Origin of the sequence: Marinobacter xestospongiae, assembly GCF_023156385.1 — a bacterium.
Taxonomy (GTDB): Bacteria; Pseudomonadota; Gammaproteobacteria; order Pseudomonadales; family Oleiphilaceae; genus Marinobacter; species Marinobacter xestospongiae.
Genome location: NZ_JAKZAK010000009.1, coordinates 56,980 through 170,318, shown reverse-complemented (window position 1 = coordinate 170,318; position 113,339 = coordinate 56,980). Strand labels below are relative to the sequence as shown.

107 protein-coding genes (1 of these 107 running past the window's edge) are annotated in these 113,339 nt (G+C 62.6%); 60 read left to right on the top strand and 47 right to left on the bottom strand.

Annotation, left to right across the window (positions count from 1 at the left end):
* Window positions 1–116 precede the first annotated feature (116 nt).
* Window positions 117–908, bottom strand: a complete 792-nt coding sequence (gene speD / locus MLD24_RS09000) for an adenosylmethionine decarboxylase (protein ID WP_228752834.1) — start codon at window positions 906–908, stop codon at window positions 117–119.
* A 244-nt stretch (window positions 909–1,152) separates the two neighbouring features.
* The gene (locus MLD24_RS08995) at window positions 1,153–1,575 is read right to left on the bottom strand and encodes an OsmC family protein (protein ID WP_248166306.1); all 423 of its coding nucleotides are present in this window, start codon (window positions 1,573–1,575) and stop codon (window positions 1,153–1,155) included.
* A gap of 467 nt (window positions 1,576–2,042) precedes the next feature.
* Here MLD24_RS08995 and crp point away from each other — a divergent pair, with 467 nt between their 5' ends.
* Complete coding sequence (gene crp / locus MLD24_RS08990; RefSeq protein WP_091811031.1) at window positions 2,043–2,684, top strand: cAMP-activated global transcriptional regulator CRP; 642 nt, start codon at window positions 2,043–2,045, stop codon at window positions 2,682–2,684.
* Between the two features lie 158 nt (window positions 2,685–2,842).
* Entirely contained in the window at window positions 2,843–3,349 is a 507-nt protein-coding gene (locus MLD24_RS08985) for a DUF2780 domain-containing protein (RefSeq protein ID WP_248166304.1), read from the top strand.
* A 29-nt stretch (window positions 3,350–3,378) separates the two neighbouring features.
* Here MLD24_RS08985 and MLD24_RS08980 read toward each other — a convergent pair whose 3' ends face one another.
* The 13 genes from MLD24_RS08980 to MLD24_RS08920 all read right to left on the bottom strand — a co-directional run bounded on the left by MLD24_RS08980 (window position 3,379) and on the right by MLD24_RS08920 (window position 15,535).
* On the bottom strand, window positions 3,379–3,996 hold the full coding sequence (locus MLD24_RS08980) for a DUF938 domain-containing protein (RefSeq protein WP_248166302.1): 618 nt from the start codon (window positions 3,994–3,996) through the stop codon (window positions 3,379–3,381).
* 70 nt (window positions 3,997–4,066) lie between these two features.
* Window positions 4,067–4,969, bottom strand: a complete 903-nt coding sequence (locus MLD24_RS08975) for an alpha/beta fold hydrolase (protein WP_248166300.1) — start codon at window positions 4,967–4,969, stop codon at window positions 4,067–4,069.
* Window positions 4,970–5,096: 127 nt separating this feature from the next.
* Window positions 5,097–6,170, bottom strand: a complete 1,074-nt coding sequence (gene modC, locus MLD24_RS08970) for a molybdenum ABC transporter ATP-binding protein (RefSeq protein ID WP_248166298.1) — start codon at window positions 6,168–6,170, stop codon at window positions 5,097–5,099.
* On the bottom strand, window positions 6,167–6,847 hold the full coding sequence (modB, locus tag MLD24_RS08965; RefSeq protein WP_248166296.1) for a molybdate ABC transporter permease subunit: 681 nt from the start codon (window positions 6,845–6,847) through the stop codon (window positions 6,167–6,169). The genes modC and modB overlap by 4 nt, the downstream gene beginning before the upstream one ends.
* Before the next feature lie 6 nt (window positions 6,848–6,853).
* The gene (gene modA, locus MLD24_RS08960) at window positions 6,854–7,630 is read right to left on the bottom strand and encodes a molybdate ABC transporter substrate-binding protein (RefSeq protein ID WP_248166294.1); all 777 of its coding nucleotides are present in this window, start codon (window positions 7,628–7,630) and stop codon (window positions 6,854–6,856) included.
* Between the two features lie 100 nt (window positions 7,631–7,730).
* The gene (locus MLD24_RS08955; protein ID WP_248166292.1) at window positions 7,731–8,132 is read right to left on the bottom strand and encodes a winged helix-turn-helix domain-containing protein; all 402 of its coding nucleotides are present in this window, start codon (window positions 8,130–8,132) and stop codon (window positions 7,731–7,733) included.
* A gap of 130 nt (window positions 8,133–8,262) precedes the next feature.
* Window positions 8,263–9,213: an alpha/beta hydrolase gene (locus MLD24_RS08950; protein WP_248166290.1), complete on the bottom strand. Its 951-nt coding sequence runs from the start codon at window positions 9,211–9,213 to the stop codon at window positions 8,263–8,265.
* Window positions 9,214–9,353: 140 nt separating this feature from the next.
* On the bottom strand, window positions 9,354–10,286 hold the full coding sequence (locus MLD24_RS08945) for an ABC transporter substrate-binding protein (RefSeq protein WP_344815801.1): 933 nt from the start codon (window positions 10,284–10,286) through the stop codon (window positions 9,354–9,356).
* Window positions 10,283–11,089, bottom strand: a complete 807-nt coding sequence (locus MLD24_RS08940) for an ABC transporter ATP-binding protein (RefSeq protein WP_248166288.1) — start codon at window positions 11,087–11,089, stop codon at window positions 10,283–10,285. Before MLD24_RS08940 ends, MLD24_RS08945 begins: the two co-directional genes overlap by 4 nt.
* The gene (locus MLD24_RS08935) at window positions 11,089–12,156 is read right to left on the bottom strand and encodes a FecCD family ABC transporter permease (protein ID WP_248166286.1); all 1,068 of its coding nucleotides are present in this window, start codon (window positions 12,154–12,156) and stop codon (window positions 11,089–11,091) included. Before MLD24_RS08935 ends, MLD24_RS08940 begins: the two co-directional genes overlap by 1 nt.
* Window positions 12,157–12,164: 8 nt before the next feature.
* On the bottom strand, window positions 12,165–13,181 hold the full coding sequence (locus tag MLD24_RS08930; protein ID WP_248166284.1) for a FecCD family ABC transporter permease: 1,017 nt from the start codon (window positions 13,179–13,181) through the stop codon (window positions 12,165–12,167).
* 3 nt (window positions 13,182–13,184) lie between these two features.
* The gene (locus MLD24_RS08925; protein ID WP_248166282.1) at window positions 13,185–14,417 is read right to left on the bottom strand and encodes an MFS transporter; all 1,233 of its coding nucleotides are present in this window, start codon (window positions 14,415–14,417) and stop codon (window positions 13,185–13,187) included.
* 56 nt (window positions 14,418–14,473) lie between these two features.
* Window positions 14,474–15,535: a helix-turn-helix transcriptional regulator gene (locus MLD24_RS08920; RefSeq protein ID WP_227173828.1), complete on the bottom strand. Its 1,062-nt coding sequence runs from the start codon at window positions 15,533–15,535 to the stop codon at window positions 14,474–14,476.
* A 162-nt stretch (window positions 15,536–15,697) separates the two neighbouring features.
* Between MLD24_RS08920 and MLD24_RS08915 the strand changes: the two genes are divergently transcribed.
* Window positions 15,698–17,731: a TonB-dependent siderophore receptor gene (locus MLD24_RS08915; protein ID WP_248166281.1), complete on the top strand. Its 2,034-nt coding sequence runs from the start codon at window positions 15,698–15,700 to the stop codon at window positions 17,729–17,731.
* 58 nt (window positions 17,732–17,789) lie between these two features.
* Here MLD24_RS08915 and MLD24_RS08910 read toward each other — a convergent pair whose 3' ends face one another.
* Window positions 17,790–18,725, bottom strand: coding sequence for a sterol desaturase family protein (locus tag MLD24_RS08910; protein ID WP_248166280.1), 936 nt, complete (start codon window positions 18,723–18,725; stop codon window positions 17,790–17,792).
* A gap of 152 nt (window positions 18,726–18,877) precedes the next feature.
* On the opposite strand from MLD24_RS08910, the gene MLD24_RS08905 reads away from it, so the two are divergent.
* A complete protein-coding gene (locus MLD24_RS08905; protein ID WP_248166279.1) occupies window positions 18,878–19,840 on the top strand; it encodes a helix-turn-helix transcriptional regulator in 963 nt (320 codons plus the stop codon).
* Between the two features lie 63 nt (window positions 19,841–19,903).
* Complete coding sequence (locus tag MLD24_RS08900) at window positions 19,904–20,410, top strand: YbaY family lipoprotein (protein ID WP_248166278.1); 507 nt, start codon at window positions 19,904–19,906, stop codon at window positions 20,408–20,410.
* Here the strand turns inward: MLD24_RS08900 and MLD24_RS08895 are convergent.
* Window positions 20,407–21,141, bottom strand: a complete 735-nt coding sequence (locus MLD24_RS08895; protein WP_248166276.1) for a glutathione S-transferase family protein — start codon at window positions 21,139–21,141, stop codon at window positions 20,407–20,409. The genes MLD24_RS08900 and MLD24_RS08895 overlap by 4 nt on opposite strands.
* Before the next feature lie 376 nt (window positions 21,142–21,517).
* Between MLD24_RS08895 and MLD24_RS08890 the strand changes: the two genes are divergently transcribed.
* From MLD24_RS08890 to MLD24_RS08865, 6 genes are all read left to right on the top strand, one after another.
* On the top strand, window positions 21,518–22,495 hold the full coding sequence (locus tag MLD24_RS08890) for an META domain-containing protein (RefSeq protein WP_248166274.1): 978 nt from the start codon (window positions 21,518–21,520) through the stop codon (window positions 22,493–22,495).
* A gap of 130 nt (window positions 22,496–22,625) precedes the next feature.
* On the top strand, window positions 22,626–23,726 hold the full coding sequence (locus tag MLD24_RS08885) for a M14 family zinc carboxypeptidase (protein ID WP_227173835.1): 1,101 nt from the start codon (window positions 22,626–22,628) through the stop codon (window positions 23,724–23,726).
* 1 nt (window position 23,727) lies between these two features.
* Entirely contained in the window at window positions 23,728–24,462 is a 735-nt protein-coding gene (locus tag MLD24_RS08880; protein ID WP_248166272.1) for an alpha/beta fold hydrolase, read from the top strand.
* A gap of 139 nt (window positions 24,463–24,601) precedes the next feature.
* The gene (locus MLD24_RS08875) at window positions 24,602–25,216 is read left to right on the top strand and encodes a glutathione S-transferase family protein (protein ID WP_227173837.1); all 615 of its coding nucleotides are present in this window, start codon (window positions 24,602–24,604) and stop codon (window positions 25,214–25,216) included.
* Window positions 25,217–25,226: 10 nt separating this feature from the next.
* Window positions 25,227–25,892, top strand: a complete 666-nt coding sequence (locus tag MLD24_RS08870) for a glutathione S-transferase family protein (RefSeq protein ID WP_227173838.1) — start codon at window positions 25,227–25,229, stop codon at window positions 25,890–25,892.
* 106 nt (window positions 25,893–25,998) lie between these two features.
* Window positions 25,999–26,283 (top strand): DUF2218 domain-containing protein, encoded by a 285-nt coding sequence (locus MLD24_RS08865; RefSeq protein WP_248166270.1) that lies wholly within the window; start codon window positions 25,999–26,001, stop codon window positions 26,281–26,283.
* Window positions 26,284–26,294: 11 nt separating this feature from the next.
* Here MLD24_RS08865 and MLD24_RS08860 read toward each other — a convergent pair whose 3' ends face one another.
* From MLD24_RS08860 to MLD24_RS08845, 4 genes are all read right to left on the bottom strand, one after another.
* On the bottom strand, window positions 26,295–27,674 hold the full coding sequence (locus MLD24_RS08860) for an MATE family efflux transporter (protein WP_248166268.1): 1,380 nt from the start codon (window positions 27,672–27,674) through the stop codon (window positions 26,295–26,297).
* Window positions 27,675–28,064: 390 nt separating this feature from the next.
* Window positions 28,065–28,877: an indole-3-glycerol phosphate synthase TrpC gene (trpC, locus tag MLD24_RS08855; RefSeq protein WP_248166266.1), complete on the bottom strand. Its 813-nt coding sequence runs from the start codon at window positions 28,875–28,877 to the stop codon at window positions 28,065–28,067.
* On the bottom strand, window positions 28,874–29,917 hold the full coding sequence (gene trpD / locus MLD24_RS08850; protein ID WP_248166264.1) for an anthranilate phosphoribosyltransferase: 1,044 nt from the start codon (window positions 29,915–29,917) through the stop codon (window positions 28,874–28,876). The genes trpC and trpD overlap by 4 nt, the downstream gene beginning before the upstream one ends.
* Window positions 29,918–29,987: 70 nt before the next feature.
* Window positions 29,988–30,566: an aminodeoxychorismate/anthranilate synthase component II gene (locus MLD24_RS08845; RefSeq protein ID WP_248166262.1), complete on the bottom strand. Its 579-nt coding sequence runs from the start codon at window positions 30,564–30,566 to the stop codon at window positions 29,988–29,990.
* Between the two features lie 229 nt (window positions 30,567–30,795).
* Here MLD24_RS08845 and MLD24_RS08840 point away from each other — a divergent pair, with 229 nt between their 5' ends.
* The 9 genes from MLD24_RS08840 (at window position 30,796) to MLD24_RS08800 (ending at window position 42,323) form a co-directional block, all read left to right on the top strand.
* The gene (locus MLD24_RS08840) at window positions 30,796–31,797 is read left to right on the top strand and encodes an ABC transporter substrate-binding protein (RefSeq protein ID WP_248166260.1); all 1,002 of its coding nucleotides are present in this window, start codon (window positions 30,796–30,798) and stop codon (window positions 31,795–31,797) included.
* A gap of 4 nt (window positions 31,798–31,801) precedes the next feature.
* A complete protein-coding gene (locus tag MLD24_RS08835; RefSeq protein ID WP_227173845.1) occupies window positions 31,802–32,812 on the top strand; it encodes a FecCD family ABC transporter permease in 1,011 nt (336 codons plus the stop codon).
* Window positions 32,812–33,861, top strand: a complete 1,050-nt coding sequence (locus MLD24_RS08830; protein WP_248166258.1) for a FecCD family ABC transporter permease — start codon at window positions 32,812–32,814, stop codon at window positions 33,859–33,861. Before MLD24_RS08835 ends, MLD24_RS08830 begins: the two co-directional genes overlap by 1 nt.
* Window positions 33,861–34,700, top strand: a complete 840-nt coding sequence (locus tag MLD24_RS08825) for an ABC transporter ATP-binding protein (RefSeq protein ID WP_248166256.1) — start codon at window positions 33,861–33,863, stop codon at window positions 34,698–34,700. The genes MLD24_RS08830 and MLD24_RS08825 overlap by 1 nt, the downstream gene beginning before the upstream one ends.
* Before the next feature lie 73 nt (window positions 34,701–34,773).
* On the top strand, window positions 34,774–36,978 hold the full coding sequence (locus MLD24_RS08820; RefSeq protein ID WP_248166254.1) for a TonB-dependent receptor: 2,205 nt from the start codon (window positions 34,774–34,776) through the stop codon (window positions 36,976–36,978).
* A gap of 37 nt (window positions 36,979–37,015) precedes the next feature.
* Window positions 37,016–37,963 (top strand): helix-turn-helix transcriptional regulator, encoded by a 948-nt coding sequence (locus MLD24_RS08815; RefSeq protein WP_248166252.1) that lies wholly within the window; start codon window positions 37,016–37,018, stop codon window positions 37,961–37,963.
* Between the two features lie 52 nt (window positions 37,964–38,015).
* Window positions 38,016–38,888 (top strand): helix-turn-helix transcriptional regulator, encoded by an 873-nt coding sequence (locus MLD24_RS21660; protein ID WP_248166250.1) that lies wholly within the window; start codon window positions 38,016–38,018, stop codon window positions 38,886–38,888.
* Window positions 38,889–38,986: 98 nt separating this feature from the next.
* Window positions 38,987–40,648, top strand: coding sequence for an ABC transporter ATP-binding protein (locus MLD24_RS08805; protein WP_248166248.1), 1,662 nt, complete (start codon window positions 38,987–38,989; stop codon window positions 40,646–40,648).
* Window positions 40,641–42,323: an ABC transporter ATP-binding protein gene (locus MLD24_RS08800; protein WP_248166245.1), complete on the top strand. Its 1,683-nt coding sequence runs from the start codon at window positions 40,641–40,643 to the stop codon at window positions 42,321–42,323. Before MLD24_RS08805 ends, MLD24_RS08800 begins: the two co-directional genes overlap by 8 nt.
* A gap of 437 nt (window positions 42,324–42,760) precedes the next feature.
* Here the strand turns inward: MLD24_RS08800 and MLD24_RS08795 are convergent, their stop codons facing one another.
* Window positions 42,761–43,507 carry a S24 family peptidase gene (locus MLD24_RS08795; RefSeq protein WP_248166243.1) on the bottom strand — a complete coding sequence of 249 codons (747 nt, stop codon included), beginning with the start codon at window positions 43,505–43,507 and terminating at the stop codon, window positions 42,761–42,763.
* 346 nt (window positions 43,508–43,853) lie between these two features.
* Here MLD24_RS08795 and MLD24_RS08790 point away from each other — a divergent pair, with 346 nt between their 5' ends.
* The 19 genes from MLD24_RS08790 (at window position 43,854) to MLD24_RS08705 (ending at window position 61,237) form a co-directional block, all read left to right on the top strand.
* Window positions 43,854–44,642 carry a helix-turn-helix domain-containing protein gene (locus tag MLD24_RS08790; protein WP_248166241.1) on the top strand — a complete coding sequence of 263 codons (789 nt, stop codon included), beginning with the start codon at window positions 43,854–43,856 and terminating at the stop codon, window positions 44,640–44,642.
* Window positions 44,639–45,931 (top strand): replicative DNA helicase, encoded by a 1,293-nt coding sequence (locus MLD24_RS08785; RefSeq protein ID WP_248166239.1) that lies wholly within the window; start codon window positions 44,639–44,641, stop codon window positions 45,929–45,931. Before MLD24_RS08790 ends, MLD24_RS08785 begins: the two co-directional genes overlap by 4 nt.
* 53 nt (window positions 45,932–45,984) lie before the next feature.
* Complete coding sequence (locus MLD24_RS08780; protein WP_248166237.1) at window positions 45,985–46,212, top strand: hypothetical protein; 228 nt, start codon at window positions 45,985–45,987, stop codon at window positions 46,210–46,212.
* 57 nt (window positions 46,213–46,269) lie between these two features.
* The gene (locus MLD24_RS08775) at window positions 46,270–46,758 is read left to right on the top strand and encodes a hypothetical protein (protein WP_248166236.1); all 489 of its coding nucleotides are present in this window, start codon (window positions 46,270–46,272) and stop codon (window positions 46,756–46,758) included.
* 328 nt (window positions 46,759–47,086) lie between these two features.
* The gene (locus MLD24_RS08770; protein WP_248166234.1) at window positions 47,087–47,455 is read left to right on the top strand and encodes a hypothetical protein; all 369 of its coding nucleotides are present in this window, start codon (window positions 47,087–47,089) and stop codon (window positions 47,453–47,455) included.
* A 30-nt stretch (window positions 47,456–47,485) separates the two neighbouring features.
* Window positions 47,486–47,809 (top strand): phage holin family protein, encoded by a 324-nt coding sequence (locus MLD24_RS08765; protein ID WP_248166232.1) that lies wholly within the window; start codon window positions 47,486–47,488, stop codon window positions 47,807–47,809.
* A gap of 312 nt (window positions 47,810–48,121) precedes the next feature.
* A complete protein-coding gene (locus MLD24_RS08760) occupies window positions 48,122–48,379 on the top strand; it encodes a hypothetical protein (protein ID WP_248166230.1) in 258 nt (85 codons plus the stop codon).
* A 32-nt stretch (window positions 48,380–48,411) separates the two neighbouring features.
* Complete coding sequence (locus MLD24_RS08755; protein WP_248166228.1) at window positions 48,412–48,864, top strand: hypothetical protein; 453 nt, start codon at window positions 48,412–48,414, stop codon at window positions 48,862–48,864.
* Between the two features lie 2 nt (window positions 48,865–48,866).
* Window positions 48,867–49,619 carry a phage tail tube protein gene (locus tag MLD24_RS08750; protein WP_248166226.1) on the top strand — a complete coding sequence of 251 codons (753 nt, stop codon included), beginning with the start codon at window positions 48,867–48,869 and terminating at the stop codon, window positions 49,617–49,619.
* Window positions 49,620–49,739: 120 nt separating this feature from the next.
* Window positions 49,740–49,847: a DUF7210 family protein gene (locus tag MLD24_RS21795; RefSeq protein WP_486341550.1), complete on the top strand. Its 108-nt coding sequence runs from the start codon at window positions 49,740–49,742 to the stop codon at window positions 49,845–49,847.
* A gap of 170 nt (window positions 49,848–50,017) precedes the next feature.
* On the top strand, window positions 50,018–53,251 hold the full coding sequence (locus MLD24_RS08745; protein WP_248166224.1) for a hypothetical protein: 3,234 nt from the start codon (window positions 50,018–50,020) through the stop codon (window positions 53,249–53,251).
* Entirely contained in the window at window positions 53,248–53,646 is a 399-nt protein-coding gene (locus tag MLD24_RS08740) for a GspH/FimT family protein (RefSeq protein ID WP_248166222.1), read from the top strand. Before MLD24_RS08745 ends, MLD24_RS08740 begins: the two co-directional genes overlap by 4 nt.
* Complete coding sequence (locus MLD24_RS08735; protein ID WP_248166221.1) at window positions 53,647–56,964, top strand: hypothetical protein; 3,318 nt, start codon at window positions 53,647–53,649, stop codon at window positions 56,962–56,964.
* A 10-nt stretch (window positions 56,965–56,974) separates the two neighbouring features.
* Window positions 56,975–58,186, top strand: a complete 1,212-nt coding sequence (locus tag MLD24_RS08730) for a hypothetical protein (protein ID WP_248166219.1) — start codon at window positions 56,975–56,977, stop codon at window positions 58,184–58,186.
* Window positions 58,183–58,503: a hypothetical protein gene (locus MLD24_RS08725; RefSeq protein ID WP_248166217.1), complete on the top strand. Its 321-nt coding sequence runs from the start codon at window positions 58,183–58,185 to the stop codon at window positions 58,501–58,503. The genes MLD24_RS08730 and MLD24_RS08725 overlap by 4 nt, the downstream gene beginning before the upstream one ends.
* Window positions 58,503–58,910, top strand: a complete 408-nt coding sequence (locus MLD24_RS08720) for a hypothetical protein (protein ID WP_248166215.1) — start codon at window positions 58,503–58,505, stop codon at window positions 58,908–58,910. Before MLD24_RS08725 ends, MLD24_RS08720 begins: the two co-directional genes overlap by 1 nt.
* 834 nt (window positions 58,911–59,744) lie before the next feature.
* Window positions 59,745–60,725 (top strand): hypothetical protein, encoded by a 981-nt coding sequence (locus MLD24_RS08715; RefSeq protein WP_248166213.1) that lies wholly within the window; start codon window positions 59,745–59,747, stop codon window positions 60,723–60,725.
* A complete protein-coding gene (locus MLD24_RS08710; RefSeq protein WP_248166211.1) occupies window positions 60,718–60,939 on the top strand; it encodes a hypothetical protein in 222 nt (73 codons plus the stop codon). The genes MLD24_RS08715 and MLD24_RS08710 overlap by 8 nt, the downstream gene beginning before the upstream one ends.
* 1 nt (window position 60,940) lies before the next feature.
* A complete protein-coding gene (locus tag MLD24_RS08705) occupies window positions 60,941–61,237 on the top strand; it encodes a hypothetical protein (RefSeq protein ID WP_248166209.1) in 297 nt (98 codons plus the stop codon).
* Between the two features lie 109 nt (window positions 61,238–61,346).
* Here the strand turns inward: MLD24_RS08705 and trpE are convergent, their stop codons facing one another.
* From trpE to rpe, 3 genes are all read right to left on the bottom strand, one after another.
* The gene (trpE, locus tag MLD24_RS08700; RefSeq protein WP_248166207.1) at window positions 61,347–62,834 is read right to left on the bottom strand and encodes an anthranilate synthase component I; all 1,488 of its coding nucleotides are present in this window, start codon (window positions 62,832–62,834) and stop codon (window positions 61,347–61,349) included.
* A gap of 282 nt (window positions 62,835–63,116) precedes the next feature.
* The gene (locus MLD24_RS08695; protein ID WP_248166205.1) at window positions 63,117–63,806 is read right to left on the bottom strand and encodes a phosphoglycolate phosphatase; all 690 of its coding nucleotides are present in this window, start codon (window positions 63,804–63,806) and stop codon (window positions 63,117–63,119) included.
* An 18-nt stretch (window positions 63,807–63,824) separates the two neighbouring features.
* Window positions 63,825–64,496 carry a ribulose-phosphate 3-epimerase gene (gene rpe, locus MLD24_RS08690; RefSeq protein WP_227173855.1) on the bottom strand — a complete coding sequence of 224 codons (672 nt, stop codon included), beginning with the start codon at window positions 64,494–64,496 and terminating at the stop codon, window positions 63,825–63,827.
* Between the two features lie 180 nt (window positions 64,497–64,676).
* On the opposite strand from rpe, the gene MLD24_RS08685 reads away from it, so the two are divergent.
* A complete protein-coding gene (locus MLD24_RS08685; RefSeq protein WP_248166203.1) occupies window positions 64,677–65,717 on the top strand; it encodes a DUF3530 family protein in 1,041 nt (346 codons plus the stop codon).
* 12 nt (window positions 65,718–65,729) lie between these two features.
* On the opposite strand, the gene MLD24_RS08680 is transcribed toward MLD24_RS08685, so the two are convergent.
* The 3 genes from MLD24_RS08680 to MLD24_RS08670 are packed head-to-tail and all read right to left on the bottom strand — an operon-like array spanning window position 65,730 to window position 68,214.
* Window positions 65,730–66,497 (bottom strand): co-chaperone DjlA, encoded by a 768-nt coding sequence (locus MLD24_RS08680; RefSeq protein WP_248166201.1) that lies wholly within the window; start codon window positions 66,495–66,497, stop codon window positions 65,730–65,732.
* Complete coding sequence (murU, locus tag MLD24_RS08675; protein WP_248166199.1) at window positions 66,494–67,189, bottom strand: N-acetylmuramate alpha-1-phosphate uridylyltransferase MurU; 696 nt, start codon at window positions 67,187–67,189, stop codon at window positions 66,494–66,496. The genes MLD24_RS08680 and murU overlap by 4 nt, the downstream gene beginning before the upstream one ends.
* The gene (locus MLD24_RS08670) at window positions 67,186–68,214 is read right to left on the bottom strand and encodes an aminoglycoside phosphotransferase family protein (RefSeq protein WP_248166196.1); all 1,029 of its coding nucleotides are present in this window, start codon (window positions 68,212–68,214) and stop codon (window positions 67,186–67,188) included. The genes murU and MLD24_RS08670 overlap by 4 nt, the downstream gene beginning before the upstream one ends.
* A 267-nt stretch (window positions 68,215–68,481) precedes the next feature.
* Between MLD24_RS08670 and MLD24_RS08665 the strand changes: the two genes are divergently transcribed.
* The 9 genes from MLD24_RS08665 to slmA all read left to right on the top strand — a co-directional run bounded on the left by MLD24_RS08665 (window position 68,482) and on the right by slmA (window position 76,945).
* The gene (locus MLD24_RS08665; RefSeq protein ID WP_248166194.1) at window positions 68,482–70,812 is read left to right on the top strand and encodes an LPS-assembly protein LptD; all 2,331 of its coding nucleotides are present in this window, start codon (window positions 68,482–68,484) and stop codon (window positions 70,810–70,812) included.
* Between the two features lie 48 nt (window positions 70,813–70,860).
* Complete coding sequence (locus MLD24_RS08660; protein ID WP_248166192.1) at window positions 70,861–72,180, top strand: peptidylprolyl isomerase; 1,320 nt, start codon at window positions 70,861–70,863, stop codon at window positions 72,178–72,180.
* A complete protein-coding gene (gene pdxA, locus MLD24_RS08655) occupies window positions 72,180–73,211 on the top strand; it encodes a 4-hydroxythreonine-4-phosphate dehydrogenase PdxA (protein ID WP_248166190.1) in 1,032 nt (343 codons plus the stop codon). Before MLD24_RS08660 ends, pdxA begins: the two co-directional genes overlap by 1 nt.
* Complete coding sequence (rsmA, locus tag MLD24_RS08650) at window positions 73,208–74,020, top strand: 16S rRNA (adenine(1518)-N(6)/adenine(1519)-N(6))-dimethyltransferase RsmA (RefSeq protein ID WP_248166188.1); 813 nt, start codon at window positions 73,208–73,210, stop codon at window positions 74,018–74,020. Before pdxA ends, rsmA begins: the two co-directional genes overlap by 4 nt.
* A complete protein-coding gene (locus MLD24_RS08645; protein WP_227173862.1) occupies window positions 74,013–74,813 on the top strand; it encodes a symmetrical bis(5'-nucleosyl)-tetraphosphatase in 801 nt (266 codons plus the stop codon). The genes rsmA and MLD24_RS08645 overlap by 8 nt, the downstream gene beginning before the upstream one ends.
* Window positions 74,814–74,823: 10 nt before the next feature.
* Window positions 74,824–75,210 (top strand): DUF423 domain-containing protein, encoded by a 387-nt coding sequence (locus MLD24_RS08640; RefSeq protein WP_416381907.1) that lies wholly within the window; start codon window positions 74,824–74,826, stop codon window positions 75,208–75,210.
* Window positions 75,211–75,217: 7 nt separating this feature from the next.
* Window positions 75,218–75,418 (top strand): sulfur carrier protein ThiS, encoded by a 201-nt coding sequence (gene thiS / locus MLD24_RS08635; RefSeq protein WP_227173863.1) that lies wholly within the window; start codon window positions 75,218–75,220, stop codon window positions 75,416–75,418.
* 75 nt (window positions 75,419–75,493) lie between these two features.
* Window positions 75,494–76,303, top strand: coding sequence for a thiazole synthase (locus tag MLD24_RS08630; protein WP_248166186.1), 810 nt, complete (start codon window positions 75,494–75,496; stop codon window positions 76,301–76,303).
* Between the two features lie 51 nt (window positions 76,304–76,354).
* Entirely contained in the window at window positions 76,355–76,945 is a 591-nt protein-coding gene (gene slmA, locus MLD24_RS08625) for a nucleoid occlusion factor SlmA (protein ID WP_227173865.1), read from the top strand.
* Window positions 76,946–76,993: 48 nt separating this feature from the next.
* On the opposite strand, the gene MLD24_RS08620 is transcribed toward slmA, so the two are convergent.
* The 3 genes from MLD24_RS08620 to MLD24_RS08610 all read right to left on the bottom strand — a co-directional run bounded on the left by MLD24_RS08620 (window position 76,994) and on the right by MLD24_RS08610 (window position 79,654).
* The gene (locus MLD24_RS08620; RefSeq protein ID WP_248166184.1) at window positions 76,994–77,800 is read right to left on the bottom strand and encodes an inositol monophosphatase family protein; all 807 of its coding nucleotides are present in this window, start codon (window positions 77,798–77,800) and stop codon (window positions 76,994–76,996) included.
* A 103-nt stretch (window positions 77,801–77,903) separates the two neighbouring features.
* On the bottom strand, window positions 77,904–78,272 hold the full coding sequence (locus MLD24_RS08615) for a hypothetical protein (protein WP_248166182.1): 369 nt from the start codon (window positions 78,270–78,272) through the stop codon (window positions 77,904–77,906).
* An 83-nt stretch (window positions 78,273–78,355) separates the two neighbouring features.
* A complete protein-coding gene (locus MLD24_RS08610) occupies window positions 78,356–79,654 on the bottom strand; it encodes a pyridoxal phosphate-dependent aminotransferase (RefSeq protein ID WP_248166181.1) in 1,299 nt (432 codons plus the stop codon).
* Between the two features lie 260 nt (window positions 79,655–79,914).
* Here MLD24_RS08610 and MLD24_RS08605 point away from each other — a divergent pair, with 260 nt between their 5' ends.
* Window positions 79,915–80,181 carry a hypothetical protein gene (locus MLD24_RS08605; protein WP_248166180.1) on the top strand — a complete coding sequence of 89 codons (267 nt, stop codon included), beginning with the start codon at window positions 79,915–79,917 and terminating at the stop codon, window positions 80,179–80,181.
* A gap of 24 nt (window positions 80,182–80,205) precedes the next feature.
* Here MLD24_RS08605 and MLD24_RS08600 read toward each other — a convergent pair whose 3' ends face one another.
* The 5 genes from MLD24_RS08600 to MLD24_RS08580 form a co-directional block, all read right to left on the bottom strand.
* A complete protein-coding gene (locus MLD24_RS08600; RefSeq protein WP_248166179.1) occupies window positions 80,206–80,961 on the bottom strand; it encodes a substrate-binding periplasmic protein in 756 nt (251 codons plus the stop codon).
* Window positions 80,962–80,998: 37 nt separating this feature from the next.
* The gene (locus MLD24_RS08595) at window positions 80,999–82,774 is read right to left on the bottom strand and encodes a GGDEF domain-containing protein (protein ID WP_248166178.1); all 1,776 of its coding nucleotides are present in this window, start codon (window positions 82,772–82,774) and stop codon (window positions 80,999–81,001) included.
* A gap of 18 nt (window positions 82,775–82,792) precedes the next feature.
* A complete protein-coding gene (locus tag MLD24_RS08590; RefSeq protein WP_248166176.1) occupies window positions 82,793–84,112 on the bottom strand; it encodes a substrate-binding domain-containing protein in 1,320 nt (439 codons plus the stop codon).
* A 163-nt stretch (window positions 84,113–84,275) separates the two neighbouring features.
* Window positions 84,276–84,599 carry a DUF3301 domain-containing protein gene (locus MLD24_RS08585; protein WP_227173873.1) on the bottom strand — a complete coding sequence of 108 codons (324 nt, stop codon included), beginning with the start codon at window positions 84,597–84,599 and terminating at the stop codon, window positions 84,276–84,278.
* A 53-nt stretch (window positions 84,600–84,652) separates the two neighbouring features.
* The gene (locus MLD24_RS08580) at window positions 84,653–86,296 is read right to left on the bottom strand and encodes a methyl-accepting chemotaxis protein (RefSeq protein WP_248166175.1); all 1,644 of its coding nucleotides are present in this window, start codon (window positions 86,294–86,296) and stop codon (window positions 84,653–84,655) included.
* A 282-nt stretch (window positions 86,297–86,578) separates the two neighbouring features.
* On the opposite strand from MLD24_RS08580, the gene MLD24_RS08575 reads away from it, so the two are divergent.
* On the top strand, window positions 86,579–88,249 hold the full coding sequence (locus MLD24_RS08575) for a putative bifunctional diguanylate cyclase/phosphodiesterase (RefSeq protein WP_248166173.1): 1,671 nt from the start codon (window positions 86,579–86,581) through the stop codon (window positions 88,247–88,249).
* A 117-nt stretch (window positions 88,250–88,366) separates the two neighbouring features.
* Entirely contained in the window at window positions 88,367–89,326 is a 960-nt protein-coding gene (locus MLD24_RS08570) for an AraC family transcriptional regulator (RefSeq protein WP_248166171.1), read from the top strand.
* Window positions 89,327–89,407: 81 nt separating this feature from the next.
* On the opposite strand, the gene MLD24_RS08565 is transcribed toward MLD24_RS08570, so the two are convergent.
* Window positions 89,408–92,485 carry an efflux RND transporter permease subunit gene (locus MLD24_RS08565; RefSeq protein WP_227173877.1) on the bottom strand — a complete coding sequence of 1,026 codons (3,078 nt, stop codon included), beginning with the start codon at window positions 92,483–92,485 and terminating at the stop codon, window positions 89,408–89,410.
* Window positions 92,485–93,606 (bottom strand): efflux RND transporter periplasmic adaptor subunit, encoded by a 1,122-nt coding sequence (locus tag MLD24_RS08560; protein WP_248166169.1) that lies wholly within the window; start codon window positions 93,604–93,606, stop codon window positions 92,485–92,487. The genes MLD24_RS08565 and MLD24_RS08560 overlap by 1 nt, the downstream gene beginning before the upstream one ends.
* Window positions 93,607–93,925: 319 nt before the next feature.
* On the opposite strand from MLD24_RS08560, the gene MLD24_RS08555 reads away from it, so the two are divergent.
* Window positions 93,926–94,408 (top strand): J domain-containing protein, encoded by a 483-nt coding sequence (locus MLD24_RS08555; RefSeq protein WP_248166167.1) that lies wholly within the window; start codon window positions 93,926–93,928, stop codon window positions 94,406–94,408.
* Between the two features lie 3 nt (window positions 94,409–94,411).
* Here the strand turns inward: MLD24_RS08555 and MLD24_RS08550 are convergent, their stop codons facing one another.
* Window positions 94,412–95,179 carry a secretin gene (locus tag MLD24_RS08550; RefSeq protein ID WP_248166165.1) on the bottom strand — a complete coding sequence of 256 codons (768 nt, stop codon included), beginning with the start codon at window positions 95,177–95,179 and terminating at the stop codon, window positions 94,412–94,414.
* A 345-nt stretch (window positions 95,180–95,524) separates the two neighbouring features.
* Here MLD24_RS08550 and MLD24_RS08545 point away from each other — a divergent pair, with 345 nt between their 5' ends.
* Complete coding sequence (locus MLD24_RS08545) at window positions 95,525–96,604, top strand: 3-deoxy-7-phosphoheptulonate synthase (protein ID WP_248166163.1); 1,080 nt, start codon at window positions 95,525–95,527, stop codon at window positions 96,602–96,604.
* A gap of 141 nt (window positions 96,605–96,745) precedes the next feature.
* On the opposite strand, the gene MLD24_RS08540 is transcribed toward MLD24_RS08545, so the two are convergent.
* On the bottom strand, window positions 96,746–97,405 hold the full coding sequence (locus MLD24_RS08540) for a LysE family transporter (protein WP_248166161.1): 660 nt from the start codon (window positions 97,403–97,405) through the stop codon (window positions 96,746–96,748).
* A gap of 149 nt (window positions 97,406–97,554) precedes the next feature.
* On the opposite strand from MLD24_RS08540, the gene MLD24_RS08535 reads away from it, so the two are divergent.
* The 3 genes from MLD24_RS08535 to ccoG all read left to right on the top strand — a co-directional run bounded on the left by MLD24_RS08535 (window position 97,555) and on the right by ccoG (window position 101,936).
* Entirely contained in the window at window positions 97,555–98,997 is a 1,443-nt protein-coding gene (locus MLD24_RS08535) for a dihydrolipoyl dehydrogenase (RefSeq protein WP_248166159.1), read from the top strand.
* Window positions 98,998–99,026: 29 nt separating this feature from the next.
* Entirely contained in the window at window positions 99,027–100,436 is a 1,410-nt protein-coding gene (locus tag MLD24_RS08530; RefSeq protein ID WP_248166157.1) for an aminotransferase-like domain-containing protein, read from the top strand.
* Window positions 100,437–100,541: 105 nt separating this feature from the next.
* Window positions 100,542–101,936 (top strand): cytochrome c oxidase accessory protein CcoG, encoded by a 1,395-nt coding sequence (ccoG, locus tag MLD24_RS08525; protein WP_248166155.1) that lies wholly within the window; start codon window positions 100,542–100,544, stop codon window positions 101,934–101,936.
* Window positions 101,937–102,035: 99 nt separating this feature from the next.
* Here the strand turns inward: ccoG and MLD24_RS08520 are convergent, their stop codons facing one another.
* Window positions 102,036–102,308, bottom strand: a complete 273-nt coding sequence (locus tag MLD24_RS08520) for a DUF2061 domain-containing protein (RefSeq protein ID WP_227173885.1) — start codon at window positions 102,306–102,308, stop codon at window positions 102,036–102,038.
* A 456-nt stretch (window positions 102,309–102,764) separates the two neighbouring features.
* Here MLD24_RS08520 and MLD24_RS08515 point away from each other — a divergent pair, with 456 nt between their 5' ends.
* From MLD24_RS08515 to MLD24_RS08505, 3 genes are all read left to right on the top strand, one after another.
* Window positions 102,765–103,238, top strand: a complete 474-nt coding sequence (locus MLD24_RS08515; protein ID WP_227173886.1) for a Dps family protein — start codon at window positions 102,765–102,767, stop codon at window positions 103,236–103,238.
* A gap of 190 nt (window positions 103,239–103,428) precedes the next feature.
* Window positions 103,429–105,129 carry a choice-of-anchor I family protein gene (locus MLD24_RS08510; protein WP_248166153.1) on the top strand — a complete coding sequence of 567 codons (1,701 nt, stop codon included), beginning with the start codon at window positions 103,429–103,431 and terminating at the stop codon, window positions 105,127–105,129.
* 266 nt (window positions 105,130–105,395) lie between these two features.
* Window positions 105,396–106,388, top strand: coding sequence for a porin (locus MLD24_RS08505; RefSeq protein WP_227173888.1), 993 nt, complete (start codon window positions 105,396–105,398; stop codon window positions 106,386–106,388).
* 79 nt (window positions 106,389–106,467) lie between these two features.
* On the opposite strand, the gene MLD24_RS08500 is transcribed toward MLD24_RS08505, so the two are convergent.
* The 6 genes from MLD24_RS08500 to MLD24_RS08475 all read right to left on the bottom strand — a co-directional run.
* Entirely contained in the window at window positions 106,468–107,601 is a 1,134-nt protein-coding gene (locus MLD24_RS08500; RefSeq protein ID WP_248166151.1) for an NAD(P)/FAD-dependent oxidoreductase, read from the bottom strand.
* Window positions 107,583–108,920 carry an SAM-dependent methyltransferase gene (locus MLD24_RS08495; RefSeq protein WP_248166149.1) on the bottom strand — a complete coding sequence of 446 codons (1,338 nt, stop codon included), beginning with the start codon at window positions 108,918–108,920 and terminating at the stop codon, window positions 107,583–107,585. Before MLD24_RS08495 ends, MLD24_RS08500 begins: the two co-directional genes overlap by 19 nt.
* A 288-nt stretch (window positions 108,921–109,208) precedes the next feature.
* Window positions 109,209–110,510, bottom strand: a complete 1,302-nt coding sequence (locus tag MLD24_RS08490) for a TRAP transporter large permease (protein WP_248166147.1) — start codon at window positions 110,508–110,510, stop codon at window positions 109,209–109,211.
* A complete protein-coding gene (locus tag MLD24_RS08485; RefSeq protein ID WP_227173892.1) occupies window positions 110,507–111,052 on the bottom strand; it encodes a TRAP transporter small permease subunit in 546 nt (181 codons plus the stop codon). Before MLD24_RS08485 ends, MLD24_RS08490 begins: the two co-directional genes overlap by 4 nt.
* 103 nt (window positions 111,053–111,155) lie before the next feature.
* Window positions 111,156–112,232, bottom strand: coding sequence for a TRAP transporter substrate-binding protein (locus MLD24_RS08480; RefSeq protein WP_227173893.1), 1,077 nt, complete (start codon window positions 112,230–112,232; stop codon window positions 111,156–111,158).
* Window positions 112,233–112,439: 207 nt separating this feature from the next.
* Window positions 112,440–113,339: the 3' portion of a PAS domain-containing protein gene (locus tag MLD24_RS08475; RefSeq protein WP_248166138.1), read on the bottom strand. Its footprint extends 312 nt past the window's final position; the window shows 900 of its 1,212 coding nt (coding positions 313–1,212); its start codon lies beyond the right edge, outside the window; it ends in the stop codon at window positions 112,440–112,442.

The window sequence follows — 113,339 nt, the reverse complement described above, 5'->3', positions numbered from 1 at the left end:
GAGTATGGGAGTATTAAACGGAGAAACGGCCAGGGAAGAAAACGGAGAGATTTGGAAGGAACGATCAAAAAAACTGATGGACGGTGGCAGCGATGCGACACCACCGTCCTGCGCGGTTATTCCACGTTGCGGGAGTAGAAAATCTCCAGCATTTCCCGCTTCAGGCGCTCTTCGATAGAGCGGGCTTCTGCCGGGTCCAGGTCACTGGCGTTGACGCCGAACACGTAGTTATCCAGATCGAACTCCTTGAGCATCATCTTGGTGTGGAACAGGTTCTCCTGATACACGTTGACGTCAATCATCTGGTAGGCGTTCTGGGTGTCCTCGCTCAGGTAGTTCTGGATCGAGTTGATGTCGTGGTCGATGTAATGCTTGGTGCCATCAACATCGCGGGTAAAGCCCCGAACCCGGTAATCCACCGTTACCACATCCGAATCGAAGCTGTGGATCAGGTAGTTGAGCACTTTCAGTGGCGAGATCAGTCCGCAAGTGGAGACGTCGATGTCGGCGCGGAAGGTGCTGATGCCCTCGTGGGGGTGGCTTTCCGGATAGGTGTGTACGGTGACGTGGCTCTTGTCCAGGTGAGCAACAATGGCATCCGGCAGCGGTCCGGGGGACTCCTCGTTGTAGCTCTCGTCACCGGTGATTTCGTGCTCGGCGATCAGCATGGTGACGGACGCGCCGTGGGGCTCGTAATCCTGGCGGGCGACGTTGAGGATAGTGGCGCCGATGATCTTGACCACATCCGACAGGATCTGGGTCAGCCGCTCGGCGTTGTACATCTCGTCGATGTACTCGATGTAGGCCTGACGTTGCTCTTCGGTCTGCGCGTAACAGATGTCGTAGATGTTGAAACTTAAGGATTTGGTCAGGTTGTTGAAACCGTGCAGCTGGAGTTTGGTTTCCACGTTCAGCCTCCCCAACGTTTGGAGATGAATGATTAGGACGCGCATTTGCACGTCGCCTAGGCCGCCACCGATCACTGACCCGGTTGATCACCTTTTGCGCAGACCGGCGGTGAAGGGTGCGTATTATGCACACCGGGTCAGGCGTTGGATAGAGTCTGGGGCAACATTTTAGCAGCCCCATGACGGGCTGCCGGAGGCTGGCCGGAAAAGCCCTGGCAGCAGGGCCTTTCAGGCACCGGGAAGGTCAGTCGGCGGGCTGGATTTCGTAGCTGTGGCTGATCTCGACACCGGCCTGTTCCAGCATGATCGACGCCGAGCAGTATTTCTCTGCGGACAGGCTGACCGCCCGCTTCACCAGGTTCTCCTTGAGACCCCGCCCGGTGACCACAAAGTGCAGGTGAATGCGGGTGAATACCGACGGCACCGCGTCGGCCCGTTCCGCCTCCAGTTCGGCGCGGCAGTCGGTGACCTCCTGGCGGCTTTTCTGCAGGATGCTCATGACGTCAAAAGAGGAACAGCCGCCCAGGCCCATCAGCAGCATTTCCATCGGCCGTGGTCCGAGGTTCTCGCCGCCGTGGTCCGGTGGTCCGTCCATCTGCACGCTGTGGCCACTGCCACTGGTGGCCTTGAAGCTGGCGTTGCCGGTCCAGTCGATGGTTGCTTTCATCCGCGGATCTCCAGTTGCTGGGGGTAAGCCGGCCGCAGGCAGGACCGGGCTAAAGAGCTGGGATGCTAGCACATCCCCGTGAGGCCAGGCACGGGCAGGGTGGGTGTCAAAACCATGCCCTTTAATGACGCGGTGTCATGAAACTGACGATCGTCGGTTGCCGATCCATGACCATCTTGTTATAAGTTTCCCGCCAAGGCGCCAAAAAGAGTGCCGGGACAGCCGCGGCGCTGAGCGCCCCGTCAGGGGCGGGCGAATGCGGCTCGGGGGAGAACAGTCAACGGCGACAGATCGCCGTCCTACACGTGACGCGTGGCCCTTCCCGTGGCAGCAATGACACATAACCGTTCGGCAGGATCACCGGGTCGCCCAGGGCGTCAGGTGCTCTGCCTTTAAACCCGCACGGAAAGCAGGGTATTAACAACAACGCCGGGACCCGCCAGTATTAAGGAGGCATGACTCACGCTATGGCCACTATCGTCAAGCCGGTTGAGCAGAAGACCAAACACCTGGACTACTTCCTTTCACAGTGCCATCGCAGGCGCTATCCAGCAAAAAGCACCATCATCTATGCCGGTGACAAGAGCGATTCGCTGTTCTACATCGTCAAGGGATCGGTCACCGTCATCATCGAGGATGACGACGGTCGCGAGATGATCATGGCCTACCTCAACGCGGGAGATTTCTTCGGCGAAATGGGGTTGTTCGACAACATGGACTCCCGCAGCGCCTGGGTCAAAGCCAAGAGCGAGTGCGAAGTGGCGGAGATCAGCTACACCAAGTTCCGTGAAATCGCCCAGCAGGACCCGCGGGTGCTCTACTTCATTGGTGAGCAGATGGCGACCCGCCTGCGTCAGACCACCCGCAAGGTGGGTGACCTGGCGTTTCTGGATGTCACCGGCCGGGTGGCGCGGACCCTGCTCGACCTGTGCAAGGAGCCGGATGCCATGACCCACCCGGATGGCATGCAGATCAAGATCACCCGCCAGGAGATCGGCCGCATCGTGGGCTGCTCCCGGGAGATGGTGGGCCGGGTTCTGAAGACCCTGGAAGACCAGGGGCTGGTGCAGGTGAAAGGCAAGACTATGGTGGTGTACGGCACCCGCTAGCGGGTTGGCCGTTCGCCGCGGCAGGCGCTGATTGCGGATTGTTAACCCGTCGGCGCTTGCGATTCTGGCGCTTTGTCCCCATATAGTGGGTATCCCAATTCTTGCGCAAAGGGCGCCGCTGCCAGGCTGCCCTCGCTGACCCACCACAGGGAGCCCCAATGAGTTCTATCCTCAAACGATTTCTGCTCGTATCGAGTTTCTATCTGCTGGCACCCACCGCCGGCGCTCTGGACCTGGAAGAAGCCATGTCCAGCGGCGCCCAGGCGCTGTCTACCGCCGCCGAAGTCAGCGGTGAGGCCCAAAGCCTGATTGGCCAGCTGCAGGACCAGCTGGGTGTGACCGAAACCCAGGCCGTTGGCGGCACCGGCGCGCTGTTGCGAATGGCCCAGAACCAGCTTGGTGAAAGCACCATGAACGGCGTAACCAGCGAAGTGTCCGGGCTTTCCGGATTGCTGGGCAAGGGCGGCGATGGCAGCCTGACCGGTGCGCTGCTGTCCAACATCTCGTCCCTCGATGGTGTGCAGAAGGCTTTTGGCGCCATGGGGCTGGACGCGGGCATGGTGCAGCAGTTCGTGCCCATCGTGCTGGGCTTTCTCGGCAACCAGGGCGTAGGCTCGGAGTTGCTGGGCCAGCTGGGCAGTTTGTGGACGCCCAGCGCCGGCTGAACGTTCCATCTTCCTCTCGGGGCCGCCGGTTAGCGGTCCCCGGATATCCCATCCCGCCGCCAGAGTAGCAGTCGGTTGTTGGCGGGCATGGCGGCATCCTCTTCCAGCACCAGCCCCACCCGATGCCCCAGGGCGACCAGGTCGTCCAGATCCCGAATCCCCATGCTGGCCTGGCGCGCTCTCAGGTGCTCATCAAACTGCCGGTTACTGTCGCTGGTATAGCGGCCCTGGTAGTTGAAGGGGCCATAAAGGCAAAACACTCCGGCTTGCGGCAGCAGCTCCGCAACCCCCGCAAACATCGCTTCCACTTCCGGCCAGGCCATGATGTGGGCGGTGTTGGCGGAGTACGCCGCGGCGATCGGTCGGGGAATCGTCCAGGGGCGGCGGCCCACGTCCAGCGCGACTGGCTCGGCAAGGTTGTCCAGCCCGGCCTCCTGCAGCCAGGGCCGGCACAACCCGGCGTTGTCCGGATGATCGCTGGGTTGCCAGATCAGGTCGGGCAGGGCGGCGGCGAAGTGGACGGCGTGCTGGCCGGTACCGGTGCCAATCTCCAGCACCCGGCCCCGGTCGGGCAGCCACTGCGTCAGTTGCGCGAGGATCGGCGCCTTGTTGTTCTCACAGGCCTGGGAATAGGGTTTGTCGGACATGTCCGGAGTCTCTCAGCGGTGACGGATGGGGCCCCGAACGGCACCGGCCTGGCTGGCGGCGTCTGCTGCGTCAGTCGCGAAAGGCCCGGTCCAGTTCCAGCACAAAGCGCAGGGGCTGGTCCAGTATAGGGACATGACCACTGTTCTCAAATATCACCAGACGGGCGTTGGCCATCCGTTGCTGCATCTGCGCCTGGCCCTGCCAGGGGTACATGGCTGAGCGACGGCCGGTGATGATGGTGGTGGGCACCTGCAACGACGGCAGCAGTGGCAGGAAGTTGTAGTCCCGCTCGGCGTAGGCCCGCAGGTGCTGGTACAGGGTATACCAGTTATCCACCGGTACCAGCCGGTGGGCGGCGGCGGGCCATTGGGCCAGTTGCCGGGCTCCCCATTGCATCCAGGGCCGGCTCATGGCCTTGGCCAGGAAGGCGCCCAGATGGTTGTAGAAGCGGGCCTTCTCGGCGTCGGGAAAGGTGTCGAAGCGCTGGTTCGGGTCCGCCCCGGCAAGAAATTCCAGCGTGGGTTGCCAGCTTGCCATCAGCTCCGGGCCGTCGGCGCCGAACAGTCCCCAGGGCCAGTCGGGTCCGTGGGAGACCCGGGGCGCCTGATCGATGTGCAGGTAGTGGCTGAGACGCTCATCGCCGTACAACTCCATGTATCGCAACACCGTGGTGGCGCCCAGGGAGATACCGCCAACCCGCAGCGCCTTGCCCTGGCCATAATGCGCCAGCACCGCCTGCAGGTCATGAGCGTGGCTGCTGGCCACGCAATCCTCGCTGCAGCTCAGCCGTGACGACCGGCCAAAGCCCCGCAGATCCGGCATCACGAAGCGGTAGCGGTGGGCCAGGGGCAACACCAGTGGCAGCCAGTGACGGCTGTCCATGCCGAATCCATGCAACAACACCACCGTTGGCCCCCGGCCCAGTTCGCGAACGTAGAGAGAGTGATGGTCACGGGTGGGGATGCGGGTCATGGTGGCTCCGTCGTTGATAGGGTCGGTCAGCGGGCGGGCATGGTAGCCCGTGGGCCAGTTCACCGGTTACGGAGAAAGAGGCCAATCGTAGAGTCCGGTCTGGCTAAGGAATAAGCCAGACCGGACTCTAGTCGACGATGGCGACGGACTTGACCTGTGCCCAGAGCTGCTGGCCCGGAGTCAGGTTGAGCTGGTCGGCGGCGCGGCGGGTCAGGCGGGCCAGCAGCGGGGTGTCTGCCAGGGCTAGTCGCACCAGCGCCATGGCCGGATGGTGATCGCTGTCCACCGACACCACGGTGGCCGGCAGCAGGTTCTGGATGCTCTGGTCATGATGGGGCTGGCGCGCCAGGCTGACGTCCCGCGCCAGCACCCGCAGCCGCAGCGGGCTGCCCAGGGGGCGGGTGGGCGTCGGCAGCCACAGCGCGCCACCGTTGAAATCGGCCCGGCTCAGGTGCCAGTCGGCGTCCTCCGCGGCGAGTGTGGCGTCGATCACCACGCCTACCTCCTGGGCGGAGGTAACCGGCAGGTCCAGCCGCGGCAGCAGCTCGGTCAGGCTGCCCTGGGCACGCACCCGGCCGTCTGCCATGACCACCAGGTGGTCCGCCAGCCGCGCCATCTCCTCGGGGGAATGGGTCACGTACAGCACCGGAATGGCCAGCTCCCGGTGCAATCGTTCCAGGTAGGGCAGGATGTCCTGCTTGCTGGCCTGGTCGAGGGCCGACAGTGGTTCGTCCATCAGCAGCAGCTGCGGGCTGGTGAGCAGGGCGCGGGCGATGGCGACGCGCTGGCGCTGGCCGCCGGAGAGCTGGTGGGGAAAGCGCTCGCGCAGTGTCTCCAGGCCCAGCCAGGCCTCCACCTGGGGCGGGTGGATTTGTCGCAGACGACGGGGGGTGCGGCGGTAGCCGTAGTGCAGGTTGCCGGTCACCGACAGATGAGGAAACAGACTGGCTTCCTGGAACACGTAGGCCAGGGGGCGTTGGTGCACCGGCCGCTGGACTCGGTCATCAAGCCAGGTCTCGCCGGCCACGGTAATGTGGCCGCGGGCGGACTCCAATCCGGCGAGGCAGCGCAACAGGGTGGTTTTGCCGCACCCCGAGGGCCCGAACAGCACGGTCACTCCCTGGCCGGGCAGATCCAGATCCACCTCCAGGGTAAAGTCCGGCCGCTGATGGTGCAGTTGTGCCTGCAGACGCGGGCTCATGGCTTCAGGCCATGGCCGCCCAGGCGGCCGTTGATCAGGTAAAGGCTGAGCAGCACCAGGAACGCGAACGCCACCATGCCGCCCGCCAGCCAATGTGCGCGGGCGTATTCCAGGGTTTCGACATGGTCGTAGATGGCCACCGACAGCACCTTGGTTTCACCGGGAATGTTGCCGCCGATCATCAGCACCACGCCGAACTCGCCAATGGTGTGGGCGAACGTCAGCACCGTGGCGGTCAGCAGTCCGGGGCGCGCCAGTGGCAGCACGACGGAAAAGAAGCGGTCCAGAGGCGAGGCCCGCAGGGTACTGGCGGCTTCCAGCATGCGCTCGCTGAGGCCGCTGAAGGCAGCCTGTAACGGCTGCACGGCAAAGGGCAGGGAGTAGATCACCGAGGCCACCACCAGCCCTTCAAAGGTGAACGGCAGGGTGCCCAGGCCCAGGCTCTGGGTCAGTTGCCCCACCGGGCCGGACGGCGCCATCAGGATCAGCAGGTAGAACCCCAGCACCGTCGGTGGCAGTACCAGTGGCATCGCTACCACGGCGGCCAGGGGTTGGCACAGCCAGTGACGGCTGCGGGCCAGCCACCAGGCCAGCGGTGTGGCCACGATCAGCAGAATGGCGGTGGTGACGGTCGCCAGCTTCAGGGTCAACCAGATGGCCTGCCATTCCGCGCTCATGGGATGTTAGCCGTCAGCGTCATTGGGGGAGTCGGTGGCGTAGCCGTAGCGGCGGATCACCGCCTGGGCCGGCTCGCTGCGGAGGAACTGCAGCCAGGCCCGGGCCACCGGGTTGTGCTGTGCCCGGGTGAGCAGCACTGCCTGCTGTTCAATAGGCTGGTAGAGGGTTTCCGGCACCGGCCACATCGAGCCCACCGGATCAGGCCAGGCGGAGACCTGGGACAGCGCCACAAAGCCGGCGCCGGCGTTACCGGTGGCGACAAACTGGAACGCCTGGGCGATGGAGTCTCCGCGCACCAGTCGCGGCTGCCAGGTGGTCCATAACGTCAGCGACTCCAGGGTCTGTCGGGCCGCCAGGCCATAGGGTGCCGTGCGGGGGTTGGCGATGGCCAGCGGCGTGGTTGGCGCCTGGTTGAGATAGATCTCGCCGTCTTCAAAGGCGTCGGGGTGAGGGCTCCACAGTACCAGCTTGCCGCGGGCGTAGGTAAACCGTGAGCCAGTGACGGCGAGACCGTTCTGTTCCGCCAGTGCGGGGCGTTGGCGATCGGCCGCCAGGAACACATCGAACGGAGCGCCGTGCTCGATCTGGGCGTACAGCTTGCCGGTGGAACCGTAGCTCAGCCGGGCCCGGTGGCCGGTGGTGTCGGTGAACAGCGCCGCCAGTTCACGACTGGCATCGGTGAAGTTGGCGGCCACCGCCACCAAAATCTCATCTGCACGGACCAGCTGGCTGAGGCAAAGTGCACAAACGGCCAGGACAACACGGGAAATACCAAGACGCATAGCGATCATCCCTGGGTGGCTGGGTACCGGCATTATATACGCCGGTATATAACGATGGCTGGATCATAGCCGCTGGCGGAGGCGGGATCAATGAGGAATGTCAGTTGTTGGCGCCAGTTTCCGGCGGCGTGTGCTGGCGCTCTGGCTCGTCGCTGGCATCAGTGTCCCGGCACAGCTGCTGCAGCTGGTCCAGTTCGGGGCTTTGTCGGAGCCGGGCCTCGTACTGGCGGTAGAGTGTCAGCACCTGGTGCCCGGTATCGGAAAGGCTGGCACCGCCACCTCGGCGTCCCCCGGTGGCGGTGACCACCAGCGGCTGGCGAAAGCTCTGGTTCATGGTGTCCACCAGCAGCCAGGCGCGGCGGTAGCTCATCCCCATCTGGCGGGCGGCGGCGGAGATCGAGTGGGTGTCGTCAATCAGGGCCAGCAGCTGGGCCTTGCCTGGTCCCATGGCCACGGTATCGGCAAGCTTGAGGCGAAGTCGGGGCGTCAGGGGCAATGGCATCGGCGGCGATGGCGTCCGGTTTCAGGCTGGATGGCCTGCCATGATAACAAAGCAAATGCCTGGACGTCCCCCGCTTGGCCGGTGTCCCGTCTGGCGCAGTTGCAGGCCAGGCGGGACCATTCCGGTGGGCTCAGCCGTTGACCACGGCCAGGGTCGGGCGGGCGGCGCCGTCGATGATCGGCAGGCTGCTGATCAGGTGCTGCCACACCTCGCTGGCGTTGGTTTCGTTGATCAGCTCGTGGCGGGCGCCGTGGTACAGCCGGAACGTCGCCGGAACGCCGGCGGCGTGGAGGTCGTCACAGTGCTGGCTGACGCCATGGCCCATTTCACCGACCGGGTCTTCGCTGCCGGCAATCAGGTGAACTGGCAGGTCTTTGCGCCACTGACGGGGGTCGATGGTGAGCATGCCACCGATAAAGTCGCTCCACAGCTGGTTGCTGCATTCGAATCCGCACAGCGGGTCGGCCAGGTAGCGGTCGACCTGCTCCGGGTCGCGGCTGAGCCAGTCGTGACTGGTGCGGTTGGGCTGAAACTCGCGGTTGAAGGCGCCGAAGGTGCGGTCGCTGATCAGCGAGCTGCGGTGACGCGGCCCCTTGAGACGACGGATGGCGGCGATCATCACCCGCGAGGCGCACAGTTCCTTGCGGTTGATGCGGTTGGTGGCACACAGCACCAGGTTGTCCAGCTCTTCGCCATACTGCTGGGCGCAGGCCTGGGCGATGAACGAGCCCATGCTGTGACCGAACAGCGTCAGGGGCAGGTCCGGCGCCTGGTTGCGGGCGTAGCGGATCACCTGGTGCAGGTCTGACACCACCTTGTTCCAGCCATCCTCATCGCCAAAATGCCCCAGCTCCTCGGGAGCGCAGTGGGGGCCGTGGCCACGGTGATCGGCGGCCACCACCTGTACGCCCTGGGCGCACAGCCACTGGGCCAGCGGCGCGTAGCGATCGGCGTATTCGGCCATGCCATGGGCAATGACCAGGGTGGCGCGGGGATGGTCGGGACGCCAGCTGGTGACCGGGATACGGCGGCTGTCACTGGCGATCAGGAAGGTCTGTTGGCAATTCATGGCGTGCCCCATCGGCAAGTCCTACTGCGAATGTGCCTGGGACGCCGGCGGGCCGGTCCATCAGACACCGAATATCTCAGTCTAGCCGGGAACGCCCGGCCAGTCTGAGACATCGGTTCGGTTTTGACCGTCAGGGGGTGACGGGATCTTGTTCAGTCGCTTTGGCCGGTGATCAGCGACTCGATGTCACGAATCACCTGCAGGGCCGCCAGCGGTCCGCCGGTGGATGTCCACAGGGAGCCGTCCACCGCGGTGTAGTGGCCGCTCTGGACCGCCTCCAGCTGGGCAAAGGCCGGGGTCGCCAGAGCTTCGGTCATGGCATCGACGGCATCGCCGGTGTTGCTGAGGGTGCCGATCACCAGCCAGTCGGCGTCCAGCAGGTTGAGGGACTCCAGGCTCAGGGTCAGGGAGTGGGTGTAGCCTTCGTCCTGCTGGTGATCGGGGCGCACCAGGCCCAGTTCACGGGCGATCTTGCTGGCGAAGGAATCGCGGAACATGTAGGCCGGCCCCTTGGGGTTCCAGCGCACCACGCTGATGGTGTCGCCCTGGTGGTCGGCGAGCCTGGTCCGCACCTGCTGGATGCGGTCGTCGTACTGCGCCAGGAATTCAGCGGCCTCGTCTTCCCGCTGCAGCACCTCGCCAACCTTGGCCAGGGTCTGCTTCCAGGGCGTGCCCCACTGGCTGGTGACCACCGTGGGGGCGATGGAGCGCAGCAGTTCCAGCATTTCCGGACGGTCCTGGCTGGTGAGGATCAGGTCCGGCTGCAGTTCCAGGACCTTTTCCAGATTGGGGTTGCCGAGGTCACCGACGATGTTGAGGTCGTCGGCTCTGTCCAGCAGGTAGCGGGGCGGCGTTGACTGGCCGCGGCCGTTGATGGCACCAACCGGCTGGACACCCAGGGTCAGGGCGATGTCCAGATCAATCTCGCTGAGGGTGAGAATACGCTGGGGCTGGGCGGGAATGGTCACGGTGTCGCCAAAGGCGTCGACCACCTCGCGGCTGTCGGCGTGGGCGCCGGAAACGGAAAACATCAGGGCCAGCAGGGCCAGGAGCGCAGGACGTAACAGGGATGGAACCATGGTCATGACTTCCTTGCAGTGGGTGAATCAAAGGCCTGACGCCGGGGCACGATGATTGGTGCACCGTCGCCGGGGGCCTGGAGTATGTCAACGTCGGTCTGGTACAGGCGGTCGATCAGCGGCTTGGTGATCACCTCCCGGGGTGGCCCGGCCGCGGCGATGGAGCCGTCCGCCAGGGCCAGCAGGCGGTCACAGTAGCGTGCCGCCATGGCGAGGTCGTGGAGAACGATCAGTACGGTCTTGCCGCTGGCGGTCATCCGGTGAATCGCCTCCATCACCTCGGTCTGATGGCCAATGTCGAGGGCGCTGGTGGGTTCGTCGAGCAGCACCAGATCGGTGTTCTGGGCCAGGATCATGGCCAGCCAGACCCGCTGGGCCTGACCGCCGGAGAGATCCGCCACCGGCCGGTGCAGCAAGTCCTCAAGCTGCATGGCCTCGCAGGCGGCGGCCACCTGCTGGCGGTCCTCCTCGCTCCATTGGCTGAGCCAGCCCTGGTGGGGATGACGGCCATACTGCACCAGTTGTTCCACGCGGATGCCGGCGGGTATCAGCGGCCGTTGCGGCAGGAACGCCAGCTCCCGCGCCAGCTCCCGGGTACCGTAATCGGTCAGTGGCCGCTGTTTGAGTTCGATGCGGCCGTGACGCAGCGGTTCCTGATGGGCCAGCAGCTTCAGCAGGGTGGACTTGCCGCTGCCATTGGGGCCGACAATGCCCACCAGTTCGCCTTCGGGCACCGTCAGGCTGATGTTCGTCAGCACCGGCCGCTGGTGGTAGGAAAACTCAATATCGTGGCCGCTCAGCAGTGTCATCAGTCAACCCTCCGTCGGTCCTGGATCAGTAAGAACAAAAGCAGAATGCCCCCGAGGAAGCGGGTCATGATGCCGGTGGGCACCTCGGTCGGCTGGGCCAGTACCCGCACCAGGGTATCGCTGAGCACCAGCAGCAGGGCGCCAGCCAGGGCGGCAATCCACACCGGCACCGGGCCGTTGCGCACCAGCTTGGAGGCCAGGATCGGCGCCGCCATGGCGATGAAAATCACCGGCCCGCCGATGGCCGTTCCCAGCGCCGCCACCAGGATCGCCAGGGTCAGGATCAGCAATTGCAACCGGTTGACGTTGACCCCGAGGCCCTGGGCGGTGGCGGTGCCGAAGGGCAGCGCGGACAGCGGCCGCACCAGCCACGCCAGCAGCGGGCACAGCGCCAGCAGACACAGCGCCACCGGCGCCAGCACGCTGTAGCCCTGGCCGGCAAAGTGTCCCATGGTCCACAGGTACAGGCTGTTGAGATGCACCAGCGACTGGGTCGACATCAGAAAATCCCCCAGCGCCTGGAACAGCTCAGTCAGCGCGATGCCGATCACCACAAACAGGTAGCCCTGCTCGCCGGGGTTGCGGCACAGGGTGTACAGCGCCGCGACCGCCAGCGAGGCCCCCAGGGGCGAGGCCCACCAGGGCCAGCTGCCGGCGGTGAGGTAGAGGGAAAACAGTACGATGGCAAGGGTGGCGCCCTCGTTGACGCCGACCATGTCCGGGGTGGCCAGACGGTTGCGGACCAGGGTCTGGATCAGACACCCGGACAACCCCAATGCGGCGCCGGCGACAATCACCGCCAGCAGTCGTGGCAGACGGATCTTGAACACCATCACCTCCTGCAGCCGGTTGCCCTGGCCCAGCAGGGTGTGCCAGGCGTCGGCGATGGTGAGTTGGGCCGAGCCGATCGACAGCGCCACCAGCGAGGCCAACACCAGCAGCACCGTCATCGCCAGGGTGACCAGCCAGGCGCGCCGGTGCAGCAGCACGGACCAGCGTCCGACACGGAGGTGCCAGCAGTCGGAGGGGCCCTGGTAGGGCAGGGCGTTGGGAGCAGAGTTGGACATAGCGGACCTCATTTCACCGACAGCAATGAGCGGAAGCCGCCCCGCAGCACCACCGCAATCAGCGCCGGGGCGCCCACCAGCGCCAGCAGGGTGCCCACCGGCAGTTCAAAGGGCTGGACCAGCCAGCGGGCGAGGATGTCGGCGGCCAGCAGGAACAGCGCCCCCATCACCGCCGAGAACACCACCTGACGGATCAGCGCCACCGGTTCCACCATGCGACCGCAGTACGCAGCGAGAAACCCGACGAACCCCACCGGGCCGGCAATGGCGATGGCGCAGGCAGTGAACAGGGTGGAGCCGATCAGCACGCCGAACCGTACCCGGCTGGTGGAGACCCCCAGGGCGCGGGCCTGCTGGTCGCCCATCTGCATCAGCGTCAGCCGCTGACACAGCGCCAGGGCCAGCACCGTGGACACCAGCGCCAGCGGTAGCACGGTCTGTACCGCTACCAGGTCGGCGCCGGCCAGCGAGCCCAGGTTCCAGAACCGGAACTGATCCAGGGCCACCCGGTTGGAGATCAGCAGGAAGCTGTACATGCCCCCGAACACCGCGTTCATGGCCACCCCCACCAGCACCAGCTTGAGCGGACTGGAGGGACCGAGCATCAGCCCCAGCCCCAGCACCACCACGTTGCCCAGCAGGGCGCCGGCACCGGACCACACCAGATAACCGCTGGTGGACTCGATGCCGAAGTAGGTCAGACCCAGTACCAGCCCGAACACCGCGCCGGAGTTGATTCCCAGCAACCCCGGTTCCGCCAGCGGGTTGCGGGTGGCGCTCTGCAACAGCGTGGCGGCAACGGCGAGGCAGGCCCCCACCACCAGCGCCGCCAGGGTGCGGGGCAGGCGCAGGGTTTCCAGAATCATGGCCAGTTTGGGGTCGGCGGTCAGGGTCGGGTCACCAAGGTAGAACCCGGCGACCTCGGGGGCGCCGTAGACACCGGCACCGGTGGCCATGGACAGGGCAATCAGCAGCGCCACGGCGACAAGGCCAACAGTAAGGAACCAGCGTTGGGTCACAGGCATCGGTCAGTCTCCGGTCGGGGCGGTGGCGAGGGCCGCCGGTGTACTGGTGGTGGCGCGCAGCTGGCGCAGGATATAAAGCAGCCCGACCATGGCGAACAGCATGCCGGCGGCCGCCAGCCAGGCCAGGGTATCGAAGCCCACCAGCGCGCCGCTGGCGGTGGAATCCAGGTAACCGGCGCCGGCCATGCCGGCCAGACCAGACGCCACGCTGACCACCGTGCTTTGCAGCGCCATGTACGCGGCGCGCTGGTCGGCGGCGGGGATCAGCGACACGATGGCCTGGGTCGCACTGAAACGGGCCGAGCTCATGGCCATGAACAGGGTGAACACCAGCAGCAGCGGCGCGGCGGTGTTGAGGGCGAAGCCGGCGATGGTGACCGTCATCAGCACCAGGTTGCTGCCCACCACGGCGACCACCGGCAGGCCGCGATCGATCAGCGAGCCGCTCAGGCGCATGGCGGCGATGCTGGCCAGGCCGCCGGCAAAGTAGAGTTCGGGAATGTCGGTGCGGGGAAAGCCCAGATTGAACTGGAAGTAACTGGCGAACTGCGGCACCAGGGCGGCATGCCCCGCCATCTGCACTGCCGCCACCAGCAGTGCCACCTGGCACAGGGGATTGCCCAGCAGTGTGGTCAGGGACTGGCGCGGCTTGTCGCTGGCCGGGCCCAGGGTCGGGAACAGCCAGGCGGTGGCCAGTGCCAGCATCAGCCCCAGGCCACCGGTGATCAGGAACGGGCTGCGCCAGCTCCAGTGCTGGGACACCGTCAGGGCAAACGGCACCACGATGATGGCGGCCAGGGAGAAGCCCATCGCCACATAGGCAAGTCGGCGCCCCCGTTCCGCCGGTGGGATCAGATCCAGCATGGCGGCCATCAGCACCGCGCTGAGGGGGCCGGACAGGGCGCCGGCCAGCACAAACAGCACCGTCAGGTCGGTACCGTCACGGGCCAGGCTGCAGGCCGACAGACACAGGAAGCGCAGGCTCACCAGCGCCACCAGGGCGTGCTTGCGGTTGCAGCGGTCAAGCCAGGGCGCGGCCAGCAGGCTGACGGCGGCGGCCGCCAGGGTGGCCGCACCGCTGAGATAGCCGATATGTTCCGGGCGCATCCCCAGGGGGCCGACAAAGTCCGCGCCCAGGGGCATCGCCATCATCAGGCTGCCGATCGACAGCATGTTGATCAACAACGCCAGGTTGAGGGCAACCAGGGGCGTTTTGGTGGGCGTGGCGTTCGGCATGGGGACCCGAGGGCTGATGACTACAAGCGCGGCATCTTAGCCAAAGGGTCGGGGCTTTACAATGAACGAGAATTGTTGTCATTCATGTTGCCGGGGGTGACGCCGAAGCGCCGTTTGAACGCGGTGATGAAGTTGGAAGGGTGGTTGTAGCCCGCCATGTAGGCGGCTTCGCTGATGCTGAGGCGGTCCATGCGTAGGCCATCCCGGACCTTGTCCAGGCGTCGGTTGCGGATGTAGTCAAATACCGTAATACCGGTTTCCTGTTTGAATCGCCGCTGCAGGGTGCTGACGCTCATGGCGGAGGCCCGGGCGATCTCCTCCAGCCGCAGCTCCCGGTGCAGGTGGGCCTCGATAAAGGCGAGGGCGGCGGCCAGGGGTTCCCCGCGACGGCTCGGGGGCTGGGCGGTAGCGGTGTCGGTGCCGTCCGGCGCCCGCAGCACGTCCTCGATAAAGTGCCCCATCACCTGCAACGCCAGGCTTTCGGCCTGCAGGTTGCGGTGCAGGGCGTCGCCTTCCTCCCGCAGCGCAAGGATCTGCTCACACAGTGTCAGCACCCGCCGTGAGGGTTGCCAGTAGTGACGGGCCAGATGCTGGCCCAGCAGGCGGTTGGTCAGGCGCTGGCGCATGTCGCTGTCGCCCTTGCCGCGAAGGAACCAGTCCGGCCCGGCCTGGATGTGGACCTTGCCCAGGGGCTGCTCACTGCGGCGGATCTCCCGGCGGAAGGTGGTCAGACGGCGCAGGTTGACCGCCAGCGCCTGCTGGCCGAGCTGGCGGCCACCACGGGGCGCGCGCAGCACGAACTCCTCGCTGTCGTAGCCGAAATGGACTTCGCCGCAGAGCAGCACGGTGAGGGTCAGGCAGGGCTGGATGGTTGCCACCACGTGGGCATCGGCCTGCTCCTCGCTGTAGCCCGCCTGGATGCCCAGGCCCGAGGGCGTGGTCTCGGACAGGAAGCGGCCGGTGGCCAGTACCCGGCCATAGGGGAGGTTGCGGGCCACGATTTTCTGGCGCTGGTCCCGCTCCACCATTTCCGCCAGCACCACCCGTTTGGAGAGTATCTCGCTGGCCCGGTCGGTGGTGGTGTCAGGGGCCTGGGATGGTCGTTCGGTCAGGGGCATGGCGGGCTCGATCCAAGTTGACGTTTGTGCATAACGCGAAGGCGATTGAGCAGAATGATACCGTCTTCCTATCCGGCTTTGCAGTCCGTAACATAAATGAGAATTCATATCATTAACTTCATCATGATCAGCGGACGATCAGCTCTGGCAGGATTTTCTACTATGGCACGCAGTCCCATGCGCTCTTTCCGCGCGCTTCCTTTCCGTGGTTCCCCCCTCAGTCTGTCCATCGCCGCCGTCCTCGCGTCCAGCCCGGTCGTGGCCCAGGTAGGGGGCGAAGCCACCGAGCTCCAGCCGTTGCAGGTCTGGGGTGCCAAGGTCACCAGTTCCTCCGAGTACCTGGGGGATCAGGACATTGCCCTGAAACAGGCCGATCACATGTCCGACCTGCTGCGGGACATTCCCGGCGTGGACGTCGGCGGCACCCACTCGGTGACCCAGCGCATCAACATCCGTGGTCTCAACGAAACCGACCTGGACATCCGCCTGGACGGCGCCTCCCAGTACGCCAGCATGTTCCACCACATCGGCAACCTGACCCTGAACCCGGACATCATCCAGGCGGTGGACGTGCAGGTGGGCAACAACTCGGTCACCAACAGTGGCCTGGGTGGCTCCGTGCACTTCGAGACCAAGAACGCCCAGGACATGCTGCGCCCGGGTGAACAGTACGGCGCCCGTCTGTACGCCGGCCATGGCACCAACGCCTACACCCAGGGTTCGGCCACCGTGTACGGCCAGCTCACCGACACCGTGGACGCGCTGCTGTATGGCTACCTGATCGATCGTGACAATTTCGACGATGGTGACGGCAACGAGACCATTGGTTCTGACGGCGAAATCGGCAATATGCTGATGAAGCTGGGCTGGGAGCCCGCCGTGGGCCATCGCCTGCAACTGAGCTACGACCGTTACCAGGATGAAGGTGACTACAGCCCGCGTCCGGACATGGGCGGCTCCGCCAACGACGGCCTGTCCGGCGACCTGGTACTGCCTACCGAGTACAACCGCGACACCCTGGCGCTGAACTACGCTTACGACCTGGGGGCGGCGCTGAATCTGGAAGTTGGGGTTTACCGCAACCAGATCGAACTGAACCGGGACGAATCCCAGATCGATATCCGCTGGCCCAGCAACCGGCTGTCTGACAACACCGCCGAGAACACCAACACCGGTACCAACGTGCTGGCGGTGTCCCGGGTTGGCACCGGCCCGGTGGCCCACCAGTTCACTTACGGCCTGGACTACAACCGCCAGGAGAGCCGTGCCCGCTACGGCAGCGACCCCTGGATTGAAGAAGACGGCACCACCACCGCGCTGTACCTGGAAGACCGGCTGCAACTGACCGACGCCTTCTCGGTGACGCCAGGTGTGCGCTACGACCACTTCGACCGCGACGCGGTGACCGGCGACAAGAGCTTCAGCGACGTCAGCTGGGCCCTGGCCACCGATTTTGCCGTCAACGACAACCTGACCCTGTTTGCCAGCGCCCGTGAGCTGTTCAAGGCGCCGCAGCTGTTCGAAACCTTCATCCGCTACCAGGAAGTGGCGTTCCTGGCGGACGACATCAAGGAAGAGTCCGGTCTCAACTCCCAGGTTGGTGCCCGCTATCAGTTCAACAGCGGCCTGCACAGCTTTGCCTCCAACCTCACCCTGTTCCAGACCGACATCGACGATTCTATCCGCTCGGTGTACAACGGTGATGCCGCCCGTTACGACATCATCAACGACGGTGACGAGCGTATCGAAGGGGTGGAACTCAGCGCCCTGTACGGCTACGACGCCTTCAGCGCCAAGCTGAGCTACGCCTACTCCGAGGCCAACAACCGCACCAACGACACCCCGGCGCTGGATGTCAACGGCCGCAGTGCCGACCAGGGCGACACCATCACCCTGAACCTGGACTACACCCTGTACGACCTGGGCGTGGACATGGGCTGGCAGTCCCAGTGGGTGCTGGAAGAAGACAACGTGCTGGATGGCGCGCCGGTCAAGGAAGGCTACAATGTTCACTCGGTTTACGCCCAGTGGACCCCGGCCCAGGTCGATGGTCTGGTGCTGACCTTGGGGGTGGATAACCTGCTCGACGAGCAGTACACCTCCCACGCCTCCCGCTCCGGCATTGCCCGCGGCTTCACCCTCGACGACTTCGAGCCGGGCCGCAACGTCAAGGTCTCCGCGGCGTACCAGTTCTGAGCCGTTGCTAAACGTCTTCCGTTAGCGTCCCTGAGCCCTGCCAATCGGCGGGGCTTTTTTATCCCTGACGATCGCTCTCCCGCTGCCACTCCGGCGGCCGCCACAGGTGTTGCAGGCGTTGGTGCCAGCGGCCGGGGCGGGCCATGGCGCGGAACAGGTCGACGTACTCGTGGGTCCACAGGGTCAGCAGGCGCTGGTTCGGTACGGGGGTGGTGATGCCGTACTCCGGTGGCCGCTGCGGGTCCTCGGCGGTGAAGGTGCCGAACAGCCGGTCCCAGAGAATCAGTACGCCGCCGTAGTTGCGGTCGATGTAGCCGGGATTGCGGCCATGGTGGACGCGGTGGTGGCTGGGGGTGTTGAACAGCCACTCAATGGCCGCCGGCAGCTGCCGCACCAGGGTGGTGTGGATAAAGAACTGGTACACCAGTGACAGCGCATAGGCCACGCCGATCCATACCGGGTTGAACCCCAGCAGTGCCAGCGGCAGGTAGAAGGCCCAGTTGCCGTTGAAAATGTTGGTGGCGTTTTGGCGCATGGCGGTGGAAAAGTTCATCCGCTCGGAGGAGTGGTGCACCACATGGGCAGCCCAGAACCAGCGCATGCGGTGGCTGCAACGGTGCATCCAGTAAAAGCAGAAATCCACCCCGATGAACGTCAGCAGCGCCACCGGCCAGGTCAGTGGCAGGTCCCATAAGCGGTAGTGGTAACACAACGCGAAGACCGGAAAGGCGACGATGCCGGCAAACAGCAGCTCGGTGAGCTGGTAGCCCGCCCCCAGGGCAAAATTGCGGATGGCCTCGTGCAGGTTCATCAGCCGCGGATCGTGGCGGATGCGACGGTACTCCCACAGTGTCAGCAGTAGGAACACCGGTGTGGCGACGACGAAGATCAGCTGGCGTTCATCCAGTGCCAGCCAGGGCGCGAGGGTCTGCCACAGTGGTAGCAGGCCGCTGTCGGCCAGCACACCCTGGAACAGGTCGGTCAGCGATGTCACGGTTCGACTCCGGTCTTGTTGTTGATATTGGAGTTTCAGTCTGACCCGCTATCGGGTTTCTGGATTGACGATTGACGCCACCAAATTGATAATTTACGCCAATAACGGCAAGCGAGGTGGCAATGCGGGTAACCGGAGCCTGGACAGGACTGTTGACCGACTGGCTGGCCCGTCGCGGGTTGCATAGCGCCGCCCTGGCGGCGGAACTTGAGCGTTGGGCGATGGCGGAGACAGTGCCGATCCCGGTGTGGCGTGACCTGCTGGCCCAGGCGTTGGCGCTGGTGCCGCAGGAACCGGCAGCCGAGCTGGAAATTGGTGCCGGTGTGGAACCGGCCCATGTTGGGGTGCTGGGGTATCTGGTGCTGGCCTCGGAGACCCTGGGTGACGCCCTGCGGGCCTACCAGCGGTACGAAACCCTGTTCTACGGCGAGCGCCTGGCGGACGTGGCGATGCTGGACGGCGAGGTGGAGATCCGCTGGCCCCGGCCCGAGCAACCCCTGGGTCGCCAGGGCGACGGTGTCGGCATTGCCGCGCTGGTGACCTTCCTGCGTCGCCAGATCGATCAGCCGCCACCGCTGAGCCGGGTCAGTTTCCGGGGCTCGGTGGCGCAGGCCACCGATCAGGCCTACCAGGCGTTTTTTGGCTGTCCGGTGCAATGGCAGGACAGTCACGTACGGGTGCGTTTCCCGCTGTCGTACCTGACCATGGCCATGCCGGGGCGGGACCCGGCGCTGCGGCAGTTGCTGGATCGCCAGGCCCAGGCCCTGTTGCGGGCGCTGCCGGCGTCCACTGCGCTGGAGCGGCAGTTGCAGCAGGTGTTGCTGCGGCTGCTGGCCGAAGGTGATCCCACCCTGGCGCGGGCTGCCCGGGTACTGCACATGTCACCCCGAACCCTGCAGCGGCGTTTGCGGGGGCATGGCCTGAGCTGGCAGCAGTGGCTGGACCGTAGCCGCGAGCAGCTGGCCCGTCAGTACCTGGCGGACCCGGTGCTGAGCCTGGCGGAAGTGGCGTTGCTGCTGGGATTTTCTGAGCAGAGTGCGTTCACCCGGGCATTCCGGCGCTGGACCGGGACCCTGCCGGGGCAGTACCGTCGTCAACATGTGGCGTTGCCATGACTCGACAGAGCCCGGCCGTCCACCCTCCAAAGCCTTTCCCATGCGTCTTCCAAGGAGACTGAGATGACTTCGCATTCGCTTTATTCACGCACCGGTGGGTCCCGCAAGTTCGGGCCTTCCCTGCGCCGCCTGCCGGTCCTGATGCTGGCGCTGCTGGCCGTGGCCTGCACGCCGATGGCGACCACCGAGACAACCTCCGGGACAACGCCAGAGCCCCAGGCGGCCTCCGACAGCTACCGGGTGACCGGGGCGATCAGCTACCGTGAACGCATGGCGCTGCCGGCGGACAGTGTGGTGACGGTGTCTCTGGAGGATGTGTCGCTGGCGGATGCGCCGTCCACACGGTTGGCGGACTTCAGCTTCACCAGCGAGGGGCAGCAGGTACCGTTCGACTTCGAGCTGGTGGTGCCCCGCAGTGACCTCAAGGCCCGCCATCGTTACGCGGTGCAGGCCCGCATCACCGACCCGGCGGGGCGACTGCTGTGGATCACCGACACCATGAACAGCGTCGACCCAACCGCCGCCGGCGCCGATCTTGGCACTCTGGTGCTGGTACGGACCGCTCGTTAGCGGTGCCGCTCATACTGTGCGATCAGCGGGGCCAGCGCTGACTGCTGGCTCTCCAGCCACTGCTGCATGGCCTGGGGTAAGCGCTCCGGCTTGGGCCAGGGCACCGGATAACCGGCGGGCTGGAACAGTGGTGCGAACAGTGCGGCGGCGGTCAGATCGGCGCGGCTGAAGCGATCCCCCACCAGGTAGGGGCCCGACTGATAGGCCTCGGCCAGATCCTGTAGCACTGCGGTCATGGTCTCCATCGACTGGGCTGCGGTCTTTTCGTTGATCTTCATCCAGTTACGCATGACCTCGTCAATCCGGCTGAACGCCAGACGCACCAGGTAGCGGTTGTAGAACGGTGTCTGCGCGGTCAGCAGCGGGGTGACCACCTTGGGCCGCTGCAGCAGATGGTGATAGCAGTAGCAGCGCACCGCCGGCCCGGCCTCCTCGTCCAGACGCTGCTCCCAGGCCAGGGCCTGGGCCCGTTCATCCTCGTTTTCCGGCGTCAGCGGGTTGTCGGGGAAGGTGCGGTCGAGGTAATCGGTGATCTGCTCCGAGCCCTGCACCACCTCCTGGTCATGCTCCAGCACCGGCACCGATGAGGTCCCCGCCAGCGCCTTGATGGTCTTGATGTGGCTGCCCGGTAGCAGGTACACCGGCTGGTACTGGATGCCCTTGTACTCAAGCGCCCAGCGGGACTTCTCACAGAAATGGGAAATGGCAAACTGATACAGTCGAACGGCCATGGAGCATTCCTCGGTGGCAGTGGCAGGATGGCCTAAGCGTAATGTTTTCGCAGCGAATTTATAACCGGATCGTTCTAGAATCTTCAGGAATGTGAGTTGGTGTGCCGTTTGGCGAATTCGCTAATCTACTGAGCCACTGAGAGCCTTGAGAGCAAGGCACGGTGGTGAAGGTTTGGTGGTTCCAAATCGAGACAGCGTAACGCGGCTATCAAGGCTCTCAGTGGCTCCCGAAGGGCGCGACGCTGGGGCCTCTGGCCGGTGTTTCCAATCCTTGATGTGGCACCACCACACCTGCGGATTGGCGCCTAGGCCAGAGGCCCCAGCGTCACGCAGTAGATCAGCGAATTCGCCAAGCGGCACACTTAGGAGATAAAACATGAACCCAATGCGTCCTCTTGCGGCGGCGGCCCTGACTGGGCTGGCCGCATTGTCGGGTTGCGCCTCGATTGGCGGTGGGATGGCCGCCGGTGGCAGCAGTGTGGAACCGCTGGCCGGCTATGAGTGTGGCCAGCTTCAGGTGCTGGCCGGTTTCGACGGTGAGCGGGCGACGCTGCAGGCCGGCAACCGCACCCTGGTGCTGGAGCAGGTGCCGGCGGCGTCCGGCGCCAAGTACCAGAGCCCCAACAACGCCGGTACCAGCTTCTGGACCAAGGGTGACCTCGCTTTGCTGGAAGTGGATGGCCGTGCCTGGCCCGAGTGTGTGGCCCTCGACGCCGTACCTGACACTTTCAGCGCCGGTGGCAATGAGCCGTTCTGGCGGGTCAGCCTGGCGCAGGATCAGCTCACCTTCGATGAACCTGGCAAGACCAGCCAGGTGGTGCCGTATCAGGTGCAGTCACGGCAGCCGTTGGGGCTGACCCTGACCGCTGAGCTGGCAAACGGTCCGGTGACCCTGGCGGTGGAGCGCCAGCTGTGTCGCGATTCCATGACCGGTATGCCCCATCCCTACCAGGTTGAGCTGAACCGCAATGGCCGCACGTTGGCCGGTTGTGGTGGCGATCCCCGGCAGTTGCTGCAGGGCGTGGAATGGGTGGTGGAGTCGATTGATGGCGAGGGCATGGTGGATGACACCCGCGCCACCATCAATTTCCTGGCCGATGACCGCATCGCCGGTCGGGCCTCCTGTAACCGCTTCATGGGTGGGTATGAGGTGACCGGGGAAGGTCTCGGTATCAGCCGCCTGGCCTCCACCATGATGGCCTGCCAGCCTGAGGTGCTGGCGCAGGAGCGTCGTTTCATGGGCAGTCTGGAGCAGGTCCGCTCCGCTGATTTTAACGCCGATGGCGCCCTGGTGCTCACCACCACCGAAGGTGGCACTATCCGCGCCTATCCGTCCCGCTCGCTGAGCCAGTAACTCCGTAGCGGCTACCGGAACGGCATCGCGGCCGCCGTTCCGGTAGCCGCGATGCCGTTTCCCATCCTGCTTCCACCGGTCGGTGGTGACTGTCACCAAACGGTAGCACTTCGGCTATAGCGTTGGCTCCATGACCGAACTCAGAGCCCTTACCCCCCACGCCGCCATTCCCGCCGAACAGGCCACCCGCGACAGCCGTCAACGTCGCCTGCTACGGACCTTCCTGCCAGAGATGGTCAAGCTGGAGCGTACCCTGGCGGAAGCGCCGGGCTGGGTCAGCACCCAGGTGGTGGAGCGGGTGGCGCTGAAGGACGTGACCGTGCCCATCTACCGCGCCGACCTGGGCAGCGACTCGCCCAACGTGCCGGCGTTCCTGCTGGTGGGCGGGGTGCACGGGCTCGAACGCATCGGCTCGCAGGTGGTGATCGCCTGGCTGCGGAACCTGTTGTCGCGGCTGAAGTGGGACCAGCACCTGCGGGAGTTGCTGGAAAAGGTTCACATCACCGTACTGCCAATCCTCAACCCCGGCGGCATGTACCTGAACCAGCGCAGCAATCCCAACGGCGTCGACCTGATGCGCAACGCCCCCATCACCGCTCAGGATCGCAGTGCCTTCCTGCTGGGCGGCCAGCGACTGTCGCCCCGTCTGCCCTGGTACATTGGCGATCCGGAGCAGGGCATGGAGCCAGAGAACCGGGCCCTGGAGGGGGTGATCAACAGCCTGCTGCCGGGACGTCCGTTCAGCCTGGCGCTGGACTGCCACTCCGGCTTCGGCTGGCAGGATCAGATCTGGTTTCCCTACGCCTACCGCCGTCGTCCGATGCGCCGTATCGCCTCGGTGATGGCGCTTAAGGTGATCTGGGAGCAGGCCTACCCCAATCACGACTACCGTTTTGAACCCCAGTCCCGCCACTACCTGACCCATGGCGATCTGTGGGATTACTTCTACAAGCAGGTCAACCGTCACAGCGAAGGCGCCTTTATCCCGCTGACCCTGGAGATGGGTTCCTGGCGCTGGATTCGCAAACGCCCACGGCAGTTGCTGCGGCTCGATGGCCTGTTCAACCCGCTGGTGCCCCATCGCCATCAGCGGGTGCTGCGCAGTCATCTGCCGCTGCTGGATTTCCTGGCCAGCGCGGCTGCCAGCCACGACCACTGGTTGCCGGTGTCGGAGGAAGCGTCCATGCTGAGGGAAGCGGCCATTATGCACTGGTACCGGGATAACCGATGACATGAGATGGATTCTGTTGCGGGGACTGGCCCGCGAACAGGCCCATTGGGGGGCGTTCCGCCAGCAATTGGCGACGGCCTTCCCTGGGCATCAGTTCCACACCGTGGACCTGCCGGGTACGGGTGTTCACTTCAAGGAGGCCAGTCCCACCACCATTGCGGACATCCGCGCCTGCGTGCAGCGCCAGGTTCAGCACATTCCCCGCCCCTATGGCCTGATCGCCCTGTCCCTGGGCGGTATGGTGGCGCTGGACTGGGCCCAGCAGGCGCAGGAAGGGGAGATCCAGCAACTGGTGCTGATCAACACCAGCTCCGGTTTCAGCCCGCCCTGGCAGCGCATGAAGCCCACCGCCTGGCCGAAGCTGTTGAGGTTGCTGGCGCGGCGGGAACTGTTTCACCGTGAGAGCGATATCCTGGCGCTGTCGTCCAACCGTCCGATGGCGGTGCAGACCGCCAAACAGTGGTACAGCATCCAGCGCCAGCGCCCGGTCACCGCCACCAACGCCCTGAGGCAGATTGCCGCCGCCGCCCGCTTCCGGCCGGCATCCCGGCGGCCATTGCCGGATGCCCTGCTGCTGGCGAGTCAGCAGGACCGGTTGGTGGACTGGCGCTGCAGTCGCGCCCTGGAACGACGGTGGCAGTGGACGCTCAAGGTCCACCCAGACGCCGGCCATGACCTGCCGCTGGACGATGCCGACTGGGTGATCCGCCAGCTGCGGGCGTTCTGCCTCGAGTAACGGGCCAGCCGGATTGCGGGATCGCATTGGGAAAGCGGTTGCTTGACGCAACTCTTTTTTGGCGTCAGTCTCGGTAAGGCCGAAGGCGGCATGTGCCCGCCGTTGGTCAATCCCCATTACCGGAGCTGAGGTCAAAACAATGAAAATCTACGAGTCCAAGGTCGCCCCCAATCCCCGTCGCGTACGCATGTTCCTGGCCGAGAAAGGCCTGTTGGATCAGGTGGCGTTTGAAGAGCTGGATCTTCAGGGCGGTGACAACCTGACCCCGGAATTCGCCGCCAAGAACCCGATGAAGAAGGTTCCGGTACTGGAACTGGATGATGGCACCTGCATCGCCGAAACCATGGCCATCTGTCGCTACTTTGAGGAACTGCATCCGGAACCGCCGCTGATGGGCCGCGATCCGCTGGAGAAGGCCCACATTGAACAGTGGCTGCGGTGGATCGAGTTTGGTTTCTTCCTGCCCACCGGCATGTGTTTCCAGCACACCAGCGGCTATTTCAAGGATCGGATGAACCCGATCAAGGAATGGGGCGAGGAGTGCCGTACCGCGGTGGAGAAGTTCTTCCACTTCCTCAACAAACATCTGGAAGGTCGTGACTACATCTGTGGCGAGCACTTCAGTGCCGCCGACATCAACGCCTTCACCACCGTCGACTTCAACAAGGTGAACCGCCTGCGTATCCAGCCCGAGCAGACCCATCTGCAGGCCTGGTACGACCGTATCAACAGCCGCGATTCGGCCCGGGTTTAAGGAGAGGGCCATGCTGGATCTGTACACATCACCCACCCCCAATGGCTACAAGGTGACGGTGGCACTGGAGGAAATGGGACTGGACTACAACCTGATCCCGGTGGACCTGGCCAAGGGCGAGCAGAAGCAGGAAAGCTTCCTGGCGCTGAACCCCAATGGTCGTATTCCGGTGCTGGTGGACCGGGACGCCGACGATTTCGTGGTGTTCGAATCCGGCGCCATTCTGGTCTACCTGGGGGAAAAGACCGGCCAGTTCTACCCCTCCGATCCCCGGGTCCGCTCCCGGGCCCTGCAGTGGCTGATGTTCCAGATGGGCGGCGTTGGTCCGATGATGGGGCAGGCCAATGTGTTCTACCGCTACTTCCCGGAGACCATCCAGCCCGCCATCGACCGCTACCAGCACGAGTGCCGGCGGTTGTTTGAAGTACTGGACCGGCGCCTGGGAGAAGCCCCCTACCTGGCGGGCGACGAACTCACCATTGCCGACTTTGCCAACTGGGCCTGGGTGCGTACCTACAGCTGGTCCGGCGTGTCGGTGGAGGGGCTCGGTCATCTGCAACGCTGGCTCGACGAACTGTCGGCCCGCCCCGGCTGCCAGGCGGGGGTGCGCAAGCCCGAGCGCCTGCAGGCATCCGACAAACTGGTGGCTGCGGCGCAAACCATGGTGACGCGCTGACGTGGTTGTGAGTCCTGGAGGGCATCCCCTGGGACAGCCGTGCTGACTTGCAGATGCGCTGACAAACGGTAATCATTCCGGGTTTTAACCGGACAAGGAGACCCCGATGCCAGCAAAGCACGCCCTGGTGGCAACCGCCGACGCCAGCCGTTACCTCAAGCGGCTGTGCCGCCACTTCAGTCACAAGGTGGACGTCACCTGGGGCGACCACCAGGGCGATGTGGCGTTCGCCATGGGCCAGTGTCGCCTGGAAGCCCGCGACGAGGGACTGTCGATCCACTGCCAGGCCGGCGACGAGGCCGCGCTGGAGCAGGTGGGGCAGATCGTGGCGGTGCATCTGGAAGGCTTCGCCCGCAATGAAACCCTGACCGTGGTCTGGACCGCTGCCTGAAACGGTGGTGGTCAGGCCGAGCCGGCGGCCGTGGTGAGTGGGCGGTCGGCGGCAATCACCCGGCTGGGGCGAAAGCGCGCCAGGCACGCCAGCGCCAGTACGAAGGTCAGCCACTCCGCCAGCGGCAGGGCCAGCAACAGCGGCCATTGCGGCAGCCACCACCCCAGTACCAGCAGCAGTGCCGCTGGCAGGACCAGACTGCGGGACAGGGCAATGGCGGCGGAGGGTAACGGCTGGTGCATGGCGGTCAGATAGACCGACACCAGTACGTTAAAGCCGTTGACCACGAACAGCGGCCACAGCACCGCCAGGAAGTCGGTCGCCAGATTGCCGGCTTGGACGTCGCTGGGGGCCAGGAACAGTGTGATCAGGCTGTCGGCAAACAGCCACAGGGCCAGCAACAGTAGCACGCTGAGGCCACCGATGGTGGTGGCACCACTGATCATGAAGCGGCGGATACGGTCGGCCTGGCCCGCCCCGAGGTTATGGCTCACCAGCACGTTCATGGCATCGGCAATGCCGTAAAACACCATCAGGCTGAGAAAGATCAGGTAGTTCACCACGGTGAACGCCGCTACGCCGTCGACCCCGTGCTGCCGCATCAGCAGCCAGTTGATCAACAGCATCACCACCCCCACCGAGGCTTCGTTGATCCACTCCGAAACCCCATTGTAGGCCGCCCGACCCAGGCGTCCCCAGCCCTGGCGCGGCAGCGACAGGCGCAGGCGATGGTCTCCACGGAAGTAGTTCATCAGCACCAGCAGTTGCAGCACGGCCGCCACGGCGGTGGCAATGGCCGCGCCCGACAATCCCAGATCGAAGCCGGCGACCAGCACCATGTCCAGCACGATGTTGGTGCCGGCGCCCACCGCCAGGGCCAGGGTGGCGAGCCCCGGGTAGCCATCCACCCGCACGAAGTAGTACAGCACCACGCCACTGATCTGAATCACTAGCCCCCAGGTGATGATGCGAAAGTAGCTCTGCATCAGCGGAAACAGCTCGGGGTCGGCCCCGAGTGCTCGGAACAGGGGCTCTTCCAGGCTGAGCGACAGCACCGCCGCCACCAGCCCCAGGGCCACCGTCGCCAGCAGGCACTGGCTGAATAGGGTGGCAGCCTGGTCCGGCTGTTGTTGCCCGAGGAACTTGCCCGCCATCACCGTGCCGCCAATGGCGAGCATCAGGGCGAGTCCGAACAGCAGGGTAAAATAGGGAATCAGCAGGTTCAGAGCCGCCAGTGCCTCGGCGCCGGCGAAGTTGCCGATGAACAGGCCGTCCACGATGTTGGCGGTGGTCAACGCCAGTAACCCCGCCACCGACGGCAGGGCATAGCGGAAGAAGGTTGGCCACACCGGGCCGGACAGCACAGGGTTATCGGTTGGCGAAGTGTTCACGGCAGTCTCTGGTGTCCTGTCTGGTTAATTCGTTAACTGACTGCTTGTCTCTGAGGGTTCTGACCAAGGCGCCGCTGTGCCGATGTGGTGGTTCCACATCAAACAGTGGCAACACAGGCTCAGAGCCCTCAGGGACAAGCCCTTCGGGAGCCACTGACAACCCGAATAGCGTCGTTGTACTGTCTCGATTTGGAACCACCAAACCGTCACCAGCACGCCTAGCTCTTCGGGTTGTCAGTGGCTCAGTAAGTCAACGAATTAACCAAACCGGACACTAGGGATGGTGTTGGTGGCGCTTATGCTGGCAGCCGAGCGGGTTTTGGGAATAGGCGAATGCCGCAGCCCCGGGCCGGCAGCGGCGGCCAACCCGAGGTGGGGGGCGAAAAGGTCCTAGAAAAACAGCTTCCGCAGTTTGGTGCCGGGGTCTGCCGCGCGCATGAACGATTCCCCGACCAGGAAGCCGTGGATGCCCTGGTCAGTCATCGCGGTGACGTCATCCCGGGTGAGGATGCCACTCTCGGTCACCGTCAGCCGCTCAGCGGGAATCCGGCTGTGGAGATCGAAGGTGGTGTCCAGCGACACCTCAAAGGTGTGCAGGTTGCGGTTGTTGATGCCCACCAGCGGCGTGGTCAGGGTGAGGGCATCATCCAGCTCTTCGCCATCGTGCACTTCCACCAGCACGTCCAGGCCAATCTCGTGGGCAATGCCCTCGAGTTCCTGCATCTGGTCCCGGGTCAGGCAGGCGGCGATCAGCAGGATGCAGTCCGCGCCAAGAGCGCGGCTTTCGTACACCTGGTAGGGCGCCACCATGAAGTCCTTGCGGATCACCGGCAGGTCGCAGGCGTTGCGGGCAGCCACCATATAATCCTCATGGCCCTGGAAGAAGTCCCGGTCGGTGAGCACCGACAGGCAGGCGGCGCCGGCGCCGGCGTAGCTCTCGGCAATGGCGGGGGGATCAAACGGGTCCCGCAGGATGCCCTTGCTGGGTGAAGCTTTCTTGATTTCGGCGATCACCGCCGGCTGACGGGCCTCGATCCGCGACCGCATCGCGGATACAAATCCCCGTGCGGGCGGTTGGTCACCTGCGCGGGCCTGCAGGTCAGTCAGCGGCGCGCGGGGTTTGCGTTCGTCGATTTCCTGCCATTTGCGCTCCACGATCTTGCGCAGAATGGTGGGGGTCCGGTCGTTGTGTCGATTGGTCATTGGCTGTTGCCGTCAAAGCAGTGTGAGAAGTCGGCCAGCTCGGACAGTTTGCCGGCCGCCAGGCCGCTGCCGATGGCATCCAGGGCCAGGTCGACGCCTTCCTTCATGGTACGGGCTAGGCCGGCCACGTAGATGGCGGCGCCGGCGTTGAGGGCGATCATATCGCGGGCCTTCTCGGCCATGTCATCATGGCCGCGGCCGAAGGCGGCGCGGATCAGCTTCAGTGACTCGTCCGAGGTGGCGACATCCAGGCCCACCAGCGACTGGCTGGCGATGCCGAGTTCTTCCGGGGTGATGGCGAACTCCCGAATCTCGCCGTCCTTGAGTTCCGCCACGTAAGTCTGGCTGGCCAGGCTGATCTCATCCAGTCCGTCTTTGGAGTGCACCACCAGAATGTGCTCGCTGCCCAGTGTCTTGAGCACTTCCGCCATTGGCCGGCACAGTTCCTGAGTGAATACCCCGATCAGCTGGCGTTTGACCCCGGCCGGGTTGGTCATCGGGCCCAGGATGTTGAAGATGGTGCGCATACCCAGTTCCCGACGGGGACCGATGGCGTGCTTCATGGCACCGTGATGGGCCGGCGCGAACATGAAGCCGACGCCGATCTCTTCGACGCAGCGGGCCACCTGTTCCGGAGCCATGTTGAGGTTGATGCCGGCTTTTTCCAGCAGATCGGCGCTGCCACTCTTGGACGACACCGCCCGGTTGCCATGCTTGGCCACGTAACCGCCGGCGGCGGCCACCACGAAGGAGGCGGCGCTGGAGACGTTGAACAGGTTGGCGCCGTCGCCGCCGGTACCGACGATGTCGACCAGAGGATCAGCGTTGATGGTGACCCCAGTGGCCAGCTCCCGCATTACCTCTGTGGCACCAGTGATCTCTTCGATGGTCTCGCTCTTGATCCGCAGTCCCATCAGCAGGGCACCGATCTGGGCATCGGTAGCTTCTCCCTTCATCACGATGCGCATCACGTCTTTCATCTCTTCCCGGTTCAGATCCAGGTTGGCGACGATGCGGTTGAGGGCTTGCTTGATATCCATGAGTCGCTCTCTTGTGGTCGGTTCGTATCGGGTGGGCTGTTGGGGCGCGGCCGCTTGCAGCGCCTGACGATCAGCTGCGTAAAAAATTCCGCAGCAGTTCGTGGCCCTGCTCGGTCATGATCGATTCCGGGTGGAACTGTACACCTTCAATGGGCAGGGCCTTGTGGCGAACGCCCATGATCTCTTCCATCGAGCCGTCGTCGTTGCGGGTCCAGGCGGTTACTTCCAGGCACTCCGGCAGGCTGTCCTGCGCGATCACCAGACTGTGATAACGGGTGGTCTGAAGCGGGTTGTTGAGGCCGCGGAACACGCCGCTGTCGTTGTGGTACACCTTTGATACCTTGCCATGCATGACCTGGCCGGCTCGCACCACCTTGCCTCCGAACACCTGGCCGATGGACTGGTGCCCGAGGCAGATACCGAGGATCGGCAGCCTGCCGGCAAAGTGGCGAATGGCCTCCATCGAGATACCGGCCTCGTTGGGAGTACAGGGGCCGGGGGAAATCACCAGTCGCTCAGGCTCCAGGGCCTCGATCTGTTCGATGGTGATCTCATCGTTGCGATGCACCTGAACGTCCGCCCCCAGCTCCGCCAGGTACTGCACCACGTTGTAGGTGAAGCTGTCGTAGTTGTCGATCATCAGCAGCATGGCGGTCACATCCTTTGGCGTTGGTCTGGGGGCGCTGTCACGTCTCTTGCGTAGTCGGGCATTATTGCAGCCGAGGGGGGAGGGGACAATAACGACTCGCCGGGGTGAAAACTGATCAGCCTGGCCGGCCCCGGGTATTTTATCCCGATTCGGGTAGTGGGCCCGGAGGCGGACGGCGACAATCGGCGGCCGTGTCCAACCCCGTTTCTGTGCCTGGATGAACGTCGCCATGCTTTCCTGCTGTCACCTGTTTCGCTTTCGTGATTTCTCTGCCCTGCAGTCATTGGGCCTTGTCCTGGCGCTCTGGCTTCTGCTGGCTGGGGCCCTGCGGGCGGACGGGGCCTATCCGGTGGTGGTGAAAGATGACCGTCCGGCGCCGGTGACCTTTACCCGGGCGCCGCTGACGGTGGCCGCCATCTCGGCGTTTGGAGCCGATGTGATGGCGGCGCTGGGGCAACCGGTGCAGGGGGTGTCGACGCTCAATCACCGGCGTCCGGCCTACCTGGGCGAGCGGGTGGCTGCGATGGTGGACCTTGGTGAGGTGCATGAGCCGAATCTGGAGCGGCTGACCGAACTCAGTCCGGACCTGGTGATTGGTCTGCGGCAGTACACCGAGCCCTTCGAGCGCAAGTTTGAGGAAATCGGCCAGTTCCTGGCGTTCGACCTGATGACCTACGAGGATTCCGACCGGGCGGTGGTGGCGGTGGCTCGGGCCCTGGGTGACGAAGCCCGGGGGCAGGCGCTGAACGCGGCCTTTGCCGACGACGTGGCCGAGCTGGCCGATGCCGCCCCGGGCGGTGTTTCGGCGCTGCTGATCTGGCACTGGGCGGATACTCTCTACGCCTTCTACGACCATCACCTGAGCACCACCTTGATGAACCGACTGCAGGTCACCAATGCCATGGGACCTACGCCAACACCCGAGTTCAAGAAACCGGATGCCGGTGTGCTGACCATGGAGCAACTGCTGCGTCTGAACCCGGATGTGATCCTGTCGTTCACCGGCGACGACCGTCCGGTGAGCCGGCATCCGGTGTGGCAGCGGCTGGACGCGGTGCGCAACAATCGGGTGTTCCGGGTCAGCGACCAGTACGTGATGCCTCACGGGCCAATCGCCCGGGAGCTGGTACTGCGGGAAATGGCCCATCTGTTCTATCCGGAACGTTTTGCCGCTCCGGCCGACCTGCCAGCCGCCGCCCGTGCCCGGCCGCTGACCTTCGTTTCGCGCTGACACCGTGGAGTTGGATAACCGGGAACTGAGCTGCCGGGCCACCGTGCTGGCGCTGTTTTGTCTGTTGCTGGCGGCCGCGGCCACCCTGATCTCACTCGCCTGGGGCGAGCGTTGGCTGGCCCCGCAACAGGTATTGCAGGCGTTACGGGACAGCGGCGACGGGGTTGATGGCTTTGTGGTCCAGCAACTGCGGCTGCCACGGGCGGTGACTGCCGTACTGGTGGGCGCTGCGCTGGGTATGGCTGGCACCCTGGTACAGTCGATTACCCGCAATCCTCTGGGGACCCCGGATCTGATGGGGGTCAGTGCCGGGGCCTCCTTTGCCATCGTTCTGGGCTATCTGGTGCTGGGCTTGCCGCCCGCCACGCTGTTGCCACTGGGAACCGCTGGTGGCTTTGCCGCCGGGCTGCTGACGTTTGCGGTGGCCTGGCAGACCCGACTGAACCCGACCTACCTGCTGCTTGCCGGCATGAGCATCGCCTTGTTCTTCTTTGCGGCCATCACCTTGTTGCTGGTGACGGCCGATACCGGCGCCAATGGCATCTACTACTGGCTGACCGGCAGCCTGATGAACCGCACCTGGGACCATGTCCACCAGCTCTACCCGCTGGTGGTGCCGGGGCTGGTGCTGGGTATGGCGTTTGCCCGGGTCCTGGATCTGCTGACCCTGGACGAGCTGACCACCGCGGCTGTGGGCCTGCCAGTGCAGCGCTGGCGGCTGGTTCTGGGGTTGCTGGCGGTGGTGCTGACGGCCGCCACCGTGGCGGTAGCCGGTCCCATCGGTTTTGTTGGCCTGGTGGCGCCCCATCTGGTGCGCCTGGCTCTCCGGCGGAGCGCTGGTGGGGCCTTGCCCCATCGCTGGCTGCTGCCGCTGTCGGCGTTGACTGGCGCCGCGCTGGTGGCGCTGGCGGATTGTGTCGCCCGGCTGGTTGGGGTGCCGGTGGGTATTCTGTGTGTGTTGCTGGGCGGGCCGTTGCTGGTGCTGCTGGTGCGTCGACAGGGCGGGGCGGGCTGATGGCGGCGGCGAATGCTGAAACGGTGGTGGCAGAACGCGGCGGCACCGTCCGCCGATGGCCCGCGCTGGCGATGCTGGTGGTGATGTTGTTGGCGTTGGTGCTGGCGTCTTTGCGCCTGGGAACGGTCGCGCTGGACTGGGGCACGTTGTATCGGGGCATGGTGTCGGCAAACCCGGCGGACTTCCCGGTACTGTGGAACCTCCGGCTGCCGCGGACCTTGCTGGCGGTGGTGGTGGGGGCGCAGTTTGCTCTGTCCGGGTTGATCCTGCAGCGGGTGATCCGCAACCCGCTGGCCGATCCCGGTGTGGTTGGGGTCTCCGGAGGTGCCGGGCTGGCGGTGGTGATCCTGTTGTTGCTCTCCGACCTGCTGCCGGGCGTGGCCGCCGGTGTCGGGCTTGCCGGTCTGCCCTGGGCGGCCCTGGTGGGTGGTCTGATGGTGGCGGCGCTGGTGCTGGCGCTGGCCTGGCGCAATGGCTTGGCACCGGCGCGACTGGCACTGACCGGGATTGCCGTAGGCGCGGTGTTGAACGCGGCGGTGATGTGGGTGGTGGTGGTCTGGGGTGGCAGCCGCACCGAAACCACGCTGATGTGGCTGGCCGGCAGTCTGTATGGCCGCGATTTCAGCCACCTGTGGTTGCTGTTGCCGTGGACCCTGGCCGGCCTGCTGGCACTGTTGCCGGCGCTCAAGCCGCTGTCGTTGCTGCGCTTTGGTGACCATCAGGCCCAGACCCTGGGGCTGGCCGTGCAACGCTGGCGGCTGCTGGCGCTGGCGGTGGCCGTCGTGCTGGCAGCCAGTGCCGTCGCCGTGGCCGGGCCCATGGGGTTTGTCGGGCTGATTGTGCCGCACTTGGCCAGGCTGCTGGCGCGAGGGTCCTTTGCTGCCCAGGTGCCGGTGTGCCTGTTGCTGGGCGGTGTCCTGACCCTGGCGGCGGATATCGTCGGGCGTACCCTGGCCAGCCCGCTGGAGCTACCCGCCGGGGCGCTCACCACGCTGCTGGGTATTCCGGTGCTGTTGTACCTGTTGATCAAACAAGGCGGAAGATCGTGATGACCCTGAGTGCCGAAAGGCTGGTGCTGGGATACCGTGGGCCGGCATCGCCGCGGACCATTGTGCCGGAGCTGTCCCTCTCCCTGTCACGGGGAGCAATCCATTGTCTGGTGGGCCCCAATGGCTGCGGCAAATCAACCCTGCTCAAGGCCCTGGCAGGGGTGCTGACGCCGCTGTCTGGCCGGGTGTGCCTGGAGGGGCGTGAGCTGGCGCAGTGGGGCCATCGGCCCCTGGCCCGGCGGCTGGCATTGCTGCCCCAGAACCCGGAGGCTCCGGAGGACATAACCGTTCGCCAGTTGGTCGCCCACGGCCGCTTCGCCCATCAGGGCCTGTTTGGGCGCAGCAGTGCTGCTGACCGTGCCGCAGTGGCAGACGCGCTGGCGCTGACGGGCATGGCCGGGCTGCAGAACCGCGAGTTCCAGGCCCTGTCCGGGGGCGAGCGGCAGCGGGCCTGGGTGGCCCTGGCTCTGGCGCAGCAGGCCGACTACCTGTTGTTGGATGAACCCACCACTTTCCTCGATATCGGCCATCAGCTGGAGGTGCTTTCGTTGTTGCGACAGCTCAATCGCGACCGGGGGCTGACGGTGGCGATGGTGCTGCATGATCTCAATCAGGCCAGCGAATACGCCGACCGGTTGCTGGTGATGGACCAGGGACGCCTGCAGGCCGATGGCAGGCCGGCGGAAGTGCTGACGCCGGCGTTGTTGCGGCGGGTGTTTGGCATTGAGGCGGCGTGGGTGATGCAGCAGCACGATGGCCGCCGGCATCCCCAGATGATGGCTCGGCTGCCAGCGCAGGAACGAGCGACGGAAACGGGGGACGCCGACGTTTTCGGGTAGTGGTTGATTGGTGACTGGCACAGAATGAAGGCAAATGAGACGCATTCGCCAATCAAGTTGAAGGAGTCCTGTGATGTTGCGACTGTCCCACCGGTCAGCTCTGGCCGGAACTGCCAACCCCGCCTCTAACGCCCTGTGCAAACTCAAGTCCCGGGCGCCGTCGTCCGGTTTGACCCGGTCGCGTAACGCGCTGGCGGACAGCTGGCTGGGTTGGGGCGCGGCGGCAGGCCTTGGGCTGGCTCCCCTGACCTCGTTGGCGGCGCCGGCTGCGGCACCGCTGGCACTGGAACCGATTACCGTAACCGCGGAGAAGCGCCAGGCGGAGGTGATGGACGTCAGTGGCAGCGTGTCCGCCAGGAGCGGCGAGGAGCTGGCGGACGCCGAAGTGGAGAGCCTGGAGGAGCTGGGCCAGCAGGTGCCGAACCTGCATGTCTTCACCTGGGGAGGCAGTCGCGAAAGCAACATTTTTATTCGCGGCATCGGCCCCGGGTTGTTTACCGACCAGACCGTGGGCTTCTACGTCGATGGCGTCAATTACACCAGCAACGGCATGTTCGACCTGGAGTTGATGGACATCGAGCGGGTCGAGGTGCTGCGGGGGCCCCAGGGCACCCTGTACGGTGGCAATTCCCTTGGCGGCATCATCAACATCGTCACCCGGCCACCCGGGAACACAGCGACGGGGCGCCTGTCGCTGTCCGCGGATAATCTGGACCGGCACAAGCTGGGTCTGCAGGGCAGTGTGCCGCTGATCCGTGACGAGCTGTTCGCCAGTGTCAGCCTGTCGGCCACCGATGACGATGGCCACCTCACCAACATCCATACCGGCGAGGACTATGGCGAAACCCGCGAGGCCAGTGCCCGGGTGAAGCTGCGCTGGCAGCCATCTCACGATCTTGAAGCCGATCTGATTCTGGACTATGACCGTCGCCGGGGCGATTCCTACGCTCTTGGTACCGCCGACTTTATCAAGCGAAATCCGGACAAGGTCGACCACAACATGCACGGCAAGGACGATCAGGACTCCAGGGGCGCCTCGTTGTCGATCAGCCGTCAGTTCGATGCTGGAACCCTGACCGCCATTACTGGCTGGCGGGACTGGGAGACCCTCAACTCCGCCGACCAGGACGCCGGCAGTAATCCTGACTATACCCACCATTCAACGTCGGATGAGAGCCAGAACCAGTTGTCCCAGGAAGTGCGCTGGGCGTCCGGTGGCGAGACCGAGCTGAGCTGGCTGGCGGGGCTTTATGCCTATCGCAGCGAGTACCACGTGGATGGTGTGAATGTACTGGACTATACCGCGTTCGGTATGGGTGGCCCCTACCGCGACCTCACCGATGCCAGCAAGAACAACAGCGGTCAGGCGGTGTTTGGTCAGTTGGATTATCGGGTCGGTGAGCGTCTGAGCCTCTCCGCCGGCCTGCGTCTGGACCGGGAGAAGCGTGAGGCGGATATCCGCACCCAGCTTGAGAGCGGCGCCAGTGTCCATATCCAGGGCGACAAGCATTTCAATCAATGGCTGCCGAAACTTGGCGCCTCGTGGACGCTGAGTGACGGGTTGCTCTACGGCAGTGTCAGCCGTGGCTATCGCGCCGGCGGCTTCGACTATCTCTATCCCAGTGAGGACGACCCGACGTACGACTCCGAAACCAGCACCAACTACGAGCTGGGCTATAAGTCGAGTTTTCTCTCCGGTGCCCTGGAGTTGAGCACCGCCCTGTTCTACATCGAGATCGATGATCAGCAGGTGCAGCAGCTGGTGCCGCAGACTGGCAAGATTCTGACCGACAACGCCGGCAAGGGCCGCAGTCAGGGCGTGGAGTTTGAGACTCGCTATCGTCCGGCACCTGGCTGGCTGGTCAGTGCCAGTGGCAGTTACACCGACGCCGAATACGTCCGATACCAGGGCTGCGATTTCTCCGGTGTCAGTGCCAACTGCAATGGCAACAAGATGGTCAATACTCCGGAGCTGACCGCGAATCTGGCGGTGCAGCACCGTCGTCCGCTGACCGATGGTCTGGACCTGTTCGCCCGTGCCGACGTGCAGTACATTGGCGACTATTACTTCGACAGCCAGAATCACTTCGAACAGGACGCCTACAGCCTGCTGAACCTCAAGGCCGGAGTGGAATCGGAGCATTGGGAGGCCTACGCCTGGATCAAGAACGCCGGTGATGAATACTACTCGCGGGTGGAGTTCGACTTTGGTGCCGGCCACACCGTGGAAGCCGGTGACCCGCGCCGGTTTGGGATCAGTCTGGCCGCCCGCTTCTAATGTCGGGTTAGTTGAGAATGATAGGCGTTAACAATTGGTGTCGGGTCTGGTAGCCTATTGGCTGCCCGGTCTGCGGGCAGCCATGGACCCACCCACTGCCCGTTGCGATGCCGTTGCCATGTCCGTCACCACTGAACACCCGAATCGAGAGTTGCCGTTCTTTTCGGAAACCCGCCAGGAAATCCAGCCCGGGCTGACGGTGGCGCTGACCGATTACGCCGCCCAGGACGCCGTATCGGGCTCGATGGAGTCGCCCGGTGACAGTGAGTTCATCCACCTCAACTGCATTCTGGAGGGGCGCTTTCAGGCCTGCATCCGCGATGTCCGGATGCAGTATGGCGGTGGCGATCTCAGCATGGGGTACTCGGACGGCGAAGTGTTCAGCATGCCGGTGGGGCAGCGGTTCCGCAATCTGGCGGTGATGGCGACCCCCGACAAACTCTGGGAGCTGGCCGGTGACGAGCTGACGGTACTGCGACTGGCCGATCGTCCGCGGTTCTTCGTCCGCAATGCCGGTTACCACCTGGATGTGGCGCGCCAGGCTGAGCAACTGGCCATCCGGCTCAGCCAGGGAGGCGACAGCCGCCTGCGCCTGCACGCCGCGGTGCTGAACTATCTGCACTGGTTGCTGAGCGCTTTCCGCGAGCCGGCGGCGGCCGTTACCACCATCAGCGAGCGGGACCGGCGCCGGCTGTATCTGGCCCGCGACCGGCTGTTGAGTGATCTCAGCCAGCCGCCAACGCTGGCGGAATTGGCCAGTGAGACCGGACTCAACCAGTACAAACTCAAGAATGGCTTCCGGGCGTTGTTTGGCACCAGCGTCTACGCCCTGTTCCAGCAACAGCGGATGCAGGCGGCCAGAGCGCTGCTGCGGCGTCATAACGTGACCGAAACCGCGGTGATGATGGGCTACAGCAACGTCAGCCACTTCAGCGCGGCCTTTCGCAAGCAGTTTGGGGTCCTGCCCCGGGACCTGCGCGGGTAACCGGAGACTCCCTTGCAGCGCGTCCCGTGCCGTGAACAACCAGGAGAACCCCGTGACCCCGGACGGTCCTTTCATCAACTGTGAGATGGCGGCCATCGCCGATCTCTACGAACAGTACCCCCTCGATCGCCAGTCCTGGTTGCGGGTGTTCGATTACACCACCCGGCGAGGCCTGCGACTGCAGGAGCGGGTGCCCGCCGGTTGTTACGTCAGCATCATGGGGCACAGCGATGCCCTGGGCGGTGACTACCCGGAGGTTCCCTCCAGTTTTTACCGCAATCGCTGCCTGGTGGCGGTGCTGCCGGAGGATTACCGGGACCACGTGGTCTTGCCGGCGGGGGGGCGCCTGCAGGCGATCCAGCTGTACTTCCCGCTTTCTGACCACAACATGTCACGGTTGTGCCAGTCCGCCTCCAGCCCCGGCCTGGAGAGATTCCGCGAACTCTCCGCCGGCTGGCTGACGCCGCTGACCGGGGCGCTGGCCGGGGCCGCCGAGGCGATCTGGCAGTGCCCATTGCGGGGTGAAGCCAGGCACTTGTGGATGAAGGCCAAGGCGCTGGAAATCCTCGCTCTGCTGATGGCTGATCCAGGCGAGCCGGCGCTGGTGGACCGGGCCTGCGGGCTGATCCGACAGGATCTGTCGCAGACCTGGTCAATCACCGCGCTCGCCCGGGCCCTGGGTACCAACGACTGCTACCTCAAACAGGCCTTCCGCAGCGAGCTGGGTCTGGGCGTGGCTGCCTGGACTCAGCAGCAGCGGATGCAGCGGGCCCGGCGTGAGCTGGCCCATACCGATTGCACCATCACCGATCTGGCCCTGTCTCTGGGCTACCGCCACAGTGGTCACTTCGCCCGGGTATTCCGGCGTCACACCGGCCTCAGCCCCAGCCACTACCGCCAACACCGACAGTCCGGCCATCGCTGACCGGGAGAATTCCCGATCGTGATGATCTGGTTCCCGAAGGTGCAGGCGGCAAGGTGATCGATTGCGAATAATTCCCACTTTTGGCGGGAGAATTGGCAATGAACCTGACCCATGACATGTCCAGCAGCCAGGCTCTGGTGACGATCCTGCGGGGGGAGCCGCGGCGTCTGCCCGTGGCCCTGGCGCTGGCGTTACTGGCCTCACTGGTGGAGCTGGTGCCCTGGGTGGCACTGTGGCTGGCGGCCCGCGCGGTGATGATCGGTGAACCGGTGCTGGGCTATGGCCTGGTGGCGGGGGGCGCCATCGTGCTGCGCTATCTGTTGTTCACCGCGGGGGTTTGGCAGGTGCATCTGGCGGCCTACGGCATCATCCAGCGGGTGCGGGCCTCTCTGGTGACGAGCCTGGCCCGAATGCCGGTCAGTCGGCTGCGGGACTTTCACCGTGGTGACCTGGAAAAACGCGTCATCACAGACACTCAGGCACTGGAACCGCTGATTGCCCACCACGGTGTGGACATTATCAACGGCGTCATCATGCCACTGCTGCTGACTGCTCTGCTGTTTGTCATTGACTGGCGCCTGGGACTGGTGGCCCTGGCACCGCTGCCACTGGCGTTACTGATTCAGGTGGTGATGATGCGGGGTTTTACGGAGCGCCAGGCCCATTACAACGACATTGTGGCTCGCATGCATGAGGCCCAACTGGAGTTCCTGCGCAGCATCGGTGTGATGAAGCTGTACGGGGTGGATGCCGATTCGTTCCGTCAGCTGGATCGCGCGATGGCGAGCCATCACGGCATGACCGCGGACTACATCCGCCAGCTCATTGGTGCCTGGGTCGGTTTCGTGACGGTGGCTCAGGCGTCGCTGTTCTTTCTGGTGCCGCTGGCGATCGTGTTGATGGTTGCCGGTACCCTGTCACTGGCGGACGGGGTGGTGGCGGCGATGATCGCCGCAGGCATGCTCAAGCCCTGGCTGGCACTGACCCAACTGATCGGGCAGGTGTCCGAGACTTTTGTGGCGGTGGGCCGCTTGCTGTCGCTGTGCCCGCAGCAGGAAGTCACCACCGGGCATCTGGACGAACCCCTGCAGCGCCTGGCCTGCCGTGATCTGAGCCTGTCCCGGGGTGGCCGATCGCTGTTCCGGGGGCTGTCGCTGTCGGTGGCGCCAGGACAACGGGTGGTGCTGCAGGGCGCCTCCGGTGGTGGCAAGAGTTCGCTGCTGGAGCTGCTGTCCGGTCAGTTGGTGGCGGATCAGGGCGACTGGCTGCTCAACGGCCACGCCATCCGGCCCCTCTCTGACGAGTGCCGGGCCCGCTACGTTGCCAGCGCCAGCCAGCAGGCGTTCTTCTTTGTCGGTTCGATTGCCGACAACCTGCGGCTTGCCTGTCCCCGCCAGCATGAGAGTGAACTCTGGCGGGTGCTTGAGGTGGTCCGGCTGGCGGGGCTGGTGCGGGCGTTGCCGGCGCAGCTGGACACCGACATGGGGGAGACCCGCCGCAGCTTCAGCGGTGGCGAGCTGCAACGGCTGGCAATCGCCCGGGCCCTGCTGGCCAACACCCCGATTCTGATCCTCGACGAGGCGACCTCTCACCTCGACAACCGCACCGAGCGGGAGGTCCTGGCAGGTGTCAGGGACTACGACCCGTCGCAGATCCAGCTGGTGATCAGTCACCGGCCCCAGGCAGTGCGCACGGCGGACCAGGTATGGACACTGACGGATGGCGAACTGACGGTGACGGAGGGCAAGAGCGATGACTAAGGTGCAGTTTCTGCTGGCGCACAGTGGGGCGTCCCAGCGCCAGTTCTGGTTAGGCATCGTCGGACGCATGGGCGCCGATCTGGTGCCCATGGTGCCGTGGTTGATGCTGTTTGGTTACGTGTTGTCGGGACACACGCTGTCGGGGCCGGCGCTGGTGGCGGTAGCCGCGGTGGCACTGGCGGCCCAGTGGCTGCTGGGGCTGACGGCCCGGCAGAGTTTTACCGGTGCCTACCAGCTCAGCCACAGCCTGCGTCGCCAGCTGCTGCTGGACATTCGTCGCCAGCCCCTGGCAGCGCTGACCGGCAAGGGGCTGGGGGAGCGTATTCGCCTGATGACCAGCGATCTGAAGCAGTTTGAGGACATTCTCAGCCACCTGGTGGCCGAAGCCGCGGGAGCGGTGGTGGTGCCGCTGGCAATGGCGATTGTGGTTTGGCTGGTGAGCCCGGCGCTGGGCGCCCTGCTGACCGCCAGCCTGATGGTCAACCTGATGCTGCTGCCGGTGCTTGAACGGCGTTTCATGGCGGCGGCCGCGACCAGCCATCGCCACGGCATCGAGGGTGCCAACGAGTTGCTGGAGTTCATCGAGGGGTTGCCGACGCTGAAGGCGTTTGGTCGCACCGAGCGACTGGCCGCGCCTCTGCAGCAGCGGCTGTGCCAGATTCGCGATGCCGGTTTGGATCTGGAGTGGGCTGCCGGCACCGGCGTAATGTTGGTAACTTGCCTGCTGGAGCTGACCCTGCCGCTGGTGATGGTGGTCGGCGGTGTGCTGCTGGCTGGGGACGCCCTGACGCCTGAAGCCTGGCTGGTGGTGGCAGCGGCCACGGTGGCCTGTATCCGGCCGCTGGCCAGCCTGACCATCTTCACCGCGCTGATCCGCTTCTTCCTGAGCGCCACCGCCCGGCTCCATGGTCTGGCCACGGCGCCGCGCCAGCCCCAGCTGGGCCAGGCACCGCAGGGCACGGATCTGGCCCTGGAGGGCGTGAGTCTGAGTCTTGACGGCCAGCCGGTGTTGCAGGACATCAACCTGACGGTGGAGGCCGGCGAACACCTGGCCCTGGTCGGTCCCAGCGGTGCCGGCAAGAGCAGCCTGCTGCATGTGATTGCCGGTTTCCACGCCATCGATCACGGAGAGGTTCGTCTGGGAGGGCTGACATTGGCGCGACTGGGCACCGATCAGCTGTATCGCAACCTGTCGTACGTCACCCAGGATGTGCAGCTGTTCGCCGGCAGCCTGCGGGACAATCTGATGATTGCCAATCCGCAGGCCAGCGCCTCAGCCCTGGCGCAGGCGGTGGCCGATGCCGGCCTGGATGAGGTGGTGGCACGCCTGCCCGAAGGCCTCGACGGCATGCTGGGGGAGAACGGCCAGACCCTGTCCGGCGGCGAGCGCCAGCGGGTCAGTATTGCTCGGGCGCTGTTGCGGGACGCTCCGGTGGTGTTGCTGGACGAGGTCACCTCAGCGCTGGATCAGCGTCGCCAGGAGGCTGTGCTGAGGGCAATCCGGCGACTGTGTGAGGGCAAGACGGTGATCACCGTTGCCCATCGTCTGGACACCATTGTCGATGTTGACCGGATCTGTGTACTGGAGCAGGGCAGGTTGGTGCAGCAGGGCCGGCATACCGACCTGCTGGCCGACAGCGCCACCTACCAGGCGCTGTGGCAGGCGGCGGATTAGCTGGGTTACCGGGTGGCTCAGTGATCGAAATCGTTCAGGGTCATCGCCACCGCCCGGAAGATGGCGCGGCCCTTGTTCATGGTTTCTTTCCACTCCAGCCGCGGCACCGAGTAGCGCCCAACTCGGTAAGTTGTTCAGGGGGCATGGCGTTATACTGGCTGAGTAGTCGGCGAGGGGATGACGAACTTTGGCTTGATGATCCGTGCCGGCTGTCGCTGTAACAAACCCTGCCGTACAAGCTTTAAGGGCGGCAGTAACCACTTATTACAGGTGGGGCTGTGCCTGGTTTTTTCCATTACTGCTGGTTATTGAGCCAAAAAGCTACCCGCAAACAGAAAACAATTGTTGTTTTGTGGTCCTGTAATTAAGTGTTGAGTGATGTTGTTGGTCAGTGTTGTTGGGCGCCAGTGGTTCACCGGGCGCCCCATCACTCGTGATTACCGGAGAACAGACCACCAGAACACGCGACCGATGACGCGGATGTTTTCGTCGATCACATCCTGTGCGGTGTATTCCTCCGGCTGATGTTCGGTGGCGTTCTGGCTGACGATTCGGATGCCGCCGCCAGGTTTGCGGTGGAGGAACTTCACTCTCAGCATGCCGTTATGATCGATGGCGTAGATCTCCCCGTCGCGAATCTCGGTGTCCGCGGTGTTAACGCCAACTGTTGTGCCATCGGGCATCACTGGCTCCATGCTGTTGCCTTTCACGAAGGCGCAAGCGGCATTCTCGGGTGACACGTGCGCACGTCGTAGTGTGGACTTTGCAAACCGCAACTTTGCTCCATGATTCTCCATAACCTGTGTCGCGCCGGCTCCGGCGGCAAGCTCAACCTCTCTGAAAAGTGGAAGTTCTACTTCATCAGCATCCAGCGGAGTGTGACTGTCCCAGGCATCCATGTGCCCAATGAACTCCAGCTCATCCGCTGTGCGCTGCCTGCTGTTGATATGCGTGACCGTGGTACTGGGTCTGGTTTCCCGCTCCATGGGCCCTTCTCCGCTGGTCAGCCACTCCAGGCTGACGGCAAGCGTTCGTGCCAGTTCGGCAGCCTTGGTGGATTGGCGACTGTCTCGCGTTTCCAGGGCGCCGATTGCTGCCTGGGTCATGCCCACCTGCTGAGCCAGTTGGCCCTGGGTTAACCCTGCTCTGAGTCGGGCCTGCTTGAGTCTCTGCCCTAGTGCCATGTTGGGATTCTCCTGTTGATCATGCCTGCAACTTACAACAGCTGTAGTGGCCTTTCAACAACAATCGTTGACATCCGCTACAACTTTTGTTGTCATGGTGTTGTTGGCCATGGAGAGAGCTATGACAAGCAAAGTGATTATACGGGTGGCTGAGGTCATCGGTGAGCTGACGCAATTGACTGCTCGCGACGATGCCAGGCTGCCTTTGTGGTTGCCGCCTATGACCTGCGTCCAGGTCTTCCCTTCGATTCCCTTCACTGTGTTTCTGAGAAATACCCTCGTGAGAGTGTTCTGACGTTTTGGTCAGGATTCGCTTCATCACTGCACACGACACAAAGGAGAGGGTATGAGCTTTAAAGCAATGGCCTGGGCCTCAGGTCAGCGATTGCCAGCGGCGAAGAAAAGCCTGTTGTACACCGTGGCCAATTTTGCCGGCCCGGATGGTCGTTTCTGGCCGAGCTACCAGCGTCTGGCAGACGATGCGGGTTTGTCCCGGCGGTCGGTCATGAAGTTCATGGCCGAGTTTGAAGCGGCGGGTATGGTACGGAAGGTTCGCCGCCGCAAGGGCAACGGCGAATCAGACACCAACCTGTTCCTGTTGGTTATCGACAATGATCACGGTGCCATGGCGGCACCGGCCAGGGCAACCCGTTCACCAGATGGCGATGGGGATTCACCAGGGGAAGTGAATGGTGGCCACCCGGGGGAGGCACCGGGTGCACCCAAAACGGTCACTGAACCTGTCAGACAACCAGTGAGAAAAACGGAGAGCGGAAAGCTGGAACTGGATCTGTCGTCATTGCCGGAAGGTGTGAGTCAGGAGTTGGTTCAAGCGTTCATCGAGCATCGAAAGAGCCTGCGGGCACCATTGTCACAACGGGCATTGGCGCTGTGTCTGGGGGCCGCGGAAACCGCCCCGACCTATGGGCTAACGCCAACGGAGGTCATTGAGGAAACGATCATGAATGGCTGGCGAAAACCGGAGCCGGCTTGGGTCGCGCGTCGTCGCAGCCCAGGCGGTTCGCCGAGGGGTGGTCAGGAGGCGTCGTCGGGAGGCAATGGCCCTCGCCGTCGCGCCATGCCGGTACCGGCGCGAGTGGAACGTCGCAGTCGAGCAGAAGGAGAGTCGGTATGAGTCTGGAGGCTGAACAAGGGGTGTTGTATGGCGTTCTGGTCAACAACGCCTGCATGCAGGAATGCGATCTGGAGCCATATGAGTTCAGTCGCTGGCAGCATCAGGAAATCTTTGCGGTGCTAAAGGAGTTGGTTGGCGCTGGTGATGTCGCCGATGTGGTGACCGTGTGCGAGCGCCTCGAGCGGCGGGTGCCGGGGCAGCAGCTTCTGCCGTACCTGAACACGATTCTGAGTGAGGGTGTTTGCCCTGCTGGCATCCGGGCCTACAGCGAGATTGTTCGATCTGCCCATCGCAAGGCCCAGGCGCTGGCTATCGCTGAGGAACTGCGGAAGGGCTTGTTGGACGGTGGCGGGGCTGACCTGGTGGATGTCGCCATTCGGCAGTTGATGGCCCTCAATGCTTTGGGGCGGAACTATGACCGGGACATGAGCCGTGTGATGGCGGCCGGTCAGCGCATGATCGATCAGGTTGTCGAGGCCGATGGGCTGGTGGGAATCTCAACAGGGCTTGCGGACCTGGATGACAGTTTGGGCGGTTTTCACAAGACCGACCTGGTTGTGATTGGTGCCCGGCCCGCTATGGGTAAAACCGCTCTGTTGCTGAATTTGGCGCTGGCGGCCAATGCGCCGGTGGGGATTATTTCGGCGGAGCAGGGGCATGAGCAGATGGGGCTGCGTCTGATATCAGTGGACGGAAAGCTGGATAGCCAGAAGATCCGGACTGGCAATCTGGATGACAGCGACTGGCTCGCGCTTGGGCGGACCATTGACCGGCTCTCAGAAAAGCCGATTCGGCTGAATGACGAACCCGGCATTTGCATCAGCAAAGTGGTCCGGCAGGCAAGAGACTGGAAGTTCAAGTACGGCATCAAGGCGCTGTACGTGGATTACCTGCAGAAGATTCGTACCAGCGATCGCCAGCAAAAGCGCTACGAACAGGTGGGCGAAGTGGCCGGTTGTCTGAAAAACCTGGCGCGGGAGTTGGATATTCCCGTGATCGCCCTGGCCCAGGTTAACCGTGAGTGCGAGCGTCGTCCCAATAAACGTCCATTGAACTCAGACTTGGCCGATGCCTCGGAGATCGAGAAAGAAGCGGATGAAATTCTGTTTCTGTACCGGGATGAACTCTACCACCCGGATACGCCGGATCAGGGTATTGCCGAAATCGACATCTCAAAAAACCGCCATGGCCCGGTTGGGACAGTGCGAGTGGCTTTCCGTGGCCAGTTCATGAGATTCGAACAGCTGCAGCCACCCCGGTATGACGAGCTTTACGGAGGTGCAGCATGATCCCCGGGAAACGGAACCAGTTACAACACAGCGCAGCAGGAGGCCGCAACGTGGTGCCAGCAAACGAACCGATCAACCCCATAGAACAGCGTATTTTCGAACTGCTTCAGGAGGAGGGGCCGCAATCCTGCCAGGCGGTGGCCGATGCGTTGGGGCTGAATCCCTTTGTGGTACATGGCTGGATGACAACCCTGTTGGAGGAGAACAGCATTCTGAAAGCAGCCGGCCTGTACTGTGTGCCGGAACCGGGGAATGGGCCTGCGGGAGGGAGTGTGGCCTAGCTTCGTCGATATAGGCGTGTTTGAACCATGTTCTTTCGAACTTTGATTGGGGGCTGTATGGCAAGAGTGAAAAAGAGTGCAGATCGAAAAGCGACAAGACAGGCTGCTGAGCAAGTGGTCGATCTGTTCCTGGAGCTTATTATGTCGTCCGATGAAGATGCTGGCTGGAGAGGAGGGTCAGTGCTTGGGATGATAGTGGACTTTCAAGGTGACTTGCCTCGTTCCAGTGTAAAAAAAAATGTTGATCGAGTTTGGCAGCAATGTTCGTTGCTAAATGATTGGACGGCATCTCATAAAGCAGCTTATACCGTTATGCAGCGTTTGACTGATAAGCAGCGAGAGGCGCTTTGTATGGATCGGGCATATCGAGGCAGAACCCGAGTGGCCATTGATCCTTTCAATCCAGAGCAGCCCGTCGAGTTATATTGGGATGATGACCAGTGTGCTAACGTTCTGGGCTGCTCAAAGAATGCTTTTAAATGTAGAATCTCGAAAGCTTATGAACGACTTGAAAATGAGTTCTCAAAAAGTGCAGTTCAGGGTTAAGTAAGGGTTGCGCTCCCGACATTTTCAGGTATAATTATTTCCATGATCAAGAAACCCGCGATGCTTTGCCGTATCTGCGGGTTTTTTTGTGCATGAAACTTGGTCGTGAGTCTGATCATTGCATCTTCAATCAACAGAATGATCCGAGATTTAACGGTGTTGAAGAAGGGCTTTGTCTGGCTCAATTTAAATTGATTTTATTACCCGCTATGGCGGGTTTTTTTATGCCCGAAATATGAGTATACATTCGAAGCAGTTAAGAGAGGCCATTGTTCGGCCGACTCTGAATTCATTGCAGTTGTATTCCAAGTCGGCAGAAGAGTTGTTGATGCTAACGGCAGCGGCAGAATCTCACTGTGGTGAGTTCCTGTTGCAGATTGAAGGTCCCGCGTTGGGAATCTATCAGATGGAGCCGAATACTCACGATGATATTTGGAAAAATTATCTTTCTTTCCGTCCTAATTTGGCTTCCAGGGTGATGCAGCAAGGTGAAGGTGCTCGCAATCTTATCGGTAATCTATATTACGCCACTGCAATGGCAAGGGTTCATTATCTCAGGATTCCAAAACCATTGCCTGACGCCCATGATACGTTGGCACTTGCGAATTACTGGAAGGCTCATTACAACACTGAAATGGGGTCAGGGCGGTGTGCTGAAGCTATCGGGAAGTACGAAAAATATGCATTCTTAAAATAAGCTCAAACTAACCAGGAGTTGTAAATTTGTATGCCCGAGAAACTGATTGCTGAGATATTTTCAAAGGTTATTGAGTATAAGGATGCCTTCGTTGCGATTATCGCTGCAGTGATTGGTGGCGGTATTGCCTACCTTCAAGAGGTCAGGCTGGGAAACCAGGAGTGGGCCTGGTCAGCTTTTTTTCTGGCATTAGCAAGCTCTGGCTTTATTGGGTGGGTTACTTACTTTCTGGGTATTGAGTTATTGGGTTGGTCCAATACGTTGTCAGCCGTTGTTGGGGCGATGGTTGGTCATATAGGGGCGGATAAAGTGAAAGCCAAGCTTTCGCAAGCAATTTTAAACAGGATCGAATAGTGCTTTTGGATATCTTTTCTAGGAAAAGCATTATATATATTTTTCTGGGAGTTTTGGGAACTCTATCTGTTCTAGTAGGGAGTGTGCTTTGGCTGCTGTCTGATCGTGATGGCTTGGTTTCGGAGATTGAAACGGCCAGATCATCGCTCAGGCAATCATTGGTTTCCAATCAGGAGAGCCAAATTGCATTGGAAAAACTAAGTGCAGAGTTGCGCTTTCGAAATCAGGAAGCAGAGAGACGGATTCTTTCAGAGAAAGAGCGTAGTAAACGACTTGCAAATGTGACTGATCGGTTACGTGAGGAGTTGCGAAATGCCCGTTGCAGTGGTGACGATTACCTTTGGCCTGATTCTGTTTTTGAGCGGATGCGCAGAAACACAGTATCTGACAAAAACAAAAGTCATTCGTCTGAACGTTCCCACAGAGTACCTGATTACCCGAGAAATACCGGGGCCAAGCCGAAGAATTGACGAATGCCCGGTTTGGGGTGAACAGCTTAAATCCATCATTCTTGCTTGCCAGGAAGATAAACAGGCAATTATTGAGTGGTCAAAGTCACACGCCAATTGAAGCAATATAGTTTATAACGATATAGGTCCTACATGAGCCAAGAACCAGTCGCCCAGCTTGTATTAGAGAAACTTCGAGCACTGATTGGCGATATTAGCCCAGATAACGGTTTTTTAAGCAACATATTTCAAGTGCTGGAGGATGATCCAAAACTGTTTCTGGATCAACAGCTTCCGATGCCACTCGTGGGTATCAAGAATACCTCTGACCAATCCCTTCGTCAGGTCCACGGAACCTCAAACCATTCCCGAACATTCACCGTGGTTGCGTATGTCGAACGAGGGCAAGACGGCCAATCCCGTCAGAACCGACTGTTACAAGATATTTACAGAACCTTTTACCGGCCAGACAGCATAGAGCTGGACGGCACCTCAATCGCCATCAAGACGGGCCCTGCCCAGCTTGATGACGTCAATCTGGGCACGGACTTGCTGCCCATTTACCTACCTATAACCGTGACCTTTACGGAACGGAACTGGAGATAAGCATGAGCTATCAAGACAAAGGCCTGATTTTTGCCGGCAACATCTACATTGCCAATGTGGAGAACGGTGTTGTCGGTGACTTCATTGGCCCAATCAACACCACCCGATTTGAACTGACCCCGCCAAAACCTGAGGCCAAAACCCGTATCAGTCGTGAGCGGGATTCCTATGGCCAGGCGCTGGATACGGTCAACCTCCCAGGAGAAGCCCCACGAGTTGCTATTGATTTCGACTCTCTCGCTTCCAGCACGCTGGCTGATGCCCTGGCCGGAAAGGCAGAAGACTATGAAGCCGCTGTCCAGAGTGTATCCGCTGAGCCGATCACCCTGGCTGAAGGTGTGTGGCAAAAGCTGCCGTATCCGCATGTTGATGAGACATCGGTCACTGTCACCAAGGACTCAGACAGCACCGTACTTACTCTGGGAACAGATTTCGAGCTGGAGCCGGTGACCGGCCTGATTCGAGCACTGAATAGTGAGGCAGCAGAGGCGGTAACGGTAGATTTCGATACCCTGGCTTCCAAGGGCCAACGCTATCTCGGCGCAACCGATCTGACCAAACGGCGGCAGATCCTGATGGATGGTAAGAACCTCGTCACGAACAAGCCGGCTTACGTCACTGTCTACGAGGCGGCGTTCTCCGCGAACCAGGCCGTTAACCTCCTTTCCCAGGAATTCATCACTGGCACTCTGGAGGGCAACATGGTCACGCCTACCGGCAAAAATGCGCCGTTCGAAGTTGTGATTGAAGAATGAGCGTCCGGGTAGGTTCCCTGCCCGTTTTTTCACCCCTACCAGGTTATCCAGCAGGAGGTTCTTTTGTCCAAGACCGCAAGTGGAAGTATCGATAAAGCGAACAACGACCTTGTTCAGGTTGTGCTGAAAAGGACGCACCGACACAAGGGCATTGTGCATCAGGCTGGGGCGGTGCTTGAGTTACCGAAATCGATTGTGGAACGGCTCACTATTCGGGAGGTGGTGTAAGGCCGTTAATGTCTTTTCGGACCCGTGTCATCGGGCCGCCTATCTCGTACTGATCTATTCCATGTCCACTAGCTCAGTATCTGGCTCAGGGTGCCGTTACTGGCACCCGAATCACCACAGATGACAGTTGGAGCCCGCCTCGAGCGGGCTTTTTATTGCCCGGAGAAACAATGGCAACCGTAACGGATCAAGAAATTGAGCTGCTCATCAATGCGACCGTGACAGACCTGGCGTCGGTTTCCTCACTGATAGAGGAGATCCGAACACTGGGTTATGACACCAGCGCGGCGAACGAGCAATTGGCTGCACTGGCTGTGCGTTTTCAGGAATTGAAGGATCAGCAGGGGTTGATCGACCAGTTCAGCCTGCTGACGTCCAACGTCAGAGAACTGGCGATCACCCAGGCTGAGGCGAAGGCGCAAGCGACAGAATTGGGCCGAGCCCTGGCAGCGGCGACGGAGCCGAACGCCCTGCTGCGGGCCGAATTCGAGCTTGCCCGTAGCGCCGCGAAAGAAACTGAAAAAGCCTGGCAGAGTGGCCAGGTAAAACTGCAGCAGCTGCAAAGTGTGATGGCCGAAACCGGCCTAAGTACAAACGAGCTGGCAGCGGAACAGACTTTGGTCAGGCAAGCCTTCGCCGATCTGGGGACGAAGCTTGGTGAGCTGAAGACAAAGTTCTCCCAGGTGGGAAAGGAAACCGACCAGTTTGACGAGAGTGCTCAGACGGCGTCTTCCAGTCTTTCTGATCTCAGCGATGAAGCCGATAGCTCTTCCAGTTTCATCAGCAAGCTGGGGGGAGGGTTCAAGTCGTTTGTTGATGGTGCCCGATCACTGGTGGCTGGAACCATCACCTCGATTGCGACTTTGGGTAAGTTCTCCAGGGCTCAGGGAGAGCTGGCCAAAGAGCTCACCGAATCAGCCAATGCGCTCGGCATGAACCGCGAAGCCCTGCAGGTCTGGAAGCTGGCAGGTGACCGTGTCGGGCTCAGCGGCGAGCAGATGACGGGCATTCTGCACACCGCGACCTCCAAGCTCAGGGAGTTTGCGACAACTGGTGGCGGTGAAGCTGCAAGGGCTCTGGAATCCCTGAACCTCAAGGTTTCCGATTTTCAGAACCTGAAGCCTGAAGACCAAATGCTCCGGTTTGCCGAAGCGATTGATGGCCTGCCAGCATCCGAGCAAACCGACTTGCTTGAAGCGCTGGCTTCCGATGCCGGTCGGTTGCAGCCACTGCTGGCGAACAACGCCTCAGGCCTCAAAAACGTTGCCAAAGAGGCATCCGAAGTTGGCGCAATCTACTCAGACGCAGAGCTGGACAAGCTACAACGTTCCAATGAGGTCTACGACAAGATTGATGTGCAGCTCCAGGGGCTGACCCGTCGGGTTGGAGCGGAACTGGCCCCAGCGTTCAGCAATGCGACTGAGAAAGTACTCGGTCTGTTCAATCAGTCTGACGCGGGCGACAAGCTCGTGGCTCTGTTGAAGAGCCTGATCGGCTGGGGAGAGGAGGTTGCTGTCAGTCTCCTTAGCAACATCGAGTCGATGAGTTCTGGTTTTGGCACGCTTTGGAGCACGGTAAAAGCCGGTGCCAGCGGCACACTCGCCGCATTCCGGGGGATTCAGGCCGTTGTTGCCGGATTTCTTACGGTTCTCTCGGCCGGGTTTGCCGGGTGGTTGAGTACTGTTGAAGGTCTGGCTTTCCTGCTCAACAAGGTCGGGGCGATCAGTGACGAGACCTACACAGGCATCAGCGCAAAAGCCGATGCCGCCCGACGCACCACGGCGGATCTTGCCGAGCAGACGGCGGAGTATGGCCGCCAGGCCCTGGAAGCTGGAAAAGGGGTTGTCGATGCATTTGAGCCGGCAGGACAACAGCTGGAGAACACGGCAACCCAGGCGAAGAAAACCGGCGAGGCCATCAAAGAGATCGGGGAAGAAACTGGCAAGACCGCGACAGAAAGTGACAAGGCCGAAACGAAAGCAACCGAACTGGCCAACGCCTATAACTACCTGGGATTGACCAGTCAAAAAGCCCTGAACGATGCTGCCGATAAGGCCAAAACATCGTTTGAAGAAATCTCAAACAGTGGCGAAGCGACTCAGCGGAAGATCGCCGAGTCGTTCATGGCTTATGCCAAGGCGGTGATCGCAACGGGAGATGAAGCCCGAATGCGAGCCCTGGAGGGGAGCGCCGCCACATTGGGCTTGCAGCAACAGTTTCAGTCCCTTCAAACAGAACAGAGTGGCGCCGCCGACGAGGTCAAAGACGGCTTTGACCAGGCCAGTGAATCAATCAAGAAAGCTGGCGAGGAAACCGACAAGACCAAGGACAAAACCAAGTCCCTTCAAACAGAACAGAGTGGCGTCGCCGACGAGGTCAAAGACGGCTTTGACCAAGCCAGTGAATCAATCAAGAAAGCTGGCGAGGAAACCGACAAGACCAAGGATAAGACCAAAGAGTCAGCCGAGGCCGCAGCAGAGGCGCGGCAGAAGTTTCGAGAGGCTTGGGGAGCTGCGTTCGCGAAGGCAATCACGAACGCTCGTGAAAAGGTTACCGCGCTTTCCGCCGCTGCCAGAAATTTGTATGAGCGCAAGACTGGTGGCAACGCGTTTGTGAAGGAGACGGAGGATGCAAGTGAGGCTCTAGCGAGAGCCGAACGGCGCACCGCTGAATTAGCTGATGCTCGTCGAAGATTGTCCCGTTCCAGCTTTAGCGCATGGTTTGCCGACACCGCCTTGGCGGCTGCGGAGGTGGAAGAAAAATTCTGGCGCCAGGCCGTTGCAGTGGAAAACCTTACTGCCAAAGTGAATCAGGGCGTGTATTCCCTGGACGACCTGAACTACCTGAGTGAGACCGCAGCTAACCGTTTTGACGTGCTGGACAGCCAGCGACTGAACGGACTTCAGAGCGCCATTGAATCCGCCCGAAATCGCCTGGATAGCCTGAATTCCTCTGCAGATAGCACGCTCAACAGCATGCGTCAGCGGCTGGCAAGCATCCGTGGTGACGCGGAGGAAGAGCAGCGTTTGCAGTTTGAAGCGGAGCGCGACCGCCTGCTGACTCAACTCAACGAGGCCCGTGATGCGGGGGCGGATGCTGCGGCAGCGCGCTACCTCGAAGCTCTGGAAACCCTCGAGAAGATAAATGCCCTGGAAACGCGTAATCGCATTGAAGAAGAAAAGCGCGAGCGCGAACGAAAAGCCGCAGAGAAAGACCGGGATAACCCATTACCTCAGCGCCAGCCTCCGTCCCGACGCGAAGATGACCGCGAATCCGCCCGCCCTGCAACTCAGCCGGTGCGGACAATCAATGTCAGAGTTGGCAAAGAAACCTTCCAGGCCCGTGAAGAGGACGAGGCGGCGGTTCTGCGGGCTTTGGAAACTTCTCGGAGTACCTATCAATGATCACGCTCTCAGATGGCAATACCACGCTTGAGCTGCCCTACGATCTGGACTGGACCGACCGTCACTGGGCTCCGGTCGAACAGAGCATGACCCGGGGAATCACTGGCAAACCCCTCATCCAGGAGGCGGTTCGGCAACTTGGCCGACCAATCACCCTGGCACCTTCGCAGCAGGGGGGCGGTTGGTGGCCCATGCGTGAAGAAGCTCAGGTCAAGGTCTGGCTCAGCACCCCAAACCAGACACTTACCCTGACAATCCGCGGAGCGGCTCACACCGTGCGTTTCCGACATTTTGACGGCGACGCCTACGTCAGCCAACCGCTGTGTGATTACTCCGACCCCCGACCAGAAGACTACGTCATTCCGACCTTTCGATTTATCACTGTGGAGCCGTAAATGTCAGCGATTCAAGAAGAAAACATCAAATTCCTGGCCAGCCAGGTGATGGACGATGTCCCTGAAGGTGGCGGTGCTGCCACCAGCAATGAAATTGTCGATGGCCAGCTGAACAATGTCTTTCCGGATACAGATGATCAGGACCGGGCCATGGGCCGGTTTCGCCTGCGTAAGCTGTTCCTGGCGGTACGTACCCTGAACACCGATCGCTTCGGTAGTGCACGTACCGTCGTTACCGGTCTGCCGCAAGACCCGGCGATCAGTTACACCGTGTTCTCGACCAAGGACCCGTTCGACACCCGAGCCCAGGCATCGAGCCGGGTTGAAGCCTTCCTTTTCAAAGGTGGTATGTGGCCTGGTGCGTTGTATGAAAACCATATCTCTGGCATGCGGCAAGTCAGGGTGATTCAGCGGGTGGACTCTGAGTTGCCGACGATCGGCAAGACGCTGTGCCTGGTGCAAAATGAAGGGCAGCAGGATGAGATCGAGCAGTACATCCGGATTACCGATGTGTCGGTATCAAGGCAGACATTTACCACCGGTAGTGGCCAGGATTTCGACCGTTGGATCGTGACGCTGTCGCTATCAGACCGACTGCGACACAACTTTGATGGCTTCTCTGTCTCTATGACGGATAGCTACAACTATGAACATGGCGCTCGACTAAGGGATACCACGGTTGCGGATGCAACCAAGTATTACGGGGGACAATACAGTGTCGCTGATGCAGCGGTAGGCGATCAGACTCTGAATGTGGAGAGCATCTTCAATCAACTGGTGCCCTCGGCTCAAACTGAAACCCCACTGGTGAATCAGCCGCTGAATCCTGAACTGAGTATCAAGGTATCGGCAGGATCACGAGAAGTAGACATTCCTCAGCAGGCCCATACCCTGGCGCGCCAGGTAACGGCGGCAAACCGCAGGCTCAATTGGGTCGAGACATTGACGGTTGCCCCTGCTGCAGAGTCGTTGTCGCTAAGCTACATGGCTCAGGGGAACTGGTACACGCTCGTCGATGACGGTTCCGGGATTATCGCAGGCAGCGATCCGGCGTTTGGGAGTGGGACTCTGGACTATGAAACCAAGGCGTTGTCGGTCACCCTTGGAGCTCTGCCGGACGTTGGCTCTATGGTTCTTTTTACCTGGGGCTCAACGGTGCATTACCAGCGACTCTCTGGAGATGAGGCGACCAATGCACCCTTGCCAGAAGTGCACGGAGAACTGCCGGACCTGCCTGTCGACTCCGCCACCGTGGTATTCGAGTGGAAAGCGGGTGGGGCTGCCAAGAGAGCAACCTGCAACGCGTTGGGCATCATAAGCGGCGATGGCGAAGGCTCCGTCGACGGTACGACTGGCCGGTTCGTGTTGAAGCCTTACCGATTACCTGATCGTGGCGTTCAGCTTCAGGTCCAATGCGCCAAGTTTCAACCCCAAAACCCGGATGATGTGGTCCGCATCTCCGAGAGCATTCCGGTTGCACCATCGCTGGTGTTCTCTCAGGAACCTGAGCCTTCGACATTCCGGTTATTGATTTTGGTGTCGTTGTACGGGCAAAAGCTAGAACTATCTGCTCACATAGAGAGCAATGAAGTTTGGGTTCAACCCATGAAATTTGGCGAGTACCACGTTTCTCGCCAACGCATTGGCACTATCGAGAGTAACATTATTACCTTGGAGCGACTTACCTGCACGGTGCTGCGTAATTCTTGGTCTAGCTGGGATTCGTCTTGGTCGTCTTCTGCAAATATAGTTTCTTTTTCAGCTGAAATGGCGACGGCAACCTATGTCGTAAAAGATGTGCCTAAGGTTCATGCGGATGTGACCCATGAACAGACCATTAGCGATCTCCAGGTGGCGTTGGCGGCTACTGAGCAAGATCGCGGTGTGGCGAACTCCATGGAGTTTACTGTTGGTGGCCGGACCTACCAGGACCGGGCAGGTACGGTGGTGACCGACATCGACCCCGTATCCGGCTCAGCCATGGAGGCGGGCTCAATGGATTACAGTCGTAATATCGCCACTCTCCGTTACTGGGATGGCGGAGGAAATGCCTCTGTTTCGGTTTCCAGCCTGTTGACCGTTTATGGCGAGTGGACAGCCACGGAAGGGGTATTCCGGGCAGCGTCATCACCCTTGAAGCCCGAATCCCTGCAGATTACCGGAACGGCCATGGATGGCGAGCAGTTGACCGCGATGTCGAATGCCGATGGCGAGTTTGTTTCCGAATACATTCAGGGTGAGGCGGATTACACCCTTGGTGTCGGCTCTGTGTCATTCGGCAAGTGGGTGTCTGATGACAGCCTCTCCGAAGAAGAAAAAGCCGAACCCTGGTATGACCCTGCCAATGTCGACAGCGATGGCAATATCTACAAGCCGCGCCCGATGCTACCCAGCACCCTGCGTTATAACGCCGTGAGCTACCGCTACCTGCCTCTTGATGCTGACATCGTCGGTATCGATGCCGTTCGATTGCCTCCGGATGGCCGGGTGCCGATCTATCGGCCGGGGGATCTGGTTATGGTGATGCATGCCCAATCTCTTCCCGCCCAATCGGTAGCCGATGGGGATGTGGTTGCGACACGTCCGCGGGTGGCTTGGGTACGCATTCACGACGCAAATGACAACCCGGTTAATGATGGTTATGAACTGGACCGTGCCAGTGGGGAAATCACCGTTACTGACATGGCCAGTGTGCCAATGCCAATCACCATACAGCATACCGTTGCGGACCTGCGGATGTTGTCGGATGTGCAGATCAGCGGCGAGCTGACGGTGTCACGGGCGTTAACTCACAATTTCCCGGCCGGGGAGACCGTGGTGGCGAGCTGTTTGCCCCATGGCGACCGTCGTGCCCGAGTTTCCACCGTTTGGGATCAGGAAACCTGGAACGAGACCTGGACAGATGGTCTGCAGGGGCGTGAGGCCATTGCGAGTCTGAACGTCATTGCCCACCCCATCACTGTCACCAATGAAGGTGCGGAAACCGAACGCTGGGCCCTGAGGTGGAGATCCGCCACACAGGTTGAGCTGATCGGCGAACGAATTGGCCTGGTTTACACGGGGCCCTTTTCCGAAGATATCGCCCCGATCAATCCCAGAACCCGCAATGAAGATGGTTCCGGCGGTGTGCCGTACCTGACCATTCCTGCGGCCGCCAACGGTGGCGGCTGGAATACCGGCAACGTTGTGCGGATCAATACCGTGGGAGCGATTGCAGATTTCTGGATTGCCCAAGGCATTCAGCAAAGCGATGTGCCTTTGGGCGATGGCCTGGATGGCTGTGAGATTCATGGGCTTGGCAATATTGATCGACCATAAGGAGTAGAACATGGCAGTTCCGGAAAATAGTACGGTCAGATGGTTCACCAGTGAAATGGCAGGAGCTCCTCAGTTGACCCATGATCCTGGTTCAGTAATTGCGATTCTTGATGCTTGTCTGCTACATGGTTTTGGTCAGACAACTCCGGATGGAAATAAAATCATAGTCAGCGCTGGAGTTGCCACCGTTGAATTTAGTGGAGGAAATACCTTTGAGCGTCATGCCGTAGTCGAAATTAGTGGTGCAACGCCCAATTCACTCAACGATGTATGGCGGATATCCTCCTCGACAGCTACGACCTTCACCTTTGACTGTCCTGATGTGCCCGACGGCATAGCTTCAGGCGCGATCAGTGTTAAGCGGGCAACACCGGGATATTGGGAAAAGGCATTTGGGGGCGATATGGTCGCTGCCTATCGTTCCACTCACCCTAATGGAACTGGTATGTACTTGCGGATAGATGATTCTCGCCCATTTAGCGATGAATTTCGTATACCGGTGCGTGGTTATATGAGTATGACGGATATTGATACCGGAGTTGGCGAGTTCCCTACCTTTGACTCGCGGCCCGAGGATGATTCGAGTAGCACTCATTTATGGATTCGGCATAGCACACAGTCCCAAGACGATATTCCTGCGCCTTGGGCTGTGATAGCCGATGAGCGGTTCATCTGGTACCTGCCGAATGTGCGGCAGAAAAATGGTGCAGCTTTGTATCAGTTTGGTGATGTTGGGGCGCCGGCAACGGCAGATGTTTATAACTGTGTTTTGACCGGGCATTATCGAAATGCTTGGTACGGAACTGACGGATCTCACGCCCTTTATGTGGGGTCCAATTATAAAAATGGATGTTATTTTGCCGGTTCTCATGATGGCTCGAAAACGGGGGTTTCCTACTGGCGATCAGGTATGGGGAGTTCTCCATTAGTATACCAGAGCAATCGAGACGTGAATGTGTATCCGAATCCTATTTCAGGGGGTTATCTTTTCAGTCCTCTGATCGCTTATGATGATGAAACATGGCGGGGTACAGTGCCTGGCATTAAGCAAATTGATACATTTTTGTCGGAAGATGTTGAATTTAGTTATGATGAGCAGTTTCGAATTATTGATTTAGGATTTGGTTTGGATCGACCGATTCTGATGCTTCAGGCAGGTGGTAAATATCGCGGTGACTACTATATGGCTGCAGCATTTGATATCTGGGGGCCATGGCGATGACTGGATTGATTCTTCCATCGGTTTCTTATTCAAGCCGGTTTATTGGCGAAGGTGAGCTGCAAGGCTCTGTTCTGGGTAGAAACGACCGACCACTGCAACGGTGGGTATACCTTTTCCGACAGAGAAAGCCGGATACCAAGAGAGAGGTGCCGCGGGAGTTCGTTGCGGCCACAGAGTCGGATGCTGCGACAGGGGAGTTTGTGTTTCGTTACCTGGATGAATCTCTGATTTATACCGTGATCTCGCACGATGCGGAGGGCAAGTTCGATCCGGTGATGAAAACGGGCTTGCGCACCACACCGATGGAGAGGCTCTGATGGCACTGGTATTGGCACCAACACACCAGGCAGCTCGACAGCAGGCTTCCCGTCTACCGGCGCTGATGGCCAGTTCGGAGCTGCTGGTTTCGGGACCGGGGCCGGCGCTTATCCAGTTGTTCAGTGGCGACCCGGATTCGGGCAGCCGGCTTGCCGACATAGCAATGCCTGCCGATGCGCTGGTCCTGGATCAGGCTGCCCTTCAGATTCAGGGCGCCGGTATCATTGAAGGTGTTGTGATGGTCGAGGGCCAGGCGGAGCATGCCCGTATCCTGGACGGTGCGGGTAACTGGTGGGCAGACGCATCGGTCTCTGAAGAGGCTGGTGATGGCGATATCCGACTTCAGACAACGACACTCCAACTGGGAGCTTATGCCCAGATCACGAGTATTGTAATAGGGGGGTAGCTCTTGGAGTTGCGGCTTTGGCGCTATAGGCAAACAACGCCGGGGCCAGTGTCGCTGTACTTTACGCGATACCGGCCGTCGGATTACCCAACGATCGACGGAACCCTCTTTGCATACCTGCCCACCCCAGAGATCTCCGCGCCATCCCTGGCAGCGACAGGGGCGACCAATCTGGCGATACCCAGCGCGGCTGGACCTGCTCTGGGACTGTCAGCCCGTAACGCCACCGTCGGGCGTAGACGTCTGGCGATGGCGCATCAGCCCATGAGCCCAGCGGTTATATCTGGGCAGAGTCCAATACATCAGGCTTTGTGTGTGGTTGGGGCGATGGAAGTCGAACACCAAGGTGCCTTGGCATTGCGTCGAGCAACGGATTGCTTCAGAGGCACCGCTCAAAAGGTATCGAGTGGCCCTCTGGTATTGACGCAGGCCAGCGCCGTGCTGCGGCGACGGATTGCGTTAATCCGTCGCCGACGTTCGGTGCCGGCGCGAATTGGTGTGACAGCGGCTGCCACCGACACCGCCAAGCTGCGACGGTTTTCCATCGCATCGCAGCAGATGGCCCTGCCCAGGTCAAAAGTCCTCAGTGCGTCGTTAAGGGGAGCGGAGCTGGTTGGCCTGGAAGTGTTGAGTCTGCACACATCGTCAGCTTTTCCCAAACCAGGGCTGGCAACCTGGCCCGAGCCGGGCCTTCCTGAACCTGACCCGGTCGATCCGATTGTTGTGCAATTCTGCCGAGACCGAACAGATACCGTGGTACTGGTTTTCGGCCACTGCAAGGGTTCTAAGCCCGATACAGACACCATCGTTGTGCCCATAAGAGAGGAATACTACGTGCGCAATACGGTTTCACTCACTCTGCTGGATGGCACGTTCTTGCCAGCAGCGGATTTCAGCGCGTCGCTGGATGCGGATAGCTGGACCTGGAGCTGGTCGGCAAGCCTGCCCGGCACTGCGCTACCACTGGTTCGGCCGACAGATGCCGGGCGTGTGGAGGTGTTGGCCAACCTGAATGGTGAGGCCCTGAGACTCACCGTGACCGGCATCCAGCGAGATAGGAAGTTTGGCGAGAACTGGTTACGGGTAACCGGGCGTGGACGTGCCGATGTACTGGCAGAGCCCAGTGCCCCAGTGCTGCAGTTCCATAATGTCAGCGAGATGACCGCGCAACAGTGCCTGAACGAGGCCCTGACGCTCAATGGTGTGCCTTTGGGCTGGACTCTGGACTGGCAAATCGAGGACTGGCTGGTGCCCTCAGGCTCCTGGTCTCACAGCGGGACCTGGATCAGCGCAGCCACGCGTATCGCCGAAGCCGGTGGTGCCTATGTTCAGCCCCATGATACCGACCAGATCCTTCGCATTCTGCCCCGATACCCGGTTATGCCCTGGCACTGGAACGCTGTGGTGCCAGACATTGAGCTGCCGGAGGATGCTGTGGAGGTGGAAGGTATCGAATGGCAACAACAACCGTCATACAACGCAGTCTGGGTTCATGGGGGTGACCAGGGGCGTGCGGATCAGATTGTTCGGGCGGGCAGCAGTGGCAATGAGCCTGCACCGACCATTGTGGACGCATTGGCCACAGATCCCGCCATGACCCGACAGCTGGGAGGCTCGGTACTGGCAAACACCGGAAAGCAGGCGCGCATAAGCCTGCGCTTGCCTGTGCTTCCCGAAACGGGCCTGATTCGGCCGGGGCAGTTCATCGAATATCAGGAACAGGGCCGGAAGCACCGTGGTCTGGTGCGCTCACTGAGCGTTCGCCATGGCTTCCCGGACCTTTGGCAAACCATTGGAGTTGAAAGTCATGAGTAACCTGTATCGGCGATTTGCTCGGATCCTTCCGACCGAACCCAGGGACAAAGGCCGGGTTGTTGCCGTTCATTCCGATGGTGTGACCATTGAGCTGATGACCGGGCACCGCAAACGTGTCAAAGGCAGTGCCAATGAAGGTGAGCATGTGTTCGTACGAGGAGACCGGGTGGAAGGACCCGCACCCAATCTCAGCGGTATTCGACAGGAGGTCTGAGGTGCCGGACAGTAATGGCTGTGGGCCTGGCTGGATGGCCCGGTTCCGCGTTACCCGTCTGGTACAGCGTGGCCTGTTCAACTGGTTCTTTGAGGCCAGTTGCGACAGGCACGACCAGGGCTATCAGGCAGGGGGTGACGAAGTTCGTCGCTTCGAATGCGACTGGAAGTTCTTTCAGGCAATGCGACGGGATACGTTGCGCCAATGCGGCCCCCTTAGGGTGCTGTGCTGGGGAATGGCGGCGGCGTATTTTGTCTTGGTGCGGCTGGGAGGCTGGCGTTACTTCAACTACCGGTGATGGGGAAACCGATCACCGGATTGTTGGAACGTTGCTCAAGGCACCGGAAATGCAGCACCCGCATTCGTTCGCAGAATCGTGTGGGTGCCGCATCCAGTGCCTGCTTGGCTCAGTGATCGAAATCGTTCAGGGTCATCGCCACCGCCCGGAAGATGGCGCGGCCCTTGTTCATGGTTTCTTTCCACTCCAGTCGCGGTACCGAGTCGGCGACCACGCCAGCGCCGGCCTGGATGTGGAGCTGGTTGTTCTGGATCACCGCGGTGCGGATGGCGATGGCGGTGTCCATGTTGCCGTTCCAGGACAGGTAGCCCACCGCGCCACCGTAGACGCCACGCTTCACCGGTTCCAGTTCGTCGATGATTTCCATCGCGCGGATCTTGGGGGCGCCGGAAAGGGTGCCCGCCGGCAGGGTGGCCCGCAGTACGTCGAGGCAGGACATACCGTCTTTCAGCCGGCCGGTGACGTTGGAGACGATGTGCATGACGTGGGAGTAGCGTTCAACGATCATCTTGTCGGTGAGCTTGACGGTGCCGGTCTCGGAGACCCGGCCGGCGTCGTTGCGGCCCAGATCGATCAGCATCAGGTGCTCGGCGATTTCCTTGGGATCGGCCAGCAGCTCGGCTTCCAGTGCCCGGTCCTCTGCATCGGTGGCACCGCGTTTGCGGGTGCCGGCGATGGGCCGCACGGTGACCTCGTCGTCTTCCACCCGGGCGAGGATTTCCGGCGACGATCCGACGATCTGGAAATCCTCCAGATCGAGGAAGTACATGTACGGTGACGGGTTCAGCACCCGCAGCGAGCGGTACAGGTTCAGCGGCGGCGCCTCGAACGGGATGGTCATGCGTTGGGAAATCACCGTCTGCATGACGTCGCCATCGAGCACGTATTCCTTGATCCGGTCGACCGCGGCCTCGAACTTGTCCTGGGAGAAACCGGAGATGAAGTCCTCCTCTTGGACCTGCCGGCCGCTGAGGTGGGCCGGCGTCTGGGGGGCGTCGGCGGTCTGCCGGTGCAGTCGACGCTCAAGCTCGTCCAGGCGCGTGAGGGCCTGGTCGTAGGCGCCGCTGGTGGTGGGATCGACGTGGACAATCAGGTGCAGCTTGCCCCGCAGGTTGTCGAACACCACCACTTCGTCCGAGACCATCAGCAGGATGTCCGGGGTGCCGATCTGGTCCGGCGGGCAGCTTGGCTGCAGCCGTTTCTCGATGTAGCGCACGGTGTCGTAACCGAAGTAACCCACCAGACCGCCGTTGAAACGGGGCAGGTCCGCCAGGTCCGGAGCCTGGAAGCGGCGCTGGTATTCCTCCACGAAGGCCAGCGGATCATCGCTGTCGATCTGCTCCACCACCTGGCCCTGGCGGCTGATGGTGATGCGGTGATCGTGCACTTTCAGCACTTCCTGGCTGGGCAGGCCGATGATCGAGTAGCGGCCCCATTTTTCGCCGCCCTGAACCGATTCGAACAGGTAGGAGTAAGGCCCGCTGGCCAGCTTGAGGTAGGTGCTCAGGGGTGTGTCGAGGTCAGCGAGTACTTCGCGGAACACGGGAATACGGTTGTAGCCGGCGGCGGCCAGCTCGGCAAACTGTTCAGGGGTCATGGCGTTATCCTGGCTTTGCAATAGGCGATGGGGTGTGGATGTGGCGGCAATCGCTGGCTTTACGATCAGCGCCACCACAGGGATCGGGGCCGGCTGTCGCCGTGACAGGCCCGGCCGGGGCTGGTGGATCAGCCGTTACGCCATCGCCACCATCGGGTTGCGCGGGAGGAGAGTACGCTCCCGGGGGTTGCCAGATTCAGTCCCTGCACCGCAGGTCTCTCCCTAACGCTGGGGATATGGAGGATGGGCCCGGGAATTCCGGGCCGGAAGTTGCTGTTGAGATTACAAAAGCTCTGCCAGCGAATCAACCACCCGCTCGGCACCGAGGGTGTCGATGGCCTCGCCGTGGTTGTAGCCGTAACGCACCGCCACCACCGGCAGCCCGGCGTTGCGGGCGGCACGGATATCGGTGATCGAGTCGCCAACCATCACCGCCCGGGCCGGGTCGGCCCCGAGCGCTTCCAGGGCGTGGTGCAGTGGTGCCGGGTCGGGCTTTTTCACCGTCAGGGTGTCGCCGCTGACGGTGACCTCGAACCAGTGGTCCAGCCCCATCTGTTCCAGCAGGTCGTCGGTAAAGGCGGAGGGCTTGTTGGTGACTACTGCCAGCTTGCAGCCCTGGTCCCGGGCCGCCGTCAGGAAGGCTTCGACGCCCTCAAAAACGGTGGCGTGGCGGCCATTGTGCTCGGCGTAGGCGGTGAAGAAACGGTCCAGTGCCTGGCGGTAGGTGGCCTCATCCAGCGGGCCGCCGGCCTCATGGTCGTGGCGACCGGCGAGGGCACGCTGCACCAGCACCGCGGCGCCATTGCCGACCCACTGCCGGACCCGTTCGGCACCGGCGGTGGGGCGACCCATCTCGGTCAGCATCTGGTCCACCGCTGCGGCAAGGTCGGCGGCGCTGTCCACCAGGGTGCCGTCCAGGTCAAACAGCAGGGTCTGCGGCCACTGGCCATCGAACAGTTCGGTCAGTTTCATGGAGCGTCTCCGGGACGGTTACTGGGCCTTGGCCAGTTCGGCACGCATCTGGTCGATGGTGGCCTTGTAGTCGTCGGTGTTGAAGATGGCGGAGCCGGCGACAAAGGTGTCGGCGCCTGCAGCAGCAATCTCTTGGATGTTGTCGACCTTGACGCCACCGTCGATCTCCAGGCGGATGTCGAGGCCGCTGGCATCGATGCGCTGGCGGGCCGCCCGCAGCTTGTCGAGGGTGCCGGGGATGAACTTCTGGCCGCCGAAGCCCGGGTTCACCGACATCAGCAGGATCATGTCGAGCCGGTCCATCACGTGGTCGAGGTGGTGCAGCGGCGTTGCCGGGTTGAACACCAGGCCGGCCTTGCAGCCACCATCGCGGATCAGTTGCAGCGAGCGGTCGACGTGCTGGGACGCTTCCGGATGGAAGGTGATGTAGGTGGCGCCGGCGTCAATGAACATGCGGATCAGGTCGTCCACCGGGCTGACCATCAGGTGGACGTCGATGGGGGCGGTCACACCGTGCTTGCGCAGGGCCTCGCAGACCATGGGGCCGATGGTGAGGTTGGGCACGTAGTGGTTGTCCATCACATCGAAGTGGACAATGTCGGCACCGGCTGCCAGCACGTTGTCGACTTCCTCACCGAGGCGGGCAAAGTCGGCGGACAGAATGGACGGGGCAATCTGGAACGGGGTCATGACAGCTCTCTCGATCGGGCTTATAGTCGTTGGCGGGCCTGCGCTCACCCGGAGTGGGTCAGGCGCGGGTCTCGGAGGGTCCTAAGTGTACCAGTTTCACTGGACGTTTTTGGAGTTGGCCAGACGGGACACTGGATACGCATCTTCCGGCAGTCATTGAGCAGGAACAGGCAGGTGGTCGTGAGGTTACGAATAACAACAGGGCAGAGGCGCTCGCGGATTGGTCGTCCGTCTGGTGGTAAGCGTCTGCTGACCGTGCTGATGACGGCGATGCTGGCGATGCCGGCGCTGGCCCAGGAGGAATCGGACGCGCCCGAGGCGGATACGGACGACACCGCCGAGGGGGCCTCGAGCACGCCCAGGCGGGCGCCGGTGGATGCCCGCCGGCTGATGATCTCCACCGGTCTGGGCTCGCGGGCGCTGGCCGCCCGTTTTCCGGACGCGGCGGTGTGGCTGCAGAACAGTGAAGGCGGAGACGAGCTGGCACTGCTGGAGCGGGAGCAGCGGGCGCCGGCCAAGGGTGCGGTCTTGATTCTGGGGGCTGAGGGCCAGAGTGCCGCCAGCGGCCTGGCCGGCGCCATGCGTGAGGCGCTGGCGGCGCGAGGCTGGGCTGCCATGACCCTCGGCCTGCCGGTGGGGCCGGGGGACGGACCGCCGCCAGCGTCCGCCCAGACCAGCACCCAGACCGCGGCCGAGCCGGACCCGTCACCCACCGGTGGTGAGGCGGCGAATCCGGCGTTGGCTGCCAGTGGTGAGTCGTCGGTGATCGACGTGATGGCGAAAGAGCCGGTTGCGGATTTGACCGGCCAGTACCGGGAGCGGGTTGCTTCCACCCTGTCAGCCGCCCGCAGCCGGCTGCAACAGCAGGGCTATCAGCGCGTTGTGCTGGTGGGGGTTGGCCGTGCGGCGATGCCGGTGTGGCGGGAGGCCCAGGCCGCCAACGGCCGCAGTGCCGAACTGGTGTGGATCGCGCCGCGTTTCGCCGCCGACGAACGTCAGGCCTGGCCGGCCAGCCTGGAAGGTCAGAGCGACTGGCAGGTGCTGGACCTGGCGCCGGCGCGGGCACAGCCGGAGGTGGCCAGCCAGCGGGCGGCAGTGTTCCGGCGCCAGGGGATACAGGGCTATCAGCAGCAGGCGGTGGCGATGGCGGCGCTGCCGACCGCGCGGGACGCCCGCCAGGTGGTCAGTCGCCTGGTGGCCTGGTTGCAGCGCGAGGACTGATCGGTCGGGCGGTTATTTCTGCTCCGCCTGGTGACGGTGATAGCGCTGCACTACCTCCCAGGCCTGCTGGTAACGCAGCAGGCGCTCCTTGGCGTAGGCCAGTTCCCGGGGTGGCAGGTCCCGGGCCAGCTTGTCCGGGTGGCAGCGGGAGACCTGTTTGCGATAGGTCTGCTTGATCAGGGTCAGCGAATCCCGACGGCCAACACCCAGGATGCGACAGGCGTCCTGGTAGGTCTGCGGTGGCGGAAAGCGTTCGGCATTCTGTTGCCCGCCCTGGTTGCTGTAGCTTTCCAGCACTTCCGCCACCAGTCCCGCATCCAGCCCGAGGGCGTCGACGGCGTCTTCACAGCGGTGGCGCCGCTGCTTGCTGGGAAGGCCCTGCAACTGCGCGCCATGGCACAGGCACAGGGCGATCACCATCACCGCTTCCGGCCGCCAGCGCCAGTTCAGGCGTAGCCGCCAGGCCTGCCAGCGTGACAGTTGGGAACACTGCTTGCCCAGCTGAAAACGTTTGATGGCGCGCTTGCGCTGACCGGGTGTCAGCGCCAGTGCGCGGATCAGACTCTCGGCATAACCGATGTCCTTTTCAGTGACCCGGCCGTCGGCCTTCGCCAGGTAACCCAGTAAAAAGAACAGCTGTCTTCGGGCGTGGGCCGGCAGGCCGGTTTCCGTCAGCACCGGGCCGGGCTGGTAACCGTGTTTGACCAGGCGGGTTACCAGGTCGTCGTAGCTGGCGTCCAGTGGCGATGGCAGGCTGACCGGTGTGGCGGTACGGCTCATGGCTGTGAGGGCTCCTGCTGATTCAGCAATCGATCCAGCTCTGCCAGCCGCTGAGGGGTGCCGATGTCGGCCCAGTGGCCGCGGTGGTGCCAGCCGTACACCTGGCCGGCGGCCATGGCCTGGCGCAGCAGGGGTGCCAGCGGCCGGTGGCCGGTCGGCAGGTCAGCCAACAGGTCCCGATGCAGCAGGCTGATGCCGGCGAACGTCAGTTGTGGTGTGCCGTCGGCGTGGACGTGACCGTCCGCCGCCAGGTGGAAGTCGCCGTCCGGGTTGTGGGGCGGGTTGTCCACCAGTACCACCAGTGCCTGGGCTGAGGCGTCGTGTGGCGGTGTGAGCTGGCCCAGGTCAAGGTCGCACCAGATGTCGCCGTTGATCACCAGAAACCAGGGGCTGTCGGCCGAGGCCAGTTGCGGCAGCGCCTGACGGATACCGCCGGCGGTTTCCAGCGGCTCGTCCTCGGCGGAATAGTGCAGTTGCAGGCCGTAGTCCTGGCCTTGGCCAAGGGTTTCGACGATCTGTTCGCCGAGCCAGGCGTGGTTGATCACCACCTCGCGGAATCCGGCCTGCTGCAGTCGCACCAGATGATGGCCAATCAATGGTCGGCCGCCGGCGGTGAGCAGTGGTTTGGGGGTGGTCAGGGTTAGCGGCCGCATCCGTTCGCCCTTGCCGGCGGCCAGGATCATGGCCTTCACGGGGTCGGGTTCTCCGCGAGCAGGGGGCGCAGACGCTGGTCGATGGCTGGCATCACCACCTCCAGCAGCCAGTCGTGGAAGTGTCGCAGGGCGGCCTGGCGACCACTGGCCTCCACCAGATACTGCACCGTACGGGGTACATCACCGAGGAAGCCCGTCTTGCCATCGCGGATGGCCAGACGGGCAAAGATGCCGGCGGCCTTGAGATGACGCTGCATACCCATCAGTTCAAACCACTGCCGGAAGGTATCGGCATCGGCATGGTGCAGGCCGGCATCGGCGCTGAGTACCCGGTATTGCTCCGCCCACTGCCAGACCTGCTGTTCCGGCCAGCGCACGTAGCAGTCCTTGAGCAGCGACACCAGATCGTAGGTGATGGGGCCGCGCACGGCGTCCTGGAAGTCGATCACGCCGGGTACCGCCGTGTGTTCGCGCACCAGCAGGTTGCGGGAATGGTAGTCCCGGTGCACGGTCACCTGGGGCTGGGCCAGGGCGCTCTCACGCAGGAACGCGAACACGGTATCCAGCAGGGCGTGCTCGCTGTTGCCCAGGGTCAGGCCCAGTTGCTGCTCCAGCAACCAGTCGGGGAACAGGTGCATCTCCCGGTTCAGCAGCGCGGTATCGTAGGGCGGCAGCGGGTAGGCCGGATCGGCGGGCAGCGACTGGATCCGCAGCAACTCGTTCAGGGCCTGCCGGTAATGGCCGTCGGCGCTGTCGCTGTCGAGCCGGGCCAGCAACTGGGTATCACCGAAATCTTCCAGCAGCAGGAAGCCTTCCACCAGATCCTCCGCCTCAATGGCCGGCACCGCGACGCCCTGGTCCCGCCAGTGACGGGCGATGGCGACAAACGGCCGGCAGTCCTCGTGGGCGGGCGGGGCATCCATCACGATCAGCCCGGTGCCGTCGCGGTGGACCCGGAAGTAGCGGCGAAAACTGGCATCACCGGACACCGGTTGCGGCTCGGCCTGGGCCAGACCGGGGAATTGTCGGACCCATTGGGTCAGCTGTTGTAGGCGGGTATCCATCGCGTGGCTCTGAAGCAGTTCAAAACCCGAAAGTTAGCAGAACTGGCGGGCAATCAGAAGCTGTGACGACGTTCTGGCCACGGGCTGACCACGCCTCTGCGTGAGGATGCGGTAATCTCGTTAACAAGCGCTGGAGGGCCGTGTAAACTAGGCGGCTCCCCGATTTCCATGCAGCAGCACAGGACCGCCGTCAACGTGCCAGTTTTTCTCCGCGATTCGCGATCTCCAGGCCGGCAGGCTGACCGCCCCGGCGGCGCCCCGGGCCGTGTGCGCCTGTGGTTGACCGGATGCTCCCTGGCGTTGGCGGGGCACGCCGCCCTGGCCCAGGCCGGGCCGACCGCCGCGGAACTGGACTGGCGTCCCCGTGAGGCCCTGCCTGCGGCGGTGCGGAATCAGCTGCCGGGGTTCTGTGAGGGCGGCTATCTGCCGCCGCCTTCGAGCGCTGCGGTGGTGTCCGGCAGCCTGGCTGAGGCGCCGATCCACGCCAGTGGCCTCAATGCCCGCTATGAGATTGATCGGTCGCTGTTTCTGGAGGGCGACGTCAGCGTCCGTCAGGGCGACTTCTCCATGCAGGGTGACCAGGCCCGTTACGATGCCGTCAGTGGTGAGGTGTCGCTGAATGGCGGGCTGGTGAGCCGCGGCGACGGTTTCCTATTGACCGGCGATGAAGCCCGCTACGACACCGCCTCTGGCCAGTTCCGTCTCAACACCGCTTCGTTCCTGTTGCACCAGGCCGATATGCGCGGCACAGCGGCAGCGCTGTCCCGGGTGGCGGACCAGCAGGTGGTGATTGATGAGGGGACGCTGACCACCTGCGCGCCTGGCCGGAACGACTGGTCCATTGTTGCCTCCCAGATCCATCTCGACCGGAACGAAGGTTTTGGTACCGCCCGTCACCTGCGCCTGGAGGTGATGGATGTGCCGGTGTTCTACTGGCCCTGGGCCAGCTTCCCGATTGATGACCGCCGCAAGAGCGGCTTCCTTTACCCCGAGTTCGGCACCTCCAACACAGGCACCGGCGGCTACCTGGCGTTGCCGTACTACTTCAATCTGGCGCCCCATTACGACGCCACCCTGACGCCCCAGTACATCCATGGCCGGGGCCTGTTCACCGAACTGGAAGGTCGTTACCTCGGACCCTACGGTGAATCGATGTTGCAACTGGGCTACATCGGCCAGGACAGCGACTATGACCGCGAGTACCCCGGCAAGGACGGCGAACGCTGGGCGCTGGATTTCAGCACCGGCGCCAGCTTCGGTGGTGGCTGGACCGGTTACGGCGACTACTCGGTGGTGTCCGACAACGACTACCTGAGCGACCTCAACCGTTCCCTCGACATCAGCCAGGCCACCCATCTGCGCCGTCGTGGTGGTGTCAGTTATCGCGACAGCAACCAGCTGTTCGAGGCCTACCTCAACGGTTATCAGACCATCGCGGACTACATCGCCGAACCCGACAAGCCCTATGCCCAGCTGCCGGAGCTGCTGTACGGCGGTCGTGCGGACCTGGGCCTGGCGGCGGCGTCGGTGGAAGCCCAGTACACCCATTTCTATCGCGATAACGACCTGCTCAGTGGCCTCGATCGGGCCAATGGTCAACGTCTGCGGCTGCAGCCACGGCTGGCGCTGCCGATGCGGGCCATCTGGGGGTACGCCGAGCCGTCGGCCACCCTCGACTACACCCACTATGAGCTGGTGGACTATGACTTCGGCGGCCGTATCGACGACAGCCGCCAGATTGACCGCACCGTGCCGGTGCTGGAGTGGGATTCCGGGCTCTACTTTGATCGCCGTACCGAACTGTTCGAGGTGCCGTACAACCAGACCCTGGAGCCGCGGCTCTATTACGCCTGGGCTGATGCCGATGATGACCAGGACGAGATCCCGGATTTTGACAGCTCCCTGCGTTCGTTCAGTTTTGACGAACTGTTCCGGCGCAACCGCTTCAGTGGCGGTGACCGGGTCGGGGACGCCAACCGCCTGACGCTGGCGGTAACCAGCCGCTTCTACGACCTTAACGACGGTGCCGAGAGGGCCCGTTTCAGCCTGGGGCAGGTCTACCACTACCGGGACCGCCGGGTCACCCTGGACGGCGAGGGGGCGGAAAGCCGTGGCGAGTCGCCGCTGGCGGGCGAGGCCGTGCTGCGGCCCCTGGCCAATCTGGACCTGCGTACATCGCTGCTGTGGGACCCGCGGTTGCGGGAAACGGAAGAGAGCCGCAGCCAGCTGGTGTTCCACTCCGGCGACTACCGCTACCTGGCCAGCCTGGGCCACACCTACAGCCGCGACCGGTTTGAGCAGGCGGACATTGGCGGGGTGGTGCCGGTGACCGATCAGCTCAGCCTGATCGGCCGCTGGGTCTACGATTCCCAGCTTGATCGTACCGCCGGCTCGCTGGCGGGGATTGAGTACAGCAGCTGCTGCTGGAGCGTGCAGGTGGTCCACCAGAACTACCTCACCACCGATGAGAAGCTCGACAGCCGGATGCTGTTCCAGATCCAACTCAAGGGGTTGGGGGGCACCGGTGGTGCTTCGAGCCGTATTTCCGACGCCATCTACGGGTTTGACGAGCGCCAACGCCGTCGTTACGGACATTGATCGAACGCGCCGGCGGGACCGGTGCCAACCACAGAAACAGGGGAATCTATGAAGGCCAATCTGCGCGTAAGCGTCCAAGCCATGCTGCTGTTGCTGGCGATGGTCCTGGCCACGGTGGCCCGGGCGGACCGGGAGCCGCTGGACCGGGTGATTGCCATTGTCGATGACAGCGTGATTCTGCAGTCGGAGCTGGATGCCCGGGTGCAGACCGTGATCTCACGGTTGAGCGCCCAGGGCACCACCCTGCCGCCGCGGTCGCTGTTGGCGCAGCGGGTGCTGGACCAGCTGATCACCGATTCGATCCAGCTGCAGCGGGCTGACAGGATGGGCATGCGGATCAGCGACAACGAGCTCAATGAGACCATCCGCAACATCGCCCAGGGCAACAACCTGACCCTGGCGCAGTTCGAGCAGCAGCTCACCGCCGAGGGCCTGACTTACGCCCAGGCGCGGGAGCAGATTCGCCAGGAAATGCTGGTCAGCCGGGTTCAGCAGCGCAGTGTGGGCAACCGCATCCGGGTCACGGACCGGGAGGTGGAAAACTACCTGGCGGCCGAGGAAGCCCGTGGCGGCAATGTCACCGAGTATGAGCTGGCCCACATCCTGGTGGCGGTGGATAACTTCAACGACCAGGCCGCCGCGCGCCAGGCCCGTGACAAGGCCGAGCGACTGGTGAAGGAAATCCGCAACGGCCGCGATTTCCGCTCCGCCGCGGTGGCCGAATCCGACGCCAGTAACGCGCTTGATGGCGGCCTGATGGGCTGGCGTCCGGAGAACCAGTTGCCTTCGCTGCTGGCCGACGTGGTGCCGGAACTGCCGCTGCAGGAACCCTCTGAGGTGTTGCAGAGCGGCAGCGGGTTCCACATCGTGATGGTGCTGGACAAGCGGGGCGGCGCCCAGTTGGTGGAGCAGGCCAAGGTGCGGCACATTCTGGTGCGGGCCTCCGAGACCCTGAGCGAGGATCAGGCAGAGCAGAAGATCCGCGAGCTCTATCGTGAGCTGCAGCAGGGCGCCGACTTTGCCGAACTGGCACGGGAGTATTCCGATGACCCGGTGTCCGGGTCCGATGGCGGTAACCTGGGGTGGGTCAGCCGCGGCCAGATGGTGCCGGCGTTCGAGCAGGCGATGCTGGCGGCGGACATTGGCGAACTCAAGGGGCCGATCCGTTCCCAGTTCGGCTGGCATATCCTGCAGGTGGAAGACCGCCGCCAGAAGGATGTCAGCGACGAACTCCAGGAGAACAGCGCCCGCCAGGCCATCTACCGTCGCAAGTTCGAGGTGGAGCTACAGTCCTGGTTGCGGGAGATCCGCGACGAAGCCTTCGTGGAAAAGAAACTCGATTCTGACGACAACGGTGACAACGCCTGATGACCGACGCCATCACCCTGGCCGTCACCGCCGGTGAGCCGGCGGGCATCGGCCCTGAACTGTGCCTGCAACTGGCCGCCAGCGACCGCGACGTCGGTCTGGTGGTGGTGGCCAGCGAAGCCCTGTTACGGGCCCGGGCAACCCAGCTGGGGCTGATGGTGACGTTGCGGCCCTGGCAGTCGGGGCAACCGGCCGCCACCGGCGCCGGTGAGCTGTCGGTGCTGGATGTGGCGGGACTGGCCTCGAATCAGCCGGGACAGCTCGATACCGGCAACAGCCAGTACGTGCTCGACACCCTGACTCTGGCCGCCAACGGCTGCCTGGATGGCACCTTCGATGGCATGGTGACGGCGCCAGTGCACAAGGGCGTGATCAACGAGGCGGGCATCGCCTTCAGTGGCCATACCGAGTTCCTGCAGGCGCTGTGCGGTGTCGAGCGGGTGGTGATGATGCTGGCCACCGACGAGTTGCGGGTGGCGCTGGTCACCACCCACTTGCCGCTGAAAGACGTCTCCGCCGCCATCACCCCGGCGCGGCTGAGTCAGGTCAGTCGCATCCTCGACCAGGACCTGCGCAAGTTCTTCGGTCTGGCGCGGCCCCGCATCCTGGTGGCGGGCCTCAATCCCCACGCAGGAGAAGGCGGTCACCTGGGGCGTGAGGAACTGGAGGTAATTGAGCCGACCCTGACGCAGCTGCGTAGTGAGGGTCTGGAGCTGATCGGGCCGCTGCCGGCAGATACCCTGTTTACGCCCCACTGGCTGGACCAGGCCGACGCCGCCCTGGCGATGTACCACGACCAGGGACTGCCGGTGCTGAAATTCCAGGGTTTCGGTCGTGCCGTCAACATTACCCTGGGGCTGCCGATTGTGCGCACCTCGGTGGACCATGGCACCGCCCTGGACCTGGCCGGCACCGGTCGGGCCGATGTCGGCAGTCTCAAGACCGCGGTGCGGGTGGGTGAGCGCATGGCTCGGTCCCTGCGCGCCCATCGGGCCACCGCTTCATCCCCGTCGAGTGGAGAACCGACATGAGCCGAAAGGCCGGCCACCAGGCCCGAAAACGTTTTGGACAGAATTTCCTGCACGACCCCGGGGTGATCGAGCGTATTGTCCGTGCCATCCATCCCCAGCCCGACGACGCCATGGTGGAGATCGGCCCGGGGTTGGGGGCGCTGACCGAAGAGCTGTTGCAGGCCAACCCGCGCTTGCAGGTGGTGGAGCTGGACCGGGATCTGATTCCGGTGCTGCGCACCAAGTTTTTCAACTACCCGGAACTGACCATCCACGAAGCCGACGCGCTGTCGTTCGATTTCGGTCAGCTTGCCGGTGATGGTGAGCGACTGCGGATCATCGGCAACCTGCCGTACAACATCTCGACCCCGCTGATTTTTCACCTGCTGAGCTTCTCCGGGCTGGTGAAGGACATGCACTTCATGTTGCAGAAAGAGGTGGTGCAGCGTCTGGCGGCGGTGTCCGGCGACAATCACTATGGCCGCCTCGGCATCATGGCGCAGTATTTCTGCAAGGTGCAGCCGCTGTTTGAGGTGGGCCCGGGCGCGTTCCGGCCGGCGCCCAAGGTGGATTCCGCCATCGTCCGGCTGGTGCCTCACGATACCCTGCCGCACCCGGCGAAAGACCTGGCCACCCTGCAACGGGTGGTGCGAAGTGCCTTCAATGCCCGCCGCAAGACCCTGCGCAAGGCGCTGGCTGCGGAGGTGTCGGTGGCCCAGCTGCAGGCGCTGGGGATCGATGACGGCCTGCGACCGGAAAACCTGACACTGGCCCAGTACGTGGCGATTGCCGATGCCGTGTACGAGGCCGGCGGAGAGAGGAATGACTGACTACGCCATTGGCGATATTCAGGGCTGTCACGACCGTCTGCAGGCGGTGCTGGCCAAGGTGGACTTCTCGCCGTCCCGGGATTGCCTGTGGGTGGCGGGGGACCTGATCAACCGTGGCCCGGCGTCGCTGGAAACGCTGCGTTTCCTGGAAGGTCTGGGGGACGCCACCCGCATCGTGCTGGGCAACCACGACCTGCACCTGCTGGCGGTGGTGCTTGGCGGGCATCGCACCCGCAAGAAGGATACCCTCGCGGAGATCCTCGATGCGCCGGACCTGGAGCGGCTGGTGGCCTGGCTGCGGCAGCAGAACCTGTGCCTCTACGATGGTGACCGGGACCTGTTCATGGCTCACGCCGGTCTGCCCCACATCTGGTCGGTGGATCAGGCCCTGGCCTGTGGCCGGGAAGTGGAGGCGGTGATCCGGGGGCCGGAGGCGCGGGCGTATTTCACCGGCATGTACGGCAACGAGCCGGCCCGCTGGCAGGACGATCTGCAGGGCATGGATCGCTGGCGCGCCATCACCAACTACTTCACTCGGATGCGTTTCATCGCCGCTGACGGCACTCTGGAACTGGCGACCAAGGAATCTGCCGGTGCCGCGCCCAATGGCTACCAGCCCTGGTTCCAGTTTCCCCGAGACGATCAGGTGCGGGTGATCTTCGGGCACTGGGCGGCGCTGGAGGGGCGTACCGGCAGCGAGCGCTACATCGGCCTGGACACCGGCTGTGTCTGGGGTGGCGCCCTGACCATCATGAACCTGGACAGCGGGGAGCGCATTCACTGTGACTGTTAGCACCCTGCCGCTGCTGCGCTTTCCGTTGGTGGCCGGCGCCCTGTCGATGCTGGTGGCGGTGATGGCGGGCGCCTTTGGCGCCCACGGCCTGCGGGCGCTGGTGAGTGCCCGGGGGCTTGAAGTTTTCCAGACCGCCGTCACCTATCAGGTATACCATTCCCTGGCGTTACTGGTGTGTGCCCTGCTGCTGGGTTTCGGCTGTCGCCGGCGCTGGCTGCAGGTTGCCGCCGGCTTTTTCCTGGCCGGCATCCTGCTGTTCAGCGGCAGCCTGTATCTGCTGGTACTGACCGATCTGCCCGGCCTGGGGCCGGTGACGCCGCTGGGCGGTGTCTGCTTTATGGTGGGGTGGCTGGTGCTGGCCATCGCCGGCATCCGCCGTACCCCTGTTGAGACTTGAGGCTTGTATGAACATTGAACTGAACGGCGAAGCGTACGAGCTGGCCGACCAGGCCACCGTGGCCACCCTGCTGGACGCCCTGGCGCTCCACGGCAAGCGGCTGGCGGTGGAAGTGAACGAAGACATTGTGCCCCGCAGCCAGCATGCCGAGTTCCGGCTGCAGGCCGGTGACCGGGTGGAAGTGGTCCACGCCATTGGTGGTGGCTGACCCCACCACCTCACTGCAGGCCGTCCTGGCCGGCAGCCCACACCACCCATAATCCCAACCCCAATCAGGTGCTCCATGACCCATCCTGCCGATAACGCGCTTCCTGAAGACAAACCGCTGGTCCTTGACGGCCGAACCTATCAATCCCGCCTGCTGGTCGGCACCGGCCAGTACCGCGACCTGGCCGAAACCGGCCGTGCCATCGAGGCCAGCGGTGCCGAGATTGTCACCGTGGCGGTGCGCCGTACCAACCTGGGCCAGAACCCGGATGAGCCCAACCTGCTGGATGTGATCTCGCCGGAGCGGTACACCATCCTGCCCAACACCGCCGGCTGCTACAGCGCCAAGGACGCGGTACGGACCTGCAAACTGGCGCGGGAGCTGCTCGACGGCCACGACCTGGTGAAGCTGGAAGTGCTGGGTGAGGAAAAGACCCTCTACCCCAACATGACCGAGACCCTGGTGGCGGCCGAGGAGCTGATCAACGATGGCTTCAAGGTGATGGTCTACTGTTCTGACGACCCGCTGCTGGCCAAGCGCCTGGAAGAGATGGGCTGTATCGCCATCATGCCGCTGGGCGCGCCCATCGGCTCCGGTCTGGGTATCCAGAACCGCTATAACATCCGCCTGATCGTCGAGAACGCCCAGGTGCCGGTGCTGGTGGATGCCGGTGTAGGCACCGCCTCCGACGCCACCATCGCGATGGAGCTGGGGTGTGACGGTGTGCTGATGAACACCGCCATTGCCCAGGCCCGTGACCCGATCCGTATGGCCAATGCCATGCGGCTGGCAATCGAATCCGGCCGCGATGCCTGGCTGGCCGGGCGGATGCCCAAGAAGCTCTACGCCAGCGCTTCCTCCCCCCTGGACGGCACCTTCTTCTGAGGTGTGGTCCGGTAAACGTTAACCTTCTGGAAATGGACACGCAGTAACGCCATGACCGACAAACAACCCAGCCGCCGGGAGGTGATCCTTCAGGCCCTCGCCGGCCTGCTGGAGACCGACCCCGGTGCCCGGATCACCACCGCCAGCCTGGCGCGATCCGTTGGCGTCACCGAAGCCGCGCTGTACCGGCACTTTCCCAGCAAACGCAAGATGTTCGAGGCGCTGATCGAGTTCGCCGAGGATGCGGTGTTCTCACGCTGCCAGCTGATTCTGCAGGAGCAGGACGACGCCCAGGTGCGTCTGCAGCAGATTGTCCACCTGGTGGTGGTCTTTGCCGAGCGCAACCCCGGGCTGACCCGGGTGCTCACCGGCGATGCCCTGATGGGGGAGGACGAAGCCCTGCGCCGCCGCGCCTCCCAGTTCTTCGAACGGCTGGAGACCCAGATCCGTCAGGTGCTCAAGGAGGGCGAGATCCGTCAGGGCCTGCGCCCCCGTACCAGTCCGGGCCGTGGCGCGGACTGGGTCATGGTCTTTATTGAGGGACGCCTGCAGCGCTTCGTGCGCTCTTCCTTCGAACGCCAGCCCACCGCCCACTTCGACGAATCCTGGCTGCTGGTGCTGGACACCGTCTGGCCCGGTTAACGCCCGCAACCACCCGCCACCGCTTCTAATTTCAGCCCTTTAGCAGACCTACCGGGACGCCTCCGCCAGCCACTGGCGGATGGTCTGGTAAAGGGCGGGCGCCGTGATCACGATGTCCTGCCCCCACAGCTCTTCCGGCTGTCCCTCCGGCACCGTACTGAAATGGCCCGCCTCGGCACCGGCTTCGGTGGCAATCAGCCGGGCGGCGGCAAAATCCCACGGGCTCACGGTCTCGTAATAGATGTCCAGCCGGCCACAGGCTACCCAGCAGATGTCCAGCGCGGCGGAGCCGATCCGGCGCAGATCGCGGCAGCGGTGGATCATGGTGTCGAGCCGGCGCAGCAGCGGGGCCAGCGCGTCCTTGGTGTAGGGAAAGCCGGTGGCAAACAGCGCCTGGCGTGGGGTGTCACAGCCGCTGTGGCGGATGCTCTCACCGTTCAGGGTGGCGCCCTGGCCGCGTTCGGCACGGAAGGTCTCCGCCGAGAACGGTGCGTGGACGATCCCCAGCTGCACCTGACCACGCTCGGCGTAAGCGATCGACACCGCCACCTGGGGGTGGCCGTAGGCGTAATTCACCGTGCCGTCGATGGGATCGACTATCCACAGCGGGGTGTCCAGTTCTTTCGCCTGGCTCAGGTCCGGCATGGATTCCTCGGACAGGATGCGGTGATCGGGAAAGCGCTCACGGATCGCCTGGGCGATGAACTCATCCGCCATCACGTCCGCGTGGGTCACCAGCTCGGTGTGGTTCTTGTAGTCGGTGCGGAGGGTGTTTTGCTCCCGCTCCCGGCGAATCAGCGCCCCGGCGTCCCGGGCCAGTTGCTCTGCGAAATCGGCAATCGCGGTAACAGACACGTGGTGGTCCCTCCTGGCAGGTATTGGTTTGGAGAGGCTATGGAACCACCGCCATCGAGCGTCCGCAAGTGTTACGCTGGTGGAGAGCCGGTGTCGCGGCCGGTTAACCGGAAAACAGCCAGGCCACACCCCGGATCACCACCGCCAGCGGCACCATCAGCAGGATCGCCAGCAGGTGCCAGATCAACACGATGTTGGCCTCGTTGCCGTGTCTGGTGGTGAGGTGGATGTACAGCCAGAAGCCGGCGCAAAAGCTCAGCAGCGGTAACCAGAAGTCCTGTCCCCACAGCGCCATCAACGGCAGCGACAGCGGTGCGACGAGGCTGGTGGCAAAGGCGATGGAGAAGATCACCCAGCCCAGGTCCCAGCGTTCTGAAATCTGTTGGGGCAGGGCGGTGAGGGCGCACAGGGCCAGGGTAAGCGACACCAGCCAGGGCCAGTCCCAGGCGAGAGGCCAGAGGGGCGTATCCATACGCGGGGCTCCTTTCGCGGGGTTCCGATGCTTGCGTGAGGGAAAAGCTGCCCCGATGCTGAACGCACCGGGGCTGGGGCTGTTTACAGCGCCTGGAGCCAGGCTTCCATCTTGTCCATGGCGGTCACCAGGCGTGGGCAGGCCTGTTCAACAAAGCTGTCGCCCAGGGCCTGGTCGGCGTAGTCGCCACCGGCCAGCTTGAGGGCTTCGCCGCCGTCGAAGTCGACGAACGCCAGACGTGCGCCGAGGTGGTCCGGCACGAAGCCGAAGTCGCTGGCGGGCAGAATGGCCACCCCGGTGTCTTCCAGCAGGCGCTGGCACAACGCCTGGCTGGTCTTGATGTCGCGACGGGCAAGGGCATCCTGGAAGTTGACGAAGTTCGGGAACAGGTAGAAGGCCCCCTCCGGCTTCTGCACCACGGCGCCCATGTCGCTGAGCCGGCGGTGGAGGTATTCACCCACCACTTTCAGCACCCGTCGGGACTGCTTCAGGTACTCGTCCATGTCGTCCCCCCCGTCGAAGGCGGCGATGGCGGCGTACTGGATCGGCGCACTGGTGGCGGTGTAGGTTTCGCTGGCAATGATCGCCATGGCGTCCTGCAGCGGTCGCAGCTCGGGCGGGAAGATGAAGGTGCCGAGACGCCAGCCGCCGGCGCCGGCCCATTTGCTCAGGCCGGTGCTGATGATGGTGCCTTCCGGGTAATAGCGGGCAATGGACTTGTGCTTGCCCTCGAAGTGCACTTCGCCGTAGATCTCATCCGACAGCAGGATCAGCTTGTATTTGCGGGCGACGTTGGCGATCGCCAGCAGCTGGTCTTCGGTGTAGGTGCAGCCGGTGGGGTTGGATGGGTAGTTGAGAATCAGGATACGCGGCCGCGACGGATCGTCACGGCAGATGATGTCCAGCTCCTCGGCGGTGAGCTGCCAGTTGTTCTCGGCGTGGGTCGGCAGCCAGTGAACCGAGCGACCGATGATGCGGGCCTGGGGAGCGTAGGACACCCAGCTCGGGCGGGGAATCAGCAGGTCGCCGTAATAGGCCAGCTGGAGAATGAACAGCAGCTCCTTGGAACCGGGGCCGATAAGCACGTCGTCTGCGGTGCAGCGCATGTGTTCGGCACGGTTGATGTAGCCGGCGATGGACTGACGCAGGGCCTTGAGTCCCTTGACCGGGAGATAGTCCTTTTCATGGGCATGCTGTCGCAGTGCCTCCACTACGCGATCGGGTACCGGGAACGGAGATTGCCCCAGGCCCAGCTTGATGATGTCGCGGCCTTCCTGGCGCAGCTGGTTGCTCAGCTCATTGATGCGCAGGGTCGAGGAGGGCTGGATGCCGCGAACGTTGAGGTTGATGGCGTAGTGACGGTCTGTGCTGTTTATGTCCATGGGTCCTGATCTGTTGTGAGTGTTGTCACACAGCAGTATAGGAAAGCCGACGGAAAACCATCAGGGTGACGGAATAGGGGATTGCCGAAGTGTCGCGGTAAGCGTCTGTGAATCAATGCCTTGGCAGCGCTGGAGAAATATCCGGAAGCCGTTTGGCCGGGGTGGCGGTCACGCAATGTTCTTTTGTGTTTCACGCCCAGGCTTGGTAATTTCGCCGGCGAGACAGGAGTTGAAGCAGTTCTCAGATGGAGATTGAGACCATGTCCCGCACCCCCCAAAAAAACTGGGTTGTCGATCTGCCCGCCCGTACAGCCCGCCACCATTCCGGGTTTCTGATCCAGTTTGAGGGTCGCCCCGGTTCCAGCCATTTCGGTGGTCACCCCACCTTTGTGCCGTCGCTGAGTCACCTGGAAACAGTAGCGCTGATCCGCGAGGGGTTTCAGGCTTTCAAGGAAGCCTACGCCGATTCCGTCAGCCAGACCCGCACCAGTGTGCCGGTACGCAAGAAACTGGTACTGCCGAATTAACCAGTCGGGACACTAGCCCGTCCGTCAGTGTGCAGTCTGCTCGGCCCGCAGTTCCGCCAGCGCCTGGTCGAAGCGATCACGCAGCGCGGCGGCCTGAGGGTTGCGACGGGAGAACGCCGCCCGCAGCTGTCGTGGTGGTGCCACCGGCGTTGGCAGCGCCTCCAGGTTGGCCAGCTCCGGCATGTCGTCGCGGTGATGGGCGATCAGATACTCGCACACCTTCTGCTCGCAGATGAACAGGTCAATCCGACCCCGCGCCAGCATTCTCAGGCTGGTGAGGTCCGGCTGTTCGTGACTGATGCGGGTGATCCGGGCCAGATCACGGGCGATCCAGGCCATGAATTCGCTGGGGTAGTTGTAGGACTCCGACAGTCCAATTCTTTGCCCGCTCAGGTCGTCCAGCTGCTGCCAGGAAAACGGCCAGTCGCGGCGCTTGAACAGCACATCCCGGGCCAGGCTCAGGGGGGCGGTGAACAGCAGGTCCTCGGTACGCTGATCGGAGTAGGTCAGTGAATAGATCATGTCCGCAAAGCCGTCCTCGACCTGTTTGATGGCCCGGCGCCAGGGCAGCATCTCAATGTTGGCGTTCAGCCCCATGCGGTGGATGACCTGGCACACGGTGTCGGTATCGATGCCCACGACGGCGTCCCCCCGGCTGTACTCGTAGGGCGGGAACTCGGCGGTGACGATGGTCAGGTTGGCGGGCTCGGCCCTGGCCTCCAGAGTGACAAGGGAGGCCAGAAACGACAGCGCTGCAAAGAATACCGGTCGATTCAGCATGTCGGTGGTCCATGGATGAAAGGGGCCCGTCGGGACACTAGGACCGCATTGTAGCGGCGTTGGCCTCCGGATGGCAGTCAACCGTGTCCAGAAACAGGTGGCCCGGCGCCGCCTTGGCCCGTTTCTTGGCTGCCGAGGCGATCTCCGCCAACTGGTCGGCGGTGCGACAGGCGTTGCAGTCGAAGCCGTTGACGGCAACCAGGCCGGCGGCAAGGGTGACCAGTGGAAAGCGCGCCATCTGGCCGAAGCGGTCGCTGCACTCGACAAAGCCCGCGTCTCGGGTGGCGGAGGGGTAGAGCGGTGCGGTCTCGGTAACGAACAGCGCCTGGGCCTGGCGGATACGATCCAGGGTGTCGTCCGCCGGGCTGATCACCACAAAGTCGTCGCCGCCGATGTGGCCCACAAAGTCGTCACGGTCGGTGAACAGTTCCGCCAGAATGCCGCCGAGCTTGAGGATGACCTGGTCCCCGGCGCGGTAGCCGAGCACGTCGTTGAGGGGCTTGAAGTGGTTGATGTCGAAGTACACCAGGGTGAATGGCTGGCGTTCCCGCAATCGGCTTTCCAGGGCCTTCTGGATCGGTACGTTGCCGGGCAGCAGGGTCAGCGGGTTGGCGTAGCGGGCATCCTCGAGCTTGCGGGCGGTGATCTGCTTGAGCAGCGAGCGGGTGGCGCCGAGACCGGCATAGCCGCCGTCGCGCACCACGATGAAGTGCTGCTTTAGGTAGTGCAGATCCTCGTCGATCAGCCGCTGGCTGACGTCTTCCAGCGACATGTGATGGTCCACCACCAGGGCATCGGCGCTGAGCAGGTGGGTGACCGCGCGGCGCTCGTTGAGGGCGCGGCCATAGGGCGTGCTGAAGGTCTCCAGCACCCGCCATTTGTGCAGCAGGCCAAGGGGATGGCCGTTGTCCACCACCGGCAGGGCGAACAGGCTGGGCTCTCTCTGCAATCGTTCCCAGGCGGCCTTGAGGGTGGCATCCGGGGCCAGGGGTTCGACGTAGCGGCACAGGTCGGCGGCGGAATCGCGGCTGTTGCCGGCCCACTGGCGGCCGGTGTGGCGGGGCAGCAGCGGATCAAGGGTGGCGGTGGGCATGGGTCGGGGGCGACCGAACAGGAAGCCCTGCACCAGGTGAATGCCCAGCTCGGCAATCAGCCGGAACTCGGCCTCGCTTTCGACACCTTCGGCGATCAGTTTGCAGTCCAGGCGTTTGGACAGATCCACCACTGAACGCACGAACTCCCGTTTGATCAGATCGTCCTGGATGTCACGAATGAAGTGGCGGTCGATCTTGACGAAGTCCGGCTTCAGCTCCGACCACAGTTTGAGTCCGGAATAGCCGCTGCCAAGGTCGTCGATGGCGATCCCGAAGCCCTGCTGACGCAGCCACACCAGCGATTCCTGCAGGGCCGCCAGGTCACTGGTGGGGTAGCGTTCGGACAGTTCGATGATGATGTCTTCGGCCTGCAGGCCGTTGTCGTCAAGCAGCCGGGACAGGCTAGCGCGGTTGAGTGCCGGCAGCACCAGTTTGTCCGGACTGACGTTGACGAACAGCTTCTGGGGTACGCCGTGCGCGGCCCAGCTGCGGGCAGTGGCCCGCAGGCACAGGGATTCCAGTTCGCCGGTCAGGTTGTGGCGTTCGGCGGTTTCAAACAGCATCGCCGCGGAGTGCAGCGGGCTGTCGGAAGGCCCCCGGCTGAGGGCCTCGTAGCCGAAAACGGAGCCTCCGGCGGTGTCCACGATGGGTTGTAACAGGGTGGTGATACGTTCATCGGCAAGCAAGTGCTGTAATTCCTGAACCAGACTGTCTTGCATCCAGGGGCTCCGGGTCGGTTAGTGCTTCACCCACACCTCGACGCGTCCATTGCGTTGCTGACCGGCACGGCCGCCTGAGCGTCCAACAGGCATGAAATGGCCATAGCCGGTGTAGGCATCCACTTCCGTTCCTTTTTCCCGCAGTGCCCGCACCACGGACAGGGCGCGCAATTCGGAAATCATCTGCGCCCGCAGCTCGCTGGTCTGCTGGTCGGCAAAACCGATCAGCAACAGGTCGGAGCCCTGCCGGTTTTCCCGTTCCAGGTAGTCGATCACCCGTGTCAGGTCACGCTGGGCCTTGTTGTCGAGGCGGGTATGGCCTTCGGAGAAGCGGAAGTTCACCGTCAGCCTACGGTAGTTTTGTGTCAGGGATTTGAACGACGCCGGTGTGTTGTCATCAAATTCCGGGTCCATGGCCATTGGGGTCTGGGAGATGCAGCCATTGTCATCGACGATTTGCTGGCCCTGTTCGCTGAGCACAAAGGCGATGAACTCGTTGACCAGGTTGCTGTTGTTGTCTTCCCGGGTGTAGAGGAACAGTCGCCGGGTCAGCGGGTAGTCCTCGCTGGCCACCGTCAGGCGGTCGGGCTTGAGGGCCGGGGCGTCGCCGTCGGCCACCGCCACCACCTTGCTGTCGCGGATCGAGGCCAGGCCGGCGAAGCCGATGGCGGCGGGGTTCTGGCTGACGTCGTCGGAGAGTTGGTCGTTGGATTCATAGCGGCGGGTGCCGGCGGCCAGTTGGTAGCGATCGCCCAGCACCAGGTTGCGGAAGGTGTCCCAGGTGCCGGACTGGCTGTCGCGGGCGTAGCGCTGGATCGGCAGGTCGGCACCACCAAGCTGGGCCCAGTTGTTGATGTCGCCGGCAAAGATCTGGCCGAGCTGGTCCAGGGTCAGGGACGTAAGCGGGTTGTCTGGGTGGATCAGAATGGCGAGGCCGTCGATGGCGATGATGTGTTCACTCGCAAGCGCGGTGAGGTCGGCCTCGCCGGCGAGGGCGTCAATCTCGGTGGGCTTGGCCGGGCGTGACGCCGCCCAGATGTCCGCGGTGTCGTCCAGCAGGGCCTGGAAGCCGGTACTGGAACCGTGGGCGGCAACCCGGGCGGTCAGGGCGTTGTCGTCCTGGCCAGCCTGGATCAGCAGGACATTGTCTTGCGCTCCGGGCTGGCGTTCGGCGTCCTGGCCTGACCTTTTTTGCAGGAAGCCGGCCACCAGTGCCGGAGCCAGGTCGGCACCGATGGTGTTGGAGCCGTGGATTTCGATATGGGTTTCACTGGCCAGTAGCGGCCAGCTCAGGCACAACAGGCACAGGGCGCCCATCTTGCGAGCTGCAGACAGCATGGTTTTCCTCTCTAGTGCGGGATTGGTGCGGACGTACACCGGCCGATGACGGACAACGGCCCGGGCGTGGGCAGCGGGCCCAGCGTGGGCAACGGATCGCAGGGAGAGGTCATCGGGGTACGGCGCGGGTTGGTGTGGCTAACGGGGCGGTGGTGCTCCAGGCTCAGTGCCCGGGGCCAAACCGGTGTGGGTCCAGTTCCATGTGTTCGATGCGCTGGCCCAGCATGATCACCCGTCCGAGGTAGCGTTCCTCGCCAGTGGAGGTGAACTCGAACAGGTAACGGCGCCAGACTCGAAGCCGTCCCTGGCGGTCGCGTTTGAACCAGAGCCCCCGCGAATAGACCGCGTCATCCAGCAGCATCACGTCCATTTGCTTGCAATAGGTCTTGGCGGCGGCAAGCACCGTGTCCTTGATCGCCTTGGCACGCCACCAGTACCAGGCTGCGAAGCCAAGGGTGAAGAGCCAGAATAGGGTGCCTAGGGTCACGGAGAAATTGCCTGTCGCCGGATCGGAGGGGCCCGGTTGGACCGGCGCCAAGGTTACACCGAATCAGGGGTCAATTGCGAGTCTCTGCTCGGGATTTCAGCGGCTTGCCGCTGCTCCGTGCTGACGCCGCAGAGCATCTGCAGAAAGTGGTTACTCAGCAGGTGGGCCTGGTCGACGTTGCTGGCCAAGTGAAGGGACTCCTGCTGGGCGCTTTCGCTGCTCTGTACCGAGCGGGTGCCCAGTTCCAGCAGCCGCTGGGCTTGCCGCTCTACCTGCAGGCTGAGACTGGACTGCTGTTCGATGGCGTCGGCGACCTGATCGGAGCAGGCAGCAATCAACTGGATGTCCGCCAGGGTGGAGGTGATGGCCGCCTGGGTGTGGGTGGCGTTGCGGCGGGTCTGGTCGCAGGCCGCCACTCCCTGTTGCAGGGTGGCGGAAGCCAGGCGGGCATCGCCCTGAAGGCCGTGGATGATCTGCTCTATCTCGCGGGTGGATTCCTGGGTACGGCGGGCCAGGTTCCGCACCTGCTCCGCCACCACCGCGAAACCACGTCCGGCCTCACCGGCCCGGGCTGCCTCGATGGCGGCGTTGAGCGCCAGCAGGTTGGTGCGTTCGGCAATGTCGCCAATGACGTCCAGCACCATGCCGATGGTGTCACTGCGGTCCGCCAGTGCCAGCACCTGGGTGTTGGCCCGGGTCAGGTCGGTGCTGAGTTGTTCCAGGGCGTTGTCCAGGGTCGCCATCTGTTGCTGGCAGTGCTGGGCGGAGCGGTCGGCATCGCCGGTGGCGTCGCGGGTCTGGCGGGTGAGATTGCTGACCCGCTGGACACTGTCGGCGAGGGCATCGAACGCCCGGTTGATGTCATGGAGGTCGTGCTGCTGGCTGCGGATGCTATTGGCGGACTGGCTGATCCAGTCCATGGTGCGGTCCTTGCGGTTGTGGATATCGTCCACATTGGCGTGCAGTCGTGCCGACACCGCTCGGAGGGTGGCGTCCTTCTTCAGCCGCTCAAACGTCAGCCAGGCGCTATCGTCGCGCCGACCGGTGTAGATGTAGGGGTGGGCCGGGTGAACGCCTTCACGGCCGGCCCGGAGGCGGTGGTGCAATGGCCACAGTCCCGCCAACAGGGCGGCAAAGGTGAGCAGGAGTAGTGCCTGGGTGGCGGCGATCCAGGTCACGGCCAGCAAGGGAATACTGGCCCACAGCAGCACCGATGCCAGTGCCAGGTAGCCAGCGACCAGACGGCTGAGCAGGGCCGGTGCCCGGGCCAGAAAACGCTCGGGCACCGAGCCGGTGGCCCAGGCCCGGTACACCGCCTCCGCCCGTTGCACCTGTTCCCGAGTGGGGCAGGTACGCACCGATTGGTACTCCACTACTTCACCATGCTGGCGGATTGGCGTGACGAACGCGCTTACCCAGTAGTGGTCGCCGTTGCGGCAGCGGTTCTTCACCAGCCCCATCCAGGAGTCGCCCCGCTGGATGGTCTGCCACAGGTCGGCAAAAGCGGCCTGGGGCATGTCCGGATGACGGATGATGTTGTGGGGCTGGCCCAACAGATCCTGCTCATCGAAGCCGGCGATCTCGCAGAAGGTGTCGTTGACGGCGGTGATGCGGCTGTTGAGGTCGGTGGTGGTGATCAGGTGACTGTGCTCGGCGAAGCGCTTTTCCTGCTGGGTTACGGGCTGGTTTCGACGCATGACAATCCTTTGCTGTTGTTTGAGTTCTGGGCTCAATTGCGGCGATGTTATTTGCTGATGTTCCTTGCCAACTATTGCCTGCGGTCGCTGGAATACCAGCCGCATATTGCAATTATCGATAAGTAAGCGCTTATTTATGAACAAATACACGCTTCTTTAGGGCGGGTTTGCAATATCAGGCTAGGGCCAAAAGTGTAATTGCTTATCCTCTGCTGCAGGTGAAACATACAAAGGAGCCTCAGACTCCAACGATAAGAATGTGAGGAAACAGCCAGGCAGGCCATGGACACACTCAAAGATCACAGCTTCAAACAACTGGTGGACCAGCATCCCCGCGCCATCATGCTGGCAACCACCGAGCCGACCATCACTTACGTCAACCAGCAGTTCTGTCGGGTGACCGGCTACTCGGTGAGCGAGATCGTCGGCCTGAAGCCGTCGGTACTGAGTTCCGGCTTCCACAGTGAGCAGTTCTACGCCGACATGTGGCGTACCATCGCCGAGCAGGGGCACTGGGAAGGGGTGATCTGGAACCGTCGCAAGAGCGGCGAGATCTACCCGCAATGGCTCAACATCTTCCCCATTGAGCAGGAAGGGGAGCGGCTCTATGCCGGGGCTTTTCTCGACGTCAGCGAGCTCAATCCGCGGGACCGCGGGCTGGAATCGATGGCCTACTTCGACACCCTCACCGAACTGCCCAACCGCTCGCTGTTCCGGGAGTTCCTCAACGCCAAGGTCAGCCAGTGCGAGAGTGGCGGCAGCCAGTTTGCGGTGCTCTTCATTGACCTGGATTTCTTCAAAGGGGTGAATGACCTGCATGGCCATGACGTCGGTGATCAGGTGCTGCGTCAGGCGGCGGCGTCGATCCGTCGGGTGATGCGTGAGAGCGATGTACTGGCGCGGCTGTCCGGAGACGAGTTTGCCGCCATCATCGATCTGGACCATGGCGACGCCATCCTGGAAACCGTGGGCCAGCGCATCGTCGATGTGTTCCACCAGCCCATCCCCGCCGAGGACAAGGACCATTTCCTGTCGGCCTCGGTGGGGGCGGCGGTGTTTCCCAAGGACGGCACCAGCGGTGACGATCTGCTGCAGAACGCCGACCGCGCCATGTACGAGGCCAAGAACGCCGGCCGCTCCTGTTTCCACCGTTTCCGCCAGGACGAGTCCGAGCGCAGCCTGCAGGAGCAGCGGGTGGCGGAGGCGCTGGTGGAATCGCTGAAAACCACACCGGAGGAGTTCAGTGTGGTGTACCAGCCCCAGTTCGACCTCACCAGTGATCGGCTGATTGGCATGGAGGTGTTGGTGCGCTGGGATCACGCCGACATCGGTCCGATCTCCCCCGCCGAGTTCATTGAGGTGTGCGAACGGCGTGGGCTGATTCACGAGCTGATGGAGCGGGTGGTGGCCTGCGTGGTGGCGGACCTGTCGTCCCTCACCACGGCGGTGCCGCGCGGCCTGGGGCTGGCGCTGAACATCTCTGCCGGCCAGTTTGCCGATGCCCGCCTGCTGGCGCTGATTGAGCCAATCGTCCGCGAGACCCGGCGTCTGGGCTGGGTGCCGGAACTGGAGATCACCGAAACCCACCTGATGCACCTGTCGCCGCGCTACCGGCGGCAACTGGAAGCCTTTGGCCGGGATGGCGTACGCATCGCGGTGGACGATTTCGGGACCGGCTATTCCTCGCTGGCCTACCTGCACGAACTGCCGATCCACATCCTCAAGATTGACCGCCAGTTTGTGGCCCGGCTGGGGGAGGAGCGCCGTGACCTGCAGATTGTCTCAGCGGTGCTGGGGATGGCCCAGGCCCTTGAGCTGGAGGTGATCGCCGAGGGCATTGAGACCGACACCCAGCGGCAGCACCTGGTGCAACTGAACTGCCTCAAGGGGCAGGGCTTCCTGATGGCAAGGCCGATGCGCTGGGACCAGCTGAGCCAGCGCTGGTTGATGTAAATCAAGCTCAAGCCCAAAACAGCGGGAAAAGTGACCTGTTTGCAATATAAGTCATGGACGATATCGGCCCGACCTTGGAGAGTGCACTCATTTAGTGCTGACGGGTTGTAGCGTTTTATGGTCGAGAACACGAACTGTTGCGAGCTGGGAGCCTACCTGCGGTTACACCGGGCCAAGCCGGGTGAGTGGGCGGCGGCCCTGCATAGCCTGACCCGTGGTGGCGAGACCCGCCTGAGTGCGGAGCGGGCCCATCTCTCCGGACATTGCCTGGCGGAGTTGTCCACACGGCTGGGCAGTGTCATGTACTTCTGGGCCGAGGGTGGCCTGCGGCTGGCCGGGCGCAAGGGGCCCTGGTATACCCTGGCGCTGATCCAGAATGGTGATGTCGAGATGGCCACCGACGAGGGCAGTTTGGGGCCTTCGCCACAGCTGCTGATGCTGCCCCCAGACAGTCCGGTCGACCTCAGTCTGCAAGCCGGATTTCGCGGCCTGGTGATCCAGCTCCCCCCTCATCTGCTGACCGAGATCCGGATGCCGACGCCGGTGATGCAGCACGGCCTGCGCCCCTGGCTGGAGCATTACCTGTTTGAGAGCCAGTTCTTCCTCGATCATGGCCATGCCATCGCCGAGACCGAGCGCCTGTTGCGGCGGTTGCTGGACGCGCTGAACGAGGGCGTGGTGGCGCCGGCGCCACCGCCGCGGCAACTGGACCGGCGCGTACTGCGGGCCATCGACAAGATGCGTCATGACCGCAACTGGGAGTTCCAGCTGGCGGATCTGGCCAGCTGTGCCGGCGTCAGCGAACGTAACCTGTACTACCTGATGAAGGCCCACACCGGCATGACTCCCTATCGCTTCCATCAGCGTTGCCGGCTGATCCGCGTGCGTCAGCGGCTGGTGGACTGCCAGTGCGCCACGGTGCACATTTCCCGCTACGCCAGTGACGAAGGCTTTGCCCACCCCGGGCGGTTTGCGGCGTTGTACCGGGAGCACTTCGGTGAGCTGCCACGGCAGACGGTGCAGATCCGGCGGGCGCTGCTGGAGCGGGTGGCGCCGCTGGAGGCCTTGGCGGGTTAGCCGCTGGATTCGCGCGATTACCTATCGAGTGATCAGGCACAAAAAAACCGGCGCGGACGCCGGTTTTTTTGTGGTCGGGCGTCAGTGCTGCCCGTTGGCTGGCGCCGGTTCCTGAATCTCCGCCGGGGTGACATCGTGATGCTCCCGGGCCAGCAGAATGTAGAACGCTGGCAGAACGAAGATGGTGAACAGGGTACCGATACCCAGACCAGCGGTGATCGTCAGACCGATGGCAAAGCGGCTTTCCGCCCCGGCACCAATGGCAATCAGCAGTGGCACCATGGCGAAGATCAGGGCCAGCGACGTCATGATGATCGGCCGCAGACGGATCGCCGCCGCTTCGATCACCGCCTGGCGCTTGTTGAGGCCACGCTCCTGCTGCAACTGGTTGGCGAACTCCACGATCAGGATGCCGTTCTTCGACACCACCCCGATCAGCGTGATCAGCCCCACCTGGGTGTAGATGTTCATAGTGGCGAAGCCCAGCACGATGAACGCCATCGCCCCGGCCACCGACATCGGCACCGACACCAGGATGATGAAGGGATCACGCCAGCTTTCAAACTGCGCCGCCAGCACCAGGTAGATCACCAGCAGCGACAGGAAGAAGGTCACCATCAGCGCGCTGCCCTGATTGGCCAGCTGACGGCTCTGTCCGGTGTAGTCGTAGGTGAAGCCGGCCGGCATCACCTCATCCGCCGTCTTCTCGATGAACGCCATGGCATCGCCTGCCGCCACGCCCGGCATCACCACCCCTTCCAGGGTGACCGCGTTGAGCTGGTTGAACTGGGTCCGTCGTGACGGCTCGACATCGTGGTCGAAGCTGACGACGCTGCCCAGGGGCACCAGATCACCGCTGTCGGTACGGATGTAGTAGTCGTCCAGGGCCTGGGCACTGGCGCGGAAGTCCCGCTCCACCTGCGGCACCACTTTGTAGGAGCGCTCGTCCATGCTGAACCAGTTGATGTAACCACCACCGAGCATGCTGGACATGGCCTGGCCGACGTCCTGCATCGACAGCCCCAGATCCGCGACCCGGTCACGGTCGACGTGGATGCGGGTGACCGGCCGGTCGAAGTTGATCGACTTCTGCAGGAACATGAAGTTGCCACTCTGCATGGCCTTGCCGAGCATCTCGTTGGCGACGCTGTCGAGCTGTTCGTAATCCTCCCCGGTGGTGATCACGAACTGGAACGGCAGCCCGCCGCCGGAACCTGGCAGGGACGGCATCGGGAACACCGCGGTCTGCAGCCCGGTGACCTTCTGCAGCTCCTGCTGCAGCATCGGCTGAACCTCGAACTGGCTGATGTCACGCTGGCTCCAGGGGGCCATCTTGAAACCGCCGAACACGGCGTTGGGGCTGGTGATGCCCAACAGCATGAAGTCCTCCGCATAACCCGGGACATTGCCCATGCGGGCCTGGACTTCGTCACCATGCTCGCGCAGGTAATCCAGATTGGCTTCCTGGGGGCCGAGACCCTGATAGAACAGGATGCCCTGATCTTCGGTCGGTGCCAGTTCGCTCTGGCTCATCATCACCATGAAGTAGATGGAGGCCAGCACCACGACGGCGAAGAAGATCACCACCGAGATGGTTTCCATGGTGGATGACAGCGCCCGTTTGTAGCCGTTGGCGAGACCGTTGAAGGTTTTCTCCACCATCACCTCAAACCGGCCGGGGTTGCCGTGGGGTTTGAGGACCTTGCCGGACATCATCGGTGACAGGGTCAGTGCCACGATGCCGGAGATCACCACGGTTCCGGCGAGGGTAAAGGCAAACTCGGTGAACAGTGAACCTACCAGGCCGCCCATGAATCCGATGGGGGCGTAGACCGCCACCAGGGTGGTGGTCATGGCGATGATCGGAACCGCCATTTCCCGGGCGCCGTTGATGGCGGCGTTGAACCGGGTTTCGCCGGCCTCGATGTGCCGGTGGACGTTCTCCACCATGATGATGGCGTCATCCACCACCAACCCGATGGCGAGAACCATCGACAGCAGGGTCAGCAGGTTGAGGGAGAAGCCCATCAGCAGCATCACGAAGGCGCCACCGATCAGCGACAGCGGCACTGCCACCGACGGCACGATCGCTGCCCGCAGCGAGCCCAGGGTCAGGAACACCACCACCAGTACGATCACCAGCGCTTCCAGCAGGGTCTGGATAACCTCATTGATGGAATCGTCGATGAAGTCAGAGGCGTCGTAGGCCAGGCGCACGTCGAGGCCGGAAGGCAGCTGGCGCTCAATGTCCGGCAGCAGGTCCTTGACCAGTTCGGCGACCGTCAGCGGGTTGGCGCCCGGCGACAGTTCGATCGCCACGTAGGTGGCGGGCTGGCCCTTGTACAACGCCAGAGCGTCGTAGGATTCCGAGCCCAGCTCAACCCGGGCGATGTCCTGCAGGCGGATCAGAGTGCCATTGGACTCCTTGATCACCAGGTTGCGGAACTGGTCCGGGTCGGCGACATCGGTGTCGCTGGTCATGTTGATCTTGGTGTACTTGCCTTCGGTACTGCCCACACCTGCCTGGTAGTTGTTCTTCAGCAGCACGTTGACCACTTCCTGCGGGGTCATGTCCACCGCCGACAGGCGTTCCGGGTCCAGCCACACCCGCAGGGCAAACTTGCGGCCCAGAAGGTCCGCCTTACCGACACCGGCCAGGGCCTGCAGCTTGGGCTGGACGACCCGTGCCAGGTAATCGGTAATCTGGGGCACCTTCAGCTCGGAGCTGTAGAAGGCAATGTACATCAACGCGGTGGAATCACCGGTGGTGGAGGTGATGACCGGGTCCTGGGCGTCGGCGGGCAGCACGTTGCGCTGGCTGGCCACCTTGGCCTGGATTTCCGCCAAAGCGGCGTTGGCGTCGTAGTTCAGCACCATCTTGGCTTCGATGGTGGACAGCCCCTGGGAACTGGTGGAGGTCAGGTAATCAATGCCGTTGGCCTCGGCGATGGCCTGCTGCAACGGATTGGTGATAAAGCCCTTGACCAGGTCGGAGCTGGCCCCCGGGTAAGCCGTGCTTACCGTGACCGTGGTGCTCTCCAGTTCGGGGTACTGGCGGATCTCCATCTCCAGGGCCGCCCGGGCCCCGAGTAACAGAATCAACAGGCTGACGACCGTCGCCAGTACCGGTCGATGGATGAATACGTCAGTGAATCGCATTATTCAGAGGCCTCCGCCTGGCTGGCGTCCTGCTGACCAGGCGCCGGATCTTCCTGAATGGTGACGTGCTGACCGGCCCGCAGGCGCAACAGCCCTTTGGCCACAACCTGTTCACCGGCGTCCAGGCCATCGGTGATGGCGACCCGGCCGTCGCGGATCTCACCGGTGGTGACGCTGCGACGGTTCACGATCAGCTGGTCGTTCTCGCCCGGCTCGACCACGAACACAAAGTCGCCGTAGGTGTTGTAGGAGATGGCGGTCTGCGGCACGGTCACCACGCTCACGTCCTCGGGCTGACGGGTGAAAATGGTGGCGAACATGCCTGGCTTGAGCTTGTTGTCCGGGTTGTCGATGGTGGCGCGGATGCGCACGGTCCGGGTTTCCGGGTTGACCGAGGTATTGATGGCGCTGACCTCGCCGGAGAAGGTTTCACCCGGGATGGCGGCCACCGAAGCCTCAACATCGTAACCGGTGGCGACCAGCGGCAGGTCCTTCTCGGACAGGGTGTAATCGACGTAGATCGGGTTCAGCATGTTGATCTCGACGATCGGTGTGCCGGTGGCCAGGTACTGGCCCTGGTCGACCATGCGCAGCCCCAGGGTTCCGTCGAACGGTGCGCGGATGACCTTCTTGCTCAGGGTCGCCTCGGCTTCATTCACCCGTGCCTGGGCAGCGTCGTAATTGGCCTTGGCCTTGTCGTAATCGGACTGGGACACGGCGCGGCGCGGCAGCAGGTCGCTGACCCGATTGAATTCCTGGGCGGCCAGCTGGGCCTCGGCGCGGCGGGTCCGCAGGGCGGCCTCGTCAATGGCGGCATCCATACGCAGCAGGACTTCACCTTTCTTGACGTTGTCACCGGACTCGAAGTGGATCGACTCGATCACTCCCGGCTCTTCGTTGGCGATTTCGATCCCGTTCACCGCAGTGGTGCTGCCGACCGCCTTCTTGGCCGGTGTCCAGGATTCGGTGGTTGCGGTGGTTGCCGATATAATGGCCGGAGGTTGCGGCTGGGAGAACATTTCCTGCATCTGGCCAAACTGGTAGAACTTGTAGCCGAAAATGCCGCCAAGCACGATGCCGAGAAAAATAAGGACGATTACGAATCGGGAGGCTGTGCGCATAGTTCTGATCCTGGGTGACAAATCCATGTACGGGAGGCGCTGAAGGGTAGTCACGCTACCATACTGTTTTTTTTTGGGTTAAGAATCCGCAAGTTTATATCAAACGATAGCATCCTATACAGGGTCGAATGTCATTGTCACGACCCTGTCAGGGTTATTACGTACCGTGCGCTCAGTTTGGCCAGAAGCGTTGGGTAGCTTTGTTTCCGGCCGCTGTCGTGGCAGTCTCTGCGGCGGTCGGTGATGGCCAATGGTGTCACCACTTACAGGTGGTGTTGGGATGAAAATTGACGTTTCCCCGGCGGGGTAGGGTGGTGGCATGCATTGGCTCCTGGGAATCGCGCTGACTGTCGCGGTGTTTGTGATCCTCAAACGTTGGGGAGAGCTGTCGCCGGAAGCGCGTCGAAAAATGCTCTGGAAGTGGGGCGTGGTGGCGTTTATTGGTGTGCTGGCGGTGCTGGTGCTGACCGGGCGTATCCATGCTGTCACCGCTGGTGTTGCTGCCCTGTTACCGTGGCTGCGCCGGCTGCCGGCGCTGTTGCAACACTGGTCGACGCTGCAGCGCTGGCTGGGCCGCAACGACACCGGCCCTGGCCCTGGTGAATCGTCGCCGCCGCCGCGGGCCGGGGCCATGACCCGCCAGGAGGCCTGCCAGATCCTGGGCGTGGCCAGCGACTGCAGTCGGGAGGAGGTCATTGCCGCCCACCGCCGGCTGATGCAAAAGCTGCACCCGGACCGGGGCGGCAGCGATTACCTGGCGGCGCAACTCAATGAGGCCAAGGCCTGCCTGTTGCGGGGCTGAGCGCTACAGCACATCCACCCGTACTTCAAAACGCTGCTGATCACGGCTGTCGCCGCCGACCTGATAGACGATGCCCTGTTGCTGGTGCTTGCGGGTGGTCTCGGTACTGCCCAGCTCCACCCAGGTGCCCGGTGCCACCCGCCGCGAGGTCATCACCGCCTCGGTCTCGAACCCCGGCTGGTCGTCCTGGGGCAGGTCGTCAAACGCCATGACGCTCAGTTCCACCTGTTGCCGGGAAATCAGTCGTGGCGTTACCACAAAGCCCCGCCGCATCGGTACCTGCTGATAGAGCACGGCCGGATTGCGTCCCCCCTGGATCGCCACGGGGAGGGCGCGTACCTGGCCGGAGTTGATGTGGGCGGACTGGCCGTCCTGGATCACCAGTGACTGTTCCCGTTGACGCTCGGTGCTTATGGTGCGGCTGCCGGCGCTGAGGGTGACCTGGCTGTCGCGGGCGCTGGCACCGGCGCCGCTGCCATGGCGGTGATCGTTGCCACCACTGCGGATGGTGATGCGGAGCTGGGCAACGGCGACGTCCATGGTGTCGATGAGCTGGTCGATTTCATCGAGAATGCTGTCGTCAGCGCGGATGATCAACTGCTGACCGTGGCTGGTGATGGCGGCCTGGTCGCGGGGGTACAGTTCTTTCAACTGTTGCGCCACATCATCGGCGGGGCGGTTGCTGAGCTGGTGGGTGCGGGTGGCTGCATCGGTGGTAGCGACCAGGCTGAGCAGGCACAGTGAGAAGGCAACAATTCGTGACAGGGCCATGGGAACGTCCGGCTGCAATTCGATTATTTGGAGCAAACGGGTTGCAATGGGTGAAACCCGGGTTATATATTGATGAGCATGAAGACCACACACTCGACCTGTCAATTGAATGTTTCTACAGCTTTCGCCAAGGCGGCAGCTGCGGTCGCTGCTGTGTTTTTTTGGTGGTTTGGTTATGGCTTTTATTTTAGCCAGAGCCCGGGCCGCCCATAGATCTTCATCAACGAACAACACGAGGAAGGCAGCCCGGCAGACACCCAGGCTGCCACCGGACTCGAAAAAGCCCCGACTGGTAGCCCAGCCGGGGCTTTTTTGATTCTGACCTAGGGAAACGGAAACACTGACATGAACATGCCGCTGCACATCGACACCCTGGAATCCTCCGCCCAGCACCAGGCCGTGCCGACGACAGACTCCACCGACGACCAACGAGGATGCGCCATGATCCTGCCCACCCCCGCCCAGCTGCGCCATGACCTGCCGCTGCCGGCGGTGCTGGCCGAGCAGATCCACCAGCACCGTGAGGCAATCCGTCGGGTGCTGGCCGGTGACGATCCCCGCACCCTGGTGGTGATTGGGCCCTGCTCCATCCACGACGAAGTTGCCGCGCTGGAATACGGCGAGAAGCTGGCCGCTCTGGCCGACGATGTCAGTGACCGTTTCCTGATTGTGATGCGGGCCTACCTGGAGAAACCCCGTACCACCGTTGGCTGGAAAGGCCTGCTGTATGACCCCGAGCGCACCGGTGACGGCGACCTGCACCAGGGCCTGATCCGTTCCCGTCGACTGCTGCTGAACCTGGCCCAGCTGGGGCTGCCGGTGGCCACCGAGGCGCTGAGCCCGCTGGCGATGGATTACCTGGCGGACCTGGTGAGCTGGACTGCCATCGGCGCCCGCACCACCGAGTCACAGATTCACCGGGAAATGGTCAGTGGCCTGCCCATGCCAGTGGGCTTCAAGAACGGCACTGACGGTGGCATGGCGGTGGCGATCAATGCGATGAAGTCCGCCGCCCACAGTCACCACCGGCTCGGCATGACCGGTGAGGGTGTGCCGGCGATGATCACCACCGACGGCAACCCCGATACCCATCTGGTGCTGCGGGGTGGACGCGGCATCACCAATTACGATGCGGACAGCATTGCCGAGGCGGTTGATGCCCTGACCGCTGCCGGACTGTCACCGGCGGTGATGGTCGATTGCAGTCACGACAACGCCCGCAAGCAGGCGGAGCGCCAGCTGGACATTGCCCGTGAAGTGATGGCCCAGAAAGCCGCGGGTAACGGCTTTATTCGCGGGTTGATGCTGGAGAGCTTCCTCGAACCGGGGCGCCAGAACGACGGTGATGAGCTGATCTACGGGTGTTCGCTGACCGACCCCTGCCTGGGCTGGGCGCAGACCGAAGCCCTGCTGCGTTCGCTCTGACGTCTGCGCCGGCGTTCGCTTTGCAGGACTGGTCACGCTGGCCGGGCCCGCAAAGCGAACGGGCCGGTAGTCCTTTAATCAGCGGTCTTTTAATCCTAGGCCCTTTAATCCGAGGCCCTCTAATCATCGTCCCTTAACTCGCTACTTCCCCGCCGCCGGTGCTTCGCTGGCACCCGCCACGGTCGAGAACAGCAGTTGCCCTGCCAGCAGGAGCAGAATGCCTCCCATCATCCGGTCCAGCCAGATGCCGAAGCGGTTGAAGCCCCGGCGCACCCGCGGCAGAGTGAAGAAGGTTGCCACCAGGGTGAACCAGATGCCGGTGGCCATGGCGATGTAAACGCCGTAGGCGGCCTGAATGGTGGTGGGGGTTTCCGGGCTGATCAGTACCGAAAACAGCGAGACGAAGAACAGCGTTGCCTTGGGGTTAAGTGCGTTGGTCAGAAAGCCGAGGCGGAACGCCGCCGGGCCGCTCTGGCTCTGGGCGTTGCTGGTATCGACATGGACGCCACCGCCCTTGGAGCGCAGGCACTGGATGGCGATCCAGGTCAGGTAAAGGGCCCCGACGACCTTGAGAACGCTGAACAGGATCAGCGACTGCTGGATCAGCAGGCCAATGCCCAGCAATGAATAGGTGACATGAACCAGAATGCCGGCGCCAATACCGACCGCGGTCAGCAGGGCGTTGCGGCGGCTCTGGCACAGCGCCTGGCGTACCATGATGGCAAAGTCCGGCCCCGGACTGGCCACCGCCAGCAGATGAACTATGGCGACGGTGAGAAATTCGGCCCAGTAACTTTCCATGATTTGTGGTGTCTCTTGATGCAATGACTTTGGGGGATCTCGGCTGCCGCGGGGCAGAACGCCAAGGATAGTCCTGTGGGGTAAAAATGTCCCGTGTCAGCGCCAAGGTCTCCTGCGATTGGTAACGGACTGATTAAGGAGGTGGCTTCGTGGAAACGCGTCGAGTGGATGTGGCGATTATTGGTACCGGAACCGCGGGTATGGGGGCCTACCGGCGTGCGCGTCGGCACACGGACAGCCTGGCCCTGATCGAAGGGGAGGCCTACGGCACGACCTGCGCACGGGTTGGCTGCATGCCCAGCAAGCTGTTGATTGCTGCCGCGGATGCCGCCCACAGCGTGCGCCAGGCTTCGGTGTTTGGTGTGGTCGGCGGTGAGCCGGTGATCGATGGCGCTGCGGTGATGGCGCGGGTGCGGGAAGAGCGCGACCGTTTTGTTGGCTTCGTGGAAGAGGCGGTGGCGGGCTTTGATCCGCACCATCGTATCTGGGGGCGAGCCCGGTTTCTGGATAGCCATCGCCTGCAGATTGATGACTGCCTGGTGCTTGAGGCGGAGCGTATCGTGATTGCCACCGGTTCTCGTCCCAATGTGCCCGGGTTTCTCAAGGCTGCCGGTGACCGCCTGCTGGTCAACGACGATCTGTTTGAGTTGACACACTTGCCGGCTTCGGTAGCGGTGTTCGGTCCCGGCGTTATCGGTCTGGAGCTGGGGCAGGCGCTCAGCCGGCTGGGTGTGCGGGTACGGATGTTCGGTGTCGGGGGCGGCGTTGGCCCCATTCGCGATCCGCAGATCCGCGACTACGCGCTGAAGACGTTCAACCAGGCTTTTCCTCTGGACCCGGATGCGGATGTCCAGACCATCGCCCGTACCGACGAGGGCGTGGCGATTACCTTCGAGGACGCCGAGAGTGGTGAGGTCACCGAGACCTTTGACTATCTGCTGGCGGCTACCGGGCGTCGTGCCAATGTCGACAATCTTGCGATCGAGAACGCCGGTATTGACCTGGATGAGCGGGGAACACCCCGGTTTGATCGCTTCACCCTGCGCTGTGGCGACAGTCACATATTCATCGCCGGCGATGCCAATAACGACTTGCCGCTGCTGCATGAGGCCGCCGATGAGGGCCGCATTGCCGGCGACAACGCCGGCCGGTATCCTGACGTCCGCGCCGGTTTGCGGCGACTGCCACTGGCGGTGGTGTTCACCGATCCCCAGATCGCCACCGTGGGGCTGACCATTGACCAGGTGGCGGCGCAGTGTCGGTCGTGTTACGCCGTTGGCGAAGCGTCCTTTGAAGACCAGGGCCGCAGCCGGGTGATGGGGCGTAATCGTGGCCTGTTGCGGGTATACGGCGAGCAGGGTTCGGGGCTGTTTCTGGGCGCCGAGATGTTCGGGCCGGCGGCGGAACACCTGGGGCACCTGCTGGCCTGGGCGGCGCAGCAGCGGATGACGGTGAGCGAGATGCTGGCGATGCCGTTCTACCACCCGGTGATCGAGGAAGGCGTCCGCACCGCGTTACGGGACCTCAACCACAAACTGCACATCGGGCCGGAGATGGTCGAGCGCTGCCTGGATTGCGGGCCCGGCGCCTGAGGTATTCGGCCCACAGACGGAATTCGGCAGTGAAGCGATTCGAGCAACTGGCCCACGATCTGGCTGAACTGATCCGCGATGGCACCCTCCAGCCTGGTCAGCGCATCCCCTCGGTGCGCCTGGCCAGCCGCACTTACAAGGTCAGTCCGTCGACGGTGTTCCGGGCCTACTACCTGCTGGAAAACATGGGGCTGATCTATGCCCGTCCCAAATCCGGCTATTTTGTCACCAGCCTGACCTCCCACTCGCTGCCCGAACCGGCGGCGGGCTACGACGAAACCCAGCGCACCAGCGTCGATGTCAGCGAACTGGTGTTCTCGGTGCTGCGCTCCATGCGGGAGGCGTCCCAGGTACCGTTTGGCTCGGCCTTTCCCTGTCCCACGCTGTTTCCGATGCAGCGGCTGGCCCGCTCCATGGCCAAGGCCACTCGGCTGATGGATCTGCGCTCGGTGGTGGCCGACCTGCCGCCTGGCAACCACAGCCTGCGCCGCCAGATCGCGGTGCGCTATGCCATTTCCGGGGTGTCGGTGCCGGTGGAGGAAGTGCTGGTGACCGACGGCGCGCTGGAAGCTCTCAACCTGTGCCTGCAGGCGGTCACCAAACCCGGTGACCTGGTTGCCATCGAGGCGCCGGCCTTCTACGCCTGCCTGCAGGTCCTGGAACGGTTACAGCTGCAGGCGGTGGAGATTCCGGTGCGTGCCGCTACCGGCGTTGACCTGGGTGTACTGGAGCAGGCGCTGGATCAGCACGACATCAAGGCCTGCTGGTTCATGACTAACTTCCAGAACCCAACCGGCGCGTCGATGCCGGCGGATCACAAGCGCCAGTTGGTGGAGCTGTTACACCGCCACCAGATTCCACTGATTGAGGACGATGTCTACGGCGAGCTCTACTTCAGCCGGGAAGCGCCGGTGCCGGCCAAGGCATTTGATCGCGACGGCCTGGTGATGCACTGCAGCTCGTTCTCCAAGTGTCTGGCGCCGGGCTATCGGGTGGGGTGGGTGTCTGCCGGCTGCTACCTGGAGACGGTTCAGCGGCTGAAGCTGATGACCACCCTGTCGGCGTCGGTGCCGGCCCAGGCGGCCCTGGCCGACTACCTGGAACATGGTGGTTTTGACCGCCACTTGCGGGGGCTTCGCAGCAGCCTGGAAACCCAGAAGAACCGGATGCTGGCGGCCATTGACCGTTACTTTCCCCCGCAGGTGCGGGTCAGCCGACCCACCGGCGGTTATTTCCTGTGGCTGGAACTGCCACCGGGCAACGATGTGCTGGCGCTGTTCCGGGCGGCCTCCGAGCGGGGGATCGGGCTGGCACCGGGGCCGATGTTTTCCGCCACCCGGGGGTTTGGCCATTGTGTCCGGCTGAACTTTGGTCACCCCTGGAACGACAGCCAGGAGGCGGCGATCGCCACGCTGGCGGATCTGGTGCAATGCCGCTGAGCTGCATCTGATACGCTTTTTTTTAAAAGATCTGGATCTGTTTCCTGGTGTCGCCAAAGAGGACACTGGTAGGTGTGATCATGCACCAACCAAGAGTGTCTTCTGATGAGCGAGCGTATTCCCGCAACCAACATTCCCGTCAAAGACCGTGGGTCCGACGCGGCCCCCAGCGGGATCTTTCCCCGCAGCTTCAAGGGCTTCTACCGGAACCTGCGGATAGCCGGCGGCACCCTGCTGTTTGGCCTCTACTTCGCCACCGTCTGGCTGACCTGGGAAGGTCGCCAGGCGGTGCTGTGGGACATCAGCAACCGCCAGTTCCATATCTTCGGCGCCACCTTCTGGCCCCAGGACCTGACGTTGCTCACTGCCGGACTGGTGATCTGCGCCTTTGGCCTGTTCTTTATCACCGTGCTCGCCGGGCGTATCTGGTGTGGCTATAGCTGCCCGCAAAGCATGTGGACCTGGCTGTTCCTGTGGGTGGAGCGGGTGACCGAAGGGGACCGCAACCAGCGTATGCGTCTGGCCCAGGCCCCCTGGAGCCTGAACAAGGTGTTGAAGCGGTCCCAGAAGCACACCCTGTGGCTGCTGATCAGTCTGCTTACCGGGCTGACCTTTGTCGGTTACTTCACCCCGATCCGGCCCCTGGTAGCGGATCTGCTGACCTTCTCCTCCGGCGCCTCGGCGGCGTTCTGGGTGTTCTTCTTCACCGCCGCAACCTACATCAACGCCGGCTGGCTGCGGGAGAAAGTGTGCCTGCACATGTGCCCGTACGGCCGCTTCCAGTCGGTGATGATTGATGACGATTCGCTGGTGATCAGCTACGACGCCAACCGGGGCGACCCCCGCGGCCACCGCAAGCGCACCGTCAGCCCGGCAAGCCAGGGCCTGGGTGACTGCATTGACTGTTACCAGTGCGTGCAGGTGTGTCCCACCGGTATTGATATCCGCGACGGCCTGCAGATCGATTGCATCGGCTGTGCCGCCTGTATCGATGCCTGCGATTCCATTATGGACCGGATAGGATACGACCGTGGCCTGATTCGCTACGCCAGCCAGCGGCAACTGTCCGGCGGTCCGATGCGGCTGTTCCGTCCACGCATGGTGGGGTATGCCGCGGTGCTGGTCACCATGATCGGTGCGCTGGTGTGGGGTGTGGCCAACCGGCCGATGGTGGCGCTGGAAGTGGCCAAAGACCGCTCGTTGTTCCGTTACAACGACGTTGGCCAGATTGAGAACAGTTACCGTCTCAAGCTGCTCAACAAGGCGCCGGAAGCCCGCCAGTTCGAACTCTCCGCCATCGGGCTGGATGGCCTGACCCTGGAAGCGCCCGAGACGCTGACCCTCGATGGTGGTGAGACCCGGGAGCTGGCGGTGGTGGTATCGGCACCGCCGGAATCCCTGGACGATGTCAGCAGCGACGTTCACTTTGTGGTGGCGGATCTGGACAACCCCGATCATCGCGACGAGCGCCGCAGCGCCTTTACCGGGCCGGCCTTCTAGCCACCGGTCACCAGAGCCCCGCACGATTCCCGTCACTTCGTCGAGGGATCGTGTGGGGCGGTTTGTCCTCCCGATTTTCCCCGCCAGCGTCCTTCGGCCTCAGGCTAGGGTCCCGCCGGCCGAGCTGGTGTGGTGACCCGCGTCGTCGGGCGCGGCGCCCAGTCTCAGCCACAGCTTCTCATGGAAGAAATAGGCCACGGTGTTGATGGCCGGTTCAACCATCGCAATCAGGCTACCGATCAGGATGTCCCCCGTCAGCACGTAGGCCACAGTGAACGCCACCGTGAAGTGGGTGATGGCAAAGGTGATGGTTTTAAGCAGTGAATGATCGCTGTGACTGTGGTTATGAAGCAGATGTTTCAGGGCGCTCATGGTCGTCTCCGCAGGTTCTGGGCCGGCGACGGCCGGCGATTGCTGTCAGTAAACAGGAATCATTCCTTTTCGTTAATTCGATTGTTCCTAGGGATTTGATAGTCCTGCTCAATCGACAGCCGCCGCGTTTGACTCGGTGATTGACCGTCGCCGCCACAGTTGCCAATTCACCAGTGACAGGCACTGGCGTTGGAAGGTAATGGTGAAAAGTTAAAATGTATTAATGGTTGCAATGCAATTGCCTTTCTCTATTGGTGGCATTGGTGAACTCAACTTCCCCACAGCCAGGGCAGTGGCTATAGTAGTCGTGCAGTCGGGAAACAGCCCATTGCTGATTCTGATCGTTGCTGACGGTTACCCACTCACATCGCCTGAGTGATACGTGGAATCGCCAATGGCCTGGTTCACGGCCAGCGTTACGATCTTACTGACATCCATTGGTCAAGGAGACACCCCATGAGTACCAACATCATTGGTTTGGATACCGCGAAAACGCAAAAACTGGCGGAGGCACTGAACGAGTTGCTCTCCAACTACCAGATTTTCTACATGAACGTCCGTGGCTATCACTGGAACATCAAGGGGGAGAACTTCTTCGAACTGCACGCCAAGTTCGAGGAACTCTACGATGACCTGCTGCTGAAGATCGATGAGATCGCCGAGCGGGTGCTGACTCTGGGCCACCGTCCGGCTCATGCCTACAGCACCTACATCGAGCACTCCGAGGTGGCGGAGAGCAAGGACGTGTCCGACGGCAAGACCGCAGTTGGCCAGATTGTCGAGAGCTTCGCCAAGCTGATCGGTAAGCAGCGTGATCTGCTGGCGCTGGCCGGCGATGCCGATGACGAAGGCACCGTGGCGCTGATGAGTGACTACATCTCCCAGCAGGAGAAGACCGTCTGGATGTATCGCAGCTACCTGGGTCAGTAAATCTGCCAGTAGGTCTGCCAAATGTTGCCATCGGGCCCGCAATCGCGGGCCCGATTTGTTTCTGTCACCTGCCAGTCACACTCTTGCCTTCCTTCCGTCACGCCATCGTCATATCAGTGACACGGAACGGTCATTGTTCGTCGCCACCCTTGGCTACGCCAAACGTTCACTATAACGAAAGAGGCGTACCATGCACTTACGTAAAACTCTGCTCAGCGCTGCCATTGTGACCTCCCTGTTCGGGTTGGCGGCCTGCAGTAACGATGACGACAAGGACACCTCCCCGAGCACCCGGGCCACCATTGAACTGAGTGTTCTGGGTAGCTACCGGACCAACTTGTTCGATGAAGGCGCTGCCGAGATTGTGGCTCACGACCCGGTTCACCAGCGTCTGTTCGTGATCAACGCCGCCGCATCCACAGTGGATGTGCTGGACATTCAGGACCCCGCCATGCCCAGTAAGCTGGCAACCATTGACGCCAGTGCCGAAGGCGCCAGCGCCAACAGTGTTGCGGTCCATGGTGATCTGGTGGCGGTGGCGATTGAGGCTGAAGACAAGCAGGCCGCCGGCCAGGTGGTGTTCTACAACGCCACCGACCTCAATAAGGTGGGCGCGGTGACCGTGGGCGCATTGCCGGACATGGTGACCTTTACGCCCGATGGCCAGCGGGTGCTGGTGGCTAACGAGGGCGAGCCCAGCGACGACTACAGCAACGATCCCCGGGGCTCGGTCAGCATTATCGATCTGACCAACGGCGTGGCCGCCGCCGCTGTGACCACCGCCGGATTCGAGGCCTTCGACGGCCAGGAAGCGGAGCTCCGGGCCCAGGGGATTCGCATCTTCGGTCCCGGTGCGTCAGCATCCCAGGATTTTGAGCCGGAATACATTGCCGTGGCACCGGATGGCGACAGCGGCTGGGTGACCCTGCAGGAAAACAACGCGGTGGCCGAGATTGATCTGATCGAGAACCGCATCAGCCGGGTACTGCCGCTGGGCTACAAGGATCACAGCGTGGCCGGCAACGAGCTCGACCCCAGCAACCGCGACCTTAATGCCGATCCGTCGAACGAGGACGGCGCGGTTCGCCTGGCCAACTGGCCGGTCCTGGGGATGTATCAGCCGGACGCCATCGCTGCCTACGCGGTGGCGGGGCAAACCTACTACGTTACTGCCAACGAAGGCGATGCCCGGGATTACGACGGCTTCAGTGAAGAGTTGCGTATCAAGGATCTGACCCTGGCCGACGGGGCGTTTGCCGACCTTGCCGGGCTGCAGGAAGATCACCAGTTGGGCCGCCTCAAAACCACCTGGACCCAGGGCATCAGCAACGATTGTGATCCCTATGGCGCTGGAGCCGGCAACTATAAAGACGCTGCCGAAGCCGACTGTGAGTTCGATACCCTGTACGCCTACGGCGCCCGCTCGTTCTCGATCTGGTCCGCCAGCGGCGAACTGGTGTTCGACAGCGGCAGTGCCTTTGAAACCATCACCGCCGAGCAGTTGCCGGCGTTCTTCAATGCCACCAACGATGACAACAACTTCGACAACCGCTCCGACGACAAGGGGCCGGAGCCTGAAGGGGTGACCGTTGGCCAGATCAATGGCCAGACCTTCGCTTTCATCGGTCTGGAGCGGGTTGGTGGCATTATGGTGTATGACATCAGCACGCCCCAGGCGCCAACCTTTGTTCAGTACCTCAACAACCGTGACTTCAGCGTGTCCGAGGCTGACCTGCAGGTCGGCATGGCGGGTGACCTGGGCCCAGAAGGGCTGGCGTTTATCAGCGCGGCTGACAGCCCCACCGGGGCACCGCTGCTGGCAGTGGGCAACGAGGTGAGTGGCAGCACCACCCTGTACGCCATCGCCGTCAGCGAGGTGGCGGACGAGTAAAGCCCTGCTGACCTGGCCGGATGTTCCGGCCCTGTCTGAGTATCACGGCCATCGTCTCGCGGCGATGGCCGTTTCTTATTCCAGTAACCGTCTAAGCCATGGCTCCCCAGATCGGTAAAGATGACTTTGAACCGATTAGCATTTATATCGGTTAGTTTTGATTTGGTTAATTAATATTCCTGAAAGGAATTCTTCACCGCTCAGTCATCTGGCCGCTCCATATTGGGCTCACTCGTATACATGAGCCCAACATTGGAGACAGATTGATGAAAAAGCAGTTGCTCGCCCTGGCCATCGGTTCCCTGGTTGCGTTGCCTTCCGTTGCCCTGGCTGACAAGGGACCTACCGTCTACGGCAAGGTCAACGTGTCCTACGAAAACGCCGACAATGGCACCGATGATGCCTGGGAGCTGAACAGCAACGCCTCCCGCCTCGGTGTCAAAGGCGCGCTGGATCTGGACGTCAACAACCTGGAGGCAATCTACAAGGCCGAGTTTGAGATCTCCGTGGACGACGGCGACAAGAAGGGCCAGACCTTCGCCCAGCGCAACATCTACGGCGGTTTCGCCCACGCCAGCGCCGGTACCCTGATTGCCGGTAAGTTCGATACGCCACTGAAAGCCTCCCAGGGCAAGATTGACCAGTTCGGCGACCTCGGCGGCGATCTCAAGCATGTGATGGGTGGCGATGAGCGGGTCAGCGATATTGTCCAGTACTCCACCCCCACCTTTGCCGATGCCCTGCAACTGAACTTTGCGTTTGTTCCGGGTGAAGACGCCGGCGGTGAAGACGACGGCCCGGCGGATGCCTTCTCCGGTTCCCTGGTCTATGAGACCGATATGATCTACGCCGCCATCGCCTACGATTCAGAAATGGAAACCGAGATCTTCGACCTCGGCGACGATGCCAAGGCCGATACCCTGCGCCTGGGCGCCAAGGCCAAGCTGGACATCTTCGAGATTGGTGCGATGTACCAGATGTCCGAAACTTCCGATGAGGTTGAGGGCGTCAGTTACGAAGACAATGCCTTCCTGCTGAGTGCTGCCGTGAAGCTGGATCGCTGGAAGCTGAAGGCCCAGTACGGCCTCAATGACCTCGACCAGAGCGACGACGAAGTTACTCTGATGGCGGTGGGCGCAGACTACAAACTGGCGAAGAACAGCAAGGTGTTTGGCTACTTCTCCCAAGTTGAGGAAGACAAGGGCGACCTGGAAGATTCCACCTTCGGAATTGGTTTCGAGCACAAATTCTCAATGTAACTCCAGGCTGTTGAGTTAACTCGTTCGCCGGGCTCCAGTCAGGAGGCCCGGCTTTTTGCATTTGCACTGGCAGCGGCTGTTACCGGCCCTGGCTCGCCAGGGCCAGCGGCGGGACCTGCTGGTGGAGGAACCATTTCTCGGTCACCACCTTGCGGGTGAACCAGTGCGAGCGCATCAACCTGCCAGCGAGGGAGGTGCGAACCCAGTCGGGCAGCTGCCAGCCGTCGTGCCGTTGCAGGGAGCGGGTGCCGAAGCGTTCAGCAATGGCCTCGCCGTAGGGTTGCAGGGAGCGGGCGGAGGCGTCCGGTGCCAGTCGCAGCACCTCGGCGGCCAGCAGTGACGATTCCACCGCCGGGCGGATGCCCTCGCCACTCTGGGTGTAGGCCAGGCCGGCAGCGTCGCCCACCAGCAGCACGCCGTCGTCCAGCAGCGGCCGTTCGGCGTGGTCGTAGAGCAGGTAGGCGTGGCCCTTGAAGCGGCCGGGCAGGTCGGCGGGAATGCGTCCATCGGCCTGCATGTCGGCGACAAACCGGGCCAGATGTTCGCTGAGTTTGTGGTTGTCCTCCCGGCCCAGGCCGATGTTGAGATAACGACCTTTGCGGAAGATCCAGGCATAGCCTTTGAGGTCACGACAGAACCACAGTTCCGGGGTGTCGCCCCGGGCCGCGCAGTCTTCGGCCTGTTGCGGGCTGAGCTGAAACTCCACTTCCTTCGCTGCCACCACCGTTTCATGACGTCCCGGGCCATCCCCCAGCAACCGCGCCACCGGGCAGAAGTGGCCGCCGGCACCCACCAGCAACGGGGTGCGCCAGCGCTCGTTGACCAGCCAGTGGCGGTCGTCCCGTTGCAGGCTGGTGACGGCAGTATCCAGCTTGCAGTCGGCGTCCACCCGGGACAGCAGGTAGTGATCGAACTCGCAGCGACGGATGCCATAACTCACCACGTCACCGTGATCGTTCTCCACGGCGGGCTGCCCCATCATGCCGATGCGGAAGCGACGGATGGGCTGCAGGGTGTGCTGCGCACGATAGTCCTCCGGGTCAATCTCCAGGCTGTCGAGGACCACTGGGGTGACCCAGCCGGCGCAGGTTTTGTCCCGGGGGAAGGGCTGTTTGTCCAGCACCAGCACCCGTTTTCCGCTGTTCTTCAGTGCCCAGGCCAGGGTGGAACCGGCGGGACCGGCACCGACGATGATCAGGTCGTAGTAGTCCATGCTCCGGCCTCCGGCGCTGCTGATCGCTGGTACAGGTCTGCCCGGCTATGCGGCAGTTGGTTGTTGTCGCCGTGGCTGAACACCACCTGAAACAGTTGCAGTGACCCAACCTCAAAGGCAGCGATGGACCCGGCGAGGTAGAGCCGCCAGGCGCGGCTGAAGTGATCGTCGTACAGCTCACGGATGGTGTCCTGGTGGGCCTCGAAGCGTTGCAGCCAGTGACGCAGGGTCTGGGCGTAATGCAGCCTCAGGTTTTCCACATCGAGCACCGAGAAGTGACCGTCTTCGCAGATCGAAACCAGCTCGCCGATACTGGGGGGGTAGGCCCCCGGGAAGATGCGTTTCTCGATCCAGGAATTCATCAGCATGGGCCGGTTGCGGCCGATGCTGTGCAGCAGCGCCAGCCCATCGGGTTTGAGTGTCCGTCGAATCAGCGCTGCCAGGGTGGGGTAATGGTCTTTACCAACGTGCTCCAGCATGCCCACGGAAACGAAGGCGTCGTATTGGCCGTGGATGGTGCGGTAGTCGTCCTCAATGTACTGGATGCGGTCACTGAGGCCCTGACGTTCCGCCTCGGCGCGGGCAAAGGCCACCTGCTCCCGGGAGATGTTGTAGGCGTGCACGGTGACGCCGTGGTGGCGGGCCATGTAGCGGGCCAGTCCACCCCAGCCACAGCCGGCCTCAACCACCGTCTGGCCCGGGCGCAGCCGCAGTTTGCGGCAGACATGTTCCAGCTTGGCCAGTTGCGCCTGCTCCAGGGTGAGATCGGGGCGTTCGTAGTAGGCGCAGGTGTACTGCATCTCCGCCTGATCCAGCCACAACCGGTAGAACTCGTTGCCCAGATCGTAGTGATGGTGGATGTTGTCACGGGCTTCGTCCACGCCGGTGGCACGGGGGCTGTGATTGCGCCACAACGCTTCCAGCCAGCGCGGCCAGCGCTCGCTGGCCTGGTGGATGGCGCGGTAAAGGGTCGCCATCAGGCCGGGCAGATCCTGGTCCACCTCCAGGCGTCCGGCGCTGTAGAGGTCGCCGAACGCCAGGTTGGGATTGGAGACCAGCTGCATCAGCGCCCGCGGGTCCGCTACGGTTAGGGTGTAGCGGGCTTCTCCCTGCTCCGGTTCCACCACCTCGCCATTCCAGAGTTGGAAGCGGATCGGCGGTGAGCCGGCCATGCGCAACAGTTTGGCAATCAGCCAGCGTTCGTAGCTGTGGGGTTCCCGCTCAACAGCGTGGTCTTCCAGCGGCAGGGTCAGCGGGTGGCTGGATGAAGTCGCTGGCTTGTCGGATCGGTCGGTTTTCTTGGCGGTGCTCGGTGTCATGGAGGCAGGTCTCCCGCAGGCAAACGTCACACGGACGCCATTACGTCATTTCGGTCCGGCTTCGGGGTTGAGCCGGTTTATTACTGTCAGTATAGAAAATGATCGATGTTTGTCAGTGGTGGGCTTATAGCGCTGGGCTATCGTATTGATAGCGTTGATCGTCCTGACAGTCTGGTTTGTGGCGTTGTGTTGGCGGGAGGGCGGAGATCGGAACGGGTGCTCGTGTGACGAATGATCGGACAACGCCGGAGGCCTGGCCCGCCGGCGTTGTCAGAGCTAAGGGTGGAATCAGTAGCCTGAGGTGGAGCTCATGCCGAACCACTCCGGGAATATGAAGATCAGGATCAACACCAGTGCCTGCAACCCGATGAACGGGATGACGCCCTTGTAGATGTCCGTGGTCTTCACGCTCGGTGGCGAGACCCCCTTGAGGTAGAACAGACTGAACCCGAACGGTGGTGTCAGGAAGCTGGTCTGCAGGTTCATGGCGATGAGGATCGCGAACCACAGCATGTTGATGCCGAGCAGTTCCGCGATCGGCGCCAGGATTGGCACCACGATGAAGGAAATCTCCACGAAATCGATGAAGAAACCCAGCACCAGGATCACCAGCATGGACAGAATCAGGAAGCCCCACTTTTCACCTGGCAGCGCCAGCATCCACTCTTCCAGCAGATAATCGCCGCCGGTGTAGCTGAATACCATGGAGAAGGCCGTAGCACCGATCAGGATGGCGAACACCATGGCGGTCACCTTGACGGTATCGCGAGCGCTTTCCCAGATCATCCGGAACGAGAACTGACGATAGGCAATGGCCAGCACCAGAGCACCGACACCGCCAAGGGCGGAGGATTCGGTGGGCGTGGCAATGCCGGTGAAGATCGAACCCAGCACGATCACGATCAGCGCCAGAGGTGGAATGATGGCGATCAGGGCGCTGACGATTTCCTGCTTGCGGCTGAGGCCGGAATCGTCCGGCATGGCCGGTGCGGTCTGGGGTTTCAGCCTCGTCAGCACCAGGATGTAGGCGATGTACAGGCCTACAAGCACCAGACCGGGAATCACCGCAGCCTTGAACAGGTCGCCCACCGGCAAACCGAGAACGTCACCGAGAATGATCAGGATGATTGATGGCGGCACGATCTGGCCCAGAGTACCTGAGGCACAAATGGTGCCGCAGCTCAGGCGTTTGTCGTAGTTGTGGGCCAGCATCACCGGCAGTGAGATCAGTCCCATCGCCACCACGCTGGCACCCACCACACCGGTGGAGGCGGCCAACAGCGCGCCAACCAGAATGGTGGAAATAGCCAGCCCGCCAGGGAGGCCGCCAAACAGCCGTCCCATCGAGGTCAGCAACTGTTCTGCCAGTCGGGTTCGTTGCAGCACCACCCCCATGAAGATGAACAGGGGAATGGCCATCATCACCGTATTCTGCATCACGCTCATGATCCGGAACGGCATGAACGCAAACAGTTCCGGCCCCTCGGCAATCAGCCCGAACACCAGTGCAACGCCACCAAAGGTAAAGGCGACAGGGAAGCCCCACAGCAACATGGCGAGGCACACCCCAAACATGATGATACCGATCATGCTAGGCCCTCCTTGCTGTTCTCATCGTGGTAGCTCTGTTCACCAGCCAGCACCCGCAGGGCGTAGGTAACCATGCCCAGGCCACTGGTGGCGATGAAAAAGGCGGACAGCGGAATCACCGACTTGATGATCCAGCGGTACGGCAGACCGCCGGGATCACCGCTGCTCTCGCCCAGGTTGTAGGATTCGACGGTAAAGCTGTAGCCGTAGGTGGCGATCAGTGCAGCGAAGGGCAGGACGAAGGCCAGCGCGCCCACCAGGTTGATGATGGCCTTGAAGCGTTCGCTGCGGCCCTGATAGAGCACGTCGACCCGGACATGGCCGTCGGTGCGCAGGGCGTAGGGAATACCGAGCAGGAACACCACCGAGTAGAGGTGCCACTCCATTTCCTGCATGCCAATGGAGACATCGTTGAAAACGTAGCGGGTAATAACGTCGTAGAAGACGTTGAACAGCATCAGGATCAGTGCCACACAGGCGATCCAGCCGCAGATGTTGGACAGCCGGGCAAGGCCGTTGTCCAGTTTAACAATCCAGCGCATTGTGTTTCCTCTGGCCGGCTTGCAGGGCCGGCTCTTTTCGTATCTGTATACGACAGCACCGGAGCGGTCCGGGGACGGCTCCGGTGCTTCCCGGGCTACGGGATTATTCCAGTTCGGCCATGGTGTTCAGGTAGGCGCGGTCGGAAATTTCCGTGTAGGCGCGGGCATTGTCCAGATACGTTTCCTGGGACTCAACGATGCGCTGTGCCAGGTCGTCACGCTCGGCCGCTTCCGCCAGCAGTTTGCGGTTGGCGTCGAACATCGCCTGGATCACGTCATCCGGGAAGGTGCGGACTTCGATGTTGGGATGTTCCTGCTTGATGGAGGCCCAGGCACGGGCGTTCTCGTGCATCGATTGCACCAGCATGTCGTAGGCGGCGGTGCGCATGGCGATGCGAAGGATTTCCCGCAGGTCGTCCGGCAGCTTCTCCCAGGTGTCCTGGTTGACCAGGAACTGCAACTCGGTGGCCGGTTCATGCCAGCCGGTGTAGTAGTAGTCGGCAATCTGCTGGAAGCCCAGACGCAGATCCAGGGCCGGACCTACCCACTCGGTGGCGTCGATGGTGCCACGCTCCAGAGCGGTGTAGAGCTCGCCCGGGGCAATGTTGGTGGGGTTAACGCCCACTTCCGCGAAGACTTCGCCGGCAAAACCGGGAATCCGCATCTTCAGCCCCTGCAGATCTTCCAGGGAGTTGATCTCGTCGCGGAACCAGCCGCCCATCTGGATGCCGGTGTTACCGCCGGGGAACGACAGCATGTTGTGGGGCTCATACACTTCCTGCATCAGCTCCATACCGTCGCCGTAGTAGAACCAGGCGTACTGCTCCAGTGCGGTCATGCCAAAGGGCATGCTGGTGAAGAACAGGGTGTTGGGAACCTTGCCTTTCCAGTAATAGGAGGCCGAGTGACCGAGGTCGTACTGGCCGGCCTTGACCATGTCGAAGACACCGAACGGTGCCTTGTGTTTGTTGGATGAGTCGATGCGGATGCGCAGGCGACCGTCCGACATTTCTTCCGCCATGCGCGCCATGTTCTTGGTGGTGTCACCGAAGATGGGGAAGTTCGGCCCCCAGGTTTCCGCCAGGCGCAGCGTGAAGCGCTCCTGGGCGAGCGCCTGAGAGGCGGAGAGACAGCTGGCCAGCCCCAGGGCCAGGGCGGAGACTACGGAACGTAATTTCATTGTTTGATATTCCTCTGTTCCTGAATATTGTCGTTATAGTGAGTCGGGTTGTCCGACACCTGCCCCCGCGCAGCCAGCGGCCACGGCAGGAAACGGGTGTCATCCTGACACAACCTATTATCGTAGCTGAGGGCGGCAGGTATAGTTAGCGGTTCGTATAAAGAAACCCTTGAATCTGTAAGGTTTCTGTCCCGATCTGAGCCGATGTCAGGTCTTGATCAGCACCCCAGTCCCCTGTAACTCCTGGCCGTAGTCGTCGCTGAGGGGCAGGCTGAGGAAGTGCCAGGCGACCTGGGTGCCCGGGTCCTGGTCACCCATGGTCAGTGTCAGTTCGGTTTCCTGGTGGGCGGGGTCGGTGAACAGGGGGGCGAGGTGGGTCTGCAGTGTCTGAGCGTCCGTGCGGGTCAGTTGCGCCAGGCTGGTGCCGATCAGGTCTTTTTGTTGCCTGCCCGCGGCTTTTCCGAAGGCCGCGTTGGTGAACGTCAGTCGCAACTGGGCATCGACACGGCAGATCAGCTGGCGCTGGCTCTGGACGATGTCCTTGTAGCGACGTTCGGCCCGGGCCATGCGTAACAGCACCTCCTGATAGTTACTGAGGTCGTGGCAGATACCAACAAACAGCCGGCGACCATCCTGCTCGGATTCACCCACCGACAGATGCATGGGGAACTCGCTGCCATCCCGGCGACGGCCGGTGACATCGCGGCCGATACCGATGATGCCCGGCTGGCCGGAGTTGAGGTAACGGCGGATGTAGTCGTCGTGCTCCCGCGCGTAGTGGGCGGGCATCAGCATTTTGACGTTCTCACCGATCACGTCTTCCCGCCGGTACTGAAACAGCGTTTCGGCGGCAGGGTTGAAGCTGGTGATCAGGCCCCGCTCATTGATAGTGATGATGCCGTCAACAGCAGCGTCCAGCAGGGCGTGCTGAAGTTTTTCAATGGACACACGCTCGGCAATGGTGGTGCGGTAGGTGGTGAGATCGTGGCAGATGCCGACGAACAGCCGTTGCCCCTGCACCCGGGCTTCTCCCACCGACAGATGCATGGGGAACTGGCGGCCGGATTTCTTCAGGCCATGGACATCCCGGCCAATGCCGATGATCTT

Excerpts from the sequence above, each read along its gene's own strand:
- MLD24_RS08995 (WP_248166306.1), bottom strand. The coding sequence starts at position 1,575 with ATGAAAGCAACCATCGACTGGACCGGCAACGCCAGCTTCAAGGCCACC.
- crp (WP_091811031.1), top strand. The coding sequence starts at position 2,043 with ATGGCCACTATCGTCAAGCCGGTTGAGCAGAAGACCAAACACCTGGAC.
- MLD24_RS08985 (WP_248166304.1), top strand. The coding sequence starts at position 2,843 with ATGAGTTCTATCCTCAAACGATTTCTGCTCGTATCGAGTTTCTATCTG.
- MLD24_RS08980 (WP_248166302.1), bottom strand. The coding sequence starts at position 3,996 with ATGTCCGACAAACCCTATTCCCAGGCCTGTGAGAACAACAAGGCGCCG.
- MLD24_RS08975 (WP_248166300.1), bottom strand. The coding sequence starts at position 4,969 with ATGACCCGCATCCCCACCCGTGACCATCACTCTCTCTACGTTCGCGAA.
- modC (WP_248166298.1), bottom strand. The coding sequence starts at position 6,170 with ATGAGCCCGCGTCTGCAGGCACAACTGCACCATCAGCGGCCGGACTTT.
- modB (WP_248166296.1), bottom strand. The coding sequence starts at position 6,847 with ATGAGCGCGGAATGGCAGGCCATCTGGTTGACCCTGAAGCTGGCGACC.
- modA (WP_248166294.1), bottom strand. The coding sequence starts at position 7,630 with ATGCGTCTTGGTATTTCCCGTGTTGTCCTGGCCGTTTGTGCACTTTGC.
- MLD24_RS08955 (WP_248166292.1), bottom strand. The coding sequence starts at position 8,132 with ATGCCATTGCCCCTGACGCCCCGACTTCGCCTCAAGCTTGCCGATACC.
- MLD24_RS08950 (WP_248166290.1), bottom strand. The coding sequence starts at position 9,213 with ATGGGGCACGCCATGAATTGCCAACAGACCTTCCTGATCGCCAGTGAC.
- MLD24_RS08945 (WP_344815801.1), bottom strand. The coding sequence starts at position 10,286 with ATGACCATGGTTCCATCCCTGTTACGTCCTGCGCTCCTGGCCCTGCTG.
- MLD24_RS08940 (WP_248166288.1), bottom strand. The coding sequence starts at position 11,089 with ATGACACTGCTGAGCGGCCACGATATTGAGTTTTCCTACCACCAGCGG.
- MLD24_RS08935 (WP_248166286.1), bottom strand. The coding sequence starts at position 12,156 with ATGTCCAACTCTGCTCCCAACGCCCTGCCCTACCAGGGCCCCTCCGAC.
- MLD24_RS08930 (WP_248166284.1), bottom strand. The coding sequence starts at position 13,181 with ATGCCTGTGACCCAACGCTGGTTCCTTACTGTTGGCCTTGTCGCCGTG.
- MLD24_RS08925 (WP_248166282.1), bottom strand. The coding sequence starts at position 14,417 with ATGCCGAACGCCACGCCCACCAAAACGCCCCTGGTTGCCCTCAACCTG.
- MLD24_RS08920 (WP_227173828.1), bottom strand. The coding sequence starts at position 15,535 with ATGCCCCTGACCGAACGACCATCCCAGGCCCCTGACACCACCACCGAC.
- MLD24_RS08915 (WP_248166281.1), top strand. The coding sequence starts at position 15,698 with ATGGCACGCAGTCCCATGCGCTCTTTCCGCGCGCTTCCTTTCCGTGGT.
- MLD24_RS08900 (WP_248166278.1), top strand. The coding sequence starts at position 19,904 with ATGACTTCGCATTCGCTTTATTCACGCACCGGTGGGTCCCGCAAGTTC.
- MLD24_RS08895 (WP_248166276.1), bottom strand. The coding sequence starts at position 21,141 with ATGGCCGTTCGACTGTATCAGTTTGCCATTTCCCATTTCTGTGAGAAG.
- MLD24_RS08890 (WP_248166274.1), top strand. The coding sequence starts at position 21,518 with ATGAACCCAATGCGTCCTCTTGCGGCGGCGGCCCTGACTGGGCTGGCC.
- MLD24_RS08885 (WP_227173835.1), top strand. The coding sequence starts at position 22,626 with ATGACCGAACTCAGAGCCCTTACCCCCCACGCCGCCATTCCCGCCGAA.
- MLD24_RS08880 (WP_248166272.1), top strand. The coding sequence starts at position 23,728 with ATGAGATGGATTCTGTTGCGGGGACTGGCCCGCGAACAGGCCCATTGG.
- MLD24_RS08875 (WP_227173837.1), top strand. The coding sequence starts at position 24,602 with ATGAAAATCTACGAGTCCAAGGTCGCCCCCAATCCCCGTCGCGTACGC.
- MLD24_RS08870 (WP_227173838.1), top strand. The coding sequence starts at position 25,227 with ATGCTGGATCTGTACACATCACCCACCCCCAATGGCTACAAGGTGACG.
- MLD24_RS08865 (WP_248166270.1), top strand. The coding sequence starts at position 25,999 with ATGCCAGCAAAGCACGCCCTGGTGGCAACCGCCGACGCCAGCCGTTAC.
- trpC (WP_248166266.1), bottom strand. The coding sequence starts at position 28,877 with ATGACCAATCGACACAACGACCGGACCCCCACCATTCTGCGCAAGATC.
- trpD (WP_248166264.1), bottom strand. The coding sequence starts at position 29,917 with ATGGATATCAAGCAAGCCCTCAACCGCATCGTCGCCAACCTGGATCTG.
- MLD24_RS08845 (WP_248166262.1), bottom strand. The coding sequence starts at position 30,566 with ATGCTGCTGATGATCGACAACTACGACAGCTTCACCTACAACGTGGTG.
- MLD24_RS08840 (WP_248166260.1), top strand. The coding sequence starts at position 30,796 with ATGCTTTCCTGCTGTCACCTGTTTCGCTTTCGTGATTTCTCTGCCCTG.
- MLD24_RS08830 (WP_248166258.1), top strand. The coding sequence starts at position 32,812 with ATGGCGGCGGCGAATGCTGAAACGGTGGTGGCAGAACGCGGCGGCACC.
- MLD24_RS08825 (WP_248166256.1), top strand. The coding sequence starts at position 33,861 with ATGACCCTGAGTGCCGAAAGGCTGGTGCTGGGATACCGTGGGCCGGCA.
- MLD24_RS08820 (WP_248166254.1), top strand. The coding sequence starts at position 34,774 with ATGTTGCGACTGTCCCACCGGTCAGCTCTGGCCGGAACTGCCAACCCC.
- MLD24_RS08805 (WP_248166248.1), top strand. The coding sequence starts at position 38,987 with ATGAACCTGACCCATGACATGTCCAGCAGCCAGGCTCTGGTGACGATC.
- MLD24_RS08800 (WP_248166245.1), top strand. The coding sequence starts at position 40,641 with ATGACTAAGGTGCAGTTTCTGCTGGCGCACAGTGGGGCGTCCCAGCGC.
- MLD24_RS08795 (WP_248166243.1), bottom strand. The coding sequence starts at position 43,507 with ATGGCACTAGGGCAGAGACTCAAGCAGGCCCGACTCAGAGCAGGGTTA.
- MLD24_RS08790 (WP_248166241.1), top strand. The coding sequence starts at position 43,854 with ATGAGCTTTAAAGCAATGGCCTGGGCCTCAGGTCAGCGATTGCCAGCG.
- MLD24_RS08785 (WP_248166239.1), top strand. The coding sequence starts at position 44,639 with ATGAGTCTGGAGGCTGAACAAGGGGTGTTGTATGGCGTTCTGGTCAAC.
- MLD24_RS08775 (WP_248166236.1), top strand. The coding sequence starts at position 46,270 with ATGGCAAGAGTGAAAAAGAGTGCAGATCGAAAAGCGACAAGACAGGCT.
- MLD24_RS08770 (WP_248166234.1), top strand. The coding sequence starts at position 47,087 with ATGCTAACGGCAGCGGCAGAATCTCACTGTGGTGAGTTCCTGTTGCAG.
- MLD24_RS08765 (WP_248166232.1), top strand. The coding sequence starts at position 47,486 with ATGCCCGAGAAACTGATTGCTGAGATATTTTCAAAGGTTATTGAGTAT.
- MLD24_RS08760 (WP_248166230.1), top strand. The coding sequence starts at position 48,122 with ATGCCCGTTGCAGTGGTGACGATTACCTTTGGCCTGATTCTGTTTTTG.
- MLD24_RS08755 (WP_248166228.1), top strand. The coding sequence starts at position 48,412 with ATGAGCCAAGAACCAGTCGCCCAGCTTGTATTAGAGAAACTTCGAGCA.
- MLD24_RS08750 (WP_248166226.1), top strand. The coding sequence starts at position 48,867 with ATGAGCTATCAAGACAAAGGCCTGATTTTTGCCGGCAACATCTACATT.
- MLD24_RS08745 (WP_248166224.1), top strand. The coding sequence starts at position 50,018 with ATGGCAACCGTAACGGATCAAGAAATTGAGCTGCTCATCAATGCGACC.
- MLD24_RS08740 (WP_248166222.1), top strand. The coding sequence starts at position 53,248 with ATGATCACGCTCTCAGATGGCAATACCACGCTTGAGCTGCCCTACGAT.
- MLD24_RS08735 (WP_248166221.1), top strand. The coding sequence starts at position 53,647 with ATGTCAGCGATTCAAGAAGAAAACATCAAATTCCTGGCCAGCCAGGTG.
- MLD24_RS08730 (WP_248166219.1), top strand. The coding sequence starts at position 56,975 with ATGGCAGTTCCGGAAAATAGTACGGTCAGATGGTTCACCAGTGAAATG.
- MLD24_RS08725 (WP_248166217.1), top strand. The coding sequence starts at position 58,183 with ATGACTGGATTGATTCTTCCATCGGTTTCTTATTCAAGCCGGTTTATT.
- MLD24_RS08720 (WP_248166215.1), top strand. The coding sequence starts at position 58,503 with ATGGCACTGGTATTGGCACCAACACACCAGGCAGCTCGACAGCAGGCT.
- MLD24_RS08710 (WP_248166211.1), top strand. The coding sequence starts at position 60,718 with ATGAGTAACCTGTATCGGCGATTTGCTCGGATCCTTCCGACCGAACCC.
- trpE (WP_248166207.1), bottom strand. The coding sequence starts at position 62,834 with ATGACCCCTGAACAGTTTGCCGAGCTGGCCGCCGCCGGCTACAACCGT.
- MLD24_RS08695 (WP_248166205.1), bottom strand. The coding sequence starts at position 63,806 with ATGAAACTGACCGAACTGTTCGATGGCCAGTGGCCGCAGACCCTGCTG.
- rpe (WP_227173855.1), bottom strand. The coding sequence starts at position 64,496 with ATGACCCCGTTCCAGATTGCCCCGTCCATTCTGTCCGCCGACTTTGCC.
- MLD24_RS08680 (WP_248166201.1), bottom strand. The coding sequence starts at position 66,497 with ATGAGCCGTACCGCCACACCGGTCAGCCTGCCATCGCCACTGGACGCC.
- MLD24_RS08670 (WP_248166196.1), bottom strand. The coding sequence starts at position 68,214 with ATGGATACCCGCCTACAACAGCTGACCCAATGGGTCCGACAATTCCCC.
- MLD24_RS08660 (WP_248166192.1), top strand. The coding sequence starts at position 70,861 with ATGAAGGCCAATCTGCGCGTAAGCGTCCAAGCCATGCTGCTGTTGCTG.
- pdxA (WP_248166190.1), top strand. The coding sequence starts at position 72,180 with ATGACCGACGCCATCACCCTGGCCGTCACCGCCGGTGAGCCGGCGGGC.
- rsmA (WP_248166188.1), top strand. The coding sequence starts at position 73,208 with ATGAGCCGAAAGGCCGGCCACCAGGCCCGAAAACGTTTTGGACAGAAT.
- MLD24_RS08645 (WP_227173862.1), top strand. The coding sequence starts at position 74,013 with ATGACTGACTACGCCATTGGCGATATTCAGGGCTGTCACGACCGTCTG.
- thiS (WP_227173863.1), top strand. The coding sequence starts at position 75,218 with ATGAACATTGAACTGAACGGCGAAGCGTACGAGCTGGCCGACCAGGCC.
- MLD24_RS08630 (WP_248166186.1), top strand. The coding sequence starts at position 75,494 with ATGACCCATCCTGCCGATAACGCGCTTCCTGAAGACAAACCGCTGGTC.
- slmA (WP_227173865.1), top strand. The coding sequence starts at position 76,355 with ATGACCGACAAACAACCCAGCCGCCGGGAGGTGATCCTTCAGGCCCTC.
- MLD24_RS08615 (WP_248166182.1), bottom strand. The coding sequence starts at position 78,272 with ATGGATACGCCCCTCTGGCCTCTCGCCTGGGACTGGCCCTGGCTGGTG.
- MLD24_RS08610 (WP_248166181.1), bottom strand. The coding sequence starts at position 79,654 with ATGGACATAAACAGCACAGACCGTCACTACGCCATCAACCTCAACGTT.
- MLD24_RS08605 (WP_248166180.1), top strand. The coding sequence starts at position 79,915 with ATGTCCCGCACCCCCCAAAAAAACTGGGTTGTCGATCTGCCCGCCCGT.
- MLD24_RS08600 (WP_248166179.1), bottom strand. The coding sequence starts at position 80,961 with ATGCTGAATCGACCGGTATTCTTTGCAGCGCTGTCGTTTCTGGCCTCC.
- MLD24_RS08595 (WP_248166178.1), bottom strand. The coding sequence starts at position 82,774 with ATGCAAGACAGTCTGGTTCAGGAATTACAGCACTTGCTTGCCGATGAA.
- MLD24_RS08590 (WP_248166176.1), bottom strand. The coding sequence starts at position 84,112 with ATGCTGTCTGCAGCTCGCAAGATGGGCGCCCTGTGCCTGTTGTGCCTG.
- MLD24_RS08580 (WP_248166175.1), bottom strand. The coding sequence starts at position 86,296 with ATGCGTCGAAACCAGCCCGTAACCCAGCAGGAAAAGCGCTTCGCCGAG.
- MLD24_RS08575 (WP_248166173.1), top strand. The coding sequence starts at position 86,579 with ATGGACACACTCAAAGATCACAGCTTCAAACAACTGGTGGACCAGCAT.
- MLD24_RS08570 (WP_248166171.1), top strand. The coding sequence starts at position 88,367 with ATGGTCGAGAACACGAACTGTTGCGAGCTGGGAGCCTACCTGCGGTTA.
- MLD24_RS08565 (WP_227173877.1), bottom strand. The coding sequence starts at position 92,485 with ATGCGATTCACTGACGTATTCATCCATCGACCGGTACTGGCGACGGTC.
- MLD24_RS08560 (WP_248166169.1), bottom strand. The coding sequence starts at position 93,606 with ATGCGCACAGCCTCCCGATTCGTAATCGTCCTTATTTTTCTCGGCATC.
- MLD24_RS08555 (WP_248166167.1), top strand. The coding sequence starts at position 93,926 with ATGCATTGGCTCCTGGGAATCGCGCTGACTGTCGCGGTGTTTGTGATC.
- MLD24_RS08550 (WP_248166165.1), bottom strand. The coding sequence starts at position 95,179 with ATGGCCCTGTCACGAATTGTTGCCTTCTCACTGTGCCTGCTCAGCCTG.
- MLD24_RS08545 (WP_248166163.1), top strand. The coding sequence starts at position 95,525 with ATGAACATGCCGCTGCACATCGACACCCTGGAATCCTCCGCCCAGCAC.
- MLD24_RS08540 (WP_248166161.1), bottom strand. The coding sequence starts at position 97,405 with ATGGAAAGTTACTGGGCCGAATTTCTCACCGTCGCCATAGTTCATCTG.
- ccoG (WP_248166155.1), top strand. The coding sequence starts at position 100,542 with ATGAGCGAGCGTATTCCCGCAACCAACATTCCCGTCAAAGACCGTGGG.
- MLD24_RS08520 (WP_227173885.1), bottom strand. The coding sequence starts at position 102,308 with ATGAGCGCCCTGAAACATCTGCTTCATAACCACAGTCACAGCGATCAT.
- MLD24_RS08515 (WP_227173886.1), top strand. The coding sequence starts at position 102,765 with ATGAGTACCAACATCATTGGTTTGGATACCGCGAAAACGCAAAAACTG.
- MLD24_RS08510 (WP_248166153.1), top strand. The coding sequence starts at position 103,429 with ATGCACTTACGTAAAACTCTGCTCAGCGCTGCCATTGTGACCTCCCTG.
- MLD24_RS08505 (WP_227173888.1), top strand. The coding sequence starts at position 105,396 with ATGAAAAAGCAGTTGCTCGCCCTGGCCATCGGTTCCCTGGTTGCGTTG.
- MLD24_RS08500 (WP_248166151.1), bottom strand. The coding sequence starts at position 107,601 with ATGGACTACTACGACCTGATCATCGTCGGTGCCGGTCCCGCCGGTTCC.
- MLD24_RS08495 (WP_248166149.1), bottom strand. The coding sequence starts at position 108,920 with ATGACACCGAGCACCGCCAAGAAAACCGACCGATCCGACAAGCCAGCG.
- MLD24_RS08490 (WP_248166147.1), bottom strand. The coding sequence starts at position 110,510 with ATGATCGGTATCATCATGTTTGGGGTGTGCCTCGCCATGTTGCTGTGG.
- MLD24_RS08485 (WP_227173892.1), bottom strand. The coding sequence starts at position 111,052 with ATGCGCTGGATTGTTAAACTGGACAACGGCCTTGCCCGGCTGTCCAAC.
- MLD24_RS08480 (WP_227173893.1), bottom strand. The coding sequence starts at position 112,232 with ATGAAATTACGTTCCGTAGTCTCCGCCCTGGCCCTGGGGCTGGCCAGC.